Origin of the sequence: Nocardioides sp. YR527 (assembly GCF_900101045.1) — a bacterium.
In the GTDB taxonomy this organism is placed as follows: domain Bacteria; phylum Actinomycetota; class Actinomycetes; order Propionibacteriales; family Nocardioidaceae; genus Nocardioides.
Map to the genome: position 1 here is coordinate 341058 of NZ_FNFN01000002.1, position 115066 is coordinate 456123.

Annotated in this window: 102 protein-coding genes (1 of these 102 running past the window's edge); 35 read left to right on the plus strand and 67 right to left on the minus strand. The window is 68.9% G+C overall.

All coding sequences use genetic code 11. The annotated features are described in order from the left end of the window. Positions 1–58 carry the 3' end of a winged helix-turn-helix transcriptional regulator gene (locus BLT25_RS06110; protein WP_091043252.1) on the plus strand. It extends 308 nt beyond the left edge of the window, so 58 of the gene's 366 nt are visible here — the last part of the coding sequence; the start codon falls outside the window, past its left edge; the stop codon is at positions 56–58. Positions 59–61: 3 nt separating this feature from the next. Here BLT25_RS06110 and BLT25_RS06115 read toward each other — a convergent pair whose 3' ends face one another. The 6 genes from BLT25_RS06115 to BLT25_RS06140 form a co-directional block, all read right to left on the minus strand. Continuing rightward, positions 62–1207: a S8/S53 family peptidase gene (locus BLT25_RS06115; protein ID WP_143033646.1), complete on the minus strand. Its 1146-nt coding sequence runs from the start codon at positions 1205–1207 to the stop codon at positions 62–64. Continuing rightward, entirely contained in the window at positions 1189–2598 is a 1410-nt protein-coding gene (locus tag BLT25_RS06120) for a type VII secretion protein EccB (RefSeq protein WP_091043255.1), read from the minus strand. Before BLT25_RS06120 ends, BLT25_RS06115 begins: the two co-directional genes overlap by 19 nt. Next, entirely contained in the window at positions 2598–3968 is a 1371-nt protein-coding gene (eccD, locus tag BLT25_RS06125; protein WP_091043257.1) for a type VII secretion integral membrane protein EccD, read from the minus strand. Before eccD ends, BLT25_RS06120 begins: the two co-directional genes overlap by 1 nt. 183 nt (positions 3969–4151) lie before the next feature. Further along, complete coding sequence (locus tag BLT25_RS06130; protein ID WP_091043260.1) at positions 4152–4445, minus strand: WXG100 family type VII secretion target; 294 nt, start codon at positions 4443–4445, stop codon at positions 4152–4154. Between the two features lie 47 nt (positions 4446–4492). Next, positions 4493–4828: a WXG100 family type VII secretion target gene (locus tag BLT25_RS06135; RefSeq protein WP_091043262.1), complete on the minus strand. Its 336-nt coding sequence runs from the start codon at positions 4826–4828 to the stop codon at positions 4493–4495. 154 nt (positions 4829–4982) lie between these two features. Then, positions 4983–6356, minus strand: a complete 1374-nt coding sequence (locus tag BLT25_RS06140) for a ubiquitin family protein (RefSeq protein WP_091043264.1) — start codon at positions 6354–6356, stop codon at positions 4983–4985. A 174-nt stretch (positions 6357–6530) separates the two neighbouring features. On the opposite strand from BLT25_RS06140, the gene eccCa reads away from it, so the two are divergent. After that, positions 6531–10562, plus strand: coding sequence for a type VII secretion protein EccCa (gene eccCa, locus BLT25_RS06145; RefSeq protein ID WP_091043266.1), 4032 nt, complete (start codon positions 6531–6533; stop codon positions 10560–10562). Between the two features lie 73 nt (positions 10563–10635). Here the strand turns inward: eccCa and BLT25_RS06150 are convergent, their stop codons facing one another. From BLT25_RS06150 to BLT25_RS06250, 22 genes are all read right to left on the minus strand, one after another. Continuing rightward, positions 10636–12987 carry a protein kinase domain-containing protein gene (locus BLT25_RS06150; protein WP_176883654.1) on the minus strand — a complete coding sequence of 784 codons (2352 nt, stop codon included), beginning with the start codon at positions 12985–12987 and terminating at the stop codon, positions 10636–10638. Next, the gene (locus BLT25_RS06155; RefSeq protein ID WP_091043272.1) at positions 12984–15194 is read right to left on the minus strand and encodes a protein kinase domain-containing protein; all 2211 of its coding nucleotides are present in this window, start codon (positions 15192–15194) and stop codon (positions 12984–12986) included. Before BLT25_RS06155 ends, BLT25_RS06150 begins: the two co-directional genes overlap by 4 nt. A gap of 57 nt (positions 15195–15251) precedes the next feature. Continuing rightward, positions 15252–16880 carry an ABC transporter substrate-binding protein gene (locus BLT25_RS06160; protein WP_091043275.1) on the minus strand — a complete coding sequence of 543 codons (1629 nt, stop codon included), beginning with the start codon at positions 16878–16880 and terminating at the stop codon, positions 15252–15254. 197 nt (positions 16881–17077) lie between these two features. After that, positions 17078–17713, minus strand: a complete 636-nt coding sequence (locus BLT25_RS06165; RefSeq protein WP_091043277.1) for a transcriptional regulator — start codon at positions 17711–17713, stop codon at positions 17078–17080. Positions 17714–17848: 135 nt separating this feature from the next. Further along, positions 17849–18946 (minus strand): hypothetical protein, encoded by a 1098-nt coding sequence (locus tag BLT25_RS06170; RefSeq protein ID WP_091043280.1) that lies wholly within the window; start codon positions 18944–18946, stop codon positions 17849–17851. A gap of 348 nt (positions 18947–19294) precedes the next feature. Further along, positions 19295–19921: a protein TPRXL gene (locus tag BLT25_RS06175; RefSeq protein WP_091044284.1), complete on the minus strand. Its 627-nt coding sequence runs from the start codon at positions 19919–19921 to the stop codon at positions 19295–19297. A gap of 2 nt (positions 19922–19923) precedes the next feature. After that, a complete protein-coding gene (locus BLT25_RS06180; RefSeq protein WP_091043282.1) occupies positions 19924–20595 on the minus strand; it encodes a hypothetical protein in 672 nt (223 codons plus the stop codon). A gap of 19 nt (positions 20596–20614) precedes the next feature. Then, positions 20615–21250 (minus strand): hypothetical protein, encoded by a 636-nt coding sequence (locus BLT25_RS29410; protein ID WP_143033647.1) that lies wholly within the window; start codon positions 21248–21250, stop codon positions 20615–20617. A 37-nt stretch (positions 21251–21287) separates the two neighbouring features. Beyond that, a complete protein-coding gene (locus BLT25_RS06185) occupies positions 21288–22427 on the minus strand; it encodes a hypothetical protein (RefSeq protein ID WP_091043285.1) in 1140 nt (379 codons plus the stop codon). A 9-nt stretch (positions 22428–22436) separates the two neighbouring features. Then, entirely contained in the window at positions 22437–22736 is a 300-nt protein-coding gene (locus BLT25_RS06190) for a flagellar protein FlgN (protein ID WP_091043287.1), read from the minus strand. A gap of 105 nt (positions 22737–22841) precedes the next feature. After that, the gene (locus tag BLT25_RS06195) at positions 22842–23129 is read right to left on the minus strand and encodes a WXG100 family type VII secretion target (protein ID WP_008356172.1); all 288 of its coding nucleotides are present in this window, start codon (positions 23127–23129) and stop codon (positions 22842–22844) included. Between the two features lie 340 nt (positions 23130–23469). Continuing rightward, on the minus strand, positions 23470–23757 hold the full coding sequence (locus tag BLT25_RS06200) for a WXG100 family type VII secretion target (protein ID WP_008356172.1): 288 nt from the start codon (positions 23755–23757) through the stop codon (positions 23470–23472). Between the two features lie 320 nt (positions 23758–24077). Further along, entirely contained in the window at positions 24078–24503 is a 426-nt protein-coding gene (locus BLT25_RS06205) for a hypothetical protein (protein WP_143033648.1), read from the minus strand. A gap of 39 nt (positions 24504–24542) precedes the next feature. Further along, entirely contained in the window at positions 24543–25250 is a 708-nt protein-coding gene (locus BLT25_RS06210) for a hypothetical protein (protein WP_143033649.1), read from the minus strand. A gap of 39 nt (positions 25251–25289) precedes the next feature. Continuing rightward, positions 25290–25877, minus strand: coding sequence for a protein TPRXL (locus BLT25_RS06215; protein WP_143033650.1), 588 nt, complete (start codon positions 25875–25877; stop codon positions 25290–25292). Between the two features lie 20 nt (positions 25878–25897). Then, positions 25898–26428 (minus strand): hypothetical protein, encoded by a 531-nt coding sequence (locus BLT25_RS06220; RefSeq protein ID WP_091043297.1) that lies wholly within the window; start codon positions 26426–26428, stop codon positions 25898–25900. Positions 26429–26578: 150 nt separating this feature from the next. Then, positions 26579–27811, minus strand: coding sequence for a hypothetical protein (locus BLT25_RS06225; RefSeq protein ID WP_143033651.1), 1233 nt, complete (start codon positions 27809–27811; stop codon positions 26579–26581). A 57-nt stretch (positions 27812–27868) separates the two neighbouring features. Then, entirely contained in the window at positions 27869–28171 is a 303-nt protein-coding gene (locus BLT25_RS06230) for a flagellar protein FlgN (protein ID WP_091043302.1), read from the minus strand. A 127-nt stretch (positions 28172–28298) separates the two neighbouring features. Beyond that, positions 28299–28586, minus strand: a complete 288-nt coding sequence (locus BLT25_RS06235) for a WXG100 family type VII secretion target (RefSeq protein ID WP_008356172.1) — start codon at positions 28584–28586, stop codon at positions 28299–28301. 333 nt (positions 28587–28919) lie between these two features. Next, positions 28920–29207: a WXG100 family type VII secretion target gene (locus BLT25_RS06240; protein WP_008356172.1), complete on the minus strand. Its 288-nt coding sequence runs from the start codon at positions 29205–29207 to the stop codon at positions 28920–28922. Positions 29208–29332: 125 nt separating this feature from the next. Continuing rightward, positions 29333–33838, minus strand: coding sequence for an FtsK/SpoIIIE domain-containing protein (locus BLT25_RS06245; protein ID WP_091043303.1), 4506 nt, complete (start codon positions 33836–33838; stop codon positions 29333–29335). Positions 33839–33890: 52 nt separating this feature from the next. After that, entirely contained in the window at positions 33891–35252 is a 1362-nt protein-coding gene (locus tag BLT25_RS06250) for an RDD family protein (protein ID WP_143033652.1), read from the minus strand. Positions 35253–35366: 114 nt separating this feature from the next. Between BLT25_RS06250 and BLT25_RS06255 the strand changes: the two genes are divergently transcribed. Beyond that, a complete protein-coding gene (locus BLT25_RS06255; protein ID WP_091043308.1) occupies positions 35367–36254 on the plus strand; it encodes a spermidine synthase in 888 nt (295 codons plus the stop codon). Between the two features lie 192 nt (positions 36255–36446). After that, positions 36447–36617: a hypothetical protein gene (locus tag BLT25_RS29745; protein WP_168381080.1), complete on the plus strand. Its 171-nt coding sequence runs from the start codon at positions 36447–36449 to the stop codon at positions 36615–36617. Positions 36618–36701: 84 nt separating this feature from the next. Here BLT25_RS29745 and BLT25_RS06260 read toward each other — a convergent pair whose 3' ends face one another. Together BLT25_RS06260 and BLT25_RS06265 are read right to left on the minus strand one after the other, a co-directional pair. After that, positions 36702–38207 carry an amidohydrolase gene (locus tag BLT25_RS06260; RefSeq protein WP_091043311.1) on the minus strand — a complete coding sequence of 502 codons (1506 nt, stop codon included), beginning with the start codon at positions 38205–38207 and terminating at the stop codon, positions 36702–36704. A gap of 54 nt (positions 38208–38261) precedes the next feature. Further along, the gene (locus tag BLT25_RS06265; protein WP_091043312.1) at positions 38262–39821 is read right to left on the minus strand and encodes a helicase HerA-like domain-containing protein; all 1560 of its coding nucleotides are present in this window, start codon (positions 39819–39821) and stop codon (positions 38262–38264) included. Positions 39822–39871: 50 nt separating this feature from the next. On the opposite strand from BLT25_RS06265, the gene BLT25_RS06270 reads away from it, so the two are divergent. Beyond that, positions 39872–40165 (plus strand): type II toxin-antitoxin system VapB family antitoxin, encoded by a 294-nt coding sequence (locus tag BLT25_RS06270; RefSeq protein ID WP_045551249.1) that lies wholly within the window; start codon positions 39872–39874, stop codon positions 40163–40165. Positions 40166–40193: 28 nt separating this feature from the next. Then, on the plus strand, positions 40194–40709 hold the full coding sequence (locus BLT25_RS06275) for a LytR C-terminal domain-containing protein (protein WP_091043315.1): 516 nt from the start codon (positions 40194–40196) through the stop codon (positions 40707–40709). 12 nt (positions 40710–40721) lie between these two features. Here the strand turns inward: BLT25_RS06275 and BLT25_RS06280 are convergent, their stop codons facing one another. Beyond that, positions 40722–42212, minus strand: a complete 1491-nt coding sequence (locus tag BLT25_RS06280; protein WP_091043317.1) for a potassium/proton antiporter — start codon at positions 42210–42212, stop codon at positions 40722–40724. A 129-nt stretch (positions 42213–42341) separates the two neighbouring features. Between BLT25_RS06280 and BLT25_RS06285 the strand changes: the two genes are divergently transcribed. The 5 genes from BLT25_RS06285 to BLT25_RS06305 all read left to right on the plus strand — a co-directional run bounded on the left by BLT25_RS06285 (position 42342) and on the right by BLT25_RS06305 (position 47499). After that, positions 42342–43517, plus strand: coding sequence for a pyridoxal phosphate-dependent aminotransferase (locus tag BLT25_RS06285; protein WP_091043320.1), 1176 nt, complete (start codon positions 42342–42344; stop codon positions 43515–43517). A 104-nt stretch (positions 43518–43621) separates the two neighbouring features. Continuing rightward, positions 43622–43984, plus strand: a complete 363-nt coding sequence (locus BLT25_RS06290) for a hypothetical protein (protein ID WP_091043322.1) — start codon at positions 43622–43624, stop codon at positions 43982–43984. Next, the gene (locus BLT25_RS06295; protein WP_091043324.1) at positions 43981–44862 is read left to right on the plus strand and encodes a hypothetical protein; all 882 of its coding nucleotides are present in this window, start codon (positions 43981–43983) and stop codon (positions 44860–44862) included. The genes BLT25_RS06290 and BLT25_RS06295 overlap by 4 nt, the downstream gene beginning before the upstream one ends. Then, positions 44859–46268, plus strand: a complete 1410-nt coding sequence (locus BLT25_RS06300; protein WP_091043327.1) for a hypothetical protein — start codon at positions 44859–44861, stop codon at positions 46266–46268. Before BLT25_RS06295 ends, BLT25_RS06300 begins: the two co-directional genes overlap by 4 nt. A 133-nt stretch (positions 46269–46401) precedes the next feature. Next, positions 46402–47499, plus strand: coding sequence for a hypothetical protein (locus tag BLT25_RS06305; protein ID WP_091043329.1), 1098 nt, complete (start codon positions 46402–46404; stop codon positions 47497–47499). A gap of 49 nt (positions 47500–47548) precedes the next feature. Here the strand turns inward: BLT25_RS06305 and BLT25_RS06310 are convergent, their stop codons facing one another. Both BLT25_RS06310 and BLT25_RS06315 read right to left on the minus strand, forming a co-directional pair. Further along, positions 47549–48544, minus strand: coding sequence for a MerR family transcriptional regulator (locus tag BLT25_RS06310; RefSeq protein WP_091043331.1), 996 nt, complete (start codon positions 48542–48544; stop codon positions 47549–47551). Between the two features lie 145 nt (positions 48545–48689). Then, positions 48690–49178, minus strand: coding sequence for a MarR family winged helix-turn-helix transcriptional regulator (locus BLT25_RS06315; RefSeq protein ID WP_091043333.1), 489 nt, complete (start codon positions 49176–49178; stop codon positions 48690–48692). 41 nt (positions 49179–49219) lie between these two features. Here BLT25_RS06315 and BLT25_RS06320 point away from each other — a divergent pair, with 41 nt between their 5' ends. The 3 genes from BLT25_RS06320 to BLT25_RS06330 all read left to right on the plus strand — a co-directional run bounded on the left by BLT25_RS06320 (position 49220) and on the right by BLT25_RS06330 (position 52890). Beyond that, on the plus strand, positions 49220–50131 hold the full coding sequence (locus BLT25_RS06320) for a DMT family transporter (RefSeq protein WP_091043336.1): 912 nt from the start codon (positions 49220–49222) through the stop codon (positions 50129–50131). A 9-nt stretch (positions 50132–50140) separates the two neighbouring features. Beyond that, the gene (locus BLT25_RS06325) at positions 50141–51649 is read left to right on the plus strand and encodes a spermidine synthase (protein WP_256328469.1); all 1509 of its coding nucleotides are present in this window, start codon (positions 50141–50143) and stop codon (positions 51647–51649) included. A gap of 461 nt (positions 51650–52110) precedes the next feature. Beyond that, positions 52111–52890 (plus strand): GntR family transcriptional regulator, encoded by a 780-nt coding sequence (locus BLT25_RS06330; protein ID WP_091043338.1) that lies wholly within the window; start codon positions 52111–52113, stop codon positions 52888–52890. A gap of 87 nt (positions 52891–52977) precedes the next feature. On the opposite strand, the gene BLT25_RS06335 is transcribed toward BLT25_RS06330, so the two are convergent. Then, a complete protein-coding gene (locus tag BLT25_RS06335; RefSeq protein ID WP_091043341.1) occupies positions 52978–54351 on the minus strand; it encodes a vWA domain-containing protein in 1374 nt (457 codons plus the stop codon). Then, positions 54348–55226: an AAA family ATPase gene (locus tag BLT25_RS06340; protein ID WP_091043344.1), complete on the minus strand. Its 879-nt coding sequence runs from the start codon at positions 55224–55226 to the stop codon at positions 54348–54350. The genes BLT25_RS06335 and BLT25_RS06340 overlap by 4 nt, the downstream gene beginning before the upstream one ends. A gap of 112 nt (positions 55227–55338) precedes the next feature. Between BLT25_RS06340 and BLT25_RS06345 the strand changes: the two genes are divergently transcribed. Then, a complete protein-coding gene (locus BLT25_RS06345) occupies positions 55339–55671 on the plus strand; it encodes a hypothetical protein (RefSeq protein ID WP_091043347.1) in 333 nt (110 codons plus the stop codon). A gap of 4 nt (positions 55672–55675) precedes the next feature. On the opposite strand, the gene BLT25_RS06350 is transcribed toward BLT25_RS06345, so the two are convergent. The 3 genes from BLT25_RS06350 to BLT25_RS06360 all read right to left on the minus strand — a co-directional run bounded on the left by BLT25_RS06350 (position 55676) and on the right by BLT25_RS06360 (position 57977). Next, positions 55676–56380 carry a winged helix-turn-helix transcriptional regulator gene (locus BLT25_RS06350; RefSeq protein ID WP_176883656.1) on the minus strand — a complete coding sequence of 235 codons (705 nt, stop codon included), beginning with the start codon at positions 56378–56380 and terminating at the stop codon, positions 55676–55678. Positions 56381–56483: 103 nt separating this feature from the next. After that, complete coding sequence (locus tag BLT25_RS06355) at positions 56484–57185, minus strand: winged helix-turn-helix transcriptional regulator (RefSeq protein WP_176883658.1); 702 nt, start codon at positions 57183–57185, stop codon at positions 56484–56486. 114 nt (positions 57186–57299) lie between these two features. After that, complete coding sequence (locus BLT25_RS06360) at positions 57300–57977, minus strand: winged helix-turn-helix transcriptional regulator (protein ID WP_091043354.1); 678 nt, start codon at positions 57975–57977, stop codon at positions 57300–57302. A gap of 53 nt (positions 57978–58030) precedes the next feature. On the opposite strand from BLT25_RS06360, the gene BLT25_RS06365 reads away from it, so the two are divergent. The 8 genes from BLT25_RS06365 to BLT25_RS06400 all read left to right on the plus strand — a co-directional run bounded on the left by BLT25_RS06365 (position 58031) and on the right by BLT25_RS06400 (position 64640). After that, entirely contained in the window at positions 58031–58822 is a 792-nt protein-coding gene (locus BLT25_RS06365; protein WP_091043355.1) for a DUF899 family protein, read from the plus strand. Between the two features lie 10 nt (positions 58823–58832). Continuing rightward, the gene (locus BLT25_RS06370) at positions 58833–59243 is read left to right on the plus strand and encodes a VOC family protein (protein ID WP_091043358.1); all 411 of its coding nucleotides are present in this window, start codon (positions 58833–58835) and stop codon (positions 59241–59243) included. 31 nt (positions 59244–59274) lie between these two features. Further along, positions 59275–59916 carry a PadR family transcriptional regulator gene (locus tag BLT25_RS06375; protein ID WP_256328470.1) on the plus strand — a complete coding sequence of 214 codons (642 nt, stop codon included), beginning with the start codon at positions 59275–59277 and terminating at the stop codon, positions 59914–59916. 150 nt (positions 59917–60066) lie between these two features. Next, complete coding sequence (locus BLT25_RS06380; RefSeq protein ID WP_091043361.1) at positions 60067–61077, plus strand: ATP-binding cassette domain-containing protein; 1011 nt, start codon at positions 60067–60069, stop codon at positions 61075–61077. Then, positions 61077–61859 carry an ABC transporter permease gene (locus BLT25_RS06385; RefSeq protein WP_091043364.1) on the plus strand — a complete coding sequence of 261 codons (783 nt, stop codon included), beginning with the start codon at positions 61077–61079 and terminating at the stop codon, positions 61857–61859. Before BLT25_RS06380 ends, BLT25_RS06385 begins: the two co-directional genes overlap by 1 nt. 140 nt (positions 61860–61999) lie before the next feature. Next, a complete protein-coding gene (locus BLT25_RS06390; protein WP_091044290.1) occupies positions 62000–62674 on the plus strand; it encodes a response regulator transcription factor in 675 nt (224 codons plus the stop codon). After that, entirely contained in the window at positions 62671–64092 is a 1422-nt protein-coding gene (locus tag BLT25_RS06395; RefSeq protein ID WP_256328471.1) for a HAMP domain-containing sensor histidine kinase, read from the plus strand. The genes BLT25_RS06390 and BLT25_RS06395 overlap by 4 nt, the downstream gene beginning before the upstream one ends. Before the next feature lie 11 nt (positions 64093–64103). Further along, positions 64104–64640 (plus strand): hypothetical protein, encoded by a 537-nt coding sequence (locus BLT25_RS06400; protein ID WP_091043367.1) that lies wholly within the window; start codon positions 64104–64106, stop codon positions 64638–64640. Positions 64641–64752: 112 nt separating this feature from the next. Here BLT25_RS06400 and zwf read toward each other — a convergent pair whose 3' ends face one another. The 4 genes from zwf to BLT25_RS06420 all read right to left on the minus strand — a co-directional run bounded on the left by zwf (position 64753) and on the right by BLT25_RS06420 (position 70080). Continuing rightward, complete coding sequence (gene zwf / locus BLT25_RS06405; protein WP_091043369.1) at positions 64753–66210, minus strand: glucose-6-phosphate dehydrogenase; 1458 nt, start codon at positions 66208–66210, stop codon at positions 64753–64755. An 89-nt stretch (positions 66211–66299) separates the two neighbouring features. After that, the gene (locus BLT25_RS06410) at positions 66300–67571 is read right to left on the minus strand and encodes an anthranilate synthase component I family protein (protein WP_091043372.1); all 1272 of its coding nucleotides are present in this window, start codon (positions 67569–67571) and stop codon (positions 66300–66302) included. After that, positions 67568–68143: an anthranilate synthase component II gene (locus BLT25_RS06415; RefSeq protein WP_091043373.1), complete on the minus strand. Its 576-nt coding sequence runs from the start codon at positions 68141–68143 to the stop codon at positions 67568–67570. Before BLT25_RS06415 ends, BLT25_RS06410 begins: the two co-directional genes overlap by 4 nt. Further along, the gene (locus BLT25_RS06420) at positions 68140–70080 is read right to left on the minus strand and encodes an anthranilate synthase family protein (protein WP_091043376.1); all 1941 of its coding nucleotides are present in this window, start codon (positions 70078–70080) and stop codon (positions 68140–68142) included. The genes BLT25_RS06415 and BLT25_RS06420 overlap by 4 nt, the downstream gene beginning before the upstream one ends. Before the next feature lie 102 nt (positions 70081–70182). On the opposite strand from BLT25_RS06420, the gene BLT25_RS06425 reads away from it, so the two are divergent. The 3 genes from BLT25_RS06425 to BLT25_RS06435 all read left to right on the plus strand — a co-directional run bounded on the left by BLT25_RS06425 (position 70183) and on the right by BLT25_RS06435 (position 72004). Next, the gene (locus tag BLT25_RS06425) at positions 70183–70683 is read left to right on the plus strand and encodes a SigE family RNA polymerase sigma factor (protein ID WP_091043378.1); all 501 of its coding nucleotides are present in this window, start codon (positions 70183–70185) and stop codon (positions 70681–70683) included. After that, on the plus strand, positions 70680–71297 hold the full coding sequence (locus BLT25_RS06430) for a hypothetical protein (protein ID WP_091043381.1): 618 nt from the start codon (positions 70680–70682) through the stop codon (positions 71295–71297). The genes BLT25_RS06425 and BLT25_RS06430 overlap by 4 nt, the downstream gene beginning before the upstream one ends. Positions 71298–71359: 62 nt before the next feature. Then, a complete protein-coding gene (locus BLT25_RS06435; protein ID WP_091043382.1) occupies positions 71360–72004 on the plus strand; it encodes a hypothetical protein in 645 nt (214 codons plus the stop codon). Positions 72005–72133: 129 nt separating this feature from the next. Here the strand turns inward: BLT25_RS06435 and BLT25_RS06440 are convergent, their stop codons facing one another. Further along, on the minus strand, positions 72134–74323 hold the full coding sequence (locus BLT25_RS06440) for a HelD family protein (RefSeq protein WP_091043385.1): 2190 nt from the start codon (positions 74321–74323) through the stop codon (positions 72134–72136). Between the two features lie 116 nt (positions 74324–74439). Then, positions 74440–75207, minus strand: coding sequence for an enoyl-CoA hydratase family protein (locus BLT25_RS06445; protein WP_091043387.1), 768 nt, complete (start codon positions 75205–75207; stop codon positions 74440–74442). Between the two features lie 19 nt (positions 75208–75226). On the opposite strand from BLT25_RS06445, the gene BLT25_RS06450 reads away from it, so the two are divergent. Further along, the gene (locus BLT25_RS06450) at positions 75227–75808 is read left to right on the plus strand and encodes a protein-L-isoaspartate O-methyltransferase family protein (protein ID WP_256328472.1); all 582 of its coding nucleotides are present in this window, start codon (positions 75227–75229) and stop codon (positions 75806–75808) included. Here BLT25_RS06450 and BLT25_RS06455 read toward each other — a convergent pair. Next, entirely contained in the window at positions 75805–76938 is a 1134-nt protein-coding gene (locus BLT25_RS06455; RefSeq protein WP_091043393.1) for a YihY/virulence factor BrkB family protein, read from the minus strand. The genes BLT25_RS06450 and BLT25_RS06455 overlap by 4 nt on opposite strands. Before the next feature lie 96 nt (positions 76939–77034). On the opposite strand from BLT25_RS06455, the gene BLT25_RS06460 reads away from it, so the two are divergent. Both BLT25_RS06460 and BLT25_RS06465 read left to right on the plus strand, forming a co-directional pair. Then, entirely contained in the window at positions 77035–77646 is a 612-nt protein-coding gene (locus BLT25_RS06460; protein ID WP_091043395.1) for an RDD family protein, read from the plus strand. 61 nt (positions 77647–77707) lie between these two features. After that, positions 77708–78403 carry an RDD family protein gene (locus BLT25_RS06465; protein ID WP_091043397.1) on the plus strand — a complete coding sequence of 232 codons (696 nt, stop codon included), beginning with the start codon at positions 77708–77710 and terminating at the stop codon, positions 78401–78403. Positions 78404–78530: 127 nt separating this feature from the next. On the opposite strand, the gene BLT25_RS06470 is transcribed toward BLT25_RS06465, so the two are convergent. Genes BLT25_RS06470 through BLT25_RS06500 form a run of 7 tightly spaced genes read right to left on the minus strand, consistent with a single transcriptional unit; the run spans position 78531 to position 87383 of the window. Beyond that, positions 78531–79700, minus strand: a complete 1170-nt coding sequence (locus BLT25_RS06470; RefSeq protein WP_091043400.1) for an acyl-CoA dehydrogenase family protein — start codon at positions 79698–79700, stop codon at positions 78531–78533. Then, positions 79697–81604: an ATP-binding protein gene (locus BLT25_RS06475; protein ID WP_256328473.1), complete on the minus strand. Its 1908-nt coding sequence runs from the start codon at positions 81602–81604 to the stop codon at positions 79697–79699. Before BLT25_RS06475 ends, BLT25_RS06470 begins: the two co-directional genes overlap by 4 nt. Before the next feature lie 5 nt (positions 81605–81609). Continuing rightward, a complete protein-coding gene (locus BLT25_RS06480; protein WP_091043402.1) occupies positions 81610–83181 on the minus strand; it encodes an acyl-CoA carboxylase subunit beta in 1572 nt (523 codons plus the stop codon). After that, positions 83178–84311 carry an acyl-CoA dehydrogenase family protein gene (locus tag BLT25_RS06485; protein WP_091043404.1) on the minus strand — a complete coding sequence of 378 codons (1134 nt, stop codon included), beginning with the start codon at positions 84309–84311 and terminating at the stop codon, positions 83178–83180. Before BLT25_RS06485 ends, BLT25_RS06480 begins: the two co-directional genes overlap by 4 nt. Further along, positions 84308–85996 (minus strand): acyclic terpene utilization AtuA family protein, encoded by a 1689-nt coding sequence (locus tag BLT25_RS06490; RefSeq protein WP_091043407.1) that lies wholly within the window; start codon positions 85994–85996, stop codon positions 84308–84310. Before BLT25_RS06490 ends, BLT25_RS06485 begins: the two co-directional genes overlap by 4 nt. Then, positions 85993–86787, minus strand: a complete 795-nt coding sequence (locus BLT25_RS06495) for a TIGR03084 family metal-binding protein (protein ID WP_091043410.1) — start codon at positions 86785–86787, stop codon at positions 85993–85995. The genes BLT25_RS06490 and BLT25_RS06495 overlap by 4 nt, the downstream gene beginning before the upstream one ends. After that, a complete protein-coding gene (locus BLT25_RS06500) occupies positions 86784–87383 on the minus strand; it encodes a TetR/AcrR family transcriptional regulator (RefSeq protein ID WP_218131252.1) in 600 nt (199 codons plus the stop codon). Before BLT25_RS06500 ends, BLT25_RS06495 begins: the two co-directional genes overlap by 4 nt. Positions 87384–87497: 114 nt before the next feature. Between BLT25_RS06500 and BLT25_RS06505 the strand changes: the two genes are divergently transcribed. Next, positions 87498–87857: a VOC family protein gene (locus BLT25_RS06505; RefSeq protein WP_091043414.1), complete on the plus strand. Its 360-nt coding sequence runs from the start codon at positions 87498–87500 to the stop codon at positions 87855–87857. Between the two features lie 96 nt (positions 87858–87953). On the opposite strand, the gene BLT25_RS06510 is transcribed toward BLT25_RS06505, so the two are convergent. Genes BLT25_RS06510 through BLT25_RS06520 form a run of 4 tightly spaced genes read right to left on the minus strand, consistent with a single transcriptional unit; the run spans position 87954 to position 92047 of the window. Beyond that, positions 87954–90629 carry an ABC transporter permease gene (locus tag BLT25_RS06510; RefSeq protein ID WP_091043416.1) on the minus strand — a complete coding sequence of 892 codons (2676 nt, stop codon included), beginning with the start codon at positions 90627–90629 and terminating at the stop codon, positions 87954–87956. Next, positions 90626–91348: an ABC transporter ATP-binding protein gene (locus tag BLT25_RS06515; RefSeq protein ID WP_091043419.1), complete on the minus strand. Its 723-nt coding sequence runs from the start codon at positions 91346–91348 to the stop codon at positions 90626–90628. The genes BLT25_RS06510 and BLT25_RS06515 overlap by 4 nt, the downstream gene beginning before the upstream one ends. After that, complete coding sequence (locus tag BLT25_RS29750; RefSeq protein WP_176883660.1) at positions 91341–91490, minus strand: hypothetical protein; 150 nt, start codon at positions 91488–91490, stop codon at positions 91341–91343. The genes BLT25_RS06515 and BLT25_RS29750 overlap by 8 nt, the downstream gene beginning before the upstream one ends. Then, positions 91487–92047: a PadR family transcriptional regulator gene (locus BLT25_RS06520; RefSeq protein ID WP_091043420.1), complete on the minus strand. Its 561-nt coding sequence runs from the start codon at positions 92045–92047 to the stop codon at positions 91487–91489. The genes BLT25_RS29750 and BLT25_RS06520 overlap by 4 nt, the downstream gene beginning before the upstream one ends. A 157-nt stretch (positions 92048–92204) precedes the next feature. On the opposite strand from BLT25_RS06520, the gene BLT25_RS06525 reads away from it, so the two are divergent. Next, on the plus strand, positions 92205–95018 hold the full coding sequence (locus BLT25_RS06525) for a M4 family metallopeptidase (protein ID WP_091043423.1): 2814 nt from the start codon (positions 92205–92207) through the stop codon (positions 95016–95018). Positions 95019–95047: 29 nt separating this feature from the next. Here the strand turns inward: BLT25_RS06525 and BLT25_RS06530 are convergent, their stop codons facing one another. The 5 genes from BLT25_RS06530 to BLT25_RS06550 form a co-directional block, all read right to left on the minus strand. Further along, a complete protein-coding gene (locus tag BLT25_RS06530) occupies positions 95048–95566 on the minus strand; it encodes a hypothetical protein (RefSeq protein WP_091043425.1) in 519 nt (172 codons plus the stop codon). A gap of 83 nt (positions 95567–95649) precedes the next feature. Continuing rightward, complete coding sequence (locus BLT25_RS06535) at positions 95650–97077, minus strand: DUF4232 domain-containing protein (protein WP_256328509.1); 1428 nt, start codon at positions 97075–97077, stop codon at positions 95650–95652. 141 nt (positions 97078–97218) lie between these two features. Beyond that, positions 97219–99399, minus strand: coding sequence for a 3-hydroxyacyl-CoA dehydrogenase NAD-binding domain-containing protein (locus BLT25_RS06540; RefSeq protein WP_091043429.1), 2181 nt, complete (start codon positions 99397–99399; stop codon positions 97219–97221). 139 nt (positions 99400–99538) lie between these two features. Beyond that, positions 99539–100750: an acetyl-CoA C-acetyltransferase gene (locus BLT25_RS06545; protein WP_091043431.1), complete on the minus strand. Its 1212-nt coding sequence runs from the start codon at positions 100748–100750 to the stop codon at positions 99539–99541. 39 nt (positions 100751–100789) lie between these two features. Further along, the gene (locus BLT25_RS06550) at positions 100790–101383 is read right to left on the minus strand and encodes a MerR family transcriptional regulator (protein WP_091043434.1); all 594 of its coding nucleotides are present in this window, start codon (positions 101381–101383) and stop codon (positions 100790–100792) included. A gap of 120 nt (positions 101384–101503) precedes the next feature. Here BLT25_RS06550 and BLT25_RS06555 point away from each other — a divergent pair, with 120 nt between their 5' ends. After that, complete coding sequence (locus tag BLT25_RS06555) at positions 101504–102652, plus strand: acyl-CoA dehydrogenase family protein (protein ID WP_091043436.1); 1149 nt, start codon at positions 101504–101506, stop codon at positions 102650–102652. 164 nt (positions 102653–102816) lie between these two features. Here the strand turns inward: BLT25_RS06555 and proC are convergent, their stop codons facing one another. Continuing rightward, on the minus strand, positions 102817–103638 hold the full coding sequence (gene proC / locus BLT25_RS06560; protein WP_371113324.1) for a pyrroline-5-carboxylate reductase: 822 nt from the start codon (positions 103636–103638) through the stop codon (positions 102817–102819). Positions 103639–103721: 83 nt separating this feature from the next. Between proC and BLT25_RS06565 the strand changes: the two genes are divergently transcribed. Then, complete coding sequence (locus BLT25_RS06565) at positions 103722–105344, plus strand: amidohydrolase family protein (protein ID WP_091043441.1); 1623 nt, start codon at positions 103722–103724, stop codon at positions 105342–105344. Positions 105345–105387: 43 nt separating this feature from the next. Here the strand turns inward: BLT25_RS06565 and BLT25_RS06570 are convergent, their stop codons facing one another. Both BLT25_RS06570 and BLT25_RS06575 read right to left on the minus strand, forming a co-directional pair. Next, on the minus strand, positions 105388–105789 hold the full coding sequence (locus BLT25_RS06570) for a DoxX family protein (RefSeq protein ID WP_091043444.1): 402 nt from the start codon (positions 105787–105789) through the stop codon (positions 105388–105390). 80 nt (positions 105790–105869) lie between these two features. Beyond that, positions 105870–109283, minus strand: a complete 3414-nt coding sequence (locus BLT25_RS06575; RefSeq protein ID WP_091043446.1) for a bifunctional proline dehydrogenase/L-glutamate gamma-semialdehyde dehydrogenase — start codon at positions 109281–109283, stop codon at positions 105870–105872. An 82-nt stretch (positions 109284–109365) separates the two neighbouring features. Here BLT25_RS06575 and BLT25_RS06580 point away from each other — a divergent pair, with 82 nt between their 5' ends. Then, complete coding sequence (locus BLT25_RS06580) at positions 109366–110283, plus strand: LysR family transcriptional regulator (RefSeq protein ID WP_091043449.1); 918 nt, start codon at positions 109366–109368, stop codon at positions 110281–110283. A gap of 6 nt (positions 110284–110289) precedes the next feature. On the opposite strand, the gene BLT25_RS06585 is transcribed toward BLT25_RS06580, so the two are convergent. Continuing rightward, complete coding sequence (locus BLT25_RS06585; RefSeq protein WP_091043451.1) at positions 110290–110958, minus strand: TetR/AcrR family transcriptional regulator; 669 nt, start codon at positions 110956–110958, stop codon at positions 110290–110292. Between the two features lie 97 nt (positions 110959–111055). Continuing rightward, entirely contained in the window at positions 111056–112570 is a 1515-nt protein-coding gene (locus tag BLT25_RS06590; protein ID WP_256328475.1) for a flavin-containing monooxygenase, read from the minus strand. A 273-nt stretch (positions 112571–112843) separates the two neighbouring features. Here BLT25_RS06590 and BLT25_RS29755 point away from each other — a divergent pair, with 273 nt between their 5' ends. Next, positions 112844–113674 (plus strand): hypothetical protein, encoded by an 831-nt coding sequence (locus BLT25_RS29755; protein ID WP_176883662.1) that lies wholly within the window; start codon positions 112844–112846, stop codon positions 113672–113674. An 84-nt stretch (positions 113675–113758) separates the two neighbouring features. Here the strand turns inward: BLT25_RS29755 and BLT25_RS06600 are convergent, their stop codons facing one another. Further along, entirely contained in the window at positions 113759–114937 is a 1179-nt protein-coding gene (locus BLT25_RS06600; protein ID WP_091044301.1) for a CaiB/BaiF CoA transferase family protein, read from the minus strand. Positions 114938–115066: the final 129 nt, after the last annotated feature.

A 115066-nucleotide genomic window follows, 5' to 3' on the forward strand; every position in this document is an offset into this window, starting at 1 on the left:
GACCACGACGCTGCCCGAGGTCGAGGCCGCCCGCGCAGCCTTCGACAGCGACTCCTGAGGGCTACATCGAGCCCTTGCGCCGCGAGAGCAACGGCCGCAGGACCAGCCCGAGCCCGAGCGCACCGCCGCCGGCGATCGCCCACCAGATGGCGTTCTCACGGACGGTGGCCAGCGGGTCGACCTTCTCCCGGGCCATCGGCGCCTGCTCCACCTCCGGGGGCTTGGCGGCCTCCTCGACGGCGGGACGGGTGAGGGCGTCGTACGCATTCACCACGCCGGCACCCCAGTATCGGCCTCCCTGGCCCTCGCGGCCCGACGTCGTGCCGTAGAGGCGGTCGATGACCTGCTCGGCGCTCCACCCCCGGTTGGTCGACCAGATCAGGGCGAGCACCGCGGAGACCTCGGCGGAGGCGAAGGACGTCGAGATCGAGTCGACCCAGCACGGCTGGCCGAAGAGCGTCTTCGACGGCGCCCCGTACGTCGGAGCGGCCACGTCGGTGTTGGAGTTGGGCAGTACCGCGGATTCCGGGTCCGACGCCCCGGTGCCGGAGGCGCTGACCGTCACCACGGATTCGTTGGCGTTCGGGAAGACCTTGGGCCCCATGTCCCGGTCCGTGGCAGTGGCGACGCCGGACCAGTCGGCGGCCGTCACCACGATGGCGCCCTTCTTGATGAGAGTGTCGACGGCCGTGTCCAGGCCCGACGCGGCCTCCGTCGCGGGCAGACCGATGTCGACGATCAGCCCCTTCGCGTTGCCCTTGGCCAGCGAGTTGAGCTGGGCCACCATCTGCTTGGCGTCGATCGTCGACTTCTCCTGGCCGACCTTGAGGACCGGGTGGTCGCTGAGCTTCGCCTTGGGCGCGATCTCGGAGATCAGGCCGGCTGCCACAGTGCCGTGGTAGTCCTGCGCCTTGGCGCTGTAGCCGGAGTCGACGACGGCGATGCGGATCCCCTGACCCTGCTTGCTCACCTTCTGCGCCTCGGCGATCCGCATGATCGCGAACGGGGCCACCGTCTCCGGCACCGGCGCCGTCTGGGTCTCCGCCTTCTGCGGAGCGCCGCCCCCGAGGTTCTTCTCGTAGGCCGTGCAGAGTGGCCGTTCCTCCGCTGCGTACGCGGGGCTCGGGCCGCCCAGGAAGGTCAGTCCGCCCAGCACAGCGACGAGCGCGATCCCCCCTCGCAGCGGCGTCACTCCAAGGGCTCGCACAGGTCCTCCTTGCTCACCTTGCCGGTGTTCGGCGGGCAGAGCGCGAACTCGGTCGACAGCGCCGCGCCAGCGGGAAGCAGGCGCAGCCACGTTCCGGGGACGATCGGCCCGGAGGCGGTCGACAGACCGAGCCGCTGAACCGTGACCGGTCCGTCGAGGGTGTTCGCGGTGCCGCGGGCGTCGATCAGGTAGGGCGTCGCACTCTGCTTCTGAAGCTCCTCGCCGTTGGCGGCGAACACGAAGGCGCCCTTGCCGGGGTCGACCCGGGCAGCGGTGAAGTCACCGGCCGCAGGGGGCTCCGACGTCGGCCATGCCTTCTCGCCCGGCTCAACACCGAGTCGCACCGTCGTCTTGTCCTTCGTCTCGAGCTTGGCGCAGACGCTGCCAGTGCCCGGTTCGAGGGTCGCGCTCGGCCAGGAGGTCTCGAGACGCTCGCCGTTGATGTTCGGCTGTGAGCTCAGCGACTGCTGGTTGGCCTTGCTGCCGAAGGCGACGTCATAGACCTCGCTGGCGAAGTCATCGAGCCGAATCCAGCCGGACTCGGTCATCAGATAGTTGTTGGCCTGGTAGTTGGCCTTGGTGCCGATCGGGTACTCCTCACCCTCGACCGTCCCGCCGACCTTGGTGAACGCACTCCCGAAGGACGCGCCCGACAACGGCGCCCCAGTGGGGAACAGGTTGACCCACGCCTGGGGCACCGTGGGCGTCGAGACCGGTCCGTTGAAGGTCCGGTCGGCGTAGGTCTCCGAGTCACCCTCGATCTTGTAGCTGTAGGCCTGGGCGTATCCCTCGGTGCTCTGATTCTCCGCGATGAGGTAGTTGCCGTCCTCGGTCTGCACCATGAAACCGGTGTCCGCCGCCGACTTCACGTCCGGCTTCTCTGAGATGTTCAGATAGGTGCCGGCGCCGTTGGCGGTGCACGCGGTCCAGCCGGTGTTGATGAAGTCGGACTTGAGCGGCAGCTCCTCGGGGACGAGAGGACCGGAGAGGCCGATCGTCCCCTTCGGGAACTCCTTGTCGATCTCCTCCTGGTCGATGACCTTGGAATTCTTCTCCAGGTCGAGGCCGAGGATGAGCTGGGCGCTGGCCAGGTTGACGACCGGGTGCAGCTCCTTGTCCTTGTCAGGACCGGTGACGACGTAGCGAGCACCGCCCTTGGTGACGATCAGGCCGTCCGTGTCGGCCCAGCCGGTCGCGGGCTTGGGCGAGAGGAAGTGGGCGACGGCGCCACCGGCGATGAGCAGCACCGCGAGCACGACGCCACCGAAGACCGAGCGACCGGGACGGGCCGGCTCCACCTCGCGCCCACCGGGGGCACCCGAGAGGAACGCGGAGACGAGACGGCGACGGCTGAAGGCATGCGCCTCTACGAGGTCCTTCTTGCTGGCCATCAGAAACCAGCCACCGCGGCGCCGAAGAGGCCCGAGGCGAGCACCATCAGCGGCAGCATCGCGAGCAGGCAGATCGTCTCGGCGACGTCGGCCAGGCGGCCGCGCCGGATCGACCCGACGTCGGGGACCAGCGTCAGCACCAGGAGTACGCCACCCGCGGCTGCCAGCACGACGGCGGTCGTCGGCCGCCACGACTCGTGGTAGACCAGCAGCGCGGCACCGATCGCGAGCAGCCCGGCGATCCCGGAGACCAGGCCGACGAGCACCTCAGAACCCGTCCGGTACTGCCGCGTACGCAGCATCAGCACCACACACGCGGCCAAAGCCAGCAGCGTGCCGAAGAGCCCGAGCCGCACCACGAACGGCGCGGTCAGCACGACCAGGACGCCGACGGAGAGCGAGATCGCGACCAGGATCTCGTGGGCGACCTTGGCGTCGACCCGGACCTGGTCCTCACGGATCTCGTCGGGGTCGAGGTTGATGTCCTCGTCGGAGTAGAGCTGGGGGACGTCGGTCTTGGTCGTGCTCAGCGCGAGCCACGGGAAGAAGCTGCCGGCCAGCACGACGACGACCAGCACGATCCCGAGCACCACACCGGCCTTCCAGCCGGTCATGCTCAGCAGCATGCCGGCCACCAGGAAGACACCACCCACGAGGGCGCCCGGCATCGCCAGCATCCGGGCCTCGCCGAGCCCGAGGAAGCCGATCGCGGCGGCGAGCATCGCGCCAGCACCGGCGAAGGCCAGCGGCATCCCGACGCCTCCGTCGGGGCCGAGCGAGGCCGAGCCGATCAGGAACCCGGCGACCGCGCCGTAGACCTCACCGATCCACACCGCGGCGATCGCAGCGTCGTTCTCGGCCTCGAGCCGGGAGAGCACGATCGCGCCTCCGGCGAGGACGATGCCGATCACCCCGGCAGCGACGCCAGCGAGCATCGACGGCGCCTGCGTCCACAGCGCGCCGGCACCGAGGAGCAGCAGCAGCGCGGCGGCCAGCAGCGACGTACGTCGTCCTGCTTCCGGCTTCCAGGGGGCCATCTCGCTCTCGACGACGTCGGTCATCGCCTCGACCACGTCGTCGTAGACCCGCGGCGGCTTGTCGTCGATGCCGGCGCTCACGGTGAGCACGCCGCCGTCCTCGACACCCTGCGGGATCAGACCGAGGTCACCGGCGAGCTTGCGGCCGTCGGCGAGCACGACGCGGTAGCCGGCGTAGGCCGTCTGCGGGTCGAGCAACCCGACGCTTCGCGCAAGCTCCGGCACGAGCTCCGCCACCGGCACCGAGCCCGGCAGCACCAGGTCCATCCGACGTGTGCCGGAGGCGACCGTGACCCGGACCAGCCCAGTGGGCGCCACCTGCGCCTGCGTCATTTCACGAACTCCTCGCGTCGTGCCTGTGCCCGAGACGAACCGACCGAATGTCCCGAGAGCTAGACCTACCTCGCGCTCGCTGAATCAGACAGCGAACATCAGCGCTGACTTTGCCATAAAACGAGCGACGAGGGGACCGGTGCCCCGCACCGATCCCCTCGTGTTGCCTGTGTGCTGAAGAACTCAGCCGCCGAAGCCGCCGGCACCGCGACGGTCCGCGTCGTGCATGTTGGCGTTGGCCTCGTTGACGAACTTGCTGCCGCGGTCCAGAGCCATGCCGAGCTCGCGGATGCTCTGGTTCCACTTGGCCTGGGCCCGGTTGTAGGCGTCGGCCGCCTCACCGGTGAAGTTCTCCTGGAGACCGAGGATGTGACGCTCGAGCTCGTCGAGCTCGCGGTCCATGTCGGCCACGCCCTTGAGCAGGACGTCGGTGATGGAGCCCATCTTCCCGTGGTTTACGACAATCTCTTCACCCATGTCAGTTCCTTCCAGTCCTCTGCTTGAAATGCGGCCTGACCGGGTGGTCAGCCACCCATCTTGTACGAGATGCTGTCCATGCTGGAGGTGACGGAGCTGGACTGCCCGGCAACATCCTCGTCGGCCTGGCTACCGACCTTGCGGGCGTTCTCGAGACCCGCGGTGAGCTCGTCGAGCGCGTTGGTGATCTCGCGCGACTTCTCGTTGTAGGTGTTCATCAGCTGCTGGAACGACGTGCCGCCGGCACCCTTCCAGCCCGATGCGCCCTCCGCCTGGGCCTCCGAGACGGTGCGGCTGTTGACGCTCTGCAGCTTGGCCTTGGTCTCGTTGATGAAGTTGACGGCGGTGTTGATCGCCTGGCCTTGCTTGATCTCACTGCTCATGGTGCTGTCCTTCCACCGGCGGAACCGGTTTTCCTAGGTTTGATACCTGTTGGAGCCCGGCTCCCGTTGGGCTCCCCCGAGGTCCGGACAATGTGTTCTTACCCCGTCTCCGGAGTTCTAAACACAAATCTCTGAACTTTTTCAGCCCTGCTGTCTAGCTGTTGAAACCCGATTCCCACAGGTGACGGAAGAAGCCTGAGGAAACCACGAACGATGCGATGACAGCGGCGCCGCACAGCGACTCCGCCCAGTCGGCCCGAGACGCCCATTTCGCCGAGCGCCAGCCCCGGCCGGTCGCGATCGCCGCGATGATGACGGCGAACCCGATCACCACGACTCCCAGACCGAACCAGGAGACCAACTCCGGGTCGACCCAGCCTACGAAGGCACGGACCCCGACCGCCAGCGCAATAACCCCGGCAACCCGGAGTACGCCACGAGGCAGCCAGTAGCGATAGCTGCGCGCCGCGAGCAGGATCACGAAGGAGCCGGCCAGCAGGATCAGCCAGCCACCGATCCGGTCCAGGTCGTCCGTCACGGTCGCCGCCAGCGCCGGTCCGCTCACCGCGACAACGGCGAGGACCGCCCAGGAGGCCGCCGCCAGCGTGCGGGCGCCGCGCTCGGCCACCTCGGTGACCTCGTCGATCGGGACCGTCGCCTTGCCGGAGGTCGTCCTGGCCCGTGCCGACCAGGCGGTCACGGAGAGCTTGGAGACATCGAGGAGATAGGAGTCCGGGACGTCGACGGCGTACGACGGGACGATCCGCGCAGCCAGCGCGGCGGCGGCGAACAGGATCGACCACGGCACCTGCGGCGAGGTGCCGAGCAGGGCGCACAGCGCGGTCACGACGAAGACGATGACGCCGGTCGTGGTCCAGATCTTCAGGCTCTCGTCGACGGTGTCGACGAGGGACCGCGAGATCGTCGCGACGACCGCGGCACTCAACCCGGCCACTCCGACCGCCATCGGCAGCGTCTCGGGCACCGGGTCGGCGGTGATGACGAAGGCGGCGCCGGCGGCGAAGGCCGGAGCGGCGATCGCTCGGCGCGCCGCGTACGGCCCGGCGGGGATGATGCCGATCAACGCGCCCAGCGCGAGCAGACCGGCGATGGCCAGTCGCTGCCAGCCGTCGGCCTGGGCGCCGAACCCGGCCGCGGCGACCGCCAGGAGGGTGGCCAGACCGACCCAGTAGAACGAGAAGCTGCCTGCTTGGACCGCGGCGGCCGTCTCGACGACCTCGCGCCGCGCGTAGGCCTGCGTCGGCGGCGAGTCGGCGGCGAGCAGGGCGCCCGAGGAGATGCCGCGCGAGGCGAGCGATGCGTCCGGTTGGATCACCTCGCCACGCCGGTCCCGCAACACCGGCGCCGCGGGCAGACCGACGGCCGTCGCGTACTCCCTCGCCAGGTCCGAGACGTGCGCATCGGACGGGACGACGATGTCGACCACTCCGGCGGTGCCGTGGACCGTGACCGCCAGGCCGCCTGCTGCGAGCGCCGGCTGAACGGCATCGGCCGTCTGAGTGGGCATGACACCTCCCGGATGCGTGAAGACCCTGTGACAGAGTTCCACATCGGAAGCTCCACCGCCCGTTTTACCCGACCGGCACGGTTAAGGGTAGTAGCCGGGTGGCGGGCACTCTAAGATCCTGACCACCTGCGGCATCCGGGCCCGCGGGGCACTGAACCAGTCTCAGGGGGACACGTGACCATCGCTGCGACAGCCGGCGGTACCCGCACCGAGGAGCCGGAGGTCCCCGAGGGGGAGCTGGCTCTGAATGCTCCGCCGGCTATCGAAGAGGGCGAGGGCGTCGGTGGCATCCTGATGAACGCCATCCCCATGCTCGGTGGCCTCGGATCGATCGTGCTCATCGCGACGATGCAGTCGGGCACGGGGGGTTCCCCGCCGATCCAGCGCTACATCGCTGCCGGCATGTTCCTCTTCGCCACGCTCGGCTTCATCTTCGTGCAGATCGACCGGCAGCGGAAGCAGAAGCAGAAGCAGGTCGGCGGCCAGCGCACCGACTACCTCCGCTACCTGGCCGGCATCCGGCAGTCGGCGCGCAAGGCCGGCGAGCAGCAGCGCAAGGCGCTCACCTGGCACTATCCCGCGCCGTCCTCGCTGCCCGCAATCGCCGAGGAACGCAGCCGGCTGTGGGAGCGCTCGAACACCCACAAGCGCTATCTCGACGTCCGCTACGGCGTCGCGCACCAGCCCCTCGCCCTGACCCTGGTGCCGCCCCAGCAGACCCCGATCGACCAGGTCGACCCCGCCTCGGCGAGCGCGCTGCACCGGCTGCTGACCGTCCACCGGGTCCAGCCCGACCTGCCGGCCGCGACCAACCTGCGCGGCTTCGACAAGATGGAGATCTGCGGCAACGAGGACCAGGCCCGAGCGCTCGCCCGCGCCCTGATCTGCGGGATGACGGCCTTCCACTCGCCGGAGCAGCTGATCGTCGCCGTCCTCACCTCCGAGCGCAATCTGGCCGAGTGGGACTGGGTCAAGTGGCTCCCGCACGCGCAGAGCGGTCGCGAGGTCGACGCCGTCGGGCCGCGCCGCATGGTGGTCACCAACATCAACGACCTCGGCGCCCTGCTGCCGACCGAGGTCGGCGAGCGAGCCCGTTGGGGCACCGACGACCGGATCCCGTCGCCGCAGGTCGTGGTCATCGTCGACGGCGGCTCCGTCCCGCCGGGCAACCACGTGCTCCCCGACGACGGCATCCAGGGCGTCACGGTCATCGACCTGCCGACCCACTGGGACGAGCTGTTCGACTCCAGCCGGGTGCGGTTCCTGATCGACGACGAGGAGCCCGACGAGAACAGCACGGTCTCCGGCTACCAGGTGCGCGTACGCATGGACCCGGTCCGCCTGCGGGTGGACCAGATGAGCATGGCCGACGCCGAGGCCTACGCCCGCCGCCTGACCGCGCTCTACACCGTGGCCCCGGAGGGCTCCGACGCCGCCGCCGAGACCCCGCAGGACACCGAGATCGCGGCCCCGAAGGACTACATGGCCCTGCTCGGTCTGGGCGACGTACGTTCCTTCGATCCGGACGTCGCCTGGCGTCCCCGCGCCAACCGCGACCGGCTGCGTGTGCCGGTCGGCGTCGGTGAGGCCGGCCAGCAGATCTACATGGACATCAAGGAGTCGGCTCAGCAGGGAATGGGGCCGCACGGCCTCGTCATCGGCGCCACCGGTTCCGGTAAGTCGGAGTTCCTCCGCACCCTCGTCCTCGGTCTGGTGCTCACCCACCCGCCGGAGGTCCTCAACCTGGTGCTGGTCGACTTCAAGGGTGGTGCGACCTTCGCCGGGATGGCGGGCATGCCGCACGTCTCCGCGGTGATCACCAACCTCGAGGGCGAGCTCACCCTGGTCGACCGTATGCAGGACGCGCTCTCCGGTGAGATGACCCGCCGCCAGGAGCTGCTGCGCGAGGCCGGCAACTTCTCCTCGCTGAAGGACTACGAGAAGGCCCGTACGCAGGATCCCTCGATGGATCCGCTGCCGTCGCTGTTCATCGTGGTCGACGAGTTCTCCGAGATGCTCTCGGCGAAGCCCGAGTTCATCGACCTGTTCGTCGCGATCGGTCGTCTGGGCCGCTCCCTCGGTATCCACCTGCTGCTCGCCTCGCAGCGCCTCGAGGAGGGCCGCCTGCGCGGTCTCGACTCCCACCTCTCCTACCGCGTCGGTCTGCGCACCTTCTCCGCGCAGGAGTCGCGGACCGTGCTCGGCGTGCCGGACGCCTACGAGCTCCCGGCTGTTCCCGGCCTCGGTTACCTCAAGCCCGACCCGACCAACATGCAGCGGTTCCGGGCTGCGTACGTCTCGGGGCCGCCGGCCGCGGGCTCGCGGATCCGCCGCGACGAGGGCGGCAAGCTGCAGGGCATCTTCCCGTTCTCGATCGCCGAGGTGAAGCAGCTGGCGATGCCGGTCGAGGAGGACGAGCGTCCGGCCACCCCGGTCGTGGGTGCGGACGGCGTCGAGAAGTCGATGCTCGACATCGCCGTCGACCGGATGACCGGCTACGGCAGCCCGGCCCACCAGGTCTGGCTGCCGCCGCTCGACATCCCCGACACCCTCGACACGCTGATGCCCGACCTGACCACCTCGCCCGAGCTCGGCCTGCACTCGCCGGCCTGGAAGCGGCTCGGTGGACTGGTGGTGCCGCTCGGCATCGTCGACAAGCCGCGTGAGCAGCTGCGCGACACCCTCACCGTCGACCTGCGCGGAGCCGCCGGTCACGTCGCGGTCATCGGTGCACCGCGCACCGGTAAGTCGACCACGCTCCGCACCATCGTCACCTCGATGTCGCTGACCATGACGCCGCAGGAGGTGCAGTTCTTCGTCCTCGACTTCGGTGGCGGCACGTTCGCACCGATGGCCAAGCTCCCGCACGTCGCCGGTGTCGGCACTCGTTCCGAGCCCGACGTCGTACGCCGCGTCCTGGCCGAGATCTCCGGCATCATCGACCGCCGCGAGGCCTACTTCCGGGCGCAGGGCATCGACTCGATCGAGACCTACCGCACCCGCCGCGCTCGCGGCCAGGCCGACGACGGCTGGGGCGATGTCTTCCTCGTCATCGACGGGTGGGGCACGCTGCGCGCCGACTTCGACGACCTCGAGTACGCCATCCAGGAGATCGCTCCGCGCGGCCTGACCTTCGGCGTCCACATCGTCGCGGCGGCCGGCCGCTGGGCCGAGTTCCGCTCCTCGATGCGCGACGTCTTCGGCACCAAGCTCGAGCTGCGTCTGGGCGACCCGATGGACTCCGAGCTCGACCGCAAGCTCGCCGCCCTGGTGCCGACCGGGCGCCCGGGTCGAGGCATCGTGAAGGAGAAACTCCACTTCCTCAGCGCCCTGCCCCGCATGGACGGCGACGGTTCGGCGGCGACGCTTGGCGATGGCGTCGATGACCTGATCTCCCGGGTCTCCGCGGCCTGGCAGGGCCCTGCCGGACCGAAGCTGCGGCTGCTGCCTGAGCGGATCACGATCGAGCGGATCCGCGAGCAGGCCGGGGTCACCGCGGAGAAGCCCGGCAAGCGACTGCTTCTGGGCATCAACGAGAAGGAGCTGGCCCCGGTCGGTCTCAACCCCGACACCGAGCCCCACCTGCTCGTCTTCGGCGACGGCCAGTCCGGCAAGTCCTCGATGCTGCGCAGCATCGCCCGCGAGATCATGCGGACGCACACGCCCAAGGAGGCGCAGATCGCGGTCGTCGACTACCGGCGGTCGCTGCTCGGCGAGATCCCCGAGGACTATCTGGTCGGCTACCTCACCTCGGCGACGCAGGCCAACCCGACGCTGAGCGACCTGGCGGCGTACCTGACCAAGCGGATCCCGGGCCCGGACGTCACGCCCGAGGAGCTGCGCAACCGGTCGTGGTGGTCGGGCGCGGAGCTGTTCGTGCTCGTCGACGACTACGACCTCGTCTCGACGCAGCAGGGCTCGCCCCTGGCTCCGTTGCAGCCGCTGATGGCCCAGGCCGGCGACGTCGGCCTGCATGTCGTCATCGCTCGTCGCTCGGGTGGTGCGTCGCGCTCCCTCTACGAGTCGGTCATCCAGTCGATGCGTGACCTGGCGATGCCGGGCCTGCTGCTCTCCGGCAACCCGGACGAGGGCCCGCTCATCGGCAACCTGAAGCCGGTCCCGACCCTCCCGGGTCGTGGGCGTCTGGTCACCCGCGACCGTGGCATCGAGGTCATCCAGCTGGCTTGGAGCGAGTCCTCGGTGTAGCCCTCGACCTCTCGAACGACGAACGGCCCGCGACCTGATCCAGGTCGCGGGCCGTTCGTCGTTCGTCGTCCGGTCAGAGCGTCCCGGTGCCGTTGTTGTTGGATGCCTTGCGCAACGGCGGATGGGTCTCGAACTGGTCGGCTCCGGGCATCTCCCACGTCTCGGCGGTGAACCCGTCCTTGCCGGAGATCAGGACCGACGCCTTGTTGAGATACTCGTAGTCCCCGTCGCCGGCGCGCAACGGGTTGACCAGGTCGTCCCTGCCGTCACCGTTGACGTCGGCGACCGCGGGGATCTGAGACCCACTGACGGCGTCGTCGTTCTTGACCGGGTCGCCGATGTCCCACGACGGCTCGGGAACGAACTTCTTGCCCTCGGGGTCGTAGGAGTAGACGCGGATGGCCCACTTCTGGTCCACGATCTCCTGGGTGATCAGCTCGTCCTTCCCGTCACCGGTGACGTCGGCGAAGTTCGACGACCCGGCGACCCGATCACCGTCAGGTCCGGGCACCTCGAGGTCGGTCTTGATGAGCTTCGAGCCATTGCTCATCAGCAGGACCACTGCGGCCGGTGAGGCCTCCCGGGCACCCATGATGACGTCGGCTCGCTTGTCGCCGTCGAAGTCACCGACGTCGAAGTTGACGTCGAACGTGGCCCCCTGCCAGGGACCGGTGTACCAGTCGGTGCTCTTCGCCCAGGTGTTGTCGGCCTTGCTCAGCATGACCGTCACATGGAACTCGAGGTCCTTGAGCTTGGCCAGGTCGGCGTCCTCCTCGGGCAGCTTGGTCCCGTTGCCGACGGAGATCATGCCGATGTCGTCGCGGCCGTCGCCGTTGAAGTCGGCGCAGAACATGGCCAGGCGCTTGCCCGACGCGGGCACCTGGATGGCGCCGTCGGGTTGGTCCTTGGCGTTGGAGTCGACGTTGAACGAGGATCCGATGCCGGAGACCTGCACCACGTCGACCCGTCCGTCGGCGTCCAGGTCCCCGAGCAGGTTGCCGAACTTGAGCCCCTCGGTGGTGCCGGACTCGAAGCCCTTGCCGGTGGAGGCGAAGAGGGTCGCGGCATTGCCGTCCCAGTTGTAGTTGACGTCACCGAACGGCGCACCGAGCACCAGGTCGCCCAGCCGGTCCCCGTCGATGTCTCCGGTCACCGCCGGCTTGGGCTTGGCGGGAGTGTTCTCCGTGGTCGCGAGGGTGACGCCCACTGCGGCACCACCCGCAACGAGGACCGCCAGCGCCGCCGCGCCGGCGATCCACCACGTGGCCTTGGCGCGTTTGAGGGTGACGGTGGCTCCGGACGCGAAGCCCATCTGTCGCCCGGCCATCGCGGCGAAACGGTCCCGAACCCGGACCGCCTCGTTCGTACGCTGCGCCGGATCCTTGACGAGCAGACCGCGCTCACCGGAGAGCAGGTCGTTGGCCTGCAGGGTGAAGTCGTCGCGGCCCGGCAGCGTCGGGATCGGCTGCGATCCGTGGGCCATCGCGGTCTCGACGTCGTTCGCCCCGGTGAAGGGAACGGTCCCGGTGACGAGCTCGTAGAACAGGCAGCCCAGCGAGTAGAGGTCGCTCGCCGGAGTCGCCGGCGCACCCATCGCGCGCTCGGGCGCCAGATAGTTCCACGCACCGGAGTGGATCCCGGGCCTGGCGGTCGCGGAGTCATCAGCGCGGGCCGCCGCGAAGTCGGACAGGTAGGCGTACGGCGGGCTGTTGCCGTCGCGCAGCAGGATGTTCGACGGCTTCACGTCGCCGTGCACGACGCCGACCTCGGGCGAGTGGATCGCGGCCAGACCGTCGGCGATCTGGGCGCAGATGTCGGCGGCCAGCGGGCCGGGGAGACGGCCGCGGGCCTTCAGCAGCGAGCCGAGGTCACCGCCGTCGGCGAACTGGGAGACCAGGTAGGGGGCGCCGTCGTGGGTCCGACCGTTGGTGTAGACGCCCATGATGTGGGGCGAGTCCAGCTTGGCCATCAGCGTGGCCTGCTTGTCGAACCGGGACACGAACTCGGGGTCACGGGCACCGCGTCCGAGGAGGACCTTGAGGGCGACCGCTCGGTTGAGCCGGGTGTCGGTGGCCTTGTAGACGACCGCCATCTCGTTCGACGCCACCTGCTGCTCGAGCCGGTAGGGCCCGATCATGCCGGGGGCGTCCGCCTTCAGCACGGTCGCCGGTAGCGGGTCCTGCACAGGCGGTGGCGGGGGCGGCGGGGTCTGGGCCGGCAGCTGCGTGGGCGGCTGGGTGGGCGGAGGAGGCGGCGGTGGTGTCGGAGCGGGAGGCGGCGGTGGCGGCGGCGTCGCAGAAGGTCCGCCGGGCCGAGCGACCCGTGGCCTGATCGTGGTCTTGTCCGGGTCGTCGACCGGGGGACGCTCGAACGAGGGCTGCGGCCCCCGCGGTGTGTTGTCAGGGGTTCCGGTGGAATCGCTCATCCGAGGGTTCCTCCCATCAGGTTGTAGCGGCGGACATCGTCGGGCGACTTCTCCCACGTCGCCATCATGTGACCGGGGAACGTCCCGGTCTTCGAGGCCAGAGCCACGTAGAAGGCGTAGGGGCTCTCGCTGGTGTCCTGCGTGACCGCGACGATGTCGGTCCGTCCGTCGCCGTTGACGTCGGCGACGGTCACGGGATACCTGCTGGTGGTCTTGAGGGTGTTGCGGGGCTTGGGAAGCTTCCCGCGGTTGGCGATCGAGAACTGGGTCAGGTCCTCGCTGAACGTGCCGACGGTGATCGACTGGCCCTCACCACGACCGGATTCCGCGGCGATGATCTCGTCGCGACCGTCGCCGTTGACGTCACCGGCGACGATCGAGCTGATCGACTGATGCTTGAACGCGAACGGCTTCGCGGCAGCGACGGTCGTTCCCTCGCCCTGGTAGAGGTCCAGGTCGGAGGTTCCAGACGTGAGGGTCATGTCCTCCGGGCTACCTTCGACCCGGTTCAGGACCACCAGATCGGCCTTCTCGTCGCCGGTGAACTCGCCCACCGAGATCTGCTCCACCGGTACGGCCGGATAGGACGCGAAGAGCGTCGGCTCCTCGAACCCTGACCCGGTTCCTCGGTAGACCCAGACCGTGCCGTCACCGGCCCTTCTCCCCTGCCGGTCGAGGTCGGGGTTCGGGTTGCCGAAGTGCGTACTCATGAACAGGTCGGCGACACCGTCGCCGTCGAAGTCGTCGGTGCCGAGGTCGTAGTAGAAGTTCGAGCCCGTCATCTTCTTGCCCTGCGCGACGACGCCCGCGGGAGCCTTGATGGATCCCTCCAGATCACCGTGGAACTCGAAGCCCTTCTCGCTCCGCACGAAGGTGACGAGCGTGTTCTTCCCATCGCCGGTGAAGTCACCGCAGAGCGGAAATACCTCGCCCCCGTCGTTGTCGGCCGGAAGCGCAGGGTCGTTGTACGTCACGGGCTTCGACGGGCTCAACGTACGGCCGTCCGACTTCCAGGTGACGACATCCACCCCCTCGCCGTCGGGGTTCTGGACGTTGGTGATCACGTCCCCGAACTTGTCCCCGTTCACATCCGCGTACGCAGCCCCCTTGACCGTCGGCACGATGGGCTCGGGCCCGTGCTCGACCCAGGGCTGGGTGATCGCCAGGGCACCGCCGACCCCGAGGGCGGCCACCCCGACCATCGCCGCCCCGACCCGGAGCGGGGTGATCTTGGACGGCCGCTGCGCCTCCTCGATCAGGATGGCTTCGCTCTCGGAGGGCGCCCGTACGGCCGCGACCGGGATCGGCACCGGGTTGGGGTCGGTCATCGACGGCGCGGGCACCAGCTGAGCCGGCGCGGTGATCTCGCGCAGCTTCAGCAGGTCGTCCTTGAAGACAGCGGCGCTCTGATAGCGGCTCCGACGGTCCTTCGCCATCGAGAGCTGCAGGATCCGGTTGGCCGCCTTGGTCCAGTCATCGGTGCCGACGAACTGCGGGATCGGCGCGTTCTGGTGGGCCATCGCCACCTGCACGGCCGCACCCGAGTAGGGGATCTTGCCGGTCAACGTGAACCACAGCATGCAGCCGGCCGCGTAGATGTCTCGTGACGGCTCCGGCGAGATCGGCCGGCCCTGCGCATCACGCTCGTCACGGATGTACTCGGGCGCCAGGTAGTTCCAGGTGCCGGTGATCCCGCCGGCAGGCGAGTCGGAGGAGGAGGTCGCGATCCCGAAGTCGCACAGGAACGCGAACGGGTCGAGAGGGCTCGCCGGGTTGCGTACAAGCACGTTCGACGGCTTGACGTCCTGGTGGATGATCCCTGCCTGATGGGCGTCGTGAAGCGCCCCCGCCACCTGGGCGTTCACCAGGCACGCCAGGTGCGGCGCCAACGGTCCGTTGCTGCGTACGAGTCCGGTCACATCACCGCCCTTGATGAACTGGGTGACGATGAACGGGCTGCCCTGCTGCTCACCGATGTCGTAGATCGCGATGATGTGGGGCGACCTGATCTGCGCCAGGGTCTGCCCCTCGCGGATGAACATGTCGATGAACTGTCTGTCGGCCAGGTGGGCATGCACCATCTTCAGCGCGACCTGCCGTTCGAGCTTGGTGTCGAAGGCGTCATAGACCACGCCCATTCCACCCTCGCCAAGAATGCGATCCAGGCGGTAGTGGCCGAACACTGCCCCGGGATGAAGCGTCGTCATGCCCGCACCCTATTCAAGGGTGGCGGAACCCAACCACTCCAATGCGCTAAAAGTCGTCTACTTCTTGGTCGGCGACCACTCGACGATGGTCGAGACGAGCGGTGCGACCCGTCCGGAGCGAGGACGTACGCTGTCGACCTTCTTGTCGATCACCGTCACCGTCGGGTTCATCACGATCGGAACGACGATCGAGTCCCGGACCAGCGTCTTCTCGATCTGGACGCGTACGTCGCGGGCCTCGTAGGGATCCGCGGTGCGGGCCAGCTCGCCGATGAGCCGGTCACGGTCGCGGTCGCCACCACCGGTCGCGTTCTGGCTGCCCTTGCCACCCCATTGTGCCGAGATCTCCTCCGGCGTCTGCGGGACCGGGATCCGGGCGAGCACGGCGTCCCACCTGTTGCCGGAGAGCACCTTGTCGGCCGAGGACACACCACAGTCGGTGGTGCCCCAGCCCTCGTCGTCGACGACGTTCGAGATGGTGTCGTAGGCGCCTGCGGCGAACGCGTTCGACTTGTCGTAGGAGATGCACACCTTGGCGCCGCGCGGGGCCGTAGCGTCCTCCGAGGCCTTGAACTTGGTGGAGAACCCGGAGTCCTCGGTCGCGATCTGGTAGCCCTCACCACCCGGTGGGAACAGCACGACATCGGTGGCTTCGTACGCCTCGGCCCACTCGCCCGCGCCGCCCTCGGCGATGTCGCCGCGGGGCACCGCCCGCAGATAGGCCGTGCGGGTGTCCTTGCGCTTGAACAGGCCACGGTCGGTGCGAAGGATCAGCGCCCACATGGTGCCGTCGTTGGCGTTCGCGACGCCGTAGTCGCGGCGCTCGAGGTCACGCACCTGCTTGCGGTTGGCCTTGGTCGGGCTGACCTGGACGACGTCGACCTTCTCCCCCAGGCTGTCCAGCGCGTCGGCACCGGCCGGGGTGAGGCGTACCTGCTCGTAGGTCGGCCTGGCCTCGCCCGCGTATTCCGGGTTGGCCTCCAGGTCGACCTCCTGGCCGCCCTCGCCGGCCGAGATCTTCGAGATCCGGTAGGGCCCGCTGGAGAGCAGCGCCTCCTCGGAGGCCTTGCCGTTCTCGGCGACCGCGAAGGACGAGCTCCACGCCTCCGCGATCTTGGTGAGCTTCGCGGTGTCGGACTCCTCGATCGCGGTCTCGACGACCTCCTTGGCCTCGATCGGGTCCTCGATCTTCAGCGCCTTCTGCCCGATCACGTGCGCCGGCACGGCGACATCCAGGGCCGTACGCCAGTCGACCACCGGCACCACGAGCGGGACCTCGATGGCGCGTGCGCCCTCGTCGACCTCAGGGATGTAGGCGCTCTTGGTCAGTCCGGTCGGCACCCCGCCGAAGTCGACCCCGCCGTCCGGGCTCCCCTCCTTCGGGGTGCGGAAGTAACCCGACGTCGCCGCCCAGGCGAGCATGAGGTCGGCGGTGTCGATCGGCACGCCGTCGGACCAGGACGGCTCGGCCAGGTCGTAGCGCACCCGGGCCTGCTCGCCGTCCTCCATGGTGACCTCGCCGAAGGTCTCGTCCATCTCGACGGTGTCGTTGACCAGGGTGCCGAAGGCTCCACGGGTCAGCGAGGCGATGTCGAGGTTTCCATCGGTCACGCTCGCCGCGCTCGCCGGGTTGGTGCTCGTCAACGACTCGTTCCACGCGACGGCGACCTCAGTCCCCTCCTCCACCGAGGCCGGGAGATCACCCGAGCAGGCAGTTGCAACAAGCGCCAGACTGGCAACGGAAATGACTCCCGCTCGACGACGTGCCCCAGGATGCACCTTCAAGTCCCCTCTCCGAGACAACGGACGCCCCAGATCCTAACGAGCCTCGGCGGAGACCTGCTACCGACGTAGCCGGTCTTCGCCGACGGGGTGTCCTCACCTCACGAGGCGGGGATCTCCACCTGCTCCGTGAACTCGGCGATGGTCTTGTCCGAACCGATCACCTTCGCGCCGTCGCGCTCGTACTCGACGAGGTACGTGTCGGCCTTCACCTCCACCTGGAAAGCGATCCAGCCGGTGTGCTCGCCGCCGTCGCGCCGCTGCACGTCCTCGAGCGGCGTACGCTTCGCGGCGGTCAGCTCCTCGGTCATCAGGCGGGTGTCCGGGCCCTCGAAGTCGGCGCCCTGGTCCCAGGAGATCTCGAAGTTCCCCTCCGAGATGCGGCCGCCGTACTCCGTGCCGGGCTTGATCTTCACCTGCAGCAGCACGACCTCGCCACCCTCGGCGATGAGGTCGGCCTCCTCCGTCGACGGGAAGTCACGGACGGCCGAGACGACCTCGATCGTGTCGCCCATGTCGGGGTCCTTGATCGTCTTCCCGATCGTGACCTCCTTCTCCTCACCCGCCGGTGCGGCGGACGCGGACTCGGAGGCCGGCGCACTCGACTCGACCTCGACCGCCGCGTCAGCATCCGAGTCGGTCTCCTCGGAGCCGCAGCCGGTCAAGGCGAGTGCGAGGCCGAGCGTGAGGCCGACGGCGGCCGATCGGAAGGTCCGGACGGTGGTGCGAGTACGCATGGAGAATCCCCTTCAACAGTGACTGTTCCCGAGATCGAGAGGTATGGCGCCACCCTGGCAATCCGAGCCCCTGGTGGACGTTCTTTACTTCGGCGTGTCGCGGTGATCCCAACGACATCGCCTGGCCTTCGCCTGTCAGCCGTTCTCGGCCACCCACTCCGGATTGACCGCCAGAGCCGTCACCGAAGCGTCCTTGGTCGGGAAGTCGACGTCCTCCACATCGATCTCCAAGGCGATGGAAGGCTTGCCGGTCGCCAGGTCCGTGCGTACGAGGCTCAGCGCTGTCAGCTCGGTCCACACCCGGTCACTTCGGCGCTTGGTGAACCGCTTGTGCAGGTCGGTCTCGTTGGTCATCGTGTACGCGGCGTTGGAGGAGTAGGTGAGCACCTCCGCGTCGAGCCCGATGTATCCCTCCACCCAACCGACCTCGCGCGCCTGAACCGGTGCCGGCGCGTTGGTCGGGAGTGGGGCGCTCCACATCGTGTTCTCGACGACCCAGACGAGCTGACCGTCCGCGATCGTCACCGCCGAGGGTGCACCGATCTGCGAGGAGGCGTCCTCCGGATAGATGATCTCGTGGTCCACAGCAGCCTTGTCCGCCGACGTCCCCTTCGCAGTCGTCCAGGTGCGGAAGAAGTGCTGGTCGTCGTCGTTCTCCCACCCTTCGTAGACGATCCCGTCGACGCAGGGCGATGTGCTGCCTGGGCTGGTGGGCTCCAAGGTGCTCAGGATGTCCGTACCGTCATGCGGATAGGCCGAGGTCAACGCCGCAAGGTCCCACTGGTCCTCCGGGATCGACTCGCTGTCCTCCTCGAAGGCCTTGGTGCTGGTGCCCCTCCCCGGCGCGAACACACGCTCGCCGCACACCGCGGCCGTCGTCGTCTGACCGTACGGCGACACCCGGGTGGTCGCCTTGCCGCTGTCCCCGTCGATGTAGGTCACGAACGGATCCTCGGACGAATCCGCGGGGCTGAACCCGACCAACGTCCCCTCACCGACCTGCACGCGGTACCACTCGTGCATCGTCTCGAGGGACTTGTCGTCGCTCGTGCGCTTGTTGTCGGTGAGCCCCGACTCGTCGATCACGTAGTCGTGCGCCGTGTCGGACGTCGTGATCCCGTGCTCCGTCCAGGAGATCCCGGCGCCTTCGACCTCCTCGAGCTCGATCGCTCGGGTCTTCCCCTCCTGCGAGACCAGCACGAGGTAGCTGGAGTCCTCCCCGCCCTCCGTCACCCGAAACGCCACCACCGCGTCTTCGATCGCGAAGTCCTTCGGCGGCGGACCAACACTGCAACCAGAGACCAAGGCAGCCGTAGCCACCGTCATCGCCGCGATTCCCCGAGCCACCGCTCACACTCCGTCATCAATAGATAGGTACGACGCGGACAGGCTAGCGATCGCCGGGACCGACCTCTCGCCGACGTCGCTGAACGCCGCAGAATAGGGTGTGGCTCCTCGACCTCGGGCGAGTGGAGCGCCTGGCGGCGCGGCCCAGATCGACGTCCTTAACCATGCGAACGCAGTCACCGAGGCATCCGGTAACCCCCGTTCGCGCAGGTCAGACCGCCGATTGTGGCGGGATCAAGCTGGCAACCACCGCAGCGTGGACACGCACAGGTCGAGCCCGTTCTTCCACCCGATGAACTTCTCATCGGTCGCGGGCATCGCCTCTGGGCGGGCGAGGCTCGCCGTGATCTGTAAACCACGGCGACGCATGGATCCCGGTATCGGCGTCATGTAGACGATCGACGTCACCACGATGTTGCCGCCCTCGAGCACGCGGGTGGATTCACGCTCGAACCGGATAAACCGCTTGTCGCCGAACAGGGGCTTCGCTCCGTGGTCGCGGACCGCTTGCGCCACGTAGGCGCCGAGATCACCACCATCCTGCGAACGTCGGATCGCGGCAAGCATCGATGCAGGGTAGTAGGCCTTGCTGTCGCCCATGTCGCCGGTTTGAGCGAAGTAGGCGACGACATTCTGCTTCTGCATCAATGCGTACGCCTCATCCAACTGCGACCGGAGAGTTGCGTGTAGCTCGGGTCTGTTGGCCGCCATGAACCGCTGCTTCATAGCAGCGTCCATCTTCTCCTTGCCCGCATCGTCGGGGCTGTGCCGCTCCCAACCTGGAAGAAGCTTCAACTCAAAGTCCGGATCCTTGACAGCTCCGAGCATCTCGCGCAACGACGTCCCTCCCTGATCGCTCATGGTCACACCCCACCATTCCTAACCGACTGAAGTGGCGCCTGGTCGTAGGCCTCGAAGTCGGGATAAGAGACAACCCGTCGCGCACGCAACCGCAGGAGCGCTCGGTGTCGACTCTCCAGGAGGACCTGCTCGTTCTCGGGCGAGAGCTGGTCGAGATCGACCGCCGGTGGCTTCGTTTCGGAACGGAATCGGTGATGCCCGACGATCGTGCCGACCGAGACGGCCACAAGTGCCACCGCAGGAATCATCATGAGCCACCACATCGAGTTGTCCATGTTGGCCGCCAGAATCGCGATGATCAGCCCCACGGCGAAGATCGTCGCCATGATGGCGAACGCCGACACCGTCCGGTCCGCCTGCCGATACGGCATGGCACGCCACTGCAGGTAGAAGTACAGGACCGAGAAGGCGCCGAGGATGCACGCGACGTAGACGAATGCGATCACCCCGCCACTGGCGCGCCCGCCGACGAGGGCGGCGACCGCAACTCCAAGAACGATGAGTCCGACGATCGCCACCCACGTCATCAACTTCGAGATCAAGCGTTGGGCAGGGGTGCGTCGTCGGTCCCTGGCCGCCAACTCCAGCTCGATGTAGGCATAGTCCCGGACAACTCTGTTGAGTTCGTTGATGTCGAATCCGGTGCCCGCCATCTGCACGGCAGCCCAGTCCATGGGGCTCGGAGCCGCAGGTTTAGGCATTGGAGATGCTCTCCCATTCGTCTGTCGGCTTACGCGTAACTGTTGGAACTGGATCTGCCGCGAACTGTTCCCCGTTCGGCTTTGTGACTCGCAAAGTGGAGAGCAACACTGGAAGGCCAGCCATCGTCAGTTGGAAGACCTCCTGTGAGCCGGCCTCAGCAATCACGAGGACACTTCCGGATTCGTCGCCGAACGCATATACAGCCGTGAAGAGTTGGAGATCTGCTCCGTTGATCGTCTCTTCTCGTAGTGCAACACACTTGAGGCCAGGGCCGAGGGCCGCCCCCGGGTACTCGTCCACGTCGAACCCGGCATCACGCCATCCTGAAGCGTCCAGAGGAGCGCCCGCCGCCAGCACTATGCGCACCCGACTGGGCACGGGGACGTCGAGCGGCCAGTGCAACATCACTGACAACGTCCCGAGCTCGGCTGCTTTGGCTACGGCATCCGTTAGAGCGTCACGGATCGCCGCTTCGACGCCAGGTCCCCAAGCCTCCTCGCCCCACCAGGATCGGATGCGTGCGGCCTCGTTCTGAAACCACTCCTCGGGTTCGCCGATACCTTCGCCCGGGACCCGAGTCCAACCGCTTTGGGGAAGGACTCCTTCAGCAAGCCACTCCGCTTCCATCATTTCCTTCTGCTAGTGAGATGAATCGGGCCGATACTCAGTTGAAGGCGTCAGCGAACGACCCGCCCACGACACCGATTCCAGTGTTGACGTGACCATAAACCGAGAAGCCGTGCTTCGCCATCGCGCCGTGAACTTCTCCGGCCGCCTTCCAAAGGTTGGCGTTCTCGCTGATCCGGGTGAAGTCGCTGACGTCCAGACCGGTGTGGATCGATGTCATGACATCGCCGAGCGCTTTGCGTCCGAGTGCCGCGTCGTCGAGTCCGCTGGCGAACTTGAGCCCTGTGCTGAACTTGGACAACTTGGAAGCGCCCTCGCCCAACTCCGCGATGCCATCGGCCATCTTGCCGAACTTACCGAAGGGAACGACGTCGAGAGCTGCTGTGAACAATTCAAAGGCTGTACATTCACCGGCGCAGAACTGAACAGCGCGCGCGAGGAGAATTGCGGCAGACAGCGCGAGGGCGATAGCGGCAAATGGGCCAGCAACGAACAGGCCGATCACAAACACGACCATCGCAACGATCTCCAGGACGGCGACGATGTCATCGAGCACCTCCCAGAAGCCGTCCTCGATCTTGCCGGACAGTCCGTTGGTGATTCCGGAGACGGCCTCGTCGTAACCGTCCTCCCACGCGTCGTACCACGTGTCGAATCGCTCGGCGGCGTTCTCCCACGCGTCGTACGCCTGCTTCTTGGCCTGGTTGTCCTCGGCCTCTTGCTTGGCCTCCGGGCTATCCGCGTCATGGCCGCCCATACCCAGAACGCCGCCGTCGGCCTCTGGCTCGAGGCTGCCGTCCTTGTCTCCCGGGAGCGCGTCATACGTATCCCACAGGTCGGAGCAGGTAGTGGCGCTGTTGTCGATCAGCGGTTTGTACGTCTCCAGCATTTCGCCGTACTTCACGATCACCGGCCCGACTGGCTTGTAGAGCTCAGCCGCCTCGTCCAGAGTCTTGTAGGAGTCGCCAATGGTCTCCTGCAGCTTGGCGATCGCCTCGCCGCTCATCGCGCCGCTGGACAAGGTGTTCTCCTTGATCCCTCGCAGCGTGTCCGAAGCGGCCTCCATCATCGCGCCGACCCGGATGATGTCTTGCCCCCGCGCGATGACCCCTGAGGGAGAGCCCTCAACACTCTTGATCTCACGGCCGCGCGGGGAATCCGGCATGCTACCGAACATGTTCCACCCCTACTCTTTCGCCGTGAACGCCACGGCCATATCGTTGTCTCCGCCTTTGAATCCGCTCACGACGTCATCGATGTGCTTCTTCACACCTTCGAGACTCTCTTTGAGTTCGTCGCGCTTGTCATCCCAGCGCTCCTCGAAGTCGCACGCTTGATCGCGCAACTCGCTCCTGTCGAACGGGTCACCGATATCAGCCTCGAGATCTTCAGATCTGCTGGTGGCGTTGTCGAACTCATCGATGATCGTCCCCAAACTCGAGGACGCCGCCTCGAGGTCAGAGAACGTAATCGCAACATCTGGCACGGTGCTGCACCTTTCGGACGTCTAGCAAAGACCGGCCATGGGCCGAGAAAAGGAAACGTGAGAGCGGCGGAGGCCCAACCGATGTAGCCTCCGCCGCAAGGTTGATCAGCCGCCGGCGAGCTGCGAGTCCAGGTCCTGGATCGCGGTCGCCATGTCACGCAGAGCCTGAGCCATGTCCTCGACACCGGCGATGGCGTCCTTCAGACCCGTGGTCATCTCGGTGTAGCCGTCCTGGAACTTGCCCGACGCCTTCTCCGTCTTGAAGCCGTCCTGAACCAGCTCGTCCACGTAGCCCTGGCACTCGTCCAGCGCCGACTCGATCGTGTCCTTGCCCTGGTCGAGCTTGTCGGCGGTGCCGGTCATCTCGTCGTAGGTTGCCCCGAAGTCACTCATCGATCATTGCCTTTCCCGCGATTTCCATTGCACGACACCCGTTGCGGGGCCGCTCGTCACCATAAGTCGCGCGTCACACGGTCGTGAAGCGCAAACCCGACGAGCCGATGCCGTCATCGCGGATGCGGTCCGAGATCAGGGCGATCGACGTAGTCACGGTAGTCCTACCCGCTACGTCGAGTTCTAAACATCTTCGAAAGTAAAGTTCTGCTGGCCCCCGTCAGGAGGTCGTAGCAGTGCACCAGCAGGAGTCGACACACCGCTGCACCTGACCGACGCCCGAGGTGGATAGGTGGTGGGCCCGCAGATGCTGACCCACCACCTTGACCAACGCTGTGACTCAGCCGCCGGCGAGCTGCGAGTCCAGGTCCTGGATCGCCGTGGCCATGTCGCGCAGAGCCTGAGCCATGTCCTCGACGCCGGCGATGGCGTCCTTGAGGCCCGTGGTCATCTCCGTGTAGCCGTCCTGGAACTTACCGGACGCCTTCTCCGTCTTGAACCCGTCCTGAACAAGCTCATCAACGTAACCCTGGCACTCGTCCAGCGCGGACTCGATCGTGTCCTTGCCCTGGTCGAGCTTGTCGGCGGTGCCGGTCATCTCGTCGTATGTTGCCCCGAAGTCACTCATCGATCATTGCCTTTCCCGCGATTTCATTACACGGTGCCCCATTGGGCAGCCGCTGGTCACCGTAGGCCACGCTTCACAGACTTGTGAAGCGCATAAACGGATTCGTTGTCATCTTCATACACAGTTCTCGTTCCCGCCCGTCAGCGGCATCCGCCGGGTCACCGATGAGACCGTCGCGACCCGACCGAGATATCCCGCGAGGCACACAAGAACACGGGATAAGGGAGACCAGAACCAGCCGCTCACCTTACCTACGCAACCGCACATCGATCGCGCGACAGGCCAACATGTCGCGTCCCGAGCGACGGTGTTGGGGGCCCTCAGAACTCGGGGAGTTCGTCCGGGTCATCCCACGGAGACTCGGAGCCGTCGTCACGAACGTAGTGGGAAGTCACTGCGGTCGCCGGAGCGGTGACGGTTCCGTCCAACGTGCCCTGAATGCCGGTCAGGTACTTCTCCGCGATCTTTCCGTTGAAGACACCGTCGAGCAGGGCGGTCGGTCCGCCCGGGATGTTCTGGACGAAGACGTTGACCGACGACCCCGACCCGTTCTGATGGACTCGAAGCATGATGACCTTCGGCCACGACAGGGCCTTGGTCTTCTGCCTGATGATCAGGGCCTGGCCCTCATTGTGCACGGCCCGGATCTCGTACTTCTTCTCGTGCTGCGCAACCCCGAGCGCAGCTTGGAAGGCCGCCTCTGGCGTGACGTCGAGGTCAGCACTTCTCGCTCGTTCCGATCCCACGTGAACCCTTTGCTACCTAGATGGATGAAAGCCGTGAAGTTAGACGCGCCCCTGAGCATCGAACTTGTGCCACGTTCCGACGCGCATTCGCTGCATCCGGTGGCGCTGGTCCGCGGTCAGTTCGACGATCCCGCGCTCGCTGAGCACGTCGAGAACTTCCTCGCGCGCGGCACTGTAGCGCCGCTGCGCACGATCGCTCTTCGGCACTCCTGCACGATGCTCCGACTTCGACACGAACTGGAGGATCGTCAGAGCGAGACCGAGCACGCCGGCGACCAACGCCGACCACTCGAGCCAGTCGCCGGGAAGATCGCCGTCGTAGGACTTCCCGACGACGAAGGTGACCACGACCGACACGGTCGCCACCAGACCGGAGACGATCGCGATCGCCGACCGGGAACGCGTCTGCCACCACATGCTGAGCCAGGTCGCCGAGACGACGATCGAGATGATGAACAGGAAGGTCGCGATCAGCGTCAGATCATCCTGGGTGGGGGCGTCCTCCGTCGTGGTTGCCCATGCGACCAGACCGGCCGCGAGCGCCGGCGCCAGCAGGAACGCACCGAGCGCCGTCATCATCGCAACCATGATGACGCCGAGGGTCCAGTTCGGTCCACCGTCGTCTCCGCTCGGGGTGAGCCGCTCCGAGATGATCTGCTTCTCTAGGTCACCCCATTTGACCGGGGTGGCGACGTTGGCCGACCGTGCCCACTCACGTGCCGACGGGCCCTTGTCAAAGGACAGCAAGTTCAGGCCTTCCACAATCGATAGGAATCAGTCTCCGGGTCACGCGGTGCCGCGGTTCCACCGAAGCGTAGCGACGCATGCGTCGAGGAGCGCGCGGGTCGCTACCAGCGCGGGTGCGTCAGGTCCGACGTCCGGCGTACGCGCGAAGGCTGCCACCAGCTGCAGCGCCCTACGCCGTTGGGTGCCGGGGACCGGGGTGAAGTAGATCAGGGAGTGGTTGATGATCGGCTCACCATCGAGGTCGATCGTCCGCTCCCGCTCGAACCGCAACGTGCGCGGGTCGCCGAACAGCGGCTTCGCGCCGTACTTCTGGATGGCGTTGTGGGCCATCTTGTCCAATGACTGACCGGGCTCGCCCGTGCGGATCGAGGCGTTGATCGAGGCCGGCAGGACGACGGCGTCGTCCGGCTGCTCGCCTGCCGGCGCGAAGAAGGCGAAGACGTCGTTCTTCCGCATCCCGTCGAATGCCTTGTCGAACATGGCCTTCGCCTCGACGAACAGATCGGGGCGGTGAGCCTCCATGAACCGCTTCTTCATCCCGTTGAGGAGCTCATCGTGACCACCATCGATGTCGAAACGAGCCCAGCCCCGCGGAAGGTCGATCTCGAAGTCCACGGTCTTACGCACGCCAAGTTGCTCACGTAGGTTCACAGCGTCGCCCCATCCGTCGCGATCGGCCAAGACTCGTCCACCGGCACACCGGGCAGAGGCACCGACTGGAACACCTTCCCGTCCTCGCGGACCATCCGAAGTATGTCCTTGAGCGCCACCAGTCCGCGAACGACCGCGGTCGTCAACTGCGGAATGCACTCGTCCACACCGAGCAGCAGGAGAGCCTCACCATCGCTGAACGCGAAGTTCACCGACTCGATGATGACCGACCCGCCCTCGAAGTTCAGCTCCTTGCGCGAAGACAGCTGGGCGCCAGGCCCGATGTGATCGGCCTCGGCCGCGTGCACGACGCCGTCCCATTGAGACATGTCCGGGACCGACTCGCTCTCCACCACATGCAGGTGGCACATCACCGCAGCAGCCGACATGACCGGCCACACCTGGAACATGGCGTACGCCTCAGAGGTCTCGCGCTCGTCGAGGGCCATCTGCAGCAGCCCGCGGATGTCTTCGATCGTCGTCGCCTCACCATCCCAACGCGGCGTACCGACCAGTTCATCGAGCATGCTCGAGGTCTCGTCGACCCACCGTTCACGCTCCGCAGGCGTCAACCCTTCAGGAACAGGAAGCCACCCCGGAACATCCAGGTCGTCAACCAGCTCTACTGCCCACTTCGCCACTCTGCACCTCAGACGTTTGTTGCGCTTGAACCGAACCTAGAAACCAAGCCAGGCAGGCATGCCCGGGACCTTGATCTCAGGGATGTCGATCGGGATGGGGTCGAAGTGGTCCGTCCCCTGCGTGAGCTTCCCGGCATTGCCGAGGGTGCCGAGCGTCGCGCCGAAGCGGGCCACCCCGAACTCGATCTTCGTCATTCCCCGGAACGCTCCCAGACCACCCTTGAGGGCGTCGAGGTTGCCCATGTACATCTTCAGGTTGTCGGTCCGGAACGCCTTGAAGGGCTTACCGATCAGGCCCTCGAGAACCTCGGCGCCGCTCTTCACCTTGAAGGCGTCCTTGAGTCGAGCTGCCTTGGTCAGATCGCCGATCGGCCCCTTGCTCATGGCACCCCAGGTCCTGGACAGAGCGGTCATCTTGCTGCCCTTCGCCATGTTGGCCAGATGGCCGAGCTTGGAAAGGTTCGACAGCTTCCCGAGCGGAATGATGGCCAGGGCATCGAGGGCCAACTGCCCCAGACTCTGCTGCCCGCAGGCGAACTTGATGGCGGAAACAGCAAAGGCGGCGAGCGCGAGGATGGCCGCAAGCGCACCGAAACCGGTGCAGAAGATCGCGACCACAGCGATGATCAGAGCGGCCCAGGTCAGGACCTCGTAGACCGCGTCGATGAAGTCTCCGTAGTTGTCCCAGAAGCCGTCCTCGATGGATCCGGAAAGGCCGTCGGAGATCCCGCTGACGGCTGCGTCGAAGCCGTCCTCCCATACGTCGTACCAGGTGTCGAAGACTTCGGCTTCGCTCTCCCAGTTCTCGTAGGCTTCCTTCTTGGCCTTGTTGTCGGCGGCCTCTTCCTTGTCGGTGTCGCCGATGCCGAGGAAGCCGCCGTCGTCCTCGGTCGTGCTGTCGTCCTTGTCACCGGGCAGGGCGTCGTAGATGTCCCAGAGGTCACTGCACGAGGCCGCGGTGCGGTCGATCAACGGCTTGTAGGTCTCCAGCATCTCGCCGTAGGTGACGAGCACCGGACCAACAGGCTTGTAGAGGTCAGCCGCTTCTTCGAGGACCTTGTAGGAGTCTCCGATGGTCTCTTGGAGCTTCTCGATGGCCTTACCCTGCTGCTCACCGCCGGCGAAGGTGTTCTCCTTGATGTCGCGCAGCGTGTCAGCGGAGGCATCCATCATCTTGCCGAGCCGCTCGATAGCGGACCCTCGCGCGATGATTCCCGAGGGCGAACCCTCGACCGACTTGATCTCGCGCCCCTTCGGGGAATCCTGCATGCCACCGAACATGTGGGGGTTGTCCTTTCCGTCAGGAGCGTTTAAAGGCTTGGGGTTCTACTTCTTCTTGGGCTCGAACTGGAGGGCGGTCTCGCTGTCCCACTGCTCGATCCCGTCGATAACGCCCTTGATGTGCTCGCTGACCTTCTTCAGGCTGTCTTTGAGGTCGTTGCGCTTGTCGTCCCAGCGCTCCTCGAAGTCACAGGCCTTGTCGCGCAGGTCGCTCATGTCGAACGGATCGCCGATGTCAGACTCGAGATCCTCGGAGCTGTCAGTGGCGTTCTCGAACTCGTCGACGATCGAGTCCAATGACGTCTTGACCTTTTCGAGCTCAGAGATCTTGATCAAGATATCCGCCATGACTGTGCACCTTTCACGTGGTTACTGAGCACGCCGTCGAGTGTGGTCATCGCAGCGCGTGATCGAGAGAAAGTGGAGAGATGGTGGGCCAGCAGACGCCAGCCCACCATCTGGCAAGCGTTGCTGTTCAGCCGCCGGCGAGCTGCGAGTCCAGGTCCTGGATCGCCGTAGCCATGTCACGCAGAGCCTGAGCCATGTCCTCGACACCGGCAATGGCGTCCTTCAGACCCGTGGTCATCTCGGTGTAGCCGTCCTGGAACTTGCCCGACGCCTTCTCCGTCTTGAACCCGTCCTGAACCAGCTCGTCCACGTAGCCCTGGCACTCGTCCAGCGCCGACTCGATCGTGTCCTTGCCCTGGTCGAGCTTGTCGGCGGTGCCGGTCATCTCGTCGTAGGTTGCCCCGAAGTCACTCATCGATCATTGCCTTTCCGCAATTTTCATTACACGACACCGCGTTGCGGCGCCGTTCGTCACCATCACTCACGCATCACATGGTCGAGAAGCGTGAACTCGACGAGCCGACACCGCTATCCCGGGCGTGGTCCGAGATCCAGGCGATCAACGTCGTCGCGGTAGTTCTACCCGCTACGCCTGGTTCTAAACATCTCCGAAGGTAAAGGTTTCTGCTCACCTCGGTTAGGAGGTCGCAACAGCGCGCCAGCGGGAGTCGACACCGCAGCATCTGGCCGAGACGGGTGATGGTGGGCCCCAATGAAGCAAGCCCACCATCGTGACCAACGTTGTTGCTCAGCCGCCGGCGAGCTGCGAGTCCAGGTCCTGGATCGCCGTAGCCATGTCACGCAGAGCCTGAGCCATGTCCTCGACACCGGCAATGGCGTCCTTCAGACCCGTGGTCATCTCGGTGTAGCCGTCCTGGAACTTGCCCGACGCCTTCTCCGTCTTGAACCCGTCCTGAACCAGCTCGTCCACGTAGCCCTGGCACTCGTCCAGCGCCGACTCGATCGTGTCCTTGCCCTGGTCGAGCTTGTCGGCGGTGCCGGTCATCTCGTCGTAGGTTGCACCGAAGTCACTCATCGCTCATTACCTTTCCCGGGATTTCATGAGGTGACGCACGAGAGCACGCCGCTCGCCACCGTAGGGCACCCTTCATGAGGTTGTGAAGGGTAAAAACGGCTTCGTTGTCGGAATTGTGCTGAGGTTCATGCAGAGCCTTCGGAGTCGCTCGCCAGGGGCATCTGCATGGTCACCGTGCGCCCGGCCTGGACGAAGATTCCGCGGCCCGTGGGGAAGTCGGTGCGCTTGAGCTTGCCGAACGGAACCTTGAACAGCGTGTCGCCGTCGTAGGTGTCCGGCTTGAGCACGATGCCCTGGCGGGCTGCCTTCCATTCACCCATGACGCCCGAGCCACCGCCGGCCCGGGTGACGTCGGCGTCGCCGACGAAGAGATGGTCGGAGTTGTTGATCGCCTGCAGCAGAGCGCGCATCGGGCGGTCGGCGGGACCGTCGGCCAAGTGGGTCATGTCCTCGGCGACGATCATGATGCGGCCGGGGAAGGACTCGTCGGCGACGATCTCGGCGAGCTCGGTGACGAGCGCCTTCTCGTCGTCGGGGCGGGTGGCGCTGCGTACCCAGGGCCGGAAGTCGCCGAGCAGGGCGCGACGGCTGCCGAGGTGGAACAGCTTCACCTCGGGGTCGAAGCGTTCGACGGACTCGATGAGCGCCTTGAGGGCGTTCGTCTTACCGGACTGCGGCGGGCCGGTGATGATGAACGAGCCGATCGGGTCGAAGCCACGCGCGGACAGGGTGTCGTCGGCGATTCCGAAGACGGGCTGCCCGTTGGCCTGCGCCGGCATGGCCCTGCTGGAGATCTTCGTCGGCAGGGCACCGATCTCGCCGACCTCGGGAACACCCAGGGTGCGCAGCTGCGAGACCAGCTCGTCGAGAGCCTTGGTCTGCTCGGCGACGTTGGTCGTGCCGCCCAGGACGGCGAGCTGCACCTCGGCCTTGTCGACGACGGCGCGGCCTGGCACCGACTGCTCGTTGAGTACGTCCTTGGGTGCTCCGACCAGGACGTACTGGCTCGGGTCGGAGAGCCGCATGACGACACGGCGCGGGATGTTCGCGAAGACGGCCGTCGGGACGGACCCAGACCGGTCGGCGGTGATCACCGCGTGGATGCCGAGCGGGCGGCCCTCACCGAGGACTCGCATGAAGGACTGGTAGAACGGCGCGCGACCGGCGGCGATCTCCCACTCCTTCTTGAACTCGGGGTAGTTGTCGATCAGGAGCAGGATGCGCGGCATCGACTGGTCGGCGATCTCCCGGTACTCGGTGAGGTTCGCGGCCGCGGCCTTGGAGAACAGCTCGGAACGGCGGTCCATCTCCCGCTCAAGGGTGCGCATCAGCCGCTGCAGACGCTCGGCGTCGTCGCCGTCGATGATCGAGCCGACGTGCGGGAGGCGCTCGATCGCACCCAGTGCACCGGAGGCGAAGTCGAGGCCGTAGACCTGGACCCGGCCGAGCTCCGGCCGCGCACCGGCAGCGGTCGCGATCGTCTTCAACATGGTCGACTTGCCGGAACCGGAGGACCCGAAGATGAGCAGCGATCCGTCGCGGTCGGGAGTGAAGTAGATCGCGTTCTGCTGCTGACGCTCCGGGATGTCGGCGAGACCCAGCAGGATCTGTCCGTCACCTTCCAGCGGCAGGTCGCGCATGTCGACCACGGACGCCAGGTCGTCGAGCCACGGTCGCCGCGGGGTCATCAGACCAGCGGTGGCGGAGGCCTTGATCAGGTTGGCCACGATCCGCTTCTGGTCGTTGGGGCCGAGGTCCTCGTCGTGCGAGTCGCTCTCCGGCGGACGCTCCGGCTCCCACTCCGTGATCGAACCGAACTTGAGCTCGGCCACCTTCACGTCGGCGGTGACGACCTCGTCGTCGCGCGTCCAACCACCCGCGTAGGCCGACTGGAACGGGGTCAGGCGGCCGGGTCCGGTCTTCGCGATGCCGCGCCCCGGCAGGGACGGCGGGAAGGTCCCGGCGATCGGGTCGTCGACGACGTCCTTGGAGTCGGTCTCGTCGGCCATCCGCAGCGCGACGCGGAGGTTGGTGTTGGCCCGCAGGTTGTCCTTGATGACACCGGCCGGGCGCTGGGTCGCCATGATCAGGTGGATGCCGAGCGAACGACCTCGCTGGGCGATGTCGACGACGCCGTCGACGAACTCCGGCACCTCACCGGCCAGCGCCGCGAACTCGTCGATGACGAGCACCAGTGCGGGCGGGCACTCCGGGTCCTGTCGCTTCTCCAGCTCGAGGAGGTCCTTGGCCTTCTTCCGGTTGAAGAGGTGCTCGCGGTAGTGCAGCTCGGCCTTGAGGCTGGTCAGCGCACGGCGTACGAGGTGGGGGCTCAGGTCGGTCACCAGACCGACACAGTGCGGCAGGTCGATGCAGTCGGCGAAGGCCGAGCCGCCCTTGTAGTCGACGAAGAGGAACGTCACCCGGTCGGGCGAGTGGGCCGAGGCGATGCCGAGCACCCATGCCTGCAGGAACTCGGACTTACCGGCACCGGTGGTGCCGCCGACGAGGGCGTGCGGGCCCTGCGTACGCAGGTCCAGCGTCATCGCGTCCGAGGCTCCCTGACCGATGATGGCGCGCAGGTTGCCCGCCTTCTTCAGCCTCGGCCGCGGCCGGTCGGAGCGGTCGATGACCGAGTTGTTCTGCCGCCAGCGCTCCACCACGGAGTGCGGGTCCTCGGCCACCTCGTTACCGACCAACGACAGGAACCCGACCGAGTTGGGCAGGTCGGAGGAGTCATGGACGACCGTGCTGGCGTCCACCACCGGCGCGAGCCGCTTGGCGAACATCTCCATGTACGCGTTGGAGACGCCCTCGACCGTGACGCCCTCGTAGAGGTCGCCGTTGCGGACGAGCCCGACGGTGGCGCGCTCCAGGCCGTTGCTGACGTCCAGGAAGCTGCGGCACACGGCCGGCAGCGCCTCGACGGTGGAGGACATGAAGACGGCATGTACGCCGACATCGGCACCACGCTCGAGGACCTGGACCAGCCGGGCGCGGTCCACCGGAGCATCGTTGGTGACGAAGACGACGATCGAGACCTGCACCCGGGCGTTGGTCTCCTCCCCGGCGCGGGCGACGTCGGTGCCGTACTGCATCGGGTTCCACTTCTCGGCGAACGGGCCGCGGTGCTCCGCGGTCCGGCCGGCGCGCATGATGTATTCCTCCAGCGCGCTGAGCAGGGCGTTGGCCGTCGGCGCGGAGTCAGCCAGCGGCATGTCCTTGAACCGGTTGGTCTCCGAGGTGGTGTGCGGCAGCCACTTGAGCCACTCGAACTCCTCGACCCAGTCCGGGTCGGCGAAGGCGACGGTGACGACCTCGTTGGGCGCGTGCAGACCGAAGAGCTGCACCGCGAGCCCGCGCATCGCGTCGGCGGCCGGGCCTGCCGGGCCGGCGACACCCACGGAGCCCACCGCCGGGAGCGACTCGAGCAGCGGTACGTCCTCGACGTACTTGTAGCGGTCCTTCAGGCGGTCGATCCGCTCGATGAAGTCGGGCAGGCCGTTCTGGGTGTCACGCTCCGCGATCGAGTTGCGCGACAGAGCACGGGTGGTGCCGAGACGTACGGCCAGGAAGTTCCAGTGCTCGGGGCGCCGGGTCCACAGCCGCGGGCCGAGCTGCATCGCCTGCTCGAAGACCTCGGCGACCGCCGGGACCTCCTCGTTGCGCGCCAGCTCCTCTTCGGGCTTGCTGCGGTAGAAGACCTCTTCCAGCTTCTCGAACTGCCGCTCGAAGAGCTCGATCTCGTGGTCCTGCTTCGCGCCGGCCTGGCGGTGCTGGTTGATGTAGTTGCCCACCGCCATCATCGGCGTCATCACGACCAGCAGGAGCGCGCGGGCGCGGCCGGTCATCGCGTAGATCGAGAGCGCCATGATGATCGGCGCGATCAGCACGAACCACGGGAACAGCTTCTTCTGCATCTCCGTGGGCATCCACGGCGGCGGGTGCTCGGTGCCGGGGTAGCGGACGTCGACCCGCGGGCTGCGGTTGAAGAGCAGGCCGCCACCGCGCTCGAGCACCGGGTCCTCGACGGCGGAGAGGAAGTCGGCCGAGAGCTGCATGACCAGGGTGGTGCTGCCGATGACGACGGGCGTGTCCGGCGCCAGACGTACGCGGGAGACCTGGGTGCCGTCGACGACGACGCCGTTGGCCGAGTTGAGGTCGACCAGCTCGACTGAGCGGTCCACCTCGATGCGGGCGTGACGCTTGGAGACCATCGGGTCGGCGAGCACGATCTCGTTCTCGGGACCGCGACCGATCGAGGCGTGTCCGGTGACCAGCGGGAACGCCTGACCGCGCACGGGCCCGTCGATCGCGCGCAGCACGCCGACGCTCTTGCGCCGTGAGCCGGTCGCCTCGTGATCCGGTCCCAGGTTGACCACCGCAGCGGCGAAGCCCGACCCGATCGGAGCCTCACCGATGGGGATGTCGTGCTGGAGCGGCTCCATCCGCTCCGCGGTCGGCGGGGCGACCGCCAGGGTCAAGACGTCGTGCTCCCCCGCGATGATCGAACGAGCCGGGTCCGCGTCGGCGATGTGCCGAGCGACGTCACCCGCAGTCGCGGTCGAGTCGGCCGTGACGATCACATCCGCAGGCGCGACACCGGGCCGGTGGAGTGTGAGCTTGACCTTCATCCTTCGTTCCCCTCGTCAACGTTCAGAAAAGATCGTGCGGCTGGGGCGGCGGTCACCCGCGACGCACCAGAGCAGAGCGGTCGCCGAAGCGGATCATCGCGCCGACCGGCGCCAGCACCGGCTCCCAGGCGTTCAGCCGTCGGGTGGCACCCTCGTGGGTCACCACGGTGCCGTTGGTCGAGCCTCGGTCGGTGACCTCGACGCCGTCGCCGCTGGGGCGCAGGGACAGGTGGGTCTTCGAGACCGACACGTCGATGATCGAGACCGTACGCGCCCCCAGCGTGTTCTCCGTCACGGCGGGGTCACGGCCGACCAGCACCAGGCCGGTCACCGGGATCCGCTCCCCGGAGTCGACCTTGAGCATGATGCCCCGCTCGCGCGGCTGCGCCGGAGGCTGCTGGCCGCCGGAGGTGGGCAGCGGCGTCGGAGCCGGCGTCGGAGCCGGCGTGGGAGTGGGAGGCGGCGTGGGAGTGGGGGCCGGCGTCGGGGTCGGCGCCGGGTAGGGCGCAGGCGTCGGGGTCGGAGGCGGCGGGGGAACCGTCTGGCCCTGGTTGGGCGTCACCGCGCGCGAGGGCGGGATCGCCGGGGTCACCGGCTTCGGTGCCACCGGTCCCGACGGCGGGGTCGCGAGCGCGCCACCAGGCGAGGCGCCCGGCTCGTCGTTCCTCGCCTTCGGTCGGGAGACGCCGAGCACGCCGGCGCTGACCCGCCCCGAGGGCCGGTAGCTGCCGGCGTCGTGATCGTTGGGGGTCGTGAGTGAAGGCAGCGACTTCCGCTGCGCGACGGGCGCGGCCGCGACCGTCTTGCGGGCGATGCGCATCCGCTTCTCGTCGTAGGGGTCGAGGCCCTCGCGGACGTCGACCATCCAGGTCTCGGCGACCTTGTCGTGCCAGCCGCGGCCCCGCTCCTCCTTGTCGAACAGCGGTGAGGCGAGGAAGGCGATCGGCGCGATCGGGATGATCCCGGAGCCCCAGAGCACCAGGGCGCGGAGGAAGGCGCGGCCGACACCGGGCCGCTCGAGCGTCTTGACGTTGACCGAGCGGATTCCGGCGAGAGACTTGCCCAGCGTGACCCCGCGGCGGCCGTGGAAGACGATCTGGACGATGACGTAGACCAGGCTCAGCAGCACCGTCGCGCCACCCGCGATCGCGGCCAGCATGAAGTCGGGGTGGCTCAGGAACCGGGCGAAGCCGAACTTGCCCTGGACCAGCTTCAGCAGCAGCGGGAACGTGAAGACGAGAAAGGGGACCTGCAGGAGCAGGTAGCAGACGATGTCGACGGCGGCCGCGACCGCACGACGGCCCAGCGGCGCGTCCTTCAGGCCGAGCGAGGCGGCGTAGGCCGGATCCGGCTTCCCGTCGGCGGTGAGACCCTCGATCCGGTCGTCATGTTCGGCGACCTCCCATATCTCCACCGCAAGAACTCCCTCACGCCCGATGTCCGAGTATTTTTCGGCGCTGACCAACAACGCCAGAAGGCTACCGGAATGTCCCGGCTCGGGCGCGATGGTGTCTGGCAGGATCGACGTATGTCAACACCCTCCGGGCCATCAGGGAGCCTCGAGCGCATCGTCTTCTCGGACGGCAGCACCGCCGATCTCGTACGCAAGGAGGACGGCTGGGCCATCCAGATCGACGGCGTAGCGCAGTCCCATCTCGGCGAAGACCCGGCGCAGCCGCCGAAGCTCGCCTCGATCCGGTGGATGCTGGCTGCGCTCGGGGACCAGGCACCTCGCCGCGCCGCCCACCTGGGTGGGGCGCTGCTCGCCCTCCCCCGTGCGGTCGCCCACCGGTGGCCCGCGACCACGCAGACGGTCGTGGAGCTGGAGCCCGCGCTGGTCGAGCTGACCAGGTCACGGTTCCCACTTCCTCCTGGGATCACCATGGAGACCGCCGACGCACGCTCGTGGCTCGAGGCTCACCCGGGCTCAGGGCACGACGCCATCGTCATCGACGTCTTCGTCGGCAACCGGATCCCGCCTGCGTTCACGTCGCTGGAGTGCATCACCGCGGCACGCAGCGCGCTGAGCGAGGAGGGCCGGCTCGTGCTGAACTCCGTCGCCGGCCCTGAGCTGCTCTTCACCCGTCGTGAGCTCGCCACGTTGCGTACGGTCTTCGGGCATGTCGCGATGATCGTGCAGGGGTCCGCGCTCGCGGGAGCGAGGTTCGGCAACGCCACGCTGATCGCCTCGGCGTCCCCGATCGACCCCGGCGCGATCCGGGCCTCGCTCGCCGGCGACCCGTCGAAGGGCGCCCTGGTGACCGACCTCGACCCGATCATCGACGGAGCAGATCCGATCAGCGAGGCCGACCAGCTCTGGTCCCCGGAGCCGAACCTTCCCGACGCGAGCGCCGCGCTGCGACTCCTCGAGCAGGCACGCCAGGCAGTCGACACGCTCAGATCCGCCGCGGACTGACGGCCATCGTCTTTGTCTAGCGAGATTCGGCCCTATCGCTCGGCAGATACCGCATCAGGCATCGACAGCCATTTCTTTTACCGAAACCGGCTTGTAACGTTCAAACAACCTGCTCGCGACTTGGGGGCGGGATGCTTGATGCGCAGGACAAACCACGATGCACACCATCTATCCGTTGTAGGGGGGACCTCGATGGAAACACTCACCGCCACCCAGCCTGAGGCCAACAGTGCCGCGAAGCAGCACAGCCTCAAGTTCCGTCACGCCAGTGCCCTGACGAAGCTCATGGACGAGCGCCAGGACCTGCGCGGTGTTCACGTGTTCGCCGACTTCGTCGACGACTCGGTGCGCTGGTCCGCCTGACCAGCAGCTAAATGGGGGGATCCACTGATCCCGTTGCGCGAGGCCCGGCCGATGACGGCCGGGCCTCCGCTTGTTCTCAGGGGTCTAGGAGCTGCGGTGGACGATCCGGCCGCCGACCGTGGTCAGTACGACCCCACCGTGGGCGATCGCGGCGAGATCCCCGACCGAGGCCCGGAGCGGGTCGATGTCGAGCACGGCCAGGTCGCCGCGTGATCCGGGAGCGACCGTGGGCTGACCGTCGACCGACGCCGCCAACGCCTCCTGGACGGTGAGTGCCTGCTCCGGGTGCCACGGCTCCTTACCATCGCGAGAGCGCCCGACGGCGGAAGCGATGGCCAGCCACGGGTCGAGCGGCGCGACCGGAGCATCCGACCCGAGCGCGATCCGCACGCCCTCGTCGAGCATCCAGCGGGTCGCGAAGCAGCGGTCCTCACGCCCGGGCCAGACGTCCTCGGTCATCTCGCGGTCGTCGAGGATGTGCGCCGGCTGCACGGACGCGGTGATCCCGAGTCGCGCCATCAGCGGCAGATCCTCGCGACGTACGAGCTGGGCGTGCTCGATGCTCCCGCGCGCCCCCGTCACCTCGTACGCCGCCAGTGCCTCCGACACCGCCCGGTCACCGATCGCGTGGGTGGCCACCTCGAGGCCGGCGGCGCGTGCCTTCCTCAGGAGCCCGTGCAGCTCGTCCGGTGACTGGTTCGGCGCTCCGCAGCTGTCCGGGTCGTCGGCGTACGGGTCGCAGCACCACGCCGTCCGCGTGCCGAGCGAGCCGTCGCTGATGATCTTGAGCGGTCCCATCGTCAGCCGGTCCTCACCCGCGATCAGCGGGTCCCCCGTACGCCGCCCCTCGGCGATCGCCTCGTCCAGCTGGTCGGCGTACGTCGCGACCCGGACGCGCAGAAGGTCGCAGCCGTAGGCCCACCTCCACCGCCAGTCCTCGAGCCGGACGCCGACCTCGAAGTCGGTCATCCCGACCACGCCGAGAGCGGCGGTCCGGATCAGCATCCGGCGGTAGGCCGCCGGGGTGCTCCCGCTGGTCTCGAAGAGCTCAGCGACCCGCGGATAGGCCTGGTACCACTCCGTTTCCTGCACCATGTCCTCGCGGCGCGGCAGGTCCACGGCGTCGAGCGCGGCGGTGTTCAGCCAGGCGTGGTGGAAGTCGCGGTTGACCAGGATCGCGGGGATGCCGCCGGTGACCGAGTCGAGCTCGGAGACGGTGCCCCAGCGGTCCCAGGTGCCGGCCGAGTGGCCCATCCCGACGATCGCCTCGCCCGGCTCACCCTGCTCATCGAGGGCGCGCGCGGCCGCGGCGACGCGCGCCAGTGCCTCGGCGGGCGAACGGGTGCCGTGCAGGTCCAGTCTGCTGGCCCGCAGGGTCCACTGAGCGAGGTGGGTGTGGGCGTCCCACAGACCCGGCACGACCCAGCGGCCGCCCGCGTCGTACGCCTCGACACCATCCGGTCGGGACAGGCGCTCTCCGACCGCCGAGACGACACCGTCGACGACGAGCACGTCGACCACCCCGGCAGGCACGTCCGCCTGAGGTGAGAGGGGAACGATACGTACGTTCCGGAGGAGAAGGTCGGGCATGAGCAGACGATAAGGATTCTGCCCATGCCCGAGCCAATCAGAAACCGGCCGGGATCAGCGGCGCTTGAAGATTCCCCTGACGAGCTCCCTGGCGGCGGTGCGCGCGGCCTGCTTGAAGGCCGTCGACTTCACCACCGTCTCGATCATCGAGTCGTCGTCCTTCGACCGCGACCGCGAACCCGAGGACTTCTTCTGAGCCGTCTTCTGCGCCGTCTTCTGGGCAGCCTTCTCCTCGGCCTCCGCCTTCGCGGCAGCTGCCGCTGCGTCCGTCTTCGCCTTGATCTGGTCGGCGGCGGACTCGACCTCGACGGACGCGGTGTACTTCGCCGCCAGCGGGGAGGCGGCCACCGCAGCCGTCATCGCCGCCGCCTCCGCCGGACCCATCAGCGACTCGGGCGCGCGCAGCCGCGTCCAGGCGACCGGTGTCGGCGCGCCGCGTTCGTTCATGACGGTCACGATCGCCTCGCCGATCCCGAGCGTCTGGATGACCGCCCCGAGGTCGTCGTAGGAGGAGGTCGGGTAGGTGTTGACGCTGGCCTTGAGGGCCTTGGCGTCGTTGGGCGTGGCGACCCGCAGCTGGTGCTGGATGCGCGAGCCGAGCTGACCGAGCACGTCGTCGGGGACGTCGGTCGGCTTCTGGGTGACGAAGAAGACTCCGACGCCCTTGGAGCGGATCAGCCGGACCGTGTTGGTGATCTGGTCGAGGAACGCGTCGGAGGCGTCGTTGAAGAGCAGGTGCGCCTCGTCGAAGAAGAAGACCAGCTTGGGCTTGTCGACGTCACCGACCTCGGGCAGCGCTCGGAACAGCTCGGCGAGCAGCCACATCAGGAAGGTCGAGAAGATCGCCGGCCGGTCCTGCAGGTTGGGCAGCTCGAGCAGCGAGATGATCCCGGCGTCCCCGTCGTTGCGTACGAAGTCCGTGACGGCGAACGCCGGCTCACCGAAGAACTCGTCCGCGCCCTGGTCGGCGAAGGCGATGAGCGTACGCAGGATCACCCCTGTCGTCGCCGACGAGAGCCCGCCCAGGCCCTTGAGATCGGCCTTGCCCTCGTCGGAGACCAGCCACTGCAGCACCGCCCGCAGGTCGTCGAGCCCGACCAGCTTCAGGCCAGCCTTCTCGGCGTAGTGGAAGACGAGACCGAGCGAGGACTCCTGGGTCTCGTTGAGATCCAGGACCTTGGAGAGGAGCGTCGGGCCGAACGCGTCGACCGTGACCCGGACGGGGATGCCGGTGCCCTCGCCGCCCAGCGCGAAGTATTCGACTGGGAACCCGCGCGCCTGCCAGGCCTGCCCGACGGAGGCTGCCCGCGCGGTCAGCTTCTCGCTCGACGCGCCCGGCGCGGACAGACCGGAGAGGTCGCCCTTGATGTCGGCTGCGAACACCGGGACCCCCGCTGCGGAGAGCTGCTCGGCCAGCAGCTGCAGGGTCTTCGTCTTTCCCGTGCCGGTCGCGCCGGCGACCAGCCCATGCCGGTTCAACATCCCCAGTGGAATGCGAATCGGCGTCTCCAACAACGTCTCAGCGTCCGCCATCAGGCCCCCGAGCTCGAGGGCCGAACCCTCGAATTGGTAGCCGGGCCCGACCGCTTCTGAGAGAGCAGCAGCATCCGTCATGACCAGGACTCTATGTTGGGTTTTGGTTCGGGGGCGATACAGTCACGAGGGTGATCTTCAAGCGTGTCGGCGATTCTCGCCCCTACCCTGACCATGGTCTGACGACCAAGGGGTGGGCCGCGCTGCCTCCTCGAACGGTCCGCCTCGACGAGCTGGTGACCACGAAGGACACCCTCCAGCTGGTGGCACTGCTCAACGAGGACTCGACGTTCTTCGGCGACCTCTTCGCCCACGTCGTGGAGTGGAACGGCGAGCTCTATCTCGAGGACGGGCTCCACCGGGCGCTCCGCGCGGCGCTGCAGCAGCGCAACGTGCTGCACGCCCGCGTGCACAGCCTCGGCTAGGACGTTCGTAGCAGTTAGGCTCGGCGGCATGCTCGATTCGGCCCTCACGGGACTTCGTACGTTCGTCATCCTCGCCGTCCTCGCAGCCGCGGTCGCTCTGGCCGGCGCCTGGGGATGGAAGGCGATGACCGCACCGTTCCCGCAGAAGGTCGATGTCGGGCCGTGCGTGGACGCGCCGGTCAAGAAGGGCTCCGAGGTCTACCCGTCGCAGGTGGTCGTGACCGTGCTCAACGCGAGCACGCGGGCCGGGCTGGCCACCCGGGCGATGACGGACCTCGTCGACGCGGGCTTCGTCAAGGGGTCCACCGGCAACGCGCCCAGCGGCACCAAGCTGAAGACCGTCGAGGTGTGGACGCCCGACAAGAACGCTCCCTCCGCCGCGCTCGTCGCGAGCTGGCTCGGCGACGCGAAGATCGTCGAGACCAAGTCCGACCTCCCGGGCATCGTGGTCGTCACCGGCGAGAGGTTCCCCGAGGTCACCGGCGGCGACAAGACCGTCACCGCCAAGGCGGACGCCACGATCTGCAGCCCTCCGGTCGAGTAGGGCGCGTCCCGATCAGCGCAGCCAGCCCGCGAGCCGTCCCGTCCGGCTGACCATCTCGAGGCGTCGTTCGGCGAGCTCACGCTGGTGGCGGGGCACGACGACCAGGACGACGTCACGGGCGCGGAGCACGGTGGTGCTCTCCGGAACCATGGTCCGTCCGTCGCGGATCAACAGCGACACCGACGACCCCGTGGGCAGTCGGAGCTCACCTACCTCGACGCCGTGCAGGCGGGACTCGGGCGGGATCCGGAGCTGGATCAGGTCGGCCGCGATCTGCTCCAGCGGCGCGACGTCGAGGTCGAGCGAGCGCGGGTCGTTGGGGCGGGCGACCTCGAGCACCCGGGCGACCCACGGCAGGGTCGGGCCGGTCAGCAGCGTGTAGACGACAACCATCACGAAGACCAGGTCGAAGAGCTCCTCGGCCCCGTCGACGCCCTCGGCGAGCGGGATGGTGGTGAGCACGACCGGCACCGCACCACGCAACCCCGCCCAGGAGACGAAGGCGGTCTCGCGCCAGGTCATCCGGGAGACCACCGTGCTGACCAGCACGGAGGCGGGCCGGGCGACGACGGTCAGGATCAGACCGGCGACGAGCGCGAGGCCGATCGTCTGGAGGTCGATGCGCCCCGGGGACAGCAGCAGCCCGAGCATCACGAAGAGCCCGATCTGGGCCAGCCAGGCGACACCCTCGGCGAAGGACCTGGTGGCGCCGCGGTGCGGGAGCTCGGAGTTGCCGAGCACGAGCGCGGCCACATAGATCGCCGCGAACCCGGAGCCGTGCAGCCACGTCGCTCCGCCGTAGGCCAGGAAGGCCAGCGTCATCACCGCCAGCGGATAGAGCCCGGCGGAGGGCAGCGCAGCCCTCCGCATCAGCCATGCCCCACCGAACCCGACGAGCAGACCGACCATGAGGCCCAGCAGCAGCTCGCCGACCACGATCCCGGCGACGACGATCGGAGGGTGCTCAGCGATCGCGCCGCTGGCGATCAGGGTCACGATCACCACGGTCGGGGCGTCGTTGAGCCCCGACTCCGCCTCGAGGACACCGGTCAGCCTCTTGGGCAGCGGCACCACCCGCAGCACCGAGAACACCGCCGCAGCATCGGTCGGCGAGGTCACCGCCCCCAGCAGGAACGCCAGCTGCCAGGAGAGCCCGAGCAGGTAGTGCGCACCCACCGCGACGATCCCGATCGAGATCACCACTCCGACCGTGGCCAGCATCAGCCCGAGGCCGAAGGCGGGACGTACGTCCTTCCACGACGTCGTCAGACCACCTTCGGCCAGAATCAGCGCCAGCGCCCCGAAGCCGACCGCGTGCGCGAGGGCGGCGTCGTCGAACCGGATCCCGAGCACCGACTCACCGAGCAGCACACCCATCAGCAGGTAGATGAGCAGCGATGGGAGCCCGGCCTTCGTCGACATCCGCACCGCGAGGATCGCCAGGAGCGTGACCACGGAGCCGACCAGCACGAACAGGTCGAACTGATGGACGTCGAAGCTCATGCGGCTGCCTCCGTAGCGCAAGCGCAAGAATACGGAGGCAGCCGCACGAGAGACTGGACTGTCGCTCGCTGTCGCTCGCTCACGGGTCCCCCTTTTGACCGCTGGGACTGCATCCTAATGTTTGCTCCCATGGACCGTCTGACCGTCGCCCAACGCGCGAACGTGCCTCCTTTTCACGTGATGGACATGCTCGAGCGGGCGGCGCAGCGGCAGCGGACGTACGCCGACCTCATCTCGCTCACCTCGGGGCAGCCCTCCACGGGGGCACCGCAGGCGGTCAGCGCCGAGGCGGTGCGGCTGCTGCAGAGCGGTGACCCGCTGGGCTATACGCCGTCGACCGGGATCCTGGAGCTGCGCCAGGCGATCGCGGGGCACCATCGGGCGTGGCACGGGATCGACGTCTCCCCCGAGGACGTGATCGTGACGACCGGTGCCAGCGGCGGCTTCCTGGCCAGCTTCCTGGCCGCCTTCGACGTCGGGGACAAGGTGGCGATGGCCCGGCCGTCCTACCCCTGCTACCGCAACGTGCTCGCGGCGCTCGGGTGCGAGGTCGTGGAGATCCCGACCGGTGCGGCCGAGCGTTTCCAGCCGACGGTGGAGCAGGTGCGGGAGCTGCACGAGCGCGTCGGGCTGAAGGGGTTCGTGGTGGCCAGTCCGGCCAACCCGACCGGCACGATGCTGCTGCCCGAGGAGCTGGCCGCCCTGGCTCGCTACTGCGAGGAGGCGGGGATCCAGCTGATCTCGGACGAGATCTACCACGGCCTGACCTACGGTGGGGACGGGGGCCGTGGCCGCAGCGCCTGGGAGACCTCGCGCGACGCCGTCGTGTTCGGCTCGTTCTCGAAGTACTTCTCGATGACCGGCTGGCGCATCGGCTGGCTGCTCGCGCCCGCGCATCTGCGCCGCGCGATCGACGTCCTGGTCGGCAACTTCACCATCTGCCCGCCGACCCTTGCTCAGCACGCCGCCGTGGCGGCGTTCACCCCGGATGCGTACGCCGAGCTCGACGGTCACGTGACCCGCTACGCGACCAACCGCGGGGTGCTCCTCGACGGCCTCCGCTCGCTCGGGGTCACCGAGATGGCCCCGGCCGACGGCGCTTTCTACGTATATGCCGACGTCAGCCGCTGGACCGACGACACCATGGCCTGGTGCCACCAGATCCTCGACCGCACGGGCGTCGCGATGGCTCCCGGGATCGACTTCGACCCGGTCGACGGACACCGCTTCGTACGTCTCTCCTTCGCCGGATCGGCGACCGAGATCGAGCAGGCCCTCGATCGTCTCTCGACGATCCTGACCTGACCCACGGCGCCGAGACGGACGCAGTTTGAGAAAGTTCACGATTTTACGTTTAGAAACCGTTCCTGCGGGGTAGGACCATCACAGAGACCTGTCCGAGGAGGGATATGTACGGCGACAGCGACGTGATCCGCCGTCGGGTGAACCGTCTGCGAGAGCAGGCGGACGACATCCGCGCGAGTGCCGACAAGCTGGTGGTGCAGGCCGAGGCCGTGCCATGGCACGGTCGGGCTGCTGAGTCCCTCCGTGGGCGGATGAAGGAGCGTGCCACCGCGCTGCGGAGCTCGGCCGAGCAGCATGACCGCGCGGCCGACGCCATGGCCAAGCACCTCAAGCAGGTCGATCTGTTCAAGGAGCAGATCGCCGAGGCCGAGGCTCGCGCCGAGGCGCTGATCGCCGAGGACGAGCTCAACGGATTCGAGGCCCCTGAGCCGGGCCACAAGGACTGGCTGGAGGTCACCTTCCGATGACCACGATCGACCTGGGCCCCGCTCCGGCGGCGCCGACCGAGCCGTGGGCAGGGGTGCCCCGCCGCGTCGGCCTGACCCTCCCCGAGCTCACCCACGCCTGCGAGACCATCGGGGCTCCGCTCCCGTTCGAGGTGGCGACGCACCTCGATGACGGGCTCGACGCCCGCCTGGGGCAGACCCGCTCGGCGGCCGATGCCGAGGCTCTGGACCGCGCCGTCGCCGGCTTCGGCGAGGGCAGCACCTCGCTGCGGCGCCGCGACCTCCTCGACGCCGGCGGGACCCTCGACTCCGGGATCGCCGGCGCGCTGGGGCTCTTGGCGACCCCGGAGGTGGTCATCGACCTCGATGTCGTCGTCGACGGCCTCCGTGGCCGCGCCTGGCACCGGCAGAAGGGGGAGGCGGCCGCCTCGCTCGCCACCGTGGACGGGCTCGTCTTCGAGCTCTCCTGGTATCCCTCGGCGGCCTGGTCGACCGAACTCGGCCGCACCGCGACGGTGCCCGGTGAGACCGCCCGGCTGACCTCGGCGGTGCCCGAGCAGCTGAAGGTGCCGTTCGCGACCGCTGACGCCGTCTTCGAGGCGCTGCGCACCGGGCGCGGCGACCTGGTGCCGGTGCTGACCGAGGGCGACGTGGTCGTCTCGAGGGCCCTCGAGGCGCTGCACACCGAATCCCACGGCCGGCTGCGCGCCATCGTCGCGACGACCGCCGATCCGGAGAACCCGCTGATCGGCACGGTCTCCTGGACGCTGGTCAACGACGGCTGGCGTTCGATGCGAACAGTGTCGCTCGATGGCGAGCTGACACTGCTGATCACCAGCGTGGAGCCGTCCGAGCTCGCCGCAGACCTTGCCCCTGTTCTCGCGGAGGTGGCCCGATGAGCCCTACGTCGTCCAACGATCCGATCAACCGCCTGGGACCGGTCCCGGGTGGCGCCCCCGACTCGGTGCTTCCGCCCGCGGGTCCGGAGGACAAGTACGCGCAGATCCTCGGCCTGGCCGGCTCCATCGGCGACGCCGGCGCGCAACTGCGCGAGTGGGCCGAGCTCGGCGCCGAGATCCTGACCGATGACGACGTCACCTCCTCGGCAGAGCTCTCCGCGAAGACCTGGGAGCCGGCCGAGGAGGAGATCCGGGCCGCGATCTCCGAGAAGGGTGGCGTCCTCGGGCTCGGTCAGGCGCTCGACGCCGACGCGCTCTCGGTGCGGGCGACCGTGCAGACCTATCGCTGGATCGACGAGCTCCAGGCCGCTGCCCGCAGCACGCTGGGCGCCATCGCGGCCAACGCGCTCGACTACCTCGCCCCCGAGGTCGAGCTCGGCGGGTCGCTGCTGTCCGCCGGCCTGATCGAGACCGACGCGCTCGACCGTGAGGGCGTCTCCGCCTATCTCGGCGAGCTCGCCCAGGGTCATCCCGAGCTGATGGACCACATCGCCACCGGCGGCGGGCTGCTCGAGTCGCTCGAGCTGCGCTCGCTGCTCACCGCCGACTTCCCGCGCGGCGACGACGCCGGGGCAGCCACCGCGGGCGCGCTGCGTGCCGCCGGCATCGACGCCTTCACGACCGACGCCGGGCACGCGCTGCGTGACGTCGGCGCGGCACTGGCCGCCACCGAGGAGGACACCCCTGCCGGTGACGTCACCGCCGCCACCCCGGCCACCATCGAGGAGCTGATCCGCACTCTCGAGGCCGTCGAGACCAGCGTCGCGGTCCAGAAGACGGCGCCGGGCCGCTACATCGCCTATCTGCCGGGTCCGTACGCCGGCAGCCGGCGCCTGAGGCTCGTCTCGGGTGACCTCTCCGACTACATCGCCACCGCGTCGCGGACCATCGAGGAGGCGGTCGCGGCCGGCTCGCACGTGATGCTGGTCGGCGCCGCGGCCGGTGGCACCGCGGCGGCCTCGATCGCGGCGACGGCCGGGGCTGCGTACGTCGTGGACCAGGTGGTCACCGTGGGTGCTCCTGGCGCGGCAGCGCCGCGGGTTCCGGAGACCACGCGGGTGTTGTCGCTGGAGGACCGCTCCGACCCGGTCGCGCTCCTCGGCGGGCTCATCAACGCGAGTGTCGGCCACCGGTTCACGGTCGTCTACGACGGCACCACCGCGGAGACGACCGGAGCGAGGCCGGACGGCGAGCTTGCTCGTCCGTCCGAGCCGAGCGAGGGAGTGAGCGCGCGAAGCGCGCAGGAGAGCCACTACGTGGCCGGCGGGCGGGCTGCCGACAACGCCGCCCACGAAGAGCTCCGTGACGAGATCGGGCGGATCCGCAGTCTGGGATACCTCGGCTGAGTCGCGGGCTTGCCTCGATGACCTGAGTCGATACGGTGTAGATCGCCCTCGGCACCATCCCCGACCTCACCTGTGCTCGGACGCAGGAAAGTCGATCGCGGAGGGCACTCTGACGCCTACCTGATCGGTCCCTGTGAAGTCCATCGTCGTCCACGCCGGCCTCCCCAAGACAGGCACCTCCGCGGTCCAGGCGTACTTCCACACCAACACGGAGAAGCTCGCCGGAGCCGGCATCTTCTACCCTCAGCACACCGTCGACAAGAACGGCATCAGCGCCGGGAACGCCGGCTCGCTGATGGAACGCTCGGGCCATCTCTTCGTGGCTTCGCCTCGCGAGGTCGCCAGGACGCTCGAGGAGTTCGAGGCCAGCGGATGCCACACCCTGCTGCTCTCCTCCGAGGCGTTCCTGCCCGAGCTGCCCGGGATCACCGAGCTGCTGCCGCCGCAGGCCCGGTTCGTCCTGTACGTCCGCGATCCCCTCGCCTTCCTGGAGTCCGACTACAACCAGCGGGTCAAGCGGCTCGGGCATGTCGATCCGTTCGAGGCGTCTCCTGATGCGTACGGCGGATGGCTGGGTCACCAGCACCTCTACAACGCGCTCGACTCCGAGGCGGTGCGCTCCCGGCTCGTCCTCCGGCCCTACCTCCCCGAGCTCTTCGTCGGCGAGAACCTGCTCACCGACCTGCTCCACACCGCCGGGATCGACGCCACCGAGCTCGGCGATCTCTCCTTGAGGCAGGTCAACCTCTCGTACTCGCTGCACGCGCTCGAGATCAAGCGCGCGCTCAACGTCCTCCCGCTCGGGCCGCAGCTGCAGGAGCGCCTCGACGTCCACCTCCAGTCCTGCCCCCTCGGGCCGACCAGCTACACCCTGATGCCTCCCTCCGACCACGAACGGCTCCGGAAGATCGCCGACGACGAGCTGCACGCGCTGGCGCTGCGGGATGACATCGACTCCCTCGAGCCCATGCGGGAGCTGTTGCGCCGGAAGCCGCAGAAGCCCTTCCACCCGCAACAGCTCACCGACGACGAGGTCGACGCGGTCGTACGGCACATCGCCACCGTCGGCAAGCGGCTCACCCGCCGGATCGCCCAGACGCTTCACGAGCACCCCGAGATCGAGCTCGTCTACCCCTCCCTGCGCGACTCGTTCGCCGCCGCTGCCGCCGACCTGGACGAGGCGCCGGCGGCGCGGCGGCGCTGGTGGTCGCGGCGGCGACCCGCTGGTTGAGGGCCACTTCGTTCAGGCCCTCGCGCCAGCGAGCGTGTCGAAACCAGCGTCAGGTCAGGTCGGCGACCACGATGGTGTGGTTGTCCGGTTCTCCTGCGGCGAGGACAGCGGCGGCCACCGCGTCGGCAACCGCCTGCGGGCCGGCCTCGGCGGTGATCAGGGCGTCGAGGTCGTCGACGTGGGAGTGGACGCCGTCGGTGGTCAGCACCAGCCTGTCGTCGGGCAGCAGGTCGAGCGACATCTCGTCGGCGACGACTCCGGGGACGAGGGCGCGGTTGAGCAGCGCCCGGTGCTCGTGGGAACGAGCCTCGTCGGCGGTCAGCTGGCCAGCCTCGACCATCGCAGCCACGACCGTGTGGTCGTGGGTGACCTGGCGTACGGCTCCGTCTCGCACCAGGAAGACCCTGGCGTCGCCGATGTGGGTGACCCGCGCGGTCGAGCCGTGCAGGTCGACGGCGGTCAGCGTGGTGCCCGACTTCGGCACCTCCGCGAACACCTCCTGGATGGCCGACCGCAGCCCGCCGGCGGCGTACGCCGTCAGGGCCGCGGCGGCAAGATCATCGCGGTCGCCGAAGCCGTCGGCTACCGCGATCAGCTCGGGGGTGACCAGGACGGCGTCCTGCTGGCTCGACCGGGCGCCGGTCTCGTGGCTGACACCGAACTCGACGTTCAGGGTCTCGGTTGACGTGGTCATCTGTTGTGCCTCGCTCCTCAATCGGTGGACGAGGACGGAGACCATCGTGCGACGCGTGGACGTGTCGGCCTCGACCTGGCGCCAGTAGGTCTCGACCTCGACCGCCGCGAGTGCGGCGGGCATGTCGACGACCTCCCGGATCCGAGCCAGCGGCATCCCGACCAGGCGCAGTGCGGCCACCAGGCGCGCGCGTTCCACCTGGTCAGACGCATAGCGGCGATAGCCGGAGATCGCGTCCACCTCGGCAGGAGGCAGCAGCCCGAGGTCGTCGTACAACCTCAGCGCCTTCGGCGTCAGCCCGGTCTCCCGGGCGAAGTCGCCGATGTTCACAAGCCCCTCCAGCCCGCTCATGCGACCGCCCCCGTGGCGCAAGCGCCAGCATACGAGAGCGGTCGCCTGAGACTTGTTGTCGCTCGCTGACGCTCGCTCATGTTCACCATCCTCCCCGGTGAAGGTCACCGGTGGAAGCAGATTGGTGCTTCCCCTTGGGGCAACCTCAAGCCCCGGTCTGCTCGGCCCACTTCTCGAGCAGCCGGGCGAGCGAGCGCCGCTCGGCCGCGGTGAAGACGGCGAGCAGGCGGTGCTCGTTGGCGATGTGGTCGGTGAACGCCGCGTCGATCAGCTCAAGCCCGCGTTCGGTCAGCGCGATCCGACGCCCACGACCGTCCTCGTCTCGGCGGCCCCGGCTGACCCACCCCTGGGCCAGGCAGCGGTCGACCCGCTTGGTGACCGCCCCCGAAGAGACCATCGTCTGCTCGCCGAGCTCCTTCGGAGTCAGTGCGTACGGAGCGCCTTGCCGTCGCAGCGTCGCCAGCACGTCGAACTCGCCCTCGCCCAGTCCGTGCTGGGCATAGACGCTGACGAGCTCATCGGTGAGACGCAGCCCGAGGCGGTGCAGCCGGGCGATGACGGCCTGCGGGGTGATGTCGAGGTCGGGGCGCTCCCGCTCCCACTGCGCCATCACGGTCGAGACGTGGTCTGCCATGACACTGGAATATATCTGACGAGGAAGATATTATCTCTTCCATGGAAAGTAGATTCGTAACCCTCGCGCTGACCGCGATCGCCCCGGTGGCCTGGGGGTCCGGCTACTTCGTCACCGCCACGTTCCTACCGCCGGACCGGCCGCTGTTCGGCGCCGTGGTCCGGGCGCTGCCCTTCGGCCTGCTGCTCCTGGCGCTCCGGCCCGGCCTGCTCCACGGCTCCTGGTGGTGGCGCACGGCAGCGCTCGGGCTGCTCAACTTCGGGGCGTTCTTCGCCCTCGTCTTCGTCGCCGCCTACCGGCTCCCCGGCGGCCTCGCCGCCACCCTGACCGCGGTCTCTCCGATCGTGGTGATGCTGCTGGCCTGGGCCTTTGCCGGCGAGCAGCCACGGGCCGGATCGCTCGCGGCCGGCGTCGTCGGCGCCATCGGCGTGGCCCTGTTGGTGCTCCGCGGCGGCGCGAGTCTCGACCTGATCGGGGTCCTGGCCGCCTTCGCCTCGGTCGCCGTCTTCTCCACCGGCTTCATCCTCGTCAAGGTCTGGCAACCGCCGGTCGGCCTGCTCACCTTCACCGCCTGGCAGCTCGTCCTCGGCGGCCTCGCCCTCGCCCCGGTGGCCCTCCTCGTCGAAGGCCCACCGCCCGCGCTCGACCTGCCGGCCATCGGGGGCTACGCCTACATCGGCATCGTTGGCACGGTGGTCGCCTACGCGGTCTGGTTCCGCGGCGCCCGGCGCCTTCCGGCCGCCGCGGTGTCGCTGGTCGGCCTGCTCAACCCGGTCGCCGGGATCCTCATCGGACTCGCCTTCGCGGGTGAACATCTCACCCCGGCCGGCGGGCTCGGGATGGCGTTGGTGCTCGGTGGCGTACTCCTCGGACAGCCTGCGGTGCTCGACCGGATCAAGGCCGGGCGTCGGCCAGAACCGGCCTCGTGTGCCGACGTTGGAGCAGCCGGATAGGTTCACCCCATGAAACTGCGTGCGCGTGCGCTTGAGCTTCTCGTCTTCACCGTCGGTGCCGGCACCTTGGGGTCAGAGATGGCCGCGGCTCGGCTGCTCGCGCCGTGGTTCGGCGACTCGACGATCGTGTGGGCCAACACGATCGCGACAGTGCTGGTGGCACTCGCGATCGGCTACTCCGTCGGCGGCAGGATCGCCGACCGGAACCCGCATCCCTCCGGCCTCGCCAAGATCGTGCTCGCCGCCGCCGCCCTCCTGGCCGCGGTGCCGTTCGTCGCCGACCCGTTCCTTCCGCTCGCGGTCAGGGCGGTCGACCAGCTCAGCATCGCGACCTTCGCCGGCTCGCTCGTCGGGGTCGGCGTACTGCTCGCGATCCCGCTCTTCCTGCTCGGCATCGTCAGCCCCTACGCCGTCAGGCTGAGCGTCGAGGCCGTCGAGGATGCCGGCCACGCGGCTGGGCGCCTCTACGCGATCTCGACGGTCGGCTCCCTGGTCGGCACCTTCGCCGCCTCACTGTTCCTCATCCCGGTCGTCGGGACGCGGCGTACGTTCCTGATCTTCGCTCTCCTGATGGCGATCTGCGCGATCCCGCACCTGGTCAAGCGGCGGCTGCCGGCCGCGGCCGTACCGGCGGTGATCCTCGCCCTGATCGTGCTTCCGACCGGGTCGATCAAGACGCTGACCAGCAACGGCGGCAAGGTGATCTGGGAGAAGGAGACGGAGTACCAGTACGCCCGTGTGGTCGAGTACGACGACGGCAGCCGCTACCTCGAGCTCAACGAGGGCCACGCCGTGCACTCTGTCTACAACGAGGGTGAATGGCTCACCGGCGCCTACTGGGACGAGATGCTCTCGCTGTCGTACGCCGGCGCGGAGGCCCCGAAGTCGGTGGCGATCCTGGGCTCGGCCGCCGGGACGACCGCGCGACAGTTCGGACACTTCGCCCCCGAGACACGGGTGGACGCCGTCGAGATCGACGAGGACGTCACCGAGGTCGGCCAGAAGCTCTTCGATCTCAAGGACCAGCCGAACCTCCACCTCCACACCGCCGACGCCCGCCCGTGGCTGCAGAAGCAGACCCGGAAGTACGACGCGATCATGGTCGACGCCTACCACCAGCCCTACATCCCGTTCTACCTGACCACGAAGGAGTTCTTCGCGCTGGCGAAGGACCACCTGAACCCGGGCGGCGTGCTCGTCGTGAACTCAGCCCACCCGGAGGGCTCGACAGCGCTGGAGAAGGTCCTCACCGCAACCCTGCGGACCTCGTTCGGCGACGCCGTGTGGCGCTCGGACTCCGGCCCGACCAACACTCACCTGATCGCGACCGTCGATCCGGAAGCCGACCCCGCCGCGAGCCTCACCGCCACCGCCGAGGAGCAGCCCGCCGATCTCGCCGGCACCCTCACCGACTCCGCCGCCCGGCTCGAGCCGGGCGTCCGGGGCGGGACGGTCTACACCGACGACGTCGCGCCGGTCGAGTGGCTCACCGACCTCAGCCTTCTCGAGGTTGCCTGACCCGCTGGGGCGTTTCACCTCACCGATCGGCGTCTTGCGCAGGCACCCGACGCAGACCTGGTTGGGCGCGACCTTGCTGAGCCTTCGCGGTGGCAGCACGTGCCACGTGCCCAGCCGACGGCCGCACATGGTCATCACGTACCCGTTGCTCCTCTTGACCGAGCGAAGGTGCCAGAAGCTGCCTCGATCGGTGCGGTAGACCAGCGGGTCCTTGGACAGGACCGGCGGCCTCACGCTGGATCGCATGCTGAGTCTGTCGTCTACGAACACGAATTCCCCCCAAGGAATGTCGATAGCTCTCGTCGTTGAGTGCCTCGAGACGCCGGTCTCCAGCGGGGGCCAGGTGCCCAACGCCCCGAGGCTTGTTCGACCCTAAGTCCACTCATTGCAACGGGTCAAGGCGGAAAGGGTGGGGCTATGCGGCTATTCGGGATCTGTACGCCTCAGTAACGTGTTCTCCTATGAGCAACCCCCGTCCGCGCGGCCTGCCGAAATACCTCCACGTGGCCGACTATCTGCGGGCCCAGATCGACGACGGCACCTACCAGCCCGGCGAGCGTCTACCGACCGAACCCGAGCTGATGGACACCTTCCCCTACGACCGCGCCACGATCCGGCGTGGTCTGGCGGTGCTGCGCAACGAAGGCCTGATCACCAGCGAGCAGGGCCGTGGTGTCTTCGTACGCGACGCCACCAAGACCCGCTACGACCTGATGAGCATGCTGATCACCGACCGGAGCCACCCGGCGAAGCCGGACGCGGCCTACAACCAGCCCCCACGCGGTCCGGACGACGGCCTCTCGATCGAGCACTCCTACGAGGTGATCGCGGCCGGCGAGAAGCTGGGGGCGGCCTTCGAGATCGATCCCCGCAGCGAACTCCTCAGCACCACCTACACCTTCTACATCAGCGGCGACGACACCGCCGAATACCGCACCACGGCCTACATCCCCTATCCGCTGGTCATCGACACCCCGCTCGCCACCCCGACTGACGACTGGCCGCAGCCGCCGATCAAGGATCTGCTCGCCACGGTCGGCGTGAAGGTGACCACGGTCGCGATGGACATCGAGTCCCGGATGCCGACGCCGCAGGAGACCTACGACCTGCAGATCCCCGACGGCACGCCGGTCCTCTCCGACCGGCGCCGATTCCTCGCCGACGACCGGGTCGTGTGCGTGACCGACTCGGTCGGGGTCGCCGACCGGATCGTCTACGGGCTCGACCTGAAGCTGCAGTGAGGCCTTGCTGGTCGAAGGCCACTTCGTTCAGACCTCGGAGCCTTTAGGCGTAGGCGTGCGGCCTCGCGGCTCGACCAGCGGGTGCAATCAGGCCAGGTCGTGGACGAACTCGCTCAGCTGGGTGAGGTTGCGGCACTCCCGCATATCGATGATCGAGCCGTAGCGCGTCGCCTCGGAGTCGCCGGTGTCCCACTGCGTACGGACCTCGGGGTTGAGCCAGTGGGAGTGCCGCGCCGCGTCGGCCATCGCGCGCAGCGAGTCGACGGCGAGGTCGGAGTAGTTCGACCGGGCGTCGCCGAGGATCAGCAGCGACGACTTGGGGCCGAGGGCGTCGGCGTGCCGCTCCTGGAAGAGGGAGAACGCGCGGCCGTAGTTGGTGCGCCCCATCCGGGCCGCGTGCTCGGTCGCCTTGGTCAGCTCGGTCATCGTGTCGACCAGGTCGGCGCCGGGCTTGAAGTAGGACGTGACCTCGTGGATCTCGTCGACGAAGGTGAACGCGCGCACCTTGCCGAACTGCTCGCGCAGCGCGAAGACGAGCATCAGCGTGAACGTCGCGAAGTTGGACACCGAGCCCGACACGTCGCACAGGATCACCAGCTCGGTGCGGTGCGGCCGCTTCGGCCTGAAGCGCAGGTCGACGGGAACCCCGCCGGTGGACATCGAGGACCGGAGCGTACGCCGCAGGTCCACCGCTCCTCGCCGGCGCGCGTGGTGCTCCTGGGTCAGCCGCGTCGCCAGCCGGCGCGCCAGCGGGTAGATCTCGCGCCGCAGCGCCTCCAGGTCGGCCCGGCGGGCGTGCAGGAAGTCGAGCTTCTCGATGGTGGGGCGTACGGCGATCTTGGCGATCTGCTCGGGCCCCTTCTCCTCCGCGATCCGGCGGCGGGCGTCGGCCTCGACCAGGCCGGCGAACCGGTCCATCCGCCGGGTGCCGACGCGCGCCGCCTCCTCCTCGGTCCAGCCGCCCTGCTGGAGACCCTCGATGAGCCGGGCGGTCAGCTCGTCGGTGGAGAGCCGGCGCAGCGCGGTGTAGGACGACCAGGAGCTGAGCCCGGGCCCGCGGCCGGGCATCGCGCCGAAGCGGGCCACCGCCTCGGCGGCCAACTGGCGGAGCATCTCGACGTCGTCGGCCTCCAGCGCCTCGGCCAGCCGTGAGGAGAACTCCTCGAGCGCTTCCGGACCGTCCTTGGCCACCCCTGCGGCCGCTGCTTCGCCCGTCAATGATGGAGTCATCCCCGAGCCGACCATCCGCGGGAAGTAGAGCTCGAAGAGCCCGTCGAAGGTGGCCCGCTGGTTGGCGCGCTTGACCAGGGTCGCGGCGTACGCCTCCTTGACCTGCTGACGGTCGGTCCAGCCGATCAGGCCGAGGGCCGTGACCGCGTCGAGGCCCTCGGAGAGCGACACCGGCAGCCCGGCTCCCCGCAGTGCGTCGAGGAACTCGATGTGCCGGTCGAGGAGGGTCACCTCTTCAACCGCAGCTCTCGGACGGCGCGGTCGACGTCGGAGGAGTGCTTGAGGACGACGCCGAGGGTGTCGGCGACGGCCTTGTCGGAGAGGTCGGTGATCTCCAGCGCGATCAGGGTGCGCGCCCAGTCGACCGACTCGGCGATGCTCGGGGCCTTCTTGAGCTCCAGCTCGCGCAGCCGGCCGACGACGGAGACGAGCTGGCGGGCGACCTTGTCGTCGAGCCCGGGCACCTGGGAGAGCACGATCTCGCGTTCCCGGTCGGCGTCGGGGTAGTCGAGGTGGAGGTAGAGGCAGCGTCGCTTGAGCGCCTCGGAGAGCTCGCGGGTGGCGTTGGAGGTGAGCACGACCAGCGGACGGCGGGTCGAGGTCATGGTGCCGAGCTCGGGGATGGTCACCTGGAAGTCGGAGAGCACCTCGAGCAGCAGCCCCTCGACCTCGACGTCGGTCTTGTCGACCTCGTCGATGAGCAGCACCGTCGGCTCCTCACGGCGGATCGCGGTCAGCAGCGGCCGGGTCAGCAGGAACTCTTCGGAGAAGATGTCGTCGTGGGTCTCCTCCCACGCCTGGCCGTCGTTGGCCGCCTGGATGCGGAGGAGCTGCTTCTTGTAGTTCCACTCGTACAGCGCCCGGGCCTCGTCCAGACCCTCGTAGCACTGCAGCCTGACCAGCTCGGCCCCGGTCGCGCGGGTGATCGCCTTGGCCAGCTCGGTCTTGCCCACGCCGGCCGGTCCTTCGATGAGCACCGGCTTCTCCAGCGCCCCCGCGAGGTAGCTCGTCAACGCGGTCGAGTCGTCCGCGAGATAGCCGACGTCTCCGAGACGGGTGACGGCCTCGGCGGGCGAGGAGAACCAGGAAGACGTACGCGAAGGCATGACGCGACACTAGCGACTCTGCTCCGGGTCTGCCCCCGGTGTCCGGATGGGACTTTCGTCATAGTGCTGGCCGGAGCCGTCACCGTGACACCGATCGGTCGTTAGAAACATCGTGCACTCGGACACCCCGCGACCTCTGACGCTGGTCGTCGCCGCCATGAAGGTGTGCGCGCTGACCGCGCTCGCGGCCTTCTGTCTGGTTGCCGTGACCACGCCGTCCGAGCCTCGGTCGCTGGCGAAGCGGGAGCAGCCCGAGCTCGCCGCGATGCTCGAGCAGCACCACTGCGTGGCTCCTCCGACGATCGCGCCGTGGCGCCGGCAGAGCGCCATCATCCGCACCCCGCTCGGCGACCTGAAGCACGTCCCACTCGACGTCGGCCAGCTGATCGAGCAGGGCAAGGCCCGCGGCGAGCTGATCGCCTTCTGCGCCGACCCCGCCCCCTAGGGGCTCAGCCCACCGCGGCCATCGCGTCGGAGAAGACCACGAGCACGCGGTCCAGCGCCGCCTGCTCGCCCTCGACCCGCAGATCGCCCTTCTCCAGGGCGTCGGCCAGGGACTGACCGAGGAGCGCGACGCCCGCCCAGGCCGTCGAGTCGCCGGTGACGGTGACGTCCACCCGGGCGAGCTCACCGACGTCGAGATCGAAGCCGTACTCGTTCCAGTTCAGCCGGAACTGCAGAGGCTCCACGTCGGGGCAGCGTGCGTCGGTCAGCTTCCAGGTGGCCCGGAGCGGAGCCTGGGTGGGCAGGCTCTGGGGCGGGACCATCGTGCGCATCGCGACCATCACCCCGCTGGGCGTCATCCCCGTCGACGGGACCGGGAAGTGCGCCGAGCCTTCCAAGGCCCACAGCGACAGGACGCTGAGGACCTTCTCCAGCTCCCGGCCCCAGTCGGTCAGGGCGTACGCCGTGGTCTTGGTGAGGTAGCCGAGCTCGGTCTCGACGACGACGCCCGCGCGCTCCAGGAACTGCAGTCGGTCGTTGAGCTCCTCGGTGCTGACTCCGATCAGGGACGACCTCAGATCAGGAGCCGTACGCGGCCCGAACATCAGCTCGCGCACCACGATCAGGCTCCACCGGTCACCGATCAGGTCCAGTGCGTGCGCGGCCGCGCACGCGTCTCCCAGGTCCCCGTAGGACAGGTTCAGGGTCACGTCGATCCTCTCCGAGCAGCCGGATCCGTCGAGTCCAGTGAACCACGTCACACACGACGGCGGCGCTGCCGTCCCGATCGACGGGCAGCCGATCGAAGAAGCGTCAGCTGGCCTCGGCGAGAGTGTCCGCGAACAGCGCAAGCACACGGCCCAGCGCGGCGCGGTCACCCTCGACCTCGAGCCCGGCCTCGGCGATCGCGGCATCCACGGGGAAGCCCATGAAGACGACCCCGGTCCAGGTGGTCGAGTCGCCCGCGATGGTCACGTCGGCGTCCTCGAGCGTGCCCTCGGCGAGGTCGAACTGGTTGCCCTTCCACACCAGCCGGAACTGCTGCGGGTCGGCGTCCGGCCGACGTACGTCCGTGAGCTCCCAGGCGACGCTGATCGGCTCGGGGGTCGTCGCGCTGCCGGCGGGCACCATCGTGCGCATCGCCACCATGACGCCGCTGGGCGTCATCCCGGCGGACATGATCGGGAAGCGGGTCGAGCCGTGGGCCCAGCGGCCGAGCGCGCCGAGGATCGTCTCGAGCTCGCGTCCCCACGGCGTGAGGGCGTAGGCCGTCGTCTTGGTGATGTAGCCGAGCTCGGTCTCGACCACGACACCGGCGTGCTCGAGGAACTGCAGCCGGTCCTTGAGCTCAGCGGTGCTGACCCCGATCACGGAGGACTCCAGGTCACGTGCCGTGCGTGGCCCGAACATCAGCTCGCGCACCACGATCAGGCTCCACCGGTCACCGATCAGGTCCAGTGCGTGCGCGGCCGCGCACGCGTCTCCCAGGTCCCCGTACGTCAGGTTCAGGGTCACGTCGATCCTCTCCGAGTCATTCGAACCCATCGAGAGTAGTGAGCCCGAACGACGCGTCATCAGTGCCAGAGGTCCCGGCGTGCCGGTGAATATGCTGAACCCGTTGAGGGGGCGCTACGCGATGGCGCCGTACGCAGCAGCCACCCGCTCCACCGCCCGCCGGTCTCCCTCGACGGCCATCGAGTCGACCGGGCGCCCGGCGAAGACGACGTCCGCCCATGCCGAGGAGTCGCCGGAGACGGTCGCCGCGGGCGCATCGTCCGCACCCACGGTCAGCTCGAAACGGTCCTCGTCCCAGTGCAGCCGGTAGCGGCGTACGCCCGCGGCGGGACGCCGCTCGTCGTGCAGCTCGATCACGATCCGGACGGGGCCGTCATCCCATCCGGCCATCGTGGCGTAGGGGGCCATTGTGCGCATCGCCACGATCACCCCGTCGGGGGTCATGCTCCCCTCCGGCACCGGGAATCCGGGCGAGCGCTGCGCCCAGCGGCCGAGCGACCGCATCACGTCCTCCAGGCCCTGTCCCCACTCGGTGAGCCGGTAGACGCGGGTCTGTCCGAGGTCGTCGAGCTGGGCCTGCTCGACGACGCCGGTGTCTTGCAGCGCCCTCAGCCTGGAGGTCAGCACGGCAGGCGTGATCCCGACGACGGCCGAGGCCAGGTCCGCGAACCGGCGCGGACCGAGCAACAGCTCGCGCGCGATCACCATGCTCCACCGGTCCCCGATGACGTCCATGGCGTGCGCGGTCGCGCAGGCATCGCCCAGGTCGGCGTACGTCTGCTTCTTCGGCATCGATCCTCCAAACTCTCTTCACAAGAGTATCAACTATGTTTAACGTAGTTCATATGACCACGACCTCACTGCCTCCCGTCGTCGACCGGACGACCTACCTGCACGAGCGCGATGCGCTCCTCGGCCGCGAGAAGGAGCACACCCGCGCGGGCGACGCTCTCGCCGCAGCCCGGCGAAGACTCCCGATGACCGAGGTCGACGCGGCCGCACCGCTCGTCGGAGCCGCCGGACAGGTGAGCCTGCTGGATGCCTTCGAGGGGCGCACCCAGCTCTTCGCGAGCTATCACATGTGGCACACCGGCCATGCCGCGGCGGACCAGTGCGAGGGGTGCACGTTCTTCAGCGGCGGCGTGAGCGAGCTCGGCTACCTGCACTCGCGCGGGGTGACGTACGCCGTCTTCTGTCAGGGGCCCTATCCGGAGAGCTCCCGCTACCGGGACTTCATGGGGTGGGAGATGCCGTGGTACTCCGTGCCCGAGGAGTCGTGGGACGTCCTCGACGCCCGCGGGTTCTTCGGGGGCAAGGTCTGCTACCTGCGCGACGGCGACCGGGTCTTCGAGACCTACCGCACGACCGGACGTGGCGTGGAGCCGATGTCGGCGTCGTACGGGATCCTGGACATGACCGTCTACGGAAGGCAGGAGACCTGGGAGGACTCACCACAGGGCTGGCCGCAGCTCACGGGCATCGACGGCAGCCAGTTCCGCAGCGAGGAGGCGTCGACGACCAACCATCGTGTCGGCGTGAGCGGTCGGCCGACGGCGCAGTGGCCGCGGCTCGCCGCCGGACGCGACGACGACCTCGGATCCGACACCGCCCCCGCCGCCGACCACTGCTGTCACTGAGGAGCTCCGGATGCGTACGACGATCGCCCTGCCCACCCGGGACCGCACCCGGTCCCATGTCTTCCTCCGCGACGGCCTCGGCCTCGAGACTCCCGGAGAGCTCGCCGACGACGGGGTCCCCGAGCCGCTTCGCGCAACCCTGTCGGACTCCTGCGAGGTGATGATGATCCCGACCGGCGGGTTCAAGTGGGTCACCGGACAGCTCGGGGACGAGCCGATGGACGCAGCGACCCTGCCGGAGGGTCCGAGGCAGTGCCTGGTCACGATCGAGCTCGACTCCCGCGGCGATGTCGAGGCCCGCTACGCGGCCGCGACCGCGCTCGGCCGCGGCGTACTCGATCCGGAGGCGGCACCGTGGGGCGAATACCGCGCGCTCGTCGCGGACCCCGACGGCCATCTCTGGCAGCTGACATCCCGCTGAGGCCCGGCCGTGCCACCCCTAGAATCTCCCTATGGCCGGAGACGACACACGGATGCTGCTGCTGGGAGCAGTGGCGCTCTTCGAGCCCGTCAACGGCTACCAGATCCGGCGCGAGCTGATGTCGTGGCAGGTCGACCAGTGGGCCAACATCAACCCCGGCTCGATCTACCACGCGCTGACCTCGCTGACCGAGAAGGGCCATCTGACCAGGCACGATCTGGTCGACAACGGGAGAACGGTCGCGGTCTACGAGATCAGCACCAGCGGCCGGGCAGAGCTGGAGCGCCTCGTCACCCGATCGCTACAGGCCGTGGACGTCTACAACGGCGTCTCCTTCTACGCCGCGTTCTCGCTGGTGCCGCTGCTGGAGCGGCCGGCCGTGATCCAGCACCTGAGCGTCCGGCTGAAGACCCTGGAGCGCACGATCAAGGAGCTCGACGCCGCGGTCCGCGTGAACGCCCGCATGGTTCCGCCACACACCGTCGCCGCGCTCCACCTCCAGCTCGACAAGCTCCGCTCCGAGCGGGCCTGGCTGGTGGAGGTCCTGGACGACGTACGCAGCGGCAAGCTCTTCTTCGCCGGCGACGCTCCCGACTGGGCACCGGCCGCGGACGACCCGGGATGGCAGATGGACGCCGACCGGAAGCGCTACCGGGAGATGCTGCGCGGCTGAGCCGTCGCGGGTCGCGCTCGAAGTGGTTTGACAACCCGGGTTCAAAATTGAACACTCACGGTATTCAAGTTTGAACAGCCGGGTAAAACCGGGTGATTGTTGTCGGTGGTCCGTGCTTGTCTGGGACTTGCACGCACAAGGGAGTGACACATGATTCACGCACGCGGCTTGAGGCACACCTTCGCCTCCGGCCATGGCAAGCAGAAGAAAGAAGTCGTCGCGGTCGACGGGGTCGACCTCGATGTCGAAGAGGGCGAGGTGGTCGGCTTCCTGGGCCCGAACGGCGCCGGAAAGACCACCACTCTGCGCATCCTCACCACCCTCCTCAAGCCCACGGCAGGCACCGCCACGGTGGCGGGCTTCGACGTGGCCAGGCAGTCAGTCGACGTCAGGCGAAGCATCGGCTACTGCTCCCAGGTCGGATCGACCTTCTCGGGCGCCTACGCCGGCGACGAGGTCGTCGACCACGGAATGCTCTACGGGATGTCCAAGAAGGACGCGGTCGCCCACGGGCAGGCGCTCTTCGAGAGGCTTCAGCTCGAGGGGCTGTGGCGCCGCAAACCCCGCAACATGTCCGGCGGGCAGAAGCGCCGCCTCGACATCGCGATGGCGCTGATCCACGCCCCCAAGCTGGTCTTCCTCGACGAGCCGACCACCGGCCTCGACCCGCAGGCGCGGGCCAACCTGTGGGACCACATCGCCTCGCTGCGTACCGACCACGGGGCGACGGTCTTCCTGACCACCCACTACCTCGACGAGGCCGACACCCTCGCCGACCGGGTCATGGTCATCGACCAGGGCCGCATCGTCGCCAACGACACCCCGGAGAACCTCAAGGCCGCCGTCTCCGGCGACCTGGTCTCCCTGGAGGTCGCCACCGACGAGCAGGTCGCGATCGCGCGCGACAAGCTCAGCTCGATCTCGGAGACCATCGAGGTCGACGAGCGACTGGTCAGCGGCCGGGTGCCGCGGGCCGGGAAGGCCGTCCCCGGGCTGCTGCGCGACCTGGAGGCCAACGGTGTCTCGCTGGAGTCGATCGAGGTCGCCCGGCCCACCCTGGACGACGTCTTCCTGACCCTGACCGGACGATCGCTGCGCGATGCCGACGCAGGCGCACCCGAGGCCGACGAGGCCACCGAACAGAATCAGGAGGCCAGCTGATGACCGAGTTCCAGCAGCCCGTCCTCAAGTCCGGCTTCTTCCGGGAGTCGATGGTCGTCTTCAACCGGCAGCTGCGGATGAACCTCCGCAACCCGGCCTGGGTGCTGATCGGGGTGATGCAGCCGATCCTCTACCTGCTGCTCTTCGGCCCGCTGCTCGAGCCGCTCATCGAGGAGCTCGGCGGCAACGCCTACAACTGGTTCGTCCCCGGCATGCTCGTCCAGCTCGGCATCTTCGGCGCGATGTTCGCCGGCTTCTCGCTGATCGGCGAGTGGCGCGAGGGCGTCATCGAGGCGGAACGGGTCACCCCGGCCTCGCGCGGCGCGCTGCTGTTCGGGCGTCTCTACCGCGATCTGCTGCAGATCCTGGTGCAGGCGATCATCCTGGTCGCCCTCGGCCTGGTGATGGGCATGGACTTCAGGCCGGTCGGGATCCTCGTAGGGATCGCGATCACCGTGATGATCGGTGGTGCCGGAGCAGCCGCCTCCAACGCGTTCGCGCTGCTCGTCAAGAGCGAGGACGTCATGGCGCCGGTGACCAACATGCTGCTCATGCCGATCCTGCTGCTGTCGGGCATCTTCCTGCCGATGAGCTTCGGTGCCGGGTGGCTCGAGGCGCTGGCCGACGTCATCCCGACCAAGCACATCGTCGACGCGGTGCGCGCCTCGTTCTTCGGTGATCTCGGGGTGGGCGACATCGGCTGGGGCCTGGGCTGGACCGTCGCCCTGTTCGGTCTCGCGGTCTGGTGGGGCATCTCCACCTTCCGCAAGGAGAACGCCTGACCTCTCGGGTGTTCCCTGCACCTGGACAGATCTCAGCGGAAACACCGACGTCCTCTCAGCGGTGACTCAGCGAGGGGTGGCAAGGTAGGAGTGTGAACAGCCCTGCCACCCCGAGCGACAGCACCGGCGAGAAGCCGCACGTGCTGGTCGTCGACGACGACAAGGCCGTGCGTGAGTCGCTGCGCCGGTCGTTGGAGTTCAACGGCTACGTGGTCGCCCTGGCCGGCGACGGCGCCGAGGCGCTCGCCGGCATCGCCAACCACGACCCCGATGTGGTCGTGATGGACGTGATGATGCCCCGCCTCGACGGCATCGAGGCCACCAAGGCGCTCCGAGCCGCCGGCAACGACGTACCGATCCTGGTGCTGACCGCTCGCGACGCCGTCGGCGACCGGGTCGACGGACTGGACGCGGGGGCCGACGACTACCTCACCAAGCCGTTCGCGCTCGAGGAGCTCCTGGCTCGGCTGCGCGCGCTGCTGCGCCGGGCGGCCCCGGTCGGAGAGGACGACGAGGAGACGCTGCACTTCGCCGACCTGTCCATGAACACCACCACCCGCGAGGTGACCCGGGGCGAACGCGCCATCGAGCTCACCCGCACCGAGTTCACGCTCCTGGAGATGTTCCTGCGCCGGCCCCGCCGCGTACTCGATCGGTCGTTCATCCTCGAAGAGGTCTGGGGCTACGACTTCCCGACCACGGCCAACTCGCTCGAGGTCTACGTCGGCTACCTGCGCCGCAAGACCGAGGCGGAGGGTGAGACCCGGCTGATCCACACCGTACGCGGCATCGGCTACGTCCTGAAGGAGCCGTGAGCAGCGCCGTGACCACGCCGGCATCCAGCTCGCGCTACCGCGGCTCTCTGGCGGGCCGGGTCACTCTGCTGACAACTCTCGCGGTCGCCGGTTCGATCGCGCTGATCGCGGTCGGGCTCTACTTCGTCGTACGCATCCAGCTGCAGGCCAACATGGATGAGTCGCTGCTCAAGCGGGCCACCTCCGCCGCGGCCAACACCGCGTCGATCCAGGACGCACGAACAGGCGCGGCCTTCCCGACCTGGGTACTCAACGCCGGCGACATCCAGGTCGCGGAAGTCGACGACTCCCACAACTACTGGTCGCCGACGCTGGGCACGTTCCCACGACCCGGCGTGCCGGAGGAGGCGGTGGCCAAGCGCGAGGCCAAGCAGTCGGTCCGTACGGTCTCCACCAAGGTAGGCGTCTTCCGGGTCGTGACCGTCCCGATCCCCGACAGCAACTCCGCGCTGATGCTCGCGCAGTCACTGGGGCCGCAGCAGGAGATGTACAAGCGACTAGGGCTCGTCGTGCTCTTCTTCGGCGCGGCCGGTGTCGTCGCCGCAGCGTTCGCGGGCTGGCTCGTGGCAGCGGGCGGACTGCGGCCGGTGAGGCGGCTGACCGCCTCGGTCGACCGGATCGCGACGACCGAGGACCTCACCCCGCTCCCGGTCGAGGGGGACGACGAGATCGCCCGGCTGGCCACGTCGTTCAACCGGATGCTGTCCGCCGTCTCCGCGTCCCGGGACCGGCAGCGACAGCTGGTGGCGGACGCCTCGCACGAGCTGCGTACGCCGCTGACCTCGCTCCGCACCAACGTCGAGCTCCTCACCCAGGCCGACGCCTCGATCTCGGGCGAGCAGCGGGCCGACCTGCTGGGCGACATCCGGGCCCAGATCGAGGAGCTCACCAACCTGATCGGAGATCTCGTCGAGCTGGCCCGCGACGCGCCGGCCGAGCCGACGCTGGAGACACTGGACCTCTCCGAGGTCGTGGACCGGGCGATCTCCCGGGTGCGGCTGCGCGCACCGTCGGTGACCTTCACCGAGGAGATGGCACCCTGGTGGGTCATGGGCGATGCCAGCTCGCTGGAGCGTGCGGTCACCAACCTGCTCGACAACGCCGCCAAGTGGTCGCCCGAGTCGGGCACGGTGCACGTCTCCCTCCACGCCGGCGTGCTCAACGTCGACGACGAGGGACCGGGCATCGCCGAGGACGACATCCCCTACGTCTTCGACCGGTTCTACCGCTCGACCGAGGCCCGTTCGATGCCCGGTTCCGGGCTCGGCCTCGCTATCGTCCGGCAGGTCGCCGAGCGCACCGGCGGATCGGTCTCAGCAGCCCGTTCCCCGCACGGTGGCGCACGGATGACCATGCGACTGCCCGGCTCGGCCTCTCCTCGGCCGACCGAAACGCCCACGCCTGTGTTGAACGATTGAGGGTTGAACTCTTGAAGTACGCCGTCCTCGCGCCCGCTCTGCTGGCGCTGCTCTCCCTCGCTGCCTGTGGAGCCGAGGACCCCGCCGATCCGGCAGCCGCCGCCTCCGCGTCGGCCTCGGGGGATGCCTCCAAGGAGACGTTCAACCCGTGCGACGGGCTCGACATCGCCCCCGTCGAAAAGGCCCTCGGCGCCCAGCTCCGCGTCGAGAAGGGCACCTCGGCGGCACCCCGCTGCGCATTGCTTCCCGAGGAGTCGGGCGGGACCGCGTACGAGCTGAACTACCTGCCCTTCGACGGCACCCTCGCGGAAGCGTGGAAGACCATGGACGTGAAGTCCAAGGAGGTCAGCGAGCCCGAGGTCAAGGGCGCCGAGGACGCCCGGCTGGTCAAGCAGCAGGGCGTCAACTCGTACGCCGTCACCGGCTTCGTCCAGAACGGCACCCTGATCCAGAGCTTCAACTCCGTCGACCTGGAGCCGTACGACGGCGACGCCATGGATCGCGCCGCCCAGGCCCTCCTCGAGCAGCTGAGCGCCAACGCCCCCTAGCCGAGACGTCAGCCCCGTCGGCCGAGGCGTCACGCGCGCTGGCCGACACGTCACCTGCCTGCCAACTCGGCCGACCGGAGTGACGCCTCGGCCGGCATTCGCGCCCGCTCGGCTAGGGCTTCTTCGTCTCGCGCCAGGAGCGCTCGAAGGGGAGGCGCCAGGCGTGGGGGGCGATCAGCTGGTGGATCGAGTTGGGGCCCCAGGAACCAGGGGCGTAGAGGCGTACGGGCGGAGGGTTGTCGAGGAGCGGCTGGGAGATCTCCCAGAGCGTCTCGATGCCCTCGGCGGTGGTGAACAGCGTGTGGTCGCCACGCATGGCGTCGTGGATGAGGCGTTCGTACGCCTCGAGGACGCCGGTCGAGGAGCTCGTCTCCTGGGTGGCGAACTGCATGGAGAGCTTCTCCAGCTTCATGCCGGGCCCGGGGCGCTTGCCGTAGAACGACAGCGACATCTTCGACTGGTCGGCGAGGTCGAAGGTGAGGTGGTCGGGGCCCTGGGTGCCGGCGCCGGAGTTGGCCGGGAACATCGTCAGCGGCGGCTCCTTGAACGCGATCGAGATGATCCGCGCGCCCTCGGCCAGCTTCTTCCCGGTGCGCAGGAAGAACGGCACGCCTGCCCAGCGCCAGTTGTCGATGATCACCTTCATCGCGATGAAGGTCTCGGTGTCGGAGTCGTCGGCGACCTCGTTCTTGCCGCGGTAGCCGGAGTATTGACCACGCACCACGTTGCGCGGGTCCAGCGGCCGGATCGACCGGAAGACCTTGTTCTTCTCCTCGCCGATCGGGTCGGGAGCCAGCGAGGTCGGCGGCTCCATCGCCATGAACGCCAGCACCTGCATCAGGTGGGTCACGACCATGTCGCGGTAGGCGCCGGTGCTCTCGTAGAACGCGGTGCGTCCCTCCAGGCCCAACGTCTCGGGGATGTCGATCTGGACGTGGTCGATGAAGTTGCGGTTCCAGATCGGCTCGAAGAGTCCGTTGGCGAAGCGGAAGGCCAGGATGTTCTGCGCGGCCTCCTTCCCGAGAAAGTGGTCGATCCGGAAGATCTGATCCTCGGAGAAGACCTCGTGGATCTTCGCGTTGAGCTCCTTGGCCGACTCGAGGTCGGTGCCGAAGGGCTTCTCCATGATGATCCGGGCGCGCTCGACGAGGTCGGCCTCCTCGAGCTGGCGGATCACGTCCTGAGCGGCCTTCGGCGGGACGCTGAGGTAGTGGAGGCGGCGCACGTCGCTGCCGAGCCCCTGGAGCTTCTTCTCGGCGAGCTTCACCGCGTCGGCAAGCGCGTGCGGACCCTCCTTGGTCGAGACGTAGGAGAGCATCCCCCCGAACGCCGCCCAGCGCTCGTCGGTGATGTCGCCCTTGCCGAACTCCTCGCACGCCTCGCGAGCGAACTCGATGAACTGCTCGTCGGAGAGATCCTCCAGCGATGTGCCGACGATCTGGGCATCCGTCATCAGCCCGGCCTCGTTGAGTCTGAGCAGGCCAGGAAGGAGTTTGCGGCGCGCCAGATCACCCGTCGCACCGAAGAGCACGATCACATGTGGCAGCGCTTTGTCATCGATGGTCGCCATGATGAGTCCACGGTAGTCCTCGTTTTATGAACGATCCAATAGACAACGGGCCGCCGTCTCAACGTGTCGCCGTCTTTTCACCTGTTTGATCATCTGCCGAGGGAAGCGCGCACCCGATCGGCCTTCAACCGCGCCTCGGCGGCCTCCTCGGCGACGTCGGATCTGACCGTGATCCCGCCTCCCGTGCCGATCTGCCAGGTGTGGGTGTCGTGGGTCGTCAGCGTGCGGATGACGACGCCCAGATCGGCCGGCCCGTCGCCGGAGATCCAGCCGAAGGCACCGGCGTACGCCGCCCTCGGCCCGCCCAGCTCGCGCTCGGCGCGCTCGATGACCTCCATCGTGCGCAGCTTGGGCGCACCGGTCATCGAACCGGCGGGGAAGAGCCTGCGCAGCGCCTCGATCGTGGTGATCTCGTCGTGGAGGTGTCCCCTGACCGTGGTGACGAGCTGGTGCACGCTCTCGTAGGACTCCACCTCCATCAGCCCGGGCACCTCCACGGTCCCCGGCTCGCAGACCATCGCCAGGTCGTTGCGGAGCAGGTCCGTGATCATCAGGTTCTCGCTGCGGAGCTTCGGATCGGTCCGCAGCAGCTCCGCGTTGGCGGCATCCTCCTGTGCGGTGGCGCCGCGCGGGGTCGTGCCCTTGATCGGCCTCGTCTCGATCGTGCGGTCGGCGTCGATGACGGCGTACCGCTCCGGGCTCGAGCTCAGCAGCCACGCTCGATGGTTCGCGAGGTCGTGCTGGAGGAACCCTGCGTACGGCGCGGGGTTGATGCTCCGGAGCCGCAGATAGGTCTCCACCGGGTCGGCCTCGACGTCGACCGTGGTGCGGTAGGTCAGGTTCGCCTCGTAGGTGTCGCCGGCCCGGAGGGCTACTTGGACCTGTTCGAAGGCGGCAGCGTAAGCCGGAGGGACTGTGTTGGTCTCGACACGCTCGGCCGCAGGCGGCCTCGCGGCTCGACCAGCGGAGCCGCTGGGCGGAGGCGTGTCGAGACCAACAGAGTCGTGATCGAAGAGGCGCACGTGCGTCGGCCTCATCCAGACCGCATCCGGAACGTCGCCGGACGGAGCGGCGGGGAGGTCGGGGCGGCAGGCGTAGCCGAGGTAGCCGAACCACTGCTCCCCCGGGCCGACCTCACGCTCCAGGACCTGCCAGATGTCGTCGCCGACCACCTCGGACCGGCCGCCGGCGTGGCGCCGCACCTCGCGGCGCGAGGCGGAGTACGTCAGCGAGACGTCGTCGTCCTCCAGCCAGCCGATCAGGGACCGGGTGCCCGACCACTCGCGCGCGCCGCCGCCGTCGAGCCAGACGCAGCGGGGGTGGGCGGCGGCGACCTCGGCGAAGAGGTCCTCGACGCTCATCGTGGCTCCGGTCGACCCAAGAAGTTGGCGACCATCGCCGCCCCGTGCTGGGAGAGCACCGACTCGGGGTGGAATTGGACGCCCTGGAGCGGCAGCTCACGATGACGTACGCCCATCACGACCCCGTCCTCGGAACGGGCCGTCACCTCCAGGACATCGGGGATCGAGACCGCGGCCAGGGAGTGGTAGCGGACCGCCTCGAGCGGCGACGGGATGCCCGCGAAGACTCCCCGCCCGTCGTGCGTCACCCGGGCCACCTCTCCGTGGGCCGGCTCGATCCGGTCGACGACGCCGCCGTAGGCGGTCACCAGCCCCTGCATGCCCAGACAGACCCCGAGGACGGGCCGCCCCGCGTCCAGGAGTACGTCCCGCCCGACCGCGAAGTCCGCCGGCTCGGCAGGGTGGCCGGGCCCGGGCGAGAGCACCACATGGGTGTAGCCGGCCAGGTCCCCGAGCTTCACCTCGTCGTGCTCGACGACGTCCGGCATCTCACCGCTGACCTGGGCGATCATGTGGACGAGGCTCCACACGTAGGAGTCGTGGTGATCGACCACCACCACCCGCGCGCTCATTGTGCGAGCAGATCGCTGACGACGTCGTGGATGAGGTCGTAGCCGCGCTCGGTGAGGACCGACTCCGCGTGGAACTGGATACCGGCGTAGTGGGGCCCGGAGATGGCGTGGATGTCACCCGACTCGGGATCAGCATCGACCGACACCCCCGCGGGCAGCTCGGTGGATCCCACCCGTCCGACGAAGGTGTTGTAGAAGCCGACCCGCTCGCGACGCGGCCGCCCGCCGAACCCGAGACCGACCCGGGTCTGGGTGCCCTGGAAGACGATGTCCTTGTAGTGCAGCCCGATCCCGAGCTGGTGGCACAGCGCCTGGTGGCCGAGGCAGACCGCCAGGAACGGCTGCTCGGTCTCGAGCAGCGACGCGACCGCAGCACGCAGCTTGGCCATCTTCGGGTCGGAACCGTCGCGCGGGTCGCCCGGTCCGGGCCCGACGATGACGAGGTCAGCGCCCGCGAAGGCACCGTCCTCGTAGTCCTCGTGCCGGACGACCGACGAGGTCATCCCGAGCACCCGGAGGACGTGGCGCAGCATGCGTACGAAGTCGTCCTCGCCGTCCAGGATCACCGCGTGCTTGCCGGCGAGGTGGGCCGAGGGCTCCTCGTCGGCCTGGTCGGTGAGCCAGAACGACGACAGCCGGCGGTTGCGGGCGGCCAGGGTCAGCAGCAGGTCCTCGTCGTTGACCAGCTCGGAGACGTCCTGGGCGAGCGCGGGCGCGGCCGGCACCAGTCCGAAGGCGGACAGGATCCCGCCGGCCTTGGCATGCGTCTCCGCGACCTCGTAGACGGGGTCGGAGTCGCGCACCAGCGTCGCTCCGGCGCTCACCTTGAGTTGGCCGTCGACCGAGACGTCAGCGGTGCGGATCACGATCGGCGAATCGACCGTCGGCGCACCGGACTCGTCACGGCCGAGCAGCGCGAGGGCGGCGCCGTAGTAGCCACGGCCCTCCGGCTCGTACTTCTTGATCAACCGGCAGGCGTTCTCCACCGGCGATCCGGTGACGGTGGCGGCGTACATCGTGTCGCGCAGGATCTCGCGCGGGTCCCGCGCCGAGCGACCCGCCAGCAGGTACTCGGTGTGGATCAGCCGCGACATCGGCTTCAGGAACGGCCCGAGCACCTGGCCGCCCTGGTCGCAGATGTCGCACATCATCTTGAGCTCCTCGTCGACCACCATGAAGAGCTCGTAGACCTCCTTCTGATCCGTCAGGAAGTCGGTCAGCTGCCCCTTGAGGTCGTGCGCGATCTTCTCCGGCGTTCCCTCGAGATCACGCGGCAGCCGGAACGTGCCGGAGATCGGGTTCATCCGGACGTCGCCGCCGTGGACGCTCACGTGCCGCTCCGGCGAAGCGCCGATGAGGTAGCGGTCGCCGGTGAAGAAGCAGTAGGTCCAGTACGCCCCACGCTCGCGCTCCAGAAGACGACGCAGCACGGTGAGCGCGCGGTCGTGGTTCCAGTCGTCGAGCTGGGCCCGGTAGTGGCGGCCGATCACGAAGTTGGCGCCCTCGCCCTGGCCGATCTCGTCCTCGATGACGGTCTTGACCAGGTCGGCATAGGTGTCGTCGTCGACGTCGAACCCGCCGCGGTCCACGAACTCCACGGGGACGTCGGGAAGCGCCTCGATCACCTCGGCGACGGAGAACTCCCACTCGCGCTCCACGTCGACGACCACCAGCGGGGTGCCGTCGTCGTGAGCCTCGAAGCCGCGCTCGCTCACCTGCCGGAACGGCACCGCGAGCAGTCGGTCGGCCACCTTCCCCGGCTCCGGGGTGCCCTCCTCGAGAGGTACGTCGAGCAGCGACTCGACCACGGACCGGGTGCCTGCCAGCATGCCGACCGTGTCCCGGTCACCCGCCCGCGAGGAGCGGCGGATGATCGCCCACGCCTCGTGCCCCGTGATCTCCTCGATCGCGGTCTTGGCAGGCGTCTGGGTCGTCATGGGATGAGCCTAATCCGCGCGCTGACGCCGGACCCATTCGATTCGGATGGTGAAAGCGGGTTCCCGTGCAACCCCGCGACGCCCCCGATCCGTTGACAGTGCGTGAGACGTTCCCAAGACGCCGAATTCGAGGCCTTCGTACGCCGCCACCGCGCGCCGCTCGTTGGCACTGCCCGGCTGCTGACCGCCGGCGACGCCCACCTGGCCGAAGACCTGGTCCAGACGACGCTCGTCAAGGTCTATCTGGCCTGGGGACGGGCGTCGCAGCATCCCGCTGCGTACGCTCGCCGGACCCTGGTCAACTGCCTGACCGACCACCGCAGGCGCCCGTTCTTCCGACGGGAGCAGGGCGCGGTCTCGCTGCCCGAGGCCCCGGTCGAGGACCCGGCGATGGTCGATCCCGAACTGGTCGCGGCGCTCGGCGAGCTGCCACCGCGGCAGCGTGCGGCCGTCGTGCTCCGGCACGTCCACGACCTCTCGGTCGACGAGGTGGCCGACGCGCTCAGCTGCTCGACCGGAACCGTGAAGTCCCAGACCGCTCGCGGCCTGGACAAGCTCCGGGCGCTGCTCACCCCCACCCAACTGACAGGAGACTCCCGATGAACGACGTGATCGACCGCCTCGCCCGCCTGACCCCGTCCCCGGCCGCACCGACCGAGGATGCCACCGCCGACCTCCGCCGCGGCCACCGGGCGCTCTCCCGGCGCCGGATCAAGCGCGGCGCCCTCGGCGCGGCCGCCCTGACCCTCGCCGTCGGCGGCGCGTTCGGCGGGATCGCGCTGACCTCCGACAACGGGGACACGCCGACGGTCCAGGCCGCCGACAGCGTACGCCTCGTCGACTACGACGGGACCCAGGTGCCCGGCTACACCGTGGCGAAGGTGCCCGAGGGGTTCGTGCTGCAAGGATCCGACCAGTACGTCCTCGCCGTCGCCCGCCCCGACGACAAGTCCTCCATCAGCGACTTCCAGGACAAGATCGTGGTGACCCTGGAGTCGACCACGTCCGAGACCGAGGACTCGACCGACACCACCGTCGGTGGCCGGCCCGCCACCCTGGTCACCACCCCCGACGGCGCCACCATGCTCAAGTACTCCTACCGCGACTTCACCGTCGTCATCCAGATGTGGAACACCATCCACCTCACCGACGAACAGCTCGTCGAGTTCGCCGAGGGCCTCGAGGTCACCGCGGACGCCAAGCCCTCGGTCGGCTGACCTCTGCCGCGGCCGCTACATCAGTCGGCGCGACGTACCACCCGCGCCGCTAGGCTCCGCGGGTGGCCGTCAACGATCTGAGCAACGACGAGTTCGAGCGTCTCTACGGCCCCTGGGTCTCACGTACGCCGGCCGATGTGGCTGCTCTCTTCGAGGGCTACCCCGGCACTTGGTGGATCGCCGGTGGCTGGGCGATCGAGGCGTTCACCGGCATCGGGCGCGACCACGAGGACACCGACACCTGTGTGCTCCGCAGCGAGTTCGCCGTGCTGCGCAAGCATCTGGCGGGGCGCTTCGACGTATGGGCCGCCGGCACAGCAGCGCTGCGGCCGCTGCTCCCGGACGACGATCCCGACGGCGCCGCGGACGTCGTCCTGTGGGAGACCGAGGGTCAGGTCTGGACGCGGCGGAGCGCTCAGGACCCGTGGGAGTACGACCTGCTGCTCAACCCCGGCACCGCCGACGAGTGGGTCTATCGGCGTGAGGAGTCGATCCGGATGCCGATGTCCGAGGCGGTCTGGGAGCGCGCCGGAATCCGCTATCTCCAGCCCGAGATCCAGCTCCTCTACAAGGCCCCGGGGCTCCGCCCGAAGGACCAGCTCGACTTCGACAACACCGTGCCGCTGCTCGACGACCGTCGGCGTCACTGGCTGCGGCACGCGCTCGAGCAGACCCTTCCGGACCACCCCTGGATAACTGGGCTCTGACCCGTCACCGCTGGTCGAGCCAGCGAGCGGTGTCGAGATCAACACAACCGATCGAGCGCCGAAGGGACTGTGTTGGTCTCGACACGCCTCCGCCTAGCGGCTCCGGCGGCTCGACCGACGAGAGTCCGGTCAGGAGACGGTGGTCAGCAGCTGGGTCGCACGGGTGAGGACGACGTAGAGCGTGGCGCGGCCGGTGGCCGACTCGCGTTCGATCTCGTCGGGGCTGACCACGACGATGCCGTCGAACTCGAGGCCCTTGGTGTCCAGGCCGGTGAGGACGACGATGCGGTCCTCGCCGGACGGCACCGAGGTCGGGTCGGCGGCGGAGGCGGCAGCGCTGGACGCGTCGTCAGCGAACTCGGACCAGGACGCGAGCCACGAGTTGACCTCGGAGCGGCGCGCGACCGGGACGACGATGCCGACGGTGCCGCCGACCTGCGACGCGATCTCGCCGACCGCTTCCCGGGTGGCCTGCTCCAGGTCGACCGCGTGCTCGATGACCTGCGGCTCGACGCCGGTGGAGCGGACCGCGGTGGGTAGGTCGGCGTCGAGCCCGACCCGCTCGGCGTAGGCGGCGGCGAAGCCGTAGATCTCGGCAGAGTTGCGGTAGTTCGTGGACAGGTGGAACGCGTGCACCGGCTTGCCCTCGAGCGCCTTGGCCCGGGCGGCCTCGGCCTCCTCCGCCACCGGCCACGAGGACTGGGCGGGGTCGCCGACGATGGTCCATGAGGCCGTACGTCCCCGGCGTCCGACCATCCGCCACTGCATCGGGGTGAGGTCCTGGGCCTCGTCGATGAGGATGTGGGCGAACGGGTCGTCGTCGATCCGGTAGGTCGGCGGGCGCCAGCCCCGGCCCGAGGAGAACTCGCGGTCGGAGGCGGTCATCAGCTCGGCGATGTCGATGCCGCTCTGGTCGGCGTCCCGCTCGTCGGCGACCTGCTCGGGGATGTCGCCGATCGCGTAGCGGAGCTCGTCGAGCAGCGGAATGTCCTCGATGGCCAGGTCGGCGTCGGTCAGGCCCCGGCCGGCCCACGACTTGAGGAGCAGCTGCTGCTCGTCGTGGGTCAGGACTCCCTCGGAGACGCGAGCGAGGAGCTCCGGGTCACGGAGCCAGCCGAGCACCTCGCGCGCCTCCAGCGCCGGCCACCAGGTGGCGGCGAACTCCAGGAATGCGGGGTTGTCGAGCATCTCGTCGTTGAAGACCTCGCGGCCTCGCTCGCGGCCGCGCTCGCCGCGTACCTGACGCCAGAGGATGTCGAGAAGCAGCTGGGGTACGCGGCGGAGCTGCTGGTTGCGCCGACCCTGCCCCATCAGCTGTCGCCGCAGGTCACCGAGGCGCTTGCCGTCCAGTCGCAGCGAGTCGTCACGGTAGAAGACCTTGAACTCGCGCGGGGAGCCCGGCGCCTGCTGGCGCGAGGCACGGCGCAGCACCTCGGCCATCCGGACCGAGCCCTTCACGTCGGCGACGGCGGGGTCGTTGTGCCACGTCGCGCGTACGCCGTCCACGACCTCGCCCAGCGAACGCAGCGCCACCGCGGTCTCACCGAGGCTCGGCAGTACGCGTTCGATGTAGCGCATGAAGACGCCCGACGGGCCGACGATGAGCACGCCACCGGACTCGTAGCGGCGACGTTCGGTGTAGAGCAGGTAGGCGGCCCGGTGGAGGGCCACCACGGTCTTGCCCACGCCAGGACCGCCGGAGATCGTCGTGACACCCTTGCCGGGCGCGCGGATGGCCTTGTCCTGCTCGGCCTGGATGGTCGCGACGATGGAGTGCATCGTGCGGTCCCGGGCGCGGCTGAGCTGGGCGATCAGCGCGCCCTCGCCGACGATCGGCAGGTCCGCGCCGGAGCTCTCCAGCGCCTCGGCGTCGAGCAGCTCGTCCTCGACGCCGATCACGCTCTGCCCCTCGGAGCGGAGCACCCGCCGCCGGATCACCGACCTCGGCTCGACCGCGGTGGCCTGGTAGAACACCGCTGCCGCCGGCGCCCGCCAGTCGATCAGCAGCGAGTCACGCTCGGCGTCGCGCAGACCGATGCGGCCGACGTAGCGCGGCTCGGGGTCGACCGACGGGTCGAGGTCGAGGCGGCCGAAGACCAGCCCCTCGTGAGCGGCGTCGAGCTGCGCGATGCGTCGCGCCGCCTGGAAGGCGAACGCGTCGCGCTCGACCAGACCGCCCTCATGCCCCAGGCGTCCACGGTCTCGGCCCTCTGCGGCCAGCTCCTGCGCAGCGCGCGCCGACTCCCCCAGCTGGAGGTAGACACGATCTACGAACCCCTGCTCCTGAGCGATCTCGCGCTCAGCCAGCTTGTCGTTCAACTGGATGTTCCCCCGTCACAAAGATCCACACCCGCCGTGCGCCCCCCATGGCGCACGGCAAGGAGGTAACTCTACCCCCGACGTGGTGTTATGCGGGCACGGGTGCCGCCAATCGGCTACCGCTTACGAGACAGGAACGCGGTCATCGCCTCGCGGGCCTCGTCGGAGCCGAAGAGGCGGGCGGAGAGGGCGGCCATCTCCTCGCCTCCGGCGTCGATGTGCTCGACCAGGCCGCGGACCATGAGGCGCTTGGTCTCGCGCAGGCCCTGGGGGGAGCCCTCGAGGAGCGAGGAGGTGATGGCGGAGACCTCGTCGTCGAGCGACTCGGCAGGGACGGCGGCGGTCAGGATGCCGATGCGGGCGGCCTCCGCGGCGTCGAACTTGTCGCCGGTGAGGAAGTAGCGGGAGGCGGCGCGGGAATCGATCCGGGGCAGGATCGAGAGGGAGATCGCGGCGGGGGCGAGACCCAGTCGGACCTCGGTGAGCGCGAACGAGACGGTGTCGGCGGCGATCGCGATGTCGGCGGCGGCCACGAGCCCGAGACCGCCGGCGCGCACGGGTCCCTGGACCTTCGCCACGACGGGCTTGGTCAGGGCGACGATGGTGCGCTGGAGAAGTACGATCCCGCGGGTGCCTTCCTCCATCGGCACCGTCGCGGCCTCGGAGAGGTCGGCGCCGGAGCAGAAGACGGTGCCGGTTGCCTGGAGCACGACCGCCTTGACCGAGGTGTCCTTGTCGGACGCGTGCAGCGCCTCGAACAGCTCGGTGACGAGCCGGCGGGAGAGCGCGTTGCGGTTGGCCGGCGAGTCGAGGGTGATGGTGGCGACACCGTCGGCGACCTCGAGGTGGACGAGCTCTGCGTTGGTTTCTGGCGACTCAGTCATGGGGCAGACCTTACGGTGATTGACTGGACCTGTGGACCCGGTCCTCGATGCGTTCGCCGCCATCCCCCGGGAGGGCTTCCTCCCACCCGAGGAGCGTGGCTTCGCGGGCTTCGACGAGCCGCTTCCGATCGGGCACGGGCAGACCAACTCGCAGCCGCGAACCGTGGCCGACATGCTGCGACTTATCCAGGTGGAACCGGGCGACAAGGTGCTCGACGTCGGCTCCGGGTCGGGCTGGACCACCGCCCTGCTCGCCTACCTGACCGGTCCCGAGGGCAGCGTCATCGGGGTCGAGCTGGAGCCGTCCCTGGTCAGGTTCGGCCGCCGAAACCTGGCTGCGACCGCCCAGCCGTGGGCTCGCATCGAGAAGGCGAAGCCGGGGGTCCTCGGGTGGCCCCAGGAGGCTGCGTACGACCGCATCCTCGTCTCCGCCGAGGCCGATGCGCTGCCGAACGAGCTGATGGACCAGCTGGCCACGCCCGGTCGGATGGTGGTCCCGGTCGCCGGCCTGATGATGCTGGTCGAACGGAACGAGACCGGCACGGCGCGGCTCAGCGGCCACGGCTGGTATCGCTTCGTGCCGCTCCGCCGGCACCTCTAAGGCGTACGCCGCTCCGGCTCGCCCTCGTCGGGATGCGGCAGCGCGCGCAGCTGGCCCGGCGGCACCGGGGGCGGCGGCTTGGTCGGCGGCAGGGGCTGGCTGAACTCGTCGCGGCGACGGATCTGCCGAGCGGTCTTGCGGAGCCAGGAGGGGTCCATGACGATCTCGTGGCTGTTGCCGTCGGGCCCGTCGAAGGTGACCGCGACCGTCTCGAATCCCTTGTGGCGCTGCATCAGCGCATAGCTCGCGTAGGCGCGGCGGTCGGCCTCGGTCAGCTCGACGTCGTCGGTGAAGAGGGTGAGCAGCGCGCGCGGCCACAGGTGACGTGAGTAGACGACGTTGACCTCGATCGAGATCACCACCATCAGCGCCGCGATGTAGAGGAAGGCGACCAGACCGAGGACCAGCGCGAAGGTCTGGTTCATGCCACGGGTGGCGGCGAGCACGTGCTGGACGAACTCCGCACCGAAGTACTGCAGTACCTGCCACAGCAGCGCGAACGTGAGCGCTCCCGGAAGGGCGTGACCGAGGGCGTGGTCGCGCGTGGTGGCCATCCGGAAGACGACGCAGAGCATGCCGGTGACGATCACGACGGTGCCGAGGATCACCAGCCAGTAGCCGACGTCGACCGCCTTGAACCCGAGGAAGTCCGTACGGCTCAGCACCAACGACAGCGCGGTCACCGAGAGGATGGCCAGACCGCCGGCGGCGAGCATGAGCAGCGACCGGACCCTCAGCAGGATCGGGTTGGGACGGCTGTTGCGCGGCACGGACCAGGCTGTGTTGACCGCGTTCTGCAACGAGAGGCCCAGGCCGAGCGCACCGTAGAGGGCCGTGATCCCACCGATGATGATCGCCCCGGTCGAGCCGGTGAGCTCCTTGCGGCCGAGCTGGTCGCCGATGATCGGGAACTGCGCCAGCGCGGTGTCGAGGACCGCCTCCTGCAGATCCGGGTTGCCCTCCAGCACGAAACCGAGGATCGAGGAGGCGAGCAGCAGGATCGGGAAGACGGCCACGAACGCGTAGTAGGTGATGATCGCGGCGAGGTTGTTGCCCTGGTCGTCCCAGAACTTGTACAGCACGGCCAGCGGGAACGCGACCGGCGGGAACCGGCGCTGAGCCCGATCCATTGCCGTCGCCGCTCCAGCCATAAGGGTCAGGCTAACCCCTGTGCAACCCGATAGATTGAACCTCGGTCAGGTCAGCAGGCCAGCACACTCGAGGAGATGACCCACCAGATGTCCAACTTCGGCCCGCCGCCGGGGCCGCCGCCAGGCGCACCGCAGGACCCCGCTCGTGGACCGCAGCCGCAGGCCCCACCCTGGGCACAGCAGGCGTACGTCCCCTCCGGCCCGCCGCTCGCGACCTGGGTTCAGCGCATGGCCAGTGGTCTCGTGGACGCCGTGCTGCTGGTGCCGTTCTATCTCGTCGCCAGCGTGGGCGGCGGCCTGGCTCGTGAGTCCGGCTTCATCGTCACCGGGCTCGGAGTCCTGGCCATCGTGGCCGGATGGTTCGGCTTCCTCGCCTTCGCGATCTGGAACCAGGTGATCCGGCAGGGCCGCACCGGGCACACGATCGGCAAGCGCCTGCTTCGTATCAAGCTCGTCGGGAAGGACCCCGGGTCGACAGCCGGCGTTCCGCTGACGCTGTTCCGGCAAGCTCTGAACGCGATCGGCTGGGTGCTGATCTTCCTCACCTACTACGGAGGCTTCGCCTTCCTGTTCTTCGGCTCCGTCGTCTGCCTGGTCAACTACCTGTGGCCCTTGTGGGACAGGCGGAGGCAGACGCTCGCCGACAAGCTCGTCGGGACGCTGGTCGTCGGAGAGGCGCGCTCCTAACGGCAGGTGGCTCAGGCGTGTGCGCTGACATTTGGGTTCCGATGTGGCCATACTCGGCCCCATGTCTAACTACGGCCCGCCTCCTGGCGCCCCGCAGGACCCCTCCGGCCAGCCCCTGCCGCCGACGCCGCCGCCGGCGCCGGCCTACGGTCAGCCCAGCGCTCCGCCGCCTCCGCCCGTGCCGGGCTACGGCGCCGCTCCCGCCGCTCCGACCGGCTACAGCGCCGCCCCGGCCGGCTACGGCTATGGCGCCCCGACCCCGCCGTACGCCTCCTGGGGTGCACGTGCGGGTGCCTTCATCATCGACGGACTCGTCGGCGCGGTGGCCATGATCCCGTTCTGGATCGGCTACGGCCTGCTCATCGGCGGAGCCGCCGCGGGTGGCACCTCGGAGTATGACCCGAACACCGGCATGTACACGCCGGCCGGCGAGCCCAACGGGGCCCTCATGGCCATCGGCGGGCTCCTCATGTTCATCGGCTTTCTCGTGAGTCTCGCCTTCCTGTTCTGGAACTACGGCCTGAAGCAGGGCAAGACGGGCTACACGATCGGCAAGGGCGTCCTCGGCATCAAGGTCGTCAAGGAGGCCGACGGCCAGGTCCTCGGCACCTGGTTCTCGATCGGGCGCTTCTTCGTCCACTACCTCGACCAGCTCGCCTGCTACATCGGCTACCTGTGGCCGCTGTGGGACGACAAGCGCCAGACCTTCGCCGACAAGATCCTCAGCACGATCGTGATCATCGAGCCGAAGAAGTAGCACCCGTCGGTCGAGCCGCCGGAGCCGCTAGGCGGAGGCGTGTCGAGACCAACACAGTCCCATCGTGCGCGATAGGCGACCGTGTTGGTCTCGACACGCTCGCTGGCGCTCGCGGCTCGACCGACGTCTAGTAGGACTTCGGGAGTCCCAGGGTGTGCATGGCGATGTAGTTGAGGATCATCTCCCGGCTGACCGGGGCGATCCGGCCGAGACGGGCGGCGACGAGCTGGTTGGCCAGGCCGTACTCGACCGTGAGGCCGTTGCCGCCGTGGGTGTGGACCGCGGCATCGGTGGCGTTGCAGGCGACCTCGCCGGCGGCGTACTTGGCCATGTTGGCGTACTCCCCGGCGCCCGCGTCGTCACCGGCGTCGTAGAGCGCGGCAGCCTTCTGCCACAGCAGACGAGCCTGCTCCAGCTCGATCTTGACCTTCGCGAGCGGGTGCGCGATGCCCTGGTGGGAGCCGATCGGGGCGTCCTTCCAGACCGAGCGGTCCGCCGCGTACGCCACGGCCTTCCCCAGTGCGTAGCGCGCCATGCCGCAGGAGAGGGCGGCGCCCATGATCCGCTCGGGGTTGAGGCCGGCGAAGAGCTGCCAGATCCCGCCGTCCTCGTCGCCGACGAGGGCGTCGGCGGGGAGGCGTACGTCGTCGATGAAGAGGGTGAACTGCTTCTCCGGCGCCTCCCAGGCCATCGGGATGACCTGCTTGGTGAAGCCCTCGGAGTCGGCCGGGACCACGAAGAGGGCCGGCTTGAGCTTGCCCGTCTTGGCATCCTCGGTCCGGGCGACGATGAGGACCGAGTCCGCCTCGTCGACGCCGGAGATGAAGGTCTTCTGGCCGTTCAGCACCCAGTTGTCGCCGTCACGCTTGGCCGTGGTGGTGATCTTGTGGGAGTTGGAGCCGGCGTCGGCCTCGGTGATCCCGAAGGCCATCAGCAGGCTCCCGTCAGCGATGGCGGGAAGCCAGCGCTTCTTCTGCTCCTCGGTGCCGCAGCGGCCGATGATCGAGCCGCAGATCGCGGGGCTGACGACCATCATCAGCAGCGGGGCGCCGGCGGTCGCGGCCTCCTCGAGCACGGCGGCCAGGTCGCTCATGCCACCGCCACCGCCGCCGTACTCCTCGGCGATGTTGACGCCGAGGAACCCGTGGCGGCCCATCTCGAGCCACATCTCGGTCATCTTGCCGCCCTCGCGGGCCTGCTTGGCGACGAAGTCGTGACCGTACTTCCCGGCCAGCTTCGCCACCGCCTCCCGCAGTGCGAGTCGCTCCTCGGGCTCACTGAACGCCGATGCGGTCATGATGTCTCCTCTTCTACGACGGCCAGCACCTCGCCGGCGGCGACCTGGCTTCCTGGTTTGACGTTGATCTGAGCGAGTACGCCGTCGGTGGGCGCGGTCACCGTGTGCTGCATCTTCATCGCCTCCAGGACCAGCAGCGGCTGGCCCTCGGTGACGCTGCTGCCGGCCTCGGCGAGCACGCTGACGACCGATCCCGGCATCGGCGCCAGCAGGCTTCCGGGCTGGGTCTGGGTCGCGGGGTCGGTGAACCTCGGGCGCTTCCGCAGCACGGTGTGCCCGATCGAGGAGTCGACGTCGATCCGGTCCCCGTCGACGGCGATCTCGTACGCCGTCCGCAGCCCGTCACGCTCGAGAACAACCCGGTCCTGATCTGCGTCGATGACCTCGAACCCGTCGATGCGATAGCCCTCGCGGGTGCCGTACCACTCCACGACGAGGCCGTCGTCGCTACCGTCTTCGAAGACCGTTCGCTGCGGGTGGTTGGTGACGTTGCGCCAAGCCACCGGGATGCCCGGCCGCCTGGTCGCCTCCGCCAGCGCGACCGCCGCGGCGACCGAAGCGCCGGGGTCCTCCGTGTGCGGAAGGAATTTTTCTTCCGCGAGAAGAGCCGTGCTGACCTCACCGGACCGGAAGGCCTCCGACCCGAGGATCCCGACCAACTGCTCCCGGTTGGTCACCAGCCCGTGGATCTTGGCCGTACGCAGCACCGAGACCAGTCGGCGGATCGCCGCGTCGCGCGTGGGCGCGTGCACGATCACCTTCGCCAGCATCGCGTCGTAGAAGGTGCTGACCTCGGAGCCCGAGGTGTAGCCGGCATCCACCCTGGCGTCGCCGGAGAACTCCAGCTTCGTCAGGACGCCCGACTGCGGCTGATAGTCGGCGGCCGGGTCCTCGGCATAGAGCCGCACCTCCACCGCATGCCCGTCGACCGCGCTGGTCGAGCTTGCCGAGACCACGTCAGCGGCCCCTTCGGCCACCGCGATCTGCAGCTCCACCAGATCGACCCCGTGCACCAGCTCGGTCACCGGGTGCTCGACCTGCAGGCGGGTGTTCATCTCCAGGAACCAGAACCGCTCCGAGGCGGCGTCGTAGAGGAACTCGACGGTCCCGGCACCGCGGTAGTCGATCGCCGCGGCGGCGTTCCGGGCGGCCTCGTGCAGCGCCGACCGGACAGCGTCCGGCAGCAGCGGGGCCGGGGACTCCTCGACGACCTTCTGGTGGCGACGCTGCACCGAGCAGTCACGCTCGCCGAAGACGGCGACGTTCCCGGCCCCATCGCCGACGACCTGGACCTCGACGTGGCGGCCGGCCTCGACGTACGGCTCGACGAAGACGGTTCCGTCCCCGAAGGCGGACGCGGCCTCGGCCTCGGCCTTGGCGATCTCGGCGCCGAGAGCGTCGAGCGAGCGGACGATCCGCATCCCCCGCCCGCCACCGCCCGCGGAGGCCTTGACCAGCAGCGGAAGGTCGGCCTCGACCGGCGAAGCCGGCGCCTCCAGGACCGGGACCCCGGCAGCGGCCATGATCTTCTTGGCCTCGATCTTGGAGCCCATCTGCTCGATCGACTCGGGCGCGGGTCCGATCCAGACCAGGCCGGCAGCCTCGACGGCGCGGGCGAAGTCGGCGTTCTCCGACAGGAACCCGTAGCCCGGGTGGATCGCGTCGGCACCGGCCACCTTCGCCGCCTCGATGATGAGGTCGGCGCGGAGGTAGGTCTCGGCGGGGGCGTTGCCAGGGAGACGTACGGCATGGTCAGCCTCCGCCACGAACGGCAGGGCCGCGTCGGCGTCGGAGTGCACCGCGACGGTCTCGATCCCGAGCTTGCGGGCGGTACGGAAGACGCGCGAAGCGATCTCGGCGCGGTTGGCGACGAGCAGACGAGAGATGCTGTTTTCGATGGGCACGGCAATCACATCCTGAAGACGCCGAAGTTCATGGCGCCCTCGATCGGTCGGGTGGCGATGGCGGAGAGGCAGAGGCCGAGGACGGTGCGGGTGTCGCGCGGGTCGATGACCCCGTCGTCGTAGCCGAGGCCGGAGAGGAACATCGGCAGCGACTGCTCCTCGACCATCCCCTCGACCATCTCCTTGACGCCCTTGAACCCCTCGGCGTCGAAGACCTCGCCCTTCTTCTCGGCCGACTCGCGGGCGACGATCTCCATCACGCCGGCGAGCTGGGCCGGCCCCATCACCGCGGACTTCGCGGAGGGCCAGGTGAAGAGGAAGCGGGGGTCGTACGCACGGCCGTTCATGCCGTAGTTCCCCGCGCCGTAGGACGCGCCCATGATCACGGTCAGGTGCGGGACGGTGGAGTTGGAGACCGCGTTGATCATCAGGGCACCGTGCTTGATGATGCCGCCCTGCTCGTACTCCGTGCCGACCATGTAGCCGGTGGTGTTGTGCAGGAACAGCAGCGGGACGTCCTTCTGGTTGGCGAGCTGGATGAACTGCGCCGCCTTCTGGGCCTCCTCGCTCATCAGCACGCCGCGGGCGTTGGCGAGGATGCCGATCTCGTAGCCGTGCAGCCGCGCCCAGCCGACGCAGAGGCTCGATCCGTAGAGCGGCTTGAACTCGTCGAACGCCACCTCGTTGTCGGGGCCGGTCCCGTCGACGATCCGCAGGATCGCCTCGCGGGGGTCGAACGGCTCCTTGAGGTCGGTCGGGATCAGGTCGAGCAGGCCGTCGGGGTCGAGCTCGGGCTCGTACGACGCCTTCGGCTCGGGGCCGCGCTTGCGCCAGTTGAGCCGGGCGACGACCCGTCGCGCCTGGCGGATCGCGTCGTGCTCGTCGACGGCGAGGAAGTCGGAGGAGCCGGAGATGCGCGAGTGCATCTCGGCGCCGCCCAGCGACTCGTCGTCGGTGTCCTCGCCGGTGGCCATCTTCACCAGCGGCGGGCCGGCCAGGAAGACCTTCGCCCCCTCCTTGACCATGATCACGTAGTCGCTCATGCCGGGGACGTACGCACCACCGGCCGTGGAGTTGCCGAAGACCACCGAGATGGTCGGCTGCTTGCGGGCGGAGGCCCGGGTCAGGTCACGGAACCCCTTGCCGCCCGGGATGAAGATGTCCTTCTGGGTGGGCAGGTCGGCGCCGCCGGACTCGGTCAGGTTGATCGTCGGAAGACCGTTCTTCTCGGCGATCTCGGCGGCCCGGAAGGAACGCTTGAGGGAGTAGGGGTTGAGCGCCCCGCCCTTCACCGTCGGGTCGTTGGCGACGATCATGCACTCGACACCCTCGACCACACCGATCCCGGTGATGATCGAGCCGCCGACCGGGAAGTCGCTGCCCCAGCCGATCAGCGGCTGGGTCTCCAGGAACGGGCTGCCCTCGTCCAGGAGCAGCTCGATCCGCTCGCGGGCGAGGAGCTTGCCGCGGGCCTTGTGGCGGGCGACGTACTTCTCACCGCCACCTGCCGCCGCCTTCGCGTGCTCGGCGTCCAGGGCGTCGATCTTCTCGAGGAGCGCCTCCCTATTCCCGCTCATCGGTCCAGTCCCAACAGCTTGGCGGCCAGGTCCGTCATCACTTCGGTGGCTCCTCCTCCGATCGGCAGGATCCGGGCGTCGCGGTAGTGCCGCTCGACCTCGGTCCCGTGCATGTATCCCGTCCCGCCATGGAGCTGGACGGCCTGGTCGACGACCCAGGTGCAGGCCTCGACCGCTGTCTGCTTGGCCAGCGCCGCCTCGGCGATCGTGGCCTGGGTCGACCCCTCGCGGTCGTATCTCGCGACCACCGCGTGGGTGTAGGCCTTGGCCACCTCGACCTGCCGGTGCATCTCGACGAGCTTGTGACGTACGACCTGACGCTTGATCAGGGGCTCGCCGAAGGTCTCGCGTTGGCGGCAGTAGTCGAGGGTGAGCGCCAGGCAGCGGGCGGCGGTGCCGTAGCCCTGCACGGCCAGCGCGATCCGCTCGGTCACGAACGCCTCGGCGATGTAGATGAACCCGGCGTTCTCGTCGCCGACGAGGTTGGCCGCGGGGACGCGTACGTCCTCGAAGGCGAGCTCCGCGGTGTCGGAGCAGTGCCAGCCCATCTTGGCGAGCTTGCGGGTGACCGTGAAGCCGGGGGTGTCCTTGTCGATCACCAGCAGGCTGATGCCGCCGGCGCCCTTCCCGCCCGTGCGGACGGCGGTGGTGACGAAGTCGGCGCGACAGCCGGAGGTGATGAACGTCTTGGCACCATTGACGACGAACTCGTCGCCGTCGCGTGTTGCCGTCGTGCGGAGGTGGGAGACGTCGGAGCCGCCGTCGGGCTCGGTGATCGCGAGGCTGCCGATCTTCTCGCCGGCCAGCGTCGGCCTCACGTAGGTGTCGATGAGGTGGGGCGAGCCGTGCTTGGCGATGTGCGGCAGCGCGATCCCGTGGGTGAACAGGCCCGCGAGCAGACCGGAGGAGGCGCCCTCGGACATCAGCCCCTCGGTCACCGCGACGGTGTCGGCGAGCCCGCCGCCCTCACCGCCGGCCTCCTCGGGGAAACCGATCCCGAGCAGACCCTGCTTGGCGGCGGCCTGGTGGAGCTCGCGCGGGATCTCCTGGTTGTCCTCCCACTCCTGCAGGTCGGGGAAGACCTCGCGGCGGGCGAACTCGGCGCCCAGCTGGAACAGGTCGTTGCTCACAGAAGCCCCTCCGGAATGTCCACGAAGCGGCTCCGGGCCCACTCGCCCAGGCCCTTCGCCTGCGGGTCGAACCGCGTCGAGGCGGCCACGCCCTCGCCGAGCAGGTCGTGGATGACGATGTTCACGCCCCGCAGGTGTAGCAGCGGCGTGATGTCGATGGCCAGGTCCTCGGCCTCGGGCAGCAGCTCGCGTACCCACTCCGGGGTGACGGTGTCCAGCAACCATTCGACGGCCGCCTCCGGCCGCCCCTGCGGCACCCAGAGCCCGAGGTTGGCGTCGCCGCCCTTGTCCCCGGACCGGGCATAGACCAGCTCCCCCAGCGCTCGCCGAGACGTCGCTCCCGTCGGCCGAGTGGTCACCTCGCGTGACGTCTCGGCCGACGTACGTGACGCTTCGGCATAGGCGAGGGGAGACGGGACCTCGTAGGTCGAGCCGTCAGGGAGGTGGACGGTCTCGGTGGCGCGGTCGCGCCGGACGTACGCAGCCTTGTAGATCCCGAACGGAGACGGCCGTCCCGGGGGCGCGGTGACATGGAAGCCCGGGTAGGAGGCGAGCGCCAGCTCGATCGCCGGAGCGGTCAGCGCACGGCCGACCGCGTCGGCGTCCGCGGCGCGTGCGGAGAGCCGCAGGATGCAGGCGGCACCCTCCTCGGTCGGGGAGTCCGGCGCGGGGATGCGGTAGGTCGACCAGGTGTAGTCGGGCCCGATCGGCAGCTCGGCGTCGAGCTGGTCACGCAGCCAGGCGGCCTTGGCGTCGATATCGGGGCCGGTGAGCACGAACTCGGCCGAGTTGCGGTAGCCCCCGAGCGAGTTGACCGCGACCTTGAGGGTCGCCGGCGGCGGGGTGCCGGTCACGCCCGTGATCGCCACCCGGTCGATCCCGACTTCCTCGAGCCGGATCGACGTCAGGTCGGTGGTGACGTCGGGACCGAGGTAGAGCGGACCCTGGATCTCGTAGAGCAGCTGCGCGGTGACCGTGTCGACCGTGACCGTGCCGCCGGTCTCGTCCTGCTTGGTGATGATCGAGGAGCCGTCGACGGCGATCTCGGCGACCGGGAAGCCCAGCGGACGCGCCCGAGCCTGCGGCGACATGGTCAGGAAGCCGGAGAAGTTGCCGCCGGTGGCCTGGGTGCCGCACTCGATCACGTGCCCGGCGACCACGGCGCCGGCGAGCTCGTCGTAGGAGTCGCGCTTCCAGCCGTGGTGGGCGATCGCCGGCCCGACGACGACGCTCGCGTCGGTGACGCGACCGGTGACGACGATGTCGGCGCCGGCCTCGAGCGCGTGCGCGATCCCGAAGGCCCCGAGATAGGCGTTGGCGGTCAGGGCGTCGGGGTGGGAGTCGAGCCGGCCTCGCAGGTCGTCGCCGTCGACGTACGCCACCTTGGCGCGGGTCCCGAGCGCCTCGATGGCGGCAGCGAGCCCGGCGGGGTTGAGACCGCCGGCGTTGGAGACGATCTTGACCTCGCGCTGCAGGGCGAGGTCGATGCTGTCGGCGACCTGCCGCAGGAAGGTCTTGGCATAGCCCGTCGACGGGTCCTTGAGGGTGTCCTTGCCGAGGATGAGCATGGTCAGCTCGGCGAGGTAGTCGCCGGTCAGCACGTCGAGCCGACCGCCCTCGAGCATGTCGCGCATCGCCGAGAACCGGTCACCGTAGAAACCGGAGCAGTTGCCGATGGTGATCACTTCTTGGGCCTCCCGTCCCCGGTGGGACCGGCGAACGCCTGGGCGATCGACAGCCACTTCTCGGCATCGTCGCCGGTGGTCTCGAGCGCGGTGTCGTCGCGGTGGATGCGCTGGGTGACAAGGCGGGCGAAGTCGTACGCCGGGCCGCGGACGCTCTGCGCCGCATCCTCGGGCCCCCACTCCCAGACCTCACCGGACGGTGCGGTGAGCGACACCCGGAAGGGGTCGCTCGGCGGGGTCAGGCCGTGCACCCCGTAGGAGAAGTCACGGGTGCGGGTGCCGAGGTGGCAGACGTGCTTGATGCGGTCGCTGGGCTCGTAGGTCAGACCGAGCGCCTCGCGCACGTCCAGCCCGTGGGCCCAGGTCTCCATGAACCGCGCGGTCGCCATCGAGGCCGGCGACATCGGCGGCCCGAACCAGGGCAGCTTCTGCCCGGCCGGGACGTTCGCCAGCGCTCCGGCGAGCTCACCGCGTACGCCGTCCCAGTGCTCCAACAGGTCCGTCGCCGGCATCGTGGCCAGCGCCAGCGCAGCCTCGTCGACGTAGCCCTCGGGATTCTTGAGCGCCTCGGTGACCAGCCCGTCCCACGCGGTCGCGTCACCTGCCACCCACTCGGTCGCGGCGAGCGCGGCCTCGTCGGTCCAGGCCAGGTGAGCGATCTGTGCGGCGACGTCCCAGCCCGCGGCGGGCGTCGCCTCCCGCCAGCCCGACTCACTCAGGCCCGCCACCACCTGACGTAGCTCGAACCCCTCCATGGAGAGGTCCTCGAGAAGGTCATCCAGCAGGCTCATCGCAGCTCTCTTTCCAGGACCTCGGCCCAGTGATCGAGGATCCGCTCGCGTCGAGCGGCGTCGTCGGTAATCGTGTCAGCCAGAGCCAGGCCGCGGACGAGATCGAGCGTGGCCTGCACGAGCTCGCGCACCCCAGGCTTCGACTCGTCCACGTCGAGCAGCTCGACCGTGGCCCGGTGGAGCTCGCGGCCGATCCGCTGCTCGAGCGGACCCACCGCCGCGGCCAGCTGCTCGTCGGTGCGGGCCGCCACCCACAGCTCCAGGGCAGCGGCGAAGACCGGGGAGGTGACCTGCTCGGCGAGCATGGCGAGCACGTGCCGCGTACGCTGCCCGCCCTCGGGAAGCGCTCCGGCAGCCTCCTTCAGCGCCTCGCCCCGGGCCTCGGTGATGTGCTCGACCGCAGCCACGACCAGGTCGTTCTTGGCCGGGAAGTGGTGCAGCTGCGCCCCCCGGGAGACCCCGGCACGCTGGGAGACGAGCGTGGTCGAGGTGCCGGCGAAGCCGCGCTCGGCCAGCAGCTCGACGGTGGCGTCGAGGAGACGGGTCCGCATCGCGCGGGTGCGCTGTTCCTGAGGTACGCGGGTGGCCTGGCTCACAGGCACGCACTCTGCCGCGCCAGAAACAAACAGTCAACCCTGACTGTATATTTCTGAGACGACGTCGCGACAGGCGGAAGCGGAACGTCCGGAACCGCTCGTAACGTCGGTCCCATGGCTATCGCACGCACTCCTCAGTGGGTCATCGACTGTCCCGACACGGCAGCCCTGGCCACCTTCTACGCACAGCTCCTCGGATGGGAGTCAAAGGTCGACGACGACGGCGGCTGGGCCAGCGCCTGGGGCGACGGCGGATCGCTCGACTTCCAGCGCGTCGACAACTACCAGGCTCCGAAGTGGCCCGGCCAGGACGTACCTCAGCAGACGCATCTCGACGTCACCGTCGACGACCTCGACAAGGCCGAGGCCGAGGTCCTCGCGATCGGCGCCACCAAGCACGAGGTCCAGCCGGGCGAGTCCTTCCGCGTGTTTCTCGACCCCGCCGGCCACACCTTCTGCCTCTGCCGGGCCTGAGCCGAGACGTCACGTACGCGGATCGAGTCGGCACGAACATGCCAACTCGATCCGCGGGAGTGACGCCTCGGCCGACGTACCTGACGCCTCGGCGGGCTACTCGACGCGGGCCACCATGGGCAGGCGGCTGCGGGTGGTGACCGCGACGATGAGCGCGATCAGCAGGGGCAGCCCGACGACCACGATGCCGACGAGGTCCCACGGGATCTCGAGGTAGTGTGCGGCGACGCTGTCGCGCTCCGGCCAGCCCTCGGTGGTGATCGGATAGCTGATCGCGATCCCCGGCACGAACCCGATCAGCGCGCCCGGGACGGCGCCGAGGAGCGTCACGACCAGGGCGTACGAGGCAGCGACCCCGCGTCGCGTACGCGTCCTGGCTCCGACCGCCGAGAGGGTCGCCAGGTCGGGGCGGGCGTCGTTGAGCGCCAGGTGGGTCGCGGTCAGCGCACCACCGATCATCAGCACGGCACCCAGGGTGACCAGGAGCAGCCAGACGATCACGGCGGTATCCGTCTCCTGGTAGCCGCGCTCGATCATGATCGTCGCGGGGAACTGCCCGGCGGCCAAGGCCTCGTCGAGGTCCGTCTCGGCGTCGACGCCGAGACGGGCGTTCTCGACGTAGAGCCCGACGACCCGCGGTTCGACACCGAGCTTCTTCACCATCGCCGGCGTCACGACCGCGTAGGCGGGCGCAGCGCGATCACCGACGTCGAGATAGGTCGCCGGCACGTCGAGTGTGACCACGTCGAGATCCGTCTGCTCCTCCTCGGAGAACTCCCTGATGACCAGCCGCGCGGACTGCTGCGAGGACCGAAGCTCGTCATCGGTGGTGAACACGACCGCACCCGAGGACCGCAGGGTGTCCGCCGCAGCGGCGGCATCCCGCTCGGAGAGCGACCGCGCCACTGCCGGCGGAAGGGTCCCGTCGGCGCCGGCGACGACGAGCTCGCCGAACTCACCGATGGTGGTGTCGAGCGGGATCGACCCACCAGCACCGGTCTCGACGACGACGTACCGTCCGTCGGCCTCGGTCGTCGCGCCGGAGGTGAGTGCTGCGGTCGCTCCCGGGATGGCCTTCTCGACCTGCGCTGCGATGCTCTCCCACCGAGCTCGCGCCTCGTCCGGGTCGACGTCGCTCTCGGCTGCGCTGTGTCGCGGATGCACCACGGCGTCACCGATCGCGAAGGAGGGCAGGTAGCTCTCCTGGTTCTGCTTCTCATCGCTGCTGAACGCGATCCCGAGCGTGACCACACCGACCACCGTCACCGCGATCGCACCGGCCGCCGGCACCGTCCGGGTGCGGTGCCGATCGGCGTCGCGGGTCGCGAACCGGATCACCAGCGGCATCCGAGCGCTGAACCGCGCGGCCACCGACACGAGGGCGGGGAGGATGAACAGCACCCCGGCGACGCAGAGCAGTACGCCGAGAGCGATCGGGATCCCGCTGAGAGCGTTCCGGGTGCCGAACGCCGCCGATGCGACTCCGGCGGCCACGAGCACGAGGCCGATGATCGGCGAGCGCCGCGAGGGCAGGCTCTCCGACCGCCGCCCGGACAGGACGCCGACGACGTTCTGGCGCGAGGCGATCCAGGCCGGCACGATCGCGGCGCAGATCGCTGCCGCGAAGCCGATGACGGCGACCGCCAGGACCTGAAGCCAGGGCACCTCGAACGGGCCGAACCAGGCCGAGACCTGATCCTGGGCGAGCGGCTGGAGCAGACGCGCCAGCCCGACGCCGAGGACGGAACCGACGACGGCCGCGACCGCACCGATGACGAGCGCCATCCCGAGCAGTACGCGCCGGGACTGTCGAGCGGTCCCTCCCGAGGCCGCGATCAGGGCCAGGTCGCGCGCCTGGCGCCGGGCCGCGACCGCGAACGCCGGCCCGGCCAGCAGGACCACCTCGAGGACGACCATGACCACGATGAGGACGAGGACCACGAGCTCGGAGGGGTCCGGGGCACCCATGGGCGGACGGATCTCCTTGTCGGCCGCGCGGGCCGCGGCCGGCGGGTCCAGGACGACCGAGCGCGAGAGCACGAAGGCACCCGCCGCGTTCAGGTCCTCGATGTCGGACCAGGTCACCGGTCCGCCGCCGACCAGCCAGGTCGAGCGCTCGATGACGTAGTCCCCCGGAAGTTCCGGTCCGGCGACGAAGGGGTCGTTGCGTACCTCCGACGACTCGACGATCCCGACCACCTTGCGCGTCTCGTCGACGTCGCCGTTGGGGATCAAGAGCTCCTCACCGACGCCCGGTCCCCGGAACGCGAGGTTGGAGTTGACCACAACCTCGTCCGGTCCCTCCGGGAGGCGGCCCTCGGTCAGCCTGGTCAGCCCGGCGGCGAGCGGGTCGGTCAGGTCGGTCTGCAGACCGCTGGCCCAGGTGACGCCCTTGTCGGTGCGTACGTCGAAGGTCCGGTCGCCGGTTGCGAGCATCGGCCGGTCCCCGATGACGGCCTTCACCCCGGCCGCGTCGAGCGGGTCGGCCTCGGACTCCTCGAGCCACTCGGACGCGTTCTCGGGGTCGATGCCCTGCCGCACCGCAGCGGCGCCCTGGACGTCGATGCTCGCCGCAGCCTCGGTGCCGAGTCGGCGGTCGAGGCCTTCCACGGTGTCGACGTCATAGGTCTGGTACGTCACCGCGACCGCGGTCACGCCCGCCACCGGCAGCGCGATCATCAAGACGACCAGCAGGCTGCGCCACTTCGCCCGCCGGGCCTCGCGTTGCCCGATCCGGAGGGCGAGTCGCCAGCCGGCCAGACGGCCACTCATGCCTCGACCTCGTCCACGAGCGACAGGCCCGGCGTCTCGCCGGCCTCGTCGACGACGAGCCCGTCGCGCACGTAGATCACCCGGTCGGCCCAGCTCGCGTACCGCGGCTCGTGGGTGACGAGCACACCGGCCGCGCCCGCGTCGCAGCGCGCCCGGATCAGCTTGAGGATGTCCTCGCCGGTCTCGGTGTCGAGGGCGCCGGTCGGCTCGTCGGCCAGGATCAGGCGGCGCTCGCCGACGATCGCCCGGGCGATCGCGATCCGCTGTCGCTGCCCACCGGACATCTCGTCAGGGAACCGGTCGGCGAAACCGTCGAGACCGACCTCCTCGAGCGCCTTGCGGGCCGCGTCGCGCGCCGAGCGACGCCCGGCGCCGTCGAGCTCGAGCGGCAGCGCGACGTTCTCGGCGGCGGTCAGCGCGGGGATCAGGTTGAAGTCCTGGAAGACATAGCCGACCGACGTACGCCGTAGCCTGGCGCGCCCGCTGACCCCGGCCGCACCGAGATCCTGGCCGTCGACCGTCACGGACCCGGAGGTCGGCGAGTCGAGGCCGCCGGCGATGGTCAGCAGCGACGACTTCCCGGAGCCGCTCGGCCCCATGATCGCGACCAGCTCACCGGCGTACGCGGCGAGGCTGACGCCGCGCAGGGCGTGCACCTCGGCGGCGCCGGTGCCGTGGACGCGGCTCACGTCGGTGAGCCGGAGGACGGGTTCACTCATCGGTGGACTCCTTGGTCTGCGTGGTGCCCGGCGTGGCGGGCGTGGCGTGGACGCGGCGGCTGAGCCGCTCGCGGGCGTCGGCGAGCCAGCGATCGCTGTCGTGGCTGAGGCGGCGCAGGTCGTGGGCGAGGGCGGCGTTCATCGCGCCCCTCCTTCGGCGGACTCGGTGGGCTCCGGAGCAGTGCTCGTGGAGGCCGCCCGACGGAGCCGGGACTCGCAGTGGTCGAGCCAGCGGATCTCGGCCTCGGCCGCGAAGATCAGCCGATCGAGGACCAGCCCGCCGGCGAGGTCGTCACCGGCTCCGGATCGCGACTGACGGCGGTATCCCTGCAGCGCCTGCATCGTCGCGTTCCGCTGCTGCTGGACGACCTTGCCGACGTCCACGCTCGGCACCGCGACCGCCACCGCGAGCTTGATCGCGAGCTCGTCGCGCTGCGGCTGCGTACGCTCCACCGGGGTGTCGAACCACCCCTTCACCTCGACCTTGCCGGCCTCGGTGAGCTGGTAGAGGGACCGTCCCTCCGCGTCGGTCCCTCCAGCCTCGACGAGGCCGTCACGCTCGAGTCGCGACAGGGTCGTATAGACCTGTCCGACGTTCAGCGGCCAGCTGGCGCCGGTGCGCTGCTCGAACTCGGCGCGCAGCTCGTAGCCGTATCGCGGCTTCTCCAGCAGCGCCAGCAGTGCGTGTTTCACGGACACTCGATCACCTCCCTTGGTTACTTACTGAGTATGTATATACCGAGTATGTACCCCGAAGCAAGCCGAAATTGCGCTGCCGACGCGTCCCCCTGCGTGAAACAATTCCGCGGCCGGTTCGGGTCGGCATCCACCAAGCCACCTGACCAAGGGACAAGAAGTGTCACGTCATGGACGTGTCGTCGCGCTGGCCGCGGCGTCACTCGCTCTCGGCGGGCTGAGCGTCATCCCGATGGCGCCGCCCGCCTCCGCCGAACCCGACCCGATCGCGACCTACAAGGACCGCGCCGGCGTCCCTCTCACCATCCATCGCACGACCGACGGCACGGCCGACTTCATCGGCTCCAAGACCGAGTCCGTCGACCCGCTGGGCACCACCGTCAAGCCCGCCAAGGCGGCCCGGACCCACCTCGACCGCGTCGGCGAGGCGCTCGGCGCCGACGGGACGGACCTGCAGGAGACGTCGACCGACAAGGCCGTCGGCGGCGGGTCGGTGACCAGGTTCGAGCAGTACGTGGCCGGCCTCCCGGTCCTCGGAGGCGAGGTCGTCGTCGGGCTCGACAAGGACCGCGGACTCACCTCCGCGTCCACCAACCTGTCCGACGTCACGAGTGTCACCGAGCCGGACGAGTCGACGCGCGCGAAGGCCGAGGCAGCCGCCGAGGCCGTGGTCTCGAAGGCCAACCACGGAGCGACCGGCCTCACCGTGACCGACGAGGGCGCCTGGCTCTACGACGACGACCTGGTCCGAGGGCCGCAGATCGGCGAGACCAGCGTCTTCCGGTTCTCGGTGACCAACGGCTCCACCATCCGTGAGACCGTGCTGGCCCACGCCGGCACCGGCCGCGTGCTCATGCACGTCAACGAGATCGCCCACGCCAACCGCCGCATCTGCGACAACGCCAACGTCCGCGCCGCGGACACGCCCTGCACGGACAGCAGCTCCAAGGTCAAGCGCCGCGAGGGCGACGCCGCCACCGGAATCGCCGACGTCGACAGTGCGTACGACATGCTCGGCGCGACCTCGGACCTCTACGCGTCCCTCGGGCTGGACCTGACCGAGGAGATCGGCTGGTCCGATGGCGTCACCGGCAAGGCGATCGCCGCCACGGCCCGTTACTGCGAGCCGATCGTGCCGGACTACACGCCGCCGTGCCCGATGGACAACGCCTTCTGGAACGGCGAGCAGATCTTCCTCGGTCAGGGCCTGGTGGTCGACGACATCGTCGGTCACGAGCTGACCCACGGCGTGATCGAGCGCAGCTCGAACCTCTTCTACTGGTACGAGTCGGGCGCCATCAACGAGTCGATGGCCGACATCATGGGCGAGATCGTCGACCATCGTTACGCGACTCCCGGCGACTCCCCGACCGACTGGCGCGTCGGTGAGGACTCCTCCTTCGGCGCGATCCGCGACCTCGCCAACCCGACGGTGCACGACCAGCCCGACCGGATGACCAGCTCGCTGTGGGAGGCCGACGACCTCACCTATTACGCCGACGGCGGTGGGGTGCACACCAACTCCGGTGTCGGGAACAAGACGGCGTACCTCATCTCCCAGGGCGGCACCTTCAACGGTCGCACCGTCACCGGCATCGACGGCGCCGACGCGAGCCTGCAGAAGACCGCGGCGCTCTACCTCTACACGATCCAGCACCTCGTCTCCGGAAGCCAGTACGCCGACCTCGGCCGCACGCTCGGCAGCGGCTGCGACGCGCTGGCGGCCGCCGGTACCTCCGGCTTTACCGCCGAGGACTGCGCCCAGGTCCGGCTCGCCACCGAGGCGACCGAGCTCGCCAAGTCACCCACCAAGGCCGGCGCGACCCGCCCCGCAGAGGCACCGAACACCTGCCCCGCCGGGAGCACCGGCAAGGCTGCGGTGGCCACCCCGACGCTCACCCGCGGCGGACTGTGGCACCAGGCACCCGACGCCGCCGAAGGCGTCCCGGCCAACGACCGCGACGGCAACGGCTCGGACTTCGGCTGGAACCCTGACCCGGACTACGGCGACCCGACGTCCAGCGGCCTGACGACAGCCTCGATCAACGTGCCGGCCGGCAAGCGGACCTATCTGCGGTTCAGCCACTGGTACCTCTTCGAGTGGTACACCGGCAGCGACCCCGCCCACCCGGCACCGCAGTACTACGACGGCGGCGAGGCGCGGCTGCTGGTCAACGGGGTCGCGACCGCGATCCCCTCCACGGCCTGGGTGAACGGCCCGAAGCAGAAGCTTCTCCTCAACAACCCCGCCAAGCCGCTGACCGGCTTCGGGGGCGACTCGAACGGGTGGATCAGCTCCCGTGTCGACCTGTCCGCTTTCGCCGGCAAGACGGTCCAGTTCCAGTGGGTCGTCCGTGGCGACACGGAAGGCTCGTTCCTCGGCTGGTTCGTCGACGGGCTCGAGCTCTACACCTGCAATCCGCTGACCGTCGCGAACACGGCCGCACCGACGATCAGTGGCACTCGGCGGGTCGGCTACACGCTGACCGCGTCGCCGGGTTCATGGAGCCCGACGGCGACGACGCTTCGCTACCAGTGGCTGCGCAACGGGGCCGCGATCTCGGGAGCCACCGCGAAGACCTACAAGCTGAGCGGATCGGACCACACGCGCAAGATCCAGGTCCGGGTCACCGCCTACGCATCCTCCTGGCCGGCGGCCAACCCCGGCGTCAGGACGAGCGCGGCGACCGGTGCGATCAGCGCCGGCTACCTGACCCCGGTCACACCGACGATCAGCGGGACCCGCCGGGTGGGCTACCTGCTCACCGCGGTCCGCGGTGAGTGGAAGCCGGCTGGAGTGACGTACTCCTACCAGTGGCTGCGCAACGGCAAGGCCATCTCGGGCGCCACCGGCAAGACGTACCGGCTCAGGTCCATCGACCGCGGTGACCGCATCCGCGTCCGGGTCACCGGGCGCAAGGCCGGCTACTACACCTCGACCCGCCTCTCGGCGGCGACGAGCGTGATCCGCTGATCCGACCCGGTCCCGGCCCGACGGCGACCTCAGTCGTCGTCGGGCCGGCCGGGGTGCAGCAGCAGGTCGACCTCGTCGATGACCACATCGGTCACGACACCGGCAGCGAGACCGTCGATCCGGATGCCCGTGATGGCGGCACCGAGCCCGTCGCGCTCATCGGTCAGCCACACCGCCGGCCGCGCACGGACGGCGTCGGCGACCCGCCGCTCCAGCGCCGTGTGCAGGACGGCCCGCGGGTCGATGTACGCCGCACCGACCCGCGGCGGGTCGACCTCGACGGTGGAGGTCGCCAGGACGCGTACGTCCTGGGAGTCGCCGGTCCGGGTCCGGACCACGATCGCGATCTCCATCGGCCCGGTCGGCCACTCGAGCACCTCGTGGAATCCCGGGATCGCCATCGTCATCGAGTCGGAGGCGATCCGGATGATCCGCCGGTGCCTGGTCACCACCAGGCACTCGCCACGGCGGGCCCGTCGCACCAACGAGGCCACCACGAGGACGACCGCGATCGCCGCGATCACCAGAACCGTCGCCATCTCCCCCATGGCTCCGAGTCTTCTCGACCCGCGCCCGATTCCGAATGGGCGCTGCCACCCATTCGTCCCTGACGCCTACGTCGCTGGATACGTCAGTCAGCGGCCTGCGCCCACGGGCTGATCCTCACCTCGGCCCCGTCGAGGATGTCGAGATCGCTCGGCCCGTCGATCACCGCGACACCGAGCGTGATCGGCGTGGCGCCGGGCAGCGCGGCCACGAGCAGCTCGGTCGTGACGTCCGGGTCGTTCGCGGTGGATATCGCCTGCCAGTCGATCACCGCCATCACCGACTGCGCCGGAGGGACGACGATGCGCTCGGGCACCATCGACGGTTCATAGGGCTTGGCCGTCACATCGGTCTGCCGAGCACCGGCGGCATTCAGGAACTCGACAGTGGGTACGCCCTCGATCGCGCAGGCGTGACGGCCGAGGTTGCGGGCCCGGAGCCACGCCTGCCGCGATCCCAGCGCCGCGTCCTGGCCACCGAAGGTGACCTCGAGATCCGATGGCCGACACGACGGCGCCCCCGGGTCGGCGGGCCAGGGCGCGCCATCGCCGAACGGTGGCATCGTCGTCGGCGCCGGAGTCTTCCCTCCGACCCAGCCCTCGGCCTTGCCGCCGCGCGTCCCCTCGACCGCGTACGCCAGCGGCTGCCCCGACCGCACGGGATAGCCGTCGTAGGCGGTGAGCCACCGGCTGACATCGTCGATCACCCGGTCGCCCTCGGCGGCCTCGACCAAGACGATCAGCGGTTCGTACGGGGCGGCCAGCTGCGCCGAGGTCACCGACGGCTGCTCGGAGGCGGCCACCACGAGCTTCACCGCCACCGGGTCGGGCACCTCGTTCGACCGGTACCACGCCTCGCCGCCGTGGAGATCCACCGGCCGCTGCCGGCCGTGCGCGACCATGGCGAGCGCGACCAGCCGCTCCGGCGGCGCCTCCACGTCGGCCTGGGCAGGACGGCCCGTCTGCGGGTCGACGACGGTCGACGACACCGACGTCGCCCCGGCCTCGCGCAGAGCCACGGCATCGGCGAGTGCGTCACCCATGGCGGCGCCGCCGTCCAGACCACGCTCGCCCACCGCGACCCGGATCTGGCCCATCGTGAACGTGACGCTGGTCCGGTCGGGCTCCGCGTCAGGCGCAAGGCGGGTGATCTCGGGGCGCACCACCCGGAGCACCTCCTGGCTCGCCGCGGCCGCCTCGGCCCCCGACAGATCCTCCTCCAGGGACACCTCGACGCTGGCCGAGTGCTCCACGCGGTCGGACTCGCCGAAGTCCTCGCCCGGGATGCGCCGGGACTCGTCGACGGCCAGCACCTCGCGTACGCCGGGGACGGAGCGCCACTCGTCGGAGAGATCGAGGAACCTCGATGTCGTCTTCCACGTCACGGTCCCGGCTGCCGACTCGCTGCGCCAGTGCCAGAGCATCGCAACCGCACCGCCGACCAGTCCCACCAGGACGAGCCCGACCACCACCATCCCCGCCCGGAGCTCGCGCCTTCCTGTGCTGTCCGGCATCGCCACGTACGTCCTCCTCGTCCTCTGCGGAAGGCAAAGAGTCGCACAGGCCCGGCCGCACCAGCCCCGCAAATAGCGAACCGGCACGGTTCCTTCACAGGATCCGTGCCGGTTCACCACATCTGCCGTGGTCGGCCTGGGTCAGGCGGGGAAGCCTTCGCCCTTCGCCGCGAGATCGCGGAGGTACTGCGTCGGCCGGAACCGCTCGCCGTACGCCTCGGCCAGCTCGTCGGCACGGGCCAGGAAGGCGTCGATGCCGATCGAGCCGTCAGCGGCCTCGTAGCCGGTGATGAACTGGGCCGCACCACCGGTCTGCGGCGGGAAGCCGATACCGAAGATGGAGCCGATGTTGGCGTGGGCGGCCGAGGTGACAACGCCCTCCTCGAAGCACTTGGCCGTCTCGAGGGCCTCCGCGAAGAGCATGCGGTCGCGGACGTCCGAGATCGAGGGCTGCTCCTCGGCGACCGGGAACAGGTCGGCGAGACCGGTCCAGATCGAGCCGCGCTTGCCGTCGGCGTACTCGTAGAATCCGGCGCCACGGAGCTTGCCGGGGCGCTCCGCCTCGAGCATCTTCGTCACGACCGCCTCGCCCGGGTGCGGGTTGTAGGTCGCACCCTCGGCCTCGGCGGCCTCGCGCGTGGCGAGACCGATCTTGGCCATGAGCTCCATGTTGAGCTCGTCGGTGAGCTGCAGCACCGGAGCCGGGTAGCCGGCCTGGGTGGTGGCGCGCTCGACGGAGTACGGCGCAACACCCTCGGCGACCATCGCGAGGCCCTCGTTGACCATGGTGCCGATGACGCGCGAGGTGTAGAAGCCCCGCGAGTCGTTGGCGATCATCGGGGTCTTCTTGATGGCGAGGGTGATGTCGTACGCCTCGGCCAGGGTCTTGTCGGAGGTCTCCGCGCCCTTGATGATCTCGACCAGCGGCATCTTGTCCACCGGGGAGAAGAAGTGCAGGCCGATGAAGCGCGAGGCGTCGCCGTCGATGCCCTTGGCCAGCTCGGTGATCGGCAGGGTCGAGGTGTTCGAGGCGAGCAGGGCGCCTTCGGCGAGGTGCGGGATGACCTCGTTGAAGACCTTCTGCTTGAGCTCGACGTTCTCGAAGACCGCCTCGACGACCAGGTCGGCGCCGGCCGCGTCGGCCGCGTCGATGGTCGGGGTGATCCGGGCAAGCAGCTCGTCGGACTTCTCGCTCGTGAGCTTGCCGCGCTTGATGGCCTTCTCGTTGATGGTCGCCGAGTAGGCCTTGCCCTTCTCAGCCGCCTCGATCGAGACGTCCTTGAGGACGACCTCGACACCGGCACGAGCCAGGACGTAGGCGATGCCCGCGCCCATCATGCCCGCGCCGAGCACGACGGCCTTCTTGGACTGGAACTTCTCGATGCCGGCCGGACGCTCCTTGCCCGCGTTGATCGAGCCGAGGTCGAAGAAGAACGCCTGGATCATGTTCTTCGACTGCTGGCCGGTGACCAGCGAGACGAAGTAGCGCGACTCGATCCGGGTGGCGGTGTCGAAGTCGACCATCGCACCCTCGACCGCGGCCGACAGGATCGCCTTCGGCGCACGCATGTCGGACTGCTTGAGCTGCTTGCGCAGGATCGGCGGGAACGCGGGCAGGAAGCCGGCGAGCGCCGGGGAGGTCGGCTTGCCACCGGGCATCTTGTAGCCGGGCTTGTCCCACGGCTGGGCGATCTCGTCGGGGTTGGCCTTGATCCACGCCTTCGCGGCGGGCACGAGCTCATCGGGGGAGGAGACGAGCTCGTGGACCAGACCCTTCTCGAGGGCGGCAGCGGGCTTGAACTTGGTGCCCTGGCCCAGGACATCCATCAGGCCGGTCATGATGCCAAGCAGACGTACGACGCGGGTGACGCCACCGCCACCCGGGAGCAGGCCTAGGGAGACCTCGGGGAGGCCGATGTCGTAGCGGGCGTCCAGCGCGATGCGGTGCTGAGCGGCCAGCGCGATCTCCAGACCGCCACCGAGGGCGGCACCGTTGATCGCCGCGACGACCGGCTTGGGGAAGGTCTCCAGCTTGCGGAGGGTCGCCTTGATCGACTCGACCTCCTCGAAGACCTGGGCGCCGTTCTCGGGGCGTACCTGGATCATGTTCTTGAGGTCGCCACCGGCGAAGAAGGTCTTCTTCGCGGAGGCGATGACGACGCCGGTGACGTCGTCGGCCTCGGCGTACAGCTTCTCGACGGCCTCCGCCATCGAGGTCTTGTACAGCTCGTTCATGGTGTTGGCCGACTGGTTCGGGTCGTCCAGGGTCAACGTGACGATGCCGTCGGCATCCTTCTCATAGCGGACTGCGGTCTCGCTCATGTGTCTTCCTTCAAGTCTGTGCCGGGGCGCGGCCCGGGATGTTCACCGAGGTACCTCGGTCAGTTGTCGCTTCCTTCGCGGAATTCCACGAGGGAGGTGGGCGCTCACCGAGTTACCTCGGTGAGCATTCGCGGACGCGTCAGACCAGCTCGACGATCGTGGCGATACCCATGCCGCCACCGACGCACAGCGTGGCGAGGCCGCGCTGCTTGCCCTGGCGCTCGAGCTCGTCGACCAGGGTGCCGAGGATGATGGCACCGGTCGCGCCCAGCGGGTGACCCATGGCGATCGCGCCGCCGTTGACGTTGGTGACCGACTCGTCGATGCCCATGTCCTTCATGAACCGCATCGCGACCGCGGCGAACGCCTCGTTGATCTCGAACAGGTCGATGTCGTCGACGGTGAGACCAGCCTTGGCCAGCGCCTTGCGCGAGGCCGGGGCGGGGCCGGTGAGCATGATCGTCGGGTCGGCGCCGGAGACGGCGGCCGAGATGATCCGGGCACGCGGGGTGAGCCCGTTGGCCTTGCCGGCCTCCTCGGAGCCGATCAGCATCAGCGCGGAGCCGTCGACGATGCCCGACGAGTTGCCGGCGTGGTGGACGTGGTCGATCTTCTCGACCCAGTGGTACTTGGCCAGCGCGACGTCGTCGAAGCCGGCCTCCTGGCCCTGCTGGAGGAAGGACGGCTTGAGACCGGCCAGGGTCTCGGCGGTGGTGCCGGGGCGGATCAGCTCGTCGTGGTCGAGCACGGTCAGACCGGTCTGGTCGACGACCGGGATGACGGCGTCCTTGAAGTAGCCGTTCTCCCAGGCGGCGGCCGCACGGGCGTGCGACTGCGCGGCGTAACGGTCGACGTCCGCGCGGCTGAAGCCCTCGAGCGTCGCGATCAGGTCGGCGCCGATGCCCTGGGGGACGAAGCCGGTCTTGAGCGCGGTGTCGGGGTCCTGCGCCCAGGCGCCGCCGTCGCTGCCCATCGGCGCCTTGCTCATCGACTCGACGCCACCGGCGAGGATGAGGTCCTCGAACCCGCCACGTACGCGGGAGGCGGCCTGGTTCACGGCCTCGAGGCCGGAGGCGCAGAAGCGGTTGAGCTGCACACCGGCGGTCGTCTCGGGGAGACCGGCCTTGATGGCGGCGGTCTTGGCGATGTCACCGCCCTGCTCGCCTACAGGGGTGACGACACCGAGGACGACGTCGTCGATCCGCTCGGGGTCGAGGTTGGGGTTCCGCTTGCGGGCCTCGTCGATCAGGCCGACCACCAGGTCGATCGGCTTGACCTCGTGGAGCGCTCCGGTCTTCTTACCCTTCCCGCGCGGCGTGCGCAGGTGGTCATAGATGAATGCTTCAGCCATGCGCCGATTGTGACACTAAAACTGTCACAGTCAACAGGTTCACGACAGATTACGGGAGATCGTCCGGTTCACCGCGTCCTGGAAGCTCACCACGATGGCCTCGGTGGTCAGCTGACGCAGCCGCGGGAGCACCTCTTCGAGGTGGGCGGCCTCCTCCGCGGTGTGGTGGGTCCGCTTGAACGGGTCGATGACCTGGTCGCGCAGGATCGTGTTGAGCTCGGCGGCGAGGTCCGCCATGAGGCGCGAGGTCGCTGCGTACGCCGCCGCCAACGCATCGCGAGGCAGCCCCAGCGCGATCAGCTCACGCCCGATCCTGGCCTGGATGTCATCGGTGGGTTCGGTGGCCCAGGACGTGATCATGGCGCGCTGCATCGCCAGATCCTCCCGGGTGGTCTCGGCGGGCAGCCGGGCGAGATAGCGCTCGATCGCCTGCAGGGTGAACCCGTGCTCCTGGAGCGCGGTGACCATGTCGAGGCGCGCACGGTGCTCGGGCCCGTAGTAGGCCACCCGGCCACGCCGGATCGCCGGCGGGATCAGCCCGAGGCTCGCGTAGTAGCGCGTCGTGCGCACCGACACCCCGGTGGCGGTCGACAGCTCATCGATCGTCATCAGCTCATCGGTCGCCTCGGTCATAGCCAGGGACCGTAGACCAAAGTGTTGCTACTTCGCCAGTGTTACTGTCACAGTTGCTCCGTCGGTGTCTTGCGTCACAGTCGTGGGCCCGATGAGATCGAACGTCGACGAAGGAGTGTCATGCCGGAGAAGCCCACCATCTACGAGGCCGAGCACGAGGACTTCCGTGCCACCGCGAAGGCCTTCTTCGAGAAGGAGGTCGTGCCCTTCCACGACCAGTGGGAGAAGGACGGCATCGTCCCGCGCGAGCTGTGGAAGAAGGCCGGCGACACCGGACTGCTCTGCTTCGACGTCGAGGAGGAGTACGGCGGCCCCGGCATCAAGGACTTCCGGTTCAACTCCGTCCTCCACGAGGAGATGGCGAAGATCGGTGCCAGCGGCCCCGGATTCTTCGTCCACACCGACATCATCGTCCCCTACATCTCCCACCTCGGCACCCCGGAGCAGAAGCAGCGCTGGCTGCCGGGCTGCGTCTCCGGCGACATCATCACCGCCGTCGCGATGACCGAGCCGGGCGCGGGGTCGGACCTCCAGGGCGTACGCACCACCGCGGTCGACAAGGGGGACCACTACCTCCTCAACGGCTCGAAGACGTTCATCTCCAACGGCATCAACGCCGACCTGGTCATCGTGGTCGCCAAGACCAACCCCGAGGCCGGCGCCCACGGCATCTCGCTGCTCGTGGTCGAGCGCGGCATGGAGGGCTTCGAGCGCGGCCGCAACCTCGACAAGGTCGGCATGAAGGCGCAGGACACCGCCGAGCTCTCCTTCACCGACGTGGTCGTGCCGAAGGAGAACCTGCTCGGCGAGGAGGGCTCCGGCTTCATCTCGCTGATGACCCTGCTGCCGCAGGAGCGCATCTCGGTCGCCTCGATCGCGGTCGCCGCGGTCGAGCAGGTCCTCGAGCTCTCCCTCGACTACGCCCGCACCCGCGAGGCCTTCGGCCGCCCCATCGGCCGCTTCCAGAACACCGCGTTCACCCTCGCCGAGATGGCCACCGAGGCCTACCTCGCCCGCCTCTTCCTCAACGACGCCGTCACCCAGCTCAACGCCGGCACCGCCGACACCGTCCTGGCCAGCATGGCGAAGTGGTGGACCACCGAGCTGCAGAAGAAGTTCGTCGACCAGGGCGTCCAGATCCACGGCGGCTACGGCTACATGATGGAGTACCCGATCGCCAAGGCGTTCATCGACAGCCGCATCCAGACCATCTACGGCGGCACCACCGAGGTGCAGAAGCTGATCATCAGCCGCCACCTCGGTCTGTAACCCGCTGGCCCCCGCTGGTCGAGCCGTGAGGCCGCCTGCGGCCGAGCGTGTCGAGACCAACACGGTCCCCTGTCGCGCTCGACCGGACCGTGTTGGTCTCGACACGCCTCCGCCTAGCGGCTACGGCGGCTCGACCAGCGGGACGGCTCGAGAAGCGGCGGCGGCTAGGAGAGTTCCTTCGAGCGTACGTAGGCGGCGCGGGTGGCCTCGAGGAAGGCCGCCCGCAGGCCGCCCTGCTCGAACGCGCCCAGCGCGGCGGCTGTGGTGCCGCCGGGCGAGGTGACCTGCTCGCGGAGGATCGCGGGATGGGTGCCGCTCTCGAGCAGAGCCGCGGATCCGGTGAGCGTCTGGATGACGAGCGTGGTGGCATCGTCCCTGGTCAGGCCCAGGTGGACGCCCGCCTCGATCCAGGCCTCGGCGACCAGGAAGACGTACGCCGGGCCTGAGCCGCTGATCGCGGTGACGGCGTCGATCTGCGACTCGGGGAGGGTGACGACCTTGCCGACCGCGCGCATCAATCCGGCAGCGGCCGTGACCGCGTCCGGGGTCGCCTTGGCGCCGCCGGCCACCACCGACATGCCCTCGCCGACCAGGGCCGGAGTGTTGGGCATGACCCGCACGACCGAGACCCCGTCCGGGACCGCGGGCTCCATCGCGGAGGTGGGCACGCCGGCGGCCAGGGAGACCACCGTGGTCCCCTCGCGAAGCGCGGACGCGATCGACTGCAGCACCGGCACCACGCCGTAGGGCTTCACCGCCAGCACCACCACGTCGGCCTCGGCCGCGGCCTCGGTGGCGGGCAGCGTACGGATGCCGTGCTTCTCGCGGAGCGCGGCGGCCTGCTCCTCGCGCGCCTCGACGACGATGACGCTGTCCGGGGCATGACCCGCTTCGAGGAGTCCGGCGAGGACAGCCCCGCCCATGTTGCCTGCACCGATGATCGCGATCGTCATGCTCGCCAGTCTGTCAGAGCGGATGACCTGCACGAATAAGGCCCCACAGGACCCAAGCAACTGCTAGGTTGCGATACCCACGCCCGTAAATTCGCCGCTGGTCATCGGGAGGCCACATGCGCATTCGACGTACGTCCCTACTTGCTGTGGTCGCCCTCGCGGTGACGGTCGCGATGGTCGGTCCGCCAGCATCGGCGGACGGCGAGGAGGAGCGCCGGCTCCCATCTCCCGAGTCCGAGGTCAACGTGACCGGCGAGCCGTTCACCGGGACCGCTCCGGACGGCACGGTGCAGGGGCTGATCGACGCCCACAGCCACATGTTCATGCAGGACGGGATCGGTGGCGCGGCCGTCTGCGGGAAGGCCTGGTCGGCCGAGGGAGTCGCGGAGGCGCTGAAGGACTGCCCCTCCCACGGGATCGCAGGCGAGACCGCGCTGCTGGAGAACCTGACCCGCTCGGGCAGCCCGCTCGGGTTCCACGACACCGCCGGCTGGCCCTCGTTCAAGGACTGGCCGGCCCACGACTCGCTGACCCACCAGCAGATGTACTACCGCTGGGTCGAGCGCGCCTGGCGCGGCGGACAGCGGATCCTGGTCGTGCAGCTGACCAGCAACAAGGCGCTGTGCGCGATCAACCCTGGCACCAACCAGTCCTGCGACGAGATGACCGCGGTGCGGAGGCAGGCCCGGGATGCGTACGACACCCAGACCTTCATCGACGCGCAGTACGGCGGCGAGGGGCGCGGGTGGTACCGGATCGTCACCGATGCCGAGCAGGCGCGCGAGGTGATCGAGGACGGCAAGCTCGCCGTCGTGCTCGGCATGGAGACCTCCGAGCCGTTCGGCTGCTCCCAGAAGCTACGGCTGCCCTCGTGCACGCGCGCCAACATCGACGCCGGGCTCGACGAGCTGAAGTCGCTCGGGGTCTCGTCGATGTTCCTGTGCCACAAGTTCGACAACGCGCTGTGCGGGGTCCGCTACGACAAGGGCACCACCGGGCTGCTGATCAACGCCGGGCAGTTCCTCACCACCGGGACCTTCTGGACGCCGAAGGCCTGCGACCCCAACCAGCCGCACGACAACAACCCGCGCCTGGTCGACCGCCCCGCCGAGCTCGCCTGGCTGCCGCAGCCGCCGATCTATCCGGAGGGCACCGTCTGCAACCCACACGGCCTCTCCGCCCTCGGTGAATACGCCCTGCGCGGTCTGATCAAGCGCGGCATGATGGTCGAGGTCGACCACATGAGCGCCAAGGCCGCCGGCCGCGCCCTCGACATCCTCGAGGAGACCGACTACCCCGGCGCTCTCGCCAGCCACTCCTGGATGGACGAGCGCTATCTCGACCGGCTCTACGCCCTCGGCGGGTTCTCGACGATCTACGGCCACAGCACCGACGAGTTCCTGGCGGAGTACGCCCGCACCGCACCCGTCCGTGACCGCTACGACGCGGGCATCGGGTTCGGCTTCGACATGAACGGCTTCGGCGGCACGCCCGGGCCGGCGAAGACGCGGGTCAGCTACCCGTTCGACAGCATCCTCGGTGACGCCGTCGTCGACCGTCAGGTCACCGGCCAGCGGATCTGGGACTACAACACCGACGGCGTCGCCCACTACGGGATGATCCCCGACTACATCGAGGACCTCCGCCTCACCGGCGGCCAGGACGTCATCGACGACATCGTCCGCGGACCCGAGTCCTACCTGCGTACGTGGGCGGGGGCCCAGTCAGCAGCACACTGACAAGCAGGCCTGCCGACTCGGCCGTCATCTCAGAAGAAGCGACTCAGTCGTCTCGAGTACGCCTGAGCCAACCACCGCCGAACAAGGCCCAGAGGATGAGCAAGGGCTGGAAGAACAGCCGGATCAACCGCTTGCTGTCGGTGTCGAGGCCGAACGCGTCGATGCCCTCGACGTACTGCGCGATGTTGCCGGGGAAGATGACCACGAAGAAAGCAGCCAGCAGCCCGCCGACGAGCCTCTGCTTGCCCGGGAACGCGACGAAGGCGACCCCGAGCCCGATCTCGACGATGCCCGAACCGAGCACCGTCAGGTCCTCGTCGACCGGGAACCATTCGGGCACCTGCGCTCGGAACTCTTCACGCTGGGTGGTCAGGTGCGCCACCCCGGCGCCCACCATCGCAACACCCATCAGGAGGCGCGCGGCGGTTCGCGCGATCGAGGTCATGGCACCACTGTAGGAGGAACGGTGGAGCCAGCTCGACAGGCTCGACCAGCGGTGGGCCGAGCCTGTCGAGACCTCCAGGTTCAGAGGAGGTTGTCCACCAACGGCGTCGGGGAGCCGAAGCGGTGGGCGGTGACCGAGACGGCCTGCTCGTGGAGGAACGTGAGCAGCTCGACGCGGCCGGCCTCGACGACCGGCTGGGCGTAGAGGGCGATGTCGACGCGGCCCTGGCTCGCCTCCGCGAAGGCCTCGCGCGACCCGCCCAGGAGGCGTACGCGGCCGGGCGCATCCGGCCCGGTCAGCGTGGCGCCCCAGGCGGCCGTGTCCTGGACGACGTACGTCGCACCGGTGGCCCGCACCAGCGATGCGGTCTCCTCGTCCAGGGCGTCGGCGGCGGAGACCGTCACCGAAGCCCCGGCGGCGACACCGGCGGCAAGGACGCGTAGCAGGTGACCCAGTGGCCCACCCTCGTACCGGACCGTGACCGGCACCGGCGAGTAGCGCAGCACGTTGACCTCGGCGGTCAGTCGCGAGACGTCCCGAGCGGCACCGAACTCGCGCTCCCAGGCGACCGCGTCCGAGCCGGCACCGCGCCGGAGCATCTCGATCGCGTCGACCCCGAGCCGACCGGCCCAGTCGACGAGCGACCGTACGGCAGGAGCCGGCGTCGCGAGCTCGGTGGCAGGAGCCGGGACCCAGTCACTGAGGCCGACCAGGTAGTTGGGCCCACCGGCCTTCGTCCCGGCGCCGACCGCCGACTTCTTCCAGCCACCGAACGGCTGGCGACGCACGATCGCGCCGGTGATGCCGCGGTTGACGTAGGCGTTGCCGGCCTCGACGGAGTCGAGCCACTGCGAGATCTCGGCCCGGTCGAGGCTGTGGATGCCCGCGGTGAGGCCGTAGTCGACCTGGTTCTGGATCTCGATCGCCTCGTCGAGCGAGTCGGCCGAGATCAGGCCGAGGACGGGACCGAAGTACTCGGTCAGGTGGAACTCGGAGCCTCGCTTGACGCCCGTCTTCACACCCGGTGACCAGAGCCGGCCGGTGTCGTCGAGCTGGCGCGGCTTCACCAGCCACGTCTCACCCGGAGCGAGCGTGGTCAGCGCCTTGAGCAGCTTGCCGGAGGCGGGCTCGATGACCGGGCCCACCTGCACCGTCGGGTCCGTCGGGTACCCCACGCGAAGCGAGGTCACCGCGTCGATCAGCTGGTCGCGGAAGCGCCGGGAGGTCGCGACCGAGCCGACCAGGATCCCCAGCGACGCCGCCGAGCACTTCTGTCCGGCGTGACCGAAGGCGGAGTAGACGAGATCCTTGACGGCCAGGTCGAGGTCGGCGTCCGGCGTGACCACCAGCGAGTTCTTGCCGGAGGTCTCGGCCAGCAGCGGCAGGTCCGGGCGGAACGAGCGGAAGAGCTCGGCCGTGTCGAACGCACCGGTCAGCACCAGGCGGCCGACCAGCGGCGAGGCGACCAGCGCACGACCGACCTCGTTCTCCGGCACGTGCACCAGCCGCAGCACCTCCTTCGGCACCCCGGCGGCCCAGAGCGTCTCGACCAGCACCGAGCCGCAGCGCTTCGCCTGCGGGGCCGGCTTGATCACGACGGCCGACCCGGCCGCGAGCGCGGCCGCGACGCCACCGGTCGGGATGGCGAGCGGGAAGTTCCACGGCGGGGTGACGAGCGTCAACCGCACCGGCACCGCACGCGCGCCGTCGACCGCGTCGAGCTCCTCGGCCAGACCCGCGTAGTAGTTGAGGAAGTCGATCGCCTCGGAGACCTCGGGGTCACCCTGGTCGAGGGTCTTGCCGCACTCGGAGGCGGCGACCTCGAGCCACTCGGCCCGGCGCCGCTCGACCTCGACCGCGGCGGCCCGAAGCACGGCGGCGCGCTCGGCGCCGGTCTTGCGGCCCCAGTCGGCCTGAGCGCCGACGGCACCCTCGAGCACCGACTCCACGGCCTCGACCGATGTCAGCGTGTGGTCGGCGACGAGCTGGTCACCCAGCGTCGAGGAGCCCACCCGGGCGATGATCGCCTTGCCCCACTCCCGGTTGCCCGGCAGGTGCGGGTCGGTGTCCGGGGTGTTGTCGAACATGGTCTGGACGTCGTCCGCGACCGGCAGGCGCCGGTCCTGGGTCCGGTTGGACGCCGGCACGGACTCGTCGACAGCCGCGAGGGAGCGTACGAACCGCTCCTTCTCACGCTTGTAGAGGGCCTCGGAGGAGTTGAGGTCGAAGACGGCCGACATGAAGTTCTCGGTGCTGGCGCCCTCCTCGAGGCGACGCACGAGGTAGGCGATCGCGACGTCGAAGTCCTTCGGGTGCACGACCGGCACATAGAGCAGCAGACCACCCACGGTCTCGCGGACCGCCTCGGCCTGACCCTCGGCCATGCCCAGCAGCATCTCGAACTCGACCGAGTCGCGAACCCCGCGCTGACCAGCCAGGATCCAGGCGTACGCCACGTCGAACAGGTTGTGGCCGGCGACGCCGACGCGCACGTTGCCCATCCGCTCGGGCGTCAGCGCCCAGGACAGCACCCGCTTGTAGTTGGTGTCGGAGTCCTGCTTGGTCGACCAGGTGGCGACCGGCCAGCCGTGCAGCGACGCCTCGACGTGCTCCATCGGCAGGTTGGCACCCTTGACCAGGCGCACCTTGATCGCCGCGCCCCCTCGTGCGCGACGAGCAGCCGACCACTCCTGGAGCCGGATCATCGCCGCCATCGCGTCGGGCAGGTAGGCCTGCAGGACGATGCCCGCTTCCAGGTCGGCCAGCTCGGGCCGGTCGAGGAGCCGGGTGAAGACGTCGATGGTCATGTCGAGGTCGCGGTACTCCTCCATGTCCAGGTTGATGAACTTCTTCGTCCCGGCGGCCGAGGACTTCGCCGCGTAGGTGTAGAGCGGGAGGAGCCGCTCGACCACGTGCGCGACCGCCTCGTCGTACGCCCAGACCGCGTGCGGCGCGACCGGCGAGGAGACCTTCACCGAGACGTAGTCGACGTCGTCGCGCGCCAGGAGCTTGCGGATCCCGGCCAGACGCCGGTCGGCCTCCTTCTGCCCCAGAACGGCCTCGCCGAGAAGGTTGATGTTCAGGTTCACGCCACGCTCGCGGATCCGCGAGATCTGCTGACCGAGCCGCGCGTCGGAGGCGTCGATCAGCAGGTGACCAACCATCTGCCGCAGCGCACGGCGCGCCACCGGGATGACGAACCACGGCGCGACCACCGACATCAGCGCGCCGAGCTTCACGCCCAGCTTCAGGTGCCAGGGCAGGAACGAAGGCACGCTGCCGGCCAGCTCACGCAGGCTTGCCGCGGCCACGCGTACGTCCTCGGGCCGGATCACCCGGTCGACGAAGCCGACGGTGAAGTCGAGGCCGGCAGGGTCCTTGAGTACGTCGGCGAGGCGCTGGGCGGCCGCAGCGGTCGGCTTGGTCGAAGCCTTCTCCAGCCAGCCACGAACGAGGTGGTCGACCTCGGAGATGAGCGCGTCATTGGTGGTCATAGTGCCGAGTATGCGACCGGAGTCACGTAAGATAAAGCGATGTTTCCTGGGGTTTATTCATAAGACAAACTGAAGGGTCGCGATGCTCGACGTACGCCGCCTCCGGCTCCTCGCCGAGCTCGCCGCGCGCGGCACCCTGGCCGAGGTCGCCGAGGCCCTCCACCAGAGCCCGTCGTCGGTCTCCCAGCAGCTCGGCCTGCTCGAGAAGGAGGTCGGCGTCCCCCTCCTCACCAAGGCGGGACGACGGGTTCAGCTCACCGCAGCGGCGGAGGTGCTCGTCGAGCACACCACCGAGATCCTGGCCCGGCTCGAGGCGGCCGAGGCCGCGGTCACCGCGCTCGGCGACGCGACCGCCGGCACGGTCCGGGTCGCCGTCTTCCAGTCGGTGGCCCTCGCCTACATGCCGCAGGCGCTCGCCGACCTGACCCGGCGTCACCCCCGGCTGCGGGTGATGCTGTCGCAGCGCGCGCCCGAGCAGGCGCTCAACGACCTCGCCCTGCGCGAGCTCGACCTGGTCGTCGCCGAGCACTACCCCGACCACGGGGCCCCGCACTTCGACGGCCTGGACCGGCAGCCACTCACCACCGACCGGCTCCGGCTCGCCCTCCCGCCCCGCGGATCTGGAGCGATCTGGGACAACATCACCTCCCTCGCCGACGCCGGATGTGTCCCGTGGGCGATGGAGCCACCCGGCACCGCGTCCCGCCACTGGATCGAGGAGCAGTGCCGCCGGGCAGGCTTCGAGCCCGAGGTCCGCTACGAGACCGACGACGTCGAGGCCCACGTCGCGCTCGTGGAGTCCGGCAACGCCGTCGCGCTCCTCTCCGACCTGATGCGGGTCCGCCACCGGACCGCCGTGCGGCTCATCGAACTGCCGGGTTCGCCGCGGCGTACGGTCTTCACCGCGACCCGGACCGCGATCGCCGACTCGCCGGGGATCATCGCATGCCGTGCCGCGCTGGCTCGCGTGGTGCCGGCGGACCTGACACTGCCCGGCTGAGGTGGATCAGCCGAGGAGCTCCTCGAGCGGCTGGTCGTGGTCGATCGAGAGCCCGTACGCCGTCGTGCGGGTGTCGATCATGGCCAGGATCGCCTCGGTGACGACCGAGGTCAGATGCTCGGCATCGGGGATGCCCTCGCCGAGGTGGACCCAGCGGCGTACGGCACCGAAGACCATTCCGATCAGGCCGTAGATCAGCGGGTCGACGGCCTTCTTGTCGACCTCGGAGACCTCCACGCCGGTGAGCTCGAACGCCGCGAGGATCAGCTCCTTGATCCGTTCCGCGATCCGGTCGAGGCCCTGCTGCAGCGGCCCGGTGCCGTTCGGCGCGGTGTCGACGTCGGCCACCTGGTGCAGGAGCGGGTGCTCGAGCGCCCAGTTGACGTACGCCCCGACGGTGCGGGAGATGATCTGCCGGATCGATCCGGTCAGCTCCATCGCCGGGAAGAGCTTGGCCCACAGACCGTCGAGGATGTCGGCCTGGATGGCGAGGTCGAGCTCCCGCCGGTCGGCGAAATGCCGGTACACCACTGAGCGGGAGAGCCCGGCGGCCTGGCCGATCGCCTGCAGGCTGACGTTGACGCCTTCGGTCTCGATCAGACCGATCGCGGCATCGACGATGCGCTTTCGTCGGTCATCGTTGTGACGCTTCCAGCGAACTGCCCTGCCATCCATGGTGGGACCATCGTAGTCCCACGTACTTCACGCCGGGTCTGGAACGCCTGTCACAGTAATCACAGACCCGGCGCCGCAGCGGCTGCCGAGGTGGGGCTCAGGCGAACCGGATCACGCCGTCGGCGACCGGCGACCCGAGGGCCTTCATATCCACGAGATAGTTCTGCTTCGCGGCCCACGGAGCCCGGTCGCCGGCCTTCGGCATGAGGTCCAGCGAGCGCTGGATGTAACCCGAGGACAGGTCCATGAACGGCCGCTCCTCGACGCTCGGGTCGCGGGTGACCGCGGCGACGTCGTAGCCGTTCTCGCCCATGAAGTCGAGCAGCCGGATCACGTAGTCGGTGACCAGGTCGGCCTTGAGCGTCCAGGAGGCGTTGGTGTAGCCGATCGTGTAGGCGAAGTTGGGCATCCCGGTGATCATCAGCCCCTTGTACGCCATCTGCTCGGGAAGGCTGACCGGCTCGCCGTCGACGGAGTAGTCGAGCCCGCCGAAGAGCCGCAGGTTGAGCCCGGTGGCGGAGATGACGATGTCGGCCTCGAGGGTCTCGCCCGACTCGAGCTCGATGCCCTTCGGCACGAAGGCCTTGATCCGGTCGGTCACCACCGCGGCGTACCCCTCGCGGATCGACTTCATCATGTCGCCGTCGGGGACGAAGCAGATCCGCTGGTCCCACGGGTTGTAGGGCGGGTTGAAGTGCTTGTCGACGTACGCGATCGCCTCGTCCTTGGTCATGCCAGGACGGCCGCCGCGGGCGGTGAGGCCGTTGATCCACTGGTCGCGGATCACCTTCTTGACGACCCCGGGTGCCCGGCGGGCGATCTGGTAGGTGCCGACGGTGAGGGCGATGTTCTCCCAGCGAACGGTCTCGTGGCCGATCTTCTCGCGCACGCGCTTGAAGGGGAGCTTGCCGAGCAGCTTGAACGGGGCCGTCTTCAGCAGCGACGCGATCGCGTCCTGGCCCGGGCGGGAGAGGATGTAGGTCGGGGTGCGCTGCAGCATCGTCACCTTCTCGGCCCGGTCGCTGCCCTCGCCCGCCAGGTTGGGCAGGAGGGTGACGGCGGTCGCGCCGGAGCCGATGATGACGACCTTCTTGCCCGCGTAGTCGAGGTCCTCGGGCCAGTGCTGCGGGTGGACGAAGGTGCCCTCGTACTCGTCGAGACCGGCGAACTCCGGCTGGTAGCCGTTGGCGTAGTCGTAGTAGCCCGAGCAGTTCCACAGGAAGCCGGCGGTGATCTCGGCCGGGCCGTCAGCGGCCTCGACGGAGACCGTCCACTGCTTGTCCTCGGTGCTCCACGCGGCACCGGTGACCTTGTGGCCGTAGTGGATCAGCTTGTCGACGCCGTAGTCCTTCGCCGTGCGGCGCAGGTAGTCACGGATCTGGTGACCGTCGGCGAGGGCCTGCGCGCTCTCCCACGGCCGCCACCTGAAGGCGAAGGTGAACATGTCGGAGTCGGATCGGATGCCCGGGTAGCGGAAGAGGTCCCAGGTGCCGCCACTGGCCTCACGCTGCTCGAGGATCGCGAGCGTCTTGCCGGGCAGTCGCTCGCGGAGCTGTGCGGCCGCTCCGATGCCAGAGACGCCGGCCCCGATGATCAGTACGTCGACATGCATGTGGGCCAGGTTACCCGGGAGTACATGTTTGCGACACCCTGTCTCGCAAACTTTTGCAAGCAATCCGGATCTCCACTTCCTGTGAACGACACGGCAAAACAAGTGCCGCCCAACTTCCGCAACCGCGCGCGAAGTCACTACGCTGCGGTCTGCAGTCGTGGGGGCGGCACGCATCCACGGCGATTTCGGGGTCACTCACCCATCGCTTTCGGTGGCTGAGGCTGCATGCGGGCCGCACAGTGCGGCCAATGGTCTTCGAAAGGTTTTCGAGTGTTGAGTTTGGTACGCACCGGCGCGGTCTTCGCCGGCATCGCTCTCGCTGGTGCGGCAACATCCGCTCCGGCCTTCGCGACGGGCAATGACGACCCGGCAGGCAACAACGGCACGGTCAAGATCGAGGAGAGCGCCCTCCCTGACGACGCCCCCGACGACACGCCCGAGAACAACCCGCACCAGAAATGCTCGTTCGACATCGAGTGGTACGGCTTCGACGAGGGTCCCGAGGTCATCTCGAAGGTCAGCATCGTGCTGCACGCACCGACGCTCGAGGGTGACCTCGAGATCGACGGTCCGCTCGAGGTCACCGTCGGCGGCGACTCCGCCAGCGGCGCCGGCACCGAGACCGGCCTGGACGCTCGCGAGACCTACACGCTGACCTCGAGCGGCATCCCGCACCCGAAGCAGGGCTTCCACGCCAAGGTCACCGTCGAGACCCCGGGCTCGATCGGCAACGACACCAAGTCGAAGGTCTTCTGGTTCGGCGACTGCTCCGTTCCGGAGTCGGAGTCCCCCACTCCGACGCCCACTCCGACGCCCTCGGAGCCCACCGAGTCCGAGTCGCCGTCGGAGGAGCCGTCCGAGGAGCCGTCCGAGGCCACCCCGCTCTCTGACGAGAGCGAGCCCGCCGACGAGGAGTCCTCCGCCGCACCAATGAGCGACTCCGAGGTCCCGACCGACATCGACGCCGGCCTCGCCGGTGACAGCGACTCCCCCGTGCCCGCGATGTGGCCGCTGCTCGCCATGCTCGCCGGCGCTGCCGCCGCCGGCACCGCGCTCGTCGTGGTCCTGCGTCGCCGCGCTGTCGCTCTGGTCCACAAGGACTGAGCCAACCCGCCCCAAGCACTGACCAAGTTGTGAAGCTGAGAGTGGCCTATAGGTCACCCTCAGCTTCACAACTCGTTTTGCTGGTCAGTCCTGGAACGCGGCGCCCTTCTCGATCAGCGCGTCCGCGTCGTCGACACCCCAGGCGGCGAGGGCCTCGCGGGTGTGCTGGCCGGCGCTGGCGGCCGGTCCGGCACCCAAGGTGGAGGTGGTCCGGCTGAACCGCGGAGCGGGGGCGGGCTGGGTGACGCCGTGGTGGGTGACGTACGTCTGGCGGGCCTGCAGGTGCGGATGCGTGGCGGCCTCGGAGGGGGTGAGGACGGGGGCGACGCAGGCGTCGGTGCCCTCGAAGAGCTCGGCCCACTCGGCCATCGTCTTCGACGCGAAGGTCTTCTCGAAGAGGGAGCGCATCTCGTCGTAGCGCTCCATCTCGTACTGCCCCGGGCAGACCCCGTCGAGCCCGAGCCGGGTGACCATCTCGGCGAAGAACTTGCCCTCGAGCGCACCGACCGCGACCTGGCGACCGTCGGCGGTGTCGTAGAGCGCGTAGAACGGCATCGCGCCGTCGAGCAGGTTGCTCTGCCGCTGCTCGTGCCAGGTGCCGGAGGCGAGCATGCCGGAGATCATGGTGGCGAGGTGGGCGGTGCCGTCGACGATCGCGGCGTCGACGACCTGCCCCTGGCCCGTCGTCTTGGCCTCGACGAGCGCGGCGAGGATGCCCATCACCAGGTAGGTCGATCCGCCACCGAAGTCACCGAGCAGGTTGAGCGGGAAGTGTGGCCGGGCGCGGTCCTGGCCGAGCCCGTTGAGCACGCCGGTCGTGGCGATGTAGGTGAGGTCGTGACCGGCGGACTGGGCCAGCGGGCCCTCCTGACCCCAGCCGGTCATCCGGCCGTACACCAGGCGCGGGTTGCGCTCCAGACAGGCGTCGGGACCCAGGCCGAGACGGTCGGTGACGCCAGGACGCAGCCCTTCGATGAGCACGTCGGCGGTCTCGACCAGACGCAGGACGGTCTCGACGGCGTCCGGGTTCTTGAGGTCCAGCGCGATGCTCGGGCGGCCGCGGGTGAGCAGGTCACCGGCACCCCCGCCGAGCACGTTGCCGCCCGGCCGGTCGACCCGGATCACATCCGCACCCATGTCCGCGAGGAGCGTGCACGCGTGCGGCCCCGGCCCGATCCCCGCCAGCTCGACGACCTTGACCCCGCGGAGGGGTCCGGTGCCCTGGCCCAATGTCACTGTGGATGGTTCCGTCGACTCAGTCATGACCGTCATGCTCCCAGAATTCCAACCGCCCACGCGGCGTGCCCGGATCTCAGAGTCAAGTCCGATACGCTCCGATGCACACTCGCCGGTGCACAGGAGCAGAGAAGTTGTCTCGGGAAATCCCCACGT

What these genes read in the sequence shown, in the direction of transcription:
- BLT25_RS06120 (WP_091043255.1), bottom strand. Translation starts at nt 2,598, where the DNA reads ATGGCCAGCAAGAAGGACCTCGTAGAGGCGCATGCCTTCAGCCGTCGC.
- eccD (WP_091043257.1), bottom strand. Translation starts at nt 3,968, where the DNA reads ATGACGCAGGCGCAGGTGGCGCCCACTGGGCTGGTCCGGGTCACGGTC.
- BLT25_RS06130 (WP_091043260.1), bottom strand. Translation starts at nt 4,445, where the DNA reads ATGGGTGAAGAGATTGTCGTAAACCACGGGAAGATGGGCTCCATCACC.
- BLT25_RS06135 (WP_091043262.1), bottom strand. Translation starts at nt 4,828, where the DNA reads ATGAGCAGTGAGATCAAGCAAGGCCAGGCGATCAACACCGCCGTCAAC.
- BLT25_RS06140 (WP_091043264.1), bottom strand. Translation starts at nt 6,356, where the DNA reads ATGCCCACTCAGACGGCCGATGCCGTTCAGCCGGCGCTCGCAGCAGGC.
- BLT25_RS06150 (WP_176883654.1), bottom strand. Translation starts at nt 12,987, where the DNA reads ATGAGCGATTCCACCGGAACCCCTGACAACACACCGCGGGGGCCGCAG.
- BLT25_RS06155 (WP_091043272.1), bottom strand. Translation starts at nt 15,194, where the DNA reads ATGACGACGCTTCATCCCGGGGCAGTGTTCGGCCACTACCGCCTGGAT.
- BLT25_RS06165 (WP_091043277.1), bottom strand. Translation starts at nt 17,713, where the DNA reads ATGCGTACTCGCACCACCGTCCGGACCTTCCGATCGGCCGCCGTCGGC.
- BLT25_RS06175 (WP_091044284.1), bottom strand. Translation starts at nt 19,921, where the DNA reads ATGAGCGATCAGGGAGGGACGTCGTTGCGCGAGATGCTCGGAGCTGTC.
- BLT25_RS06180 (WP_091043282.1), bottom strand. Translation starts at nt 20,595, where the DNA reads ATGGACTGGGCTGCCGTGCAGATGGCGGGCACCGGATTCGACATCAAC.
- BLT25_RS29410 (WP_143033647.1), bottom strand. Translation starts at nt 21,250, where the DNA reads ATGGAAGCGGAGTGGCTTGCTGAAGGAGTCCTTCCCCAAAGCGGTTGG.
- BLT25_RS06185 (WP_091043285.1), bottom strand. Translation starts at nt 22,427, where the DNA reads ATGTTCGGTAGCATGCCGGATTCCCCGCGCGGCCGTGAGATCAAGAGT.
- BLT25_RS06195 (WP_008356172.1), bottom strand. Translation starts at nt 23,129, where the DNA reads ATGAGTGACTTCGGGGCAACCTACGACGAGATGACCGGCACCGCCGAC.
- BLT25_RS06200 (WP_008356172.1), bottom strand. Translation starts at nt 23,757, where the DNA reads ATGAGTGACTTCGGGGCAACATACGACGAGATGACCGGCACCGCCGAC.
- BLT25_RS06220 (WP_091043297.1), bottom strand. Translation starts at nt 26,428, where the DNA reads ATGCTCGATGAACTGGTCGGTACGCCGCGTTGGGATGGTGAGGCGACG.
- BLT25_RS06225 (WP_143033651.1), bottom strand. Translation starts at nt 27,811, where the DNA reads ATGCAGGATTCCCCGAAGGGGCGCGAGATCAAGTCGGTCGAGGGTTCG.
- BLT25_RS06230 (WP_091043302.1), bottom strand. Translation starts at nt 28,171, where the DNA reads ATGGCGGATATCTTGATCAAGATCTCTGAGCTCGAAAAGGTCAAGACG.
- BLT25_RS06235 (WP_008356172.1), bottom strand. Translation starts at nt 28,586, where the DNA reads ATGAGTGACTTCGGGGCAACCTACGACGAGATGACCGGCACCGCCGAC.
- BLT25_RS06240 (WP_008356172.1), bottom strand. Translation starts at nt 29,207, where the DNA reads ATGAGTGACTTCGGTGCAACCTACGACGAGATGACCGGCACCGCCGAC.
- BLT25_RS06245 (WP_091043303.1), bottom strand. Translation starts at nt 33,838, where the DNA reads ATGAAGGTCAAGCTCACACTCCACCGGCCCGGTGTCGCGCCTGCGGAT.
- BLT25_RS06255 (WP_091043308.1), top strand. Translation starts at nt 35,367, where the DNA reads ATGTCAACACCCTCCGGGCCATCAGGGAGCCTCGAGCGCATCGTCTTC.
- BLT25_RS29745 (WP_168381080.1), top strand. Translation starts at nt 36,447, where the DNA reads ATGGAAACACTCACCGCCACCCAGCCTGAGGCCAACAGTGCCGCGAAG.
- BLT25_RS06260 (WP_091043311.1), bottom strand. Translation starts at nt 38,207, where the DNA reads ATGCCCGACCTTCTCCTCCGGAACGTACGTATCGTTCCCCTCTCACCT.
- BLT25_RS06265 (WP_091043312.1), bottom strand. Translation starts at nt 39,821, where the DNA reads ATGACGGATGCTGCTGCTCTCTCAGAAGCGGTCGGGCCCGGCTACCAA.
- BLT25_RS06275 (WP_091043315.1), top strand. Translation starts at nt 40,194, where the DNA reads ATGCTCGATTCGGCCCTCACGGGACTTCGTACGTTCGTCATCCTCGCC.
- BLT25_RS06280 (WP_091043317.1), bottom strand. Translation starts at nt 42,212, where the DNA reads ATGAGCTTCGACGTCCATCAGTTCGACCTGTTCGTGCTGGTCGGCTCC.
- BLT25_RS06285 (WP_091043320.1), top strand. Translation starts at nt 42,342, where the DNA reads ATGGACCGTCTGACCGTCGCCCAACGCGCGAACGTGCCTCCTTTTCAC.
- BLT25_RS06290 (WP_091043322.1), top strand. Translation starts at nt 43,622, where the DNA reads ATGTACGGCGACAGCGACGTGATCCGCCGTCGGGTGAACCGTCTGCGA.
- BLT25_RS06295 (WP_091043324.1), top strand. Translation starts at nt 43,981, where the DNA reads ATGACCACGATCGACCTGGGCCCCGCTCCGGCGGCGCCGACCGAGCCG.
- BLT25_RS06300 (WP_091043327.1), top strand. Translation starts at nt 44,859, where the DNA reads ATGAGCCCTACGTCGTCCAACGATCCGATCAACCGCCTGGGACCGGTC.
- BLT25_RS06310 (WP_091043331.1), bottom strand. Translation starts at nt 48,544, where the DNA reads ATGAGCGGGCTGGAGGGGCTTGTGAACATCGGCGACTTCGCCCGGGAG.
- BLT25_RS06315 (WP_091043333.1), bottom strand. Translation starts at nt 49,178, where the DNA reads ATGGCAGACCACGTCTCGACCGTGATGGCGCAGTGGGAGCGGGAGCGC.
- BLT25_RS06320 (WP_091043336.1), top strand. Translation starts at nt 49,220, where the DNA reads ATGGAAAGTAGATTCGTAACCCTCGCGCTGACCGCGATCGCCCCGGTG.
- BLT25_RS06325 (WP_256328469.1), top strand. Translation starts at nt 50,141, where the DNA reads ATGAAACTGCGTGCGCGTGCGCTTGAGCTTCTCGTCTTCACCGTCGGT.
- BLT25_RS06330 (WP_091043338.1), top strand. Translation starts at nt 52,111, where the DNA reads ATGAGCAACCCCCGTCCGCGCGGCCTGCCGAAATACCTCCACGTGGCC.
- BLT25_RS06340 (WP_091043344.1), bottom strand. Translation starts at nt 55,226, where the DNA reads ATGCCTTCGCGTACGTCTTCCTGGTTCTCCTCGCCCGCCGAGGCCGTC.
- BLT25_RS06360 (WP_091043354.1), bottom strand. Translation starts at nt 57,977, where the DNA reads ATGCCGAAGAAGCAGACGTACGCCGACCTGGGCGATGCCTGCGCGACC.
- BLT25_RS06365 (WP_091043355.1), top strand. Translation starts at nt 58,031, where the DNA reads ATGACCACGACCTCACTGCCTCCCGTCGTCGACCGGACGACCTACCTG.
- BLT25_RS06370 (WP_091043358.1), top strand. Translation starts at nt 58,833, where the DNA reads ATGCGTACGACGATCGCCCTGCCCACCCGGGACCGCACCCGGTCCCAT.
- BLT25_RS06375 (WP_256328470.1), top strand. Translation starts at nt 59,275, where the DNA reads ATGGCCGGAGACGACACACGGATGCTGCTGCTGGGAGCAGTGGCGCTC.
- BLT25_RS06380 (WP_091043361.1), top strand. Translation starts at nt 60,067, where the DNA reads ATGATTCACGCACGCGGCTTGAGGCACACCTTCGCCTCCGGCCATGGC.
- BLT25_RS06385 (WP_091043364.1), top strand. Translation starts at nt 61,077, where the DNA reads ATGACCGAGTTCCAGCAGCCCGTCCTCAAGTCCGGCTTCTTCCGGGAG.
- zwf (WP_091043369.1), bottom strand. Translation starts at nt 66,210, where the DNA reads ATGGCGACCATCGATGACAAAGCGCTGCCACATGTGATCGTGCTCTTC.
- BLT25_RS06410 (WP_091043372.1), bottom strand. Translation starts at nt 67,571, where the DNA reads ATGAGCGTCGAGGACCTCTTCGCCGAGGTCGCCGCCGCCCACCCCCGC.
- BLT25_RS06415 (WP_091043373.1), bottom strand. Translation starts at nt 68,143, where the DNA reads ATGAGCGCGCGGGTGGTGGTGGTCGATCACCACGACTCCTACGTGTGG.
- BLT25_RS06420 (WP_091043376.1), bottom strand. Translation starts at nt 70,080, where the DNA reads ATGACGACCCAGACGCCTGCCAAGACCGCGATCGAGGAGATCACGGGG.
- BLT25_RS06430 (WP_091043381.1), top strand. Translation starts at nt 70,680, where the DNA reads ATGAACGACGTGATCGACCGCCTCGCCCGCCTGACCCCGTCCCCGGCC.
- BLT25_RS06445 (WP_091043387.1), bottom strand. Translation starts at nt 75,207, where the DNA reads ATGACTGAGTCGCCAGAAACCAACGCAGAGCTCGTCCACCTCGAGGTC.
- BLT25_RS06455 (WP_091043393.1), bottom strand. Translation starts at nt 76,938, where the DNA reads ATGGATCGGGCTCAGCGCCGGTTCCCGCCGGTCGCGTTCCCGCTGGCC.
- BLT25_RS06460 (WP_091043395.1), top strand. Translation starts at nt 77,035, where the DNA reads ATGACCCACCAGATGTCCAACTTCGGCCCGCCGCCGGGGCCGCCGCCA.
- BLT25_RS06465 (WP_091043397.1), top strand. Translation starts at nt 77,708, where the DNA reads ATGTCTAACTACGGCCCGCCTCCTGGCGCCCCGCAGGACCCCTCCGGC.
- BLT25_RS06470 (WP_091043400.1), bottom strand. Translation starts at nt 79,700, where the DNA reads ATGACCGCATCGGCGTTCAGTGAGCCCGAGGAGCGACTCGCACTGCGG.
- BLT25_RS06480 (WP_091043402.1), bottom strand. Translation starts at nt 83,181, where the DNA reads ATGAGCGGGAATAGGGAGGCGCTCCTCGAGAAGATCGACGCCCTGGAC.
- BLT25_RS06495 (WP_091043410.1), bottom strand. Translation starts at nt 86,787, where the DNA reads ATGAGCCTGCTGGATGACCTTCTCGAGGACCTCTCCATGGAGGGGTTC.
- BLT25_RS06505 (WP_091043414.1), top strand. Translation starts at nt 87,498, where the DNA reads ATGGCTATCGCACGCACTCCTCAGTGGGTCATCGACTGTCCCGACACG.
- BLT25_RS06510 (WP_091043416.1), bottom strand. Translation starts at nt 90,629, where the DNA reads ATGAGTGGCCGTCTGGCCGGCTGGCGACTCGCCCTCCGGATCGGGCAA.
- BLT25_RS06515 (WP_091043419.1), bottom strand. Translation starts at nt 91,348, where the DNA reads ATGAGTGAACCCGTCCTCCGGCTCACCGACGTGAGCCGCGTCCACGGC.
- BLT25_RS29750 (WP_176883660.1), bottom strand. Translation starts at nt 91,490, where the DNA reads ATGAACGCCGCCCTCGCCCACGACCTGCGCCGCCTCAGCCACGACAGC.
- BLT25_RS06530 (WP_091043425.1), bottom strand. Translation starts at nt 95,566, where the DNA reads ATGGGGGAGATGGCGACGGTTCTGGTGATCGCGGCGATCGCGGTCGTC.
- BLT25_RS06535 (WP_256328509.1), bottom strand. Translation starts at nt 97,077, where the DNA reads ATGCCGGACAGCACAGGAAGGCGCGAGCTCCGGGCGGGGATGGTGGTG.
- BLT25_RS06540 (WP_091043429.1), bottom strand. Translation starts at nt 99,399, where the DNA reads ATGAGCGAGACCGCAGTCCGCTATGAGAAGGATGCCGACGGCATCGTC.
- BLT25_RS06545 (WP_091043431.1), bottom strand. Translation starts at nt 100,750, where the DNA reads ATGGCTGAAGCATTCATCTATGACCACCTGCGCACGCCGCGCGGGAAG.
- BLT25_RS06550 (WP_091043434.1), bottom strand. Translation starts at nt 101,383, where the DNA reads ATGACCGAGGCGACCGATGAGCTGATGACGATCGATGAGCTGTCGACC.
- BLT25_RS06555 (WP_091043436.1), top strand. Translation starts at nt 101,504, where the DNA reads ATGCCGGAGAAGCCCACCATCTACGAGGCCGAGCACGAGGACTTCCGT.
- BLT25_RS06565 (WP_091043441.1), top strand. Translation starts at nt 103,722, where the DNA reads ATGCGCATTCGACGTACGTCCCTACTTGCTGTGGTCGCCCTCGCGGTG.
- BLT25_RS06570 (WP_091043444.1), bottom strand. Translation starts at nt 105,789, where the DNA reads ATGACCTCGATCGCGCGAACCGCCGCGCGCCTCCTGATGGGTGTTGCG.
- BLT25_RS06575 (WP_091043446.1), bottom strand. Translation starts at nt 109,283, where the DNA reads ATGACCACCAATGACGCGCTCATCTCCGAGGTCGACCACCTCGTTCGT.
- BLT25_RS06580 (WP_091043449.1), top strand. Translation starts at nt 109,366, where the DNA reads ATGCTCGACGTACGCCGCCTCCGGCTCCTCGCCGAGCTCGCCGCGCGC.
- BLT25_RS06585 (WP_091043451.1), bottom strand. Translation starts at nt 110,958, where the DNA reads ATGGATGGCAGGGCAGTTCGCTGGAAGCGTCACAACGATGACCGACGA.
- BLT25_RS06590 (WP_256328475.1), bottom strand. Translation starts at nt 112,570, where the DNA reads ATGCATGTCGACGTACTGATCATCGGGGCCGGCGTCTCTGGCATCGGA.
- BLT25_RS06600 (WP_091044301.1), bottom strand. Translation starts at nt 114,937, where the DNA reads ATGACTGAGTCGACGGAACCATCCACAGTGACATTGGGCCAGGGCACC.